Source organism: Mycobacterium dioxanotrophicus (assembly GCF_002157835.1).
In the GTDB taxonomy this organism is placed as follows: Bacteria; Actinomycetota; Actinomycetes; order Mycobacteriales; family Mycobacteriaceae; genus Mycobacterium; species Mycobacterium dioxanotrophicus.
This window is the reverse complement of the sequence record NZ_CP020811.1, coordinates 57,672-152,685: the sequence shown is the minus strand read 5'-3', so window position 1 is coordinate 152,685 and position 95,014 is coordinate 57,672. Positions and strand designations below refer to the sequence as shown.

The window sequence follows — 95,014 nt, the reverse complement described above, 5'->3', positions numbered from 1 at the left end:
TTGCGACCTCGATTCAACAGCCACCCGCCGACATTCGCATCGACCCCCGACACCACGACCCCTTAAGCCGGCTCCTCGGGATCCTCGCCCGTACCCAGCGCCGGCGGCTCGTACTCGCCGAAGTCGTCCCTGGGCCCCTGACCCTGCGCCGACGGAGTCACCAGCGGAGAGTCCGTGACCGGAGGCAGCGGCTCGGTTGCCAAAATCTGCACCCGCGACGCATTGTCCACATCCACCACGAACGCCAACACCGCCTCCGACAATCCCCACCCATCGTCGGTCGGCCACCACAGGGCGAAGATATCCGGTGTACCGGCCGGAGTCACAATCGGCGACGGAAACAACTGCGCCGGCTCGTCCTCGTCCAACAACATCTGCTCGTCGACCTGAGCCTTCGGCGGCCGCAGCACCCGAAGATCGCCCCCCGTTGGATGCGTCACCACCCGAACCCGCTCCCCGTGCAACACCTTCGACGGCCACCGCCGCGCACGAAAATCCATTCCCCGCGAATCGGCGATCTGCACCGACAACCCACTGCCACGAGAAGTCAACAACGTGTCCCCCGGAATCGGCTTGCGAAGCTCGCGCATCCTCAACACCATCTGGCGCACACACGTGCAAAAAGCCTGACCGTGAATATCCAACGGATCCTCGAACAACGGCTGCCACATCTGGCCAACCTTGGGGATCACCACCTCCAAGTCGTAACGCAGAGTCGCCAACGACGGCCCATGATCCGACACCGCCTTGCGCAACCGCTCCTGTAGGTTCACACGGCGAATTTCGCACACAAAAACAGGGAGCGCAAGCAACACGCCGCACCGGCGTGGCGAGGGTATTGATATTGCTACGCACCATCTTAGGGTACATGTACTCGACGATAAATATGCAGTTCAACACGCATATTGTGCTCACAATATGTACTTAACTACTGATAAGCCGTGCACGAGAGCACGGCGGCCAGGATTCCTTGCAGACCGACACGGCCCTGCTGCCCAACGAGGTCTGGCAGCAGAGCATGAATAACGTTGGCGCTCACCGATATCAGTGAAAAGAACACCAGGACGCACCATAGGTAGATCCGGTTGTTCTTCTGAGTGGCGTAGCCGGAGAACGCGACGAGGGTGAGTGTGGCCAGGAATATGAAGCCATCGATGAAGACCGGGAACAGCCACGACAGGCTCTCGTCCCAGCCTAGGCGTTCTGCCAGGTCACGTTGCGCGTTGAAAGACACCGCGAAGCTGGCGGTCATGATGATGACCGTGATGACGAAGGCGGCGGGCCGTGAGATCCTCACCAGTTTGAGCTGGCGGGCGGCCCGCTGCTGCTCGGGGCTGAGTGGTATCGGCGGGGGCATGTGGCTCGACCCGGTCGGTCGTAGGGCCCATCGTAGGCGAGCACCGATTCCGGGCCTCTCGATGCTCGGTGTTGGTGCTGTCGCGTGGGGTGCTGGTTGAGGTGTCGGTGCGGCGGGTGTGGCCGGCCGGCGTTCGTCGACCGTGGTGGTCATCGAATGGGTTCCTTCCGGGGAAATGAATGTGGCGTGTTTTGGGCAGCGCCCTACCCCGCAGGTGGGTGCTGGAAATGGGGCAGCTTGGTGGAGGCCCGGATCGCGTGGAGGGGCTTCTGCGTTGGAGCCCGGTGCGGGGTGCGCGGTGACGCTAGCCGGAAATGAAGTTGCTGGTCACCGACCGATGACACCCCCTTGTTTCGTCACGTGACGTGATGGTTTTACCGTGGTAAAACCATCACGTCTTCATGCTCGGCGCCGGCGCTTGATAACGGTGAGCAGCGTCGCGACACCGTCATCCCCGAGGGCGTCGATCAGAGCGTCGGCGAGGTCTGTCGGTGCGGCGTCGAAATTCCGCAGCGCAGCGGTGACGTTGCGATACTGGGGAGGCGCGGCCGGCTTCTCCTTGGGCTTGGCCTTCTCCCCTTCCTTACGCTTCTGATCTTCACGTTCCAAGTACGCATTCCACGCCTGGACTTGCCGCTCCTCGGGCACCTTCGCCAGTGTCCGCGCGTGACGCACCGCGATCTCGCCGGCGCGCATCTTCTCCTGGATCTCCGGCGCCAGTTCGAGCAGGGCCCTGCGCTGGGTAATCCACCCTTCGCTCTTGCCGAGTCGCTTGGCCGCTTCCCTACCGGAACCGCACTCGTCCACCAGACTTTGCACGGCATGAGCTTCCTCGATCACGTCGAAGTCGACCCGTTCGACGTTCTCCCGGATAGCGGCCGCAATGAGCGTGGCCCGATCCCTGGCAAGCTCGTCTTTGACGACGATCTCCAGGGTGTCCTTGCCATACTTCTCGGCGGCAGCCAAGCGCCGACACCCATTGATCACAACCCAGTTCGCGGTGATCTCGTCGTCCGGGTAGAGCCGAAGGTAGGCCGCCCGAGTGACAACAGCCGCAGGCTGCAGCTGAATGTCGACGATGCTGGCCAGGTCCTCCAGATCCCCCACGGTATCGCGGGGGTTGCGGGGGTTGGGAATCAGCTCCGCTGTGGGTACCGAACTCGGAGCGGCCACTCCCCCGCCGGCTGGCGCTGAGGATGCGTTGAGTGAAGGCGCGTCTTGATCGTCGTCGTCGTCAACGAGTGCTGCCAGGCTGACACGTCCGCGTGCTGCCATTTCAGGCTCCAACCGCGAGGTCGATTTCATGGGTCAGCTTGGAGAAGTCCAGCCGGGCCTCCATGCCTGCGCGATTCTTCGGGTAGTCGGTCACCACCTGGCCTTCCGCGCTTGCCCGAGTGTGCAGCTTGTAGCGACGGATGACGGTGTTTGCCAACGGCCACCCGTTCTTCTCCACGTACTCGATCGTTTCGTCGCGATCCCGCTCGCCGTCGCGAGGATCCCAGTTGTTGATGTAGACGAGGTACTTCAAGCCGCGCGGTTCGACTACATATTTGATGGTCCGAGCGGTCGGCTTGTAGCAGAGCGGCTCGGGCTGCATGGGAATCACCGCGAGGTCTGCGACATCGAGCACCGCGCGCAACGCGTCTGATGCCTTCCCGTCGCCGAGCGTGTCGGCACCACCGTTGCCCGCCATATCGATCCACCCAGGGGTGTCGACGTAGACGTACTTCACCCCTCGGAGATTCCTGAGTTTACGTAGCCCGTCGATGTCGTCGTGGGCTTGCACGACGTGGAAGTCCCGGCCATTGACACGCTCGGACCACCAGACTGCCGAGCCTTGCTGGTCGATGGACACCGCCGCAACAGGGGAGGGGTCGTCGGCGGAAAGTCTGCTCCTGAGCAGATCAGCTTTCGTAGCCGCCGCGTTGACGGTCCCAGTGCTCTTGCCGACCCCTCCTTTTTGACTGAGGAAGACGACGACTTTCGCTCCGTCACCATTAGGGGAGTCGAGTGGTTTTACAGCTTTCAATTTGGTTGCCACAAGAGGGCCTTTCCGTATGGTTCGCCCGCATAATTACGGCCTACTCCGGATCTGACATGAGCAGCGTATCGGGGGAGTGCGACGAACGCACTGAGCAACACGAATTCGTCCGGCGTCTCATGCAAAAGTTCGAGAAACGAAAGCGCGGTGGGACCGGGAAACGCCTGTCGGTAGGCAGGCTTCTACGAGCTGGTCCGCCGCAAAGCGAAGGCGTTTAAAGATCAGGGCGATGCGAGCGACGTTTTGCCACGGTAAAGCTTCAGTGGGGTACGAGCAGATTCAAGGGCGAAATGTGCGGGCCCAACAGTGGTCCTACCCACGGGGCTACAGGGGAGGTTTGAGCGGGTTTTACCATGGTAAAACCCGGAGAGCGATCCCGCGTGGCGCGTCCAGCCGGGGCAAATACTCTCAGCAGAAAACATACGAACTCGCAGGTAGAGCGAGTTTTACCATGGTAAAACCGCGCACCTAATCGCGATTTCCCAACCGGATACGGAACAAGCCCAGGGACTTCGCAACGCTGTTCTGCGGTCAGACAACTAGGATCGGAAGGCCCGCAAACAGCGCCGTCGGTGGGGGAGTGCCGTCGGTCCAAAGGAGGGCGGAGCAGGCTACGCGGATCACACTCGACACCGATGCAAACGGGTCGAATTCTAGCGACTGCGCGCGCCTCATCCGCACATGAACTGGGCGGCGCCGCCCCGGGCCGACGGATCGGGTAGGGCAGAGCGCTATTGCTGTCTGACCGACTCGGTGCGGCCATTGCATGGCGGTCCCCATAGGCCAATGTGGCCGGCTTTGGCTTGGTCTTCGGCGGCTGAAATAGCGGGGGAGAGGCTGGCAGGATTGTTCTTGTAAATGTAGGCGCGGGCCATTCCTGCGCGTACCGCTTCGATCGAGTAATTCCATCCATCGTCGCGCTGCACGTAGGCCAAGGTGCGTCCATATTTGTCGTGGGCATCTTGGGATGGGTCGGGCAGCAGGGCGACGCGGCGGCCGGTCAGGGTGCGGGTGGCGAAGTCGGCGGCTTCGGTGGCGAAGCAGCCGACCGACCAGCCGGGCTTGTGCAGCTCGGGGGAGTCGATGCCGTAGACCCTGATGCGCAGTCTGCCCCGGGTGTCGTCTCGGACGTCGATGGTGTCACCGTCGACCGCTCGCAGGACGGTGGCGGTGGGCGTGTGGGTCGGGTCGGCAGGGGATTGGGCGCTGGGTGCGCATGCCCCGGCGCCGACAGTGACGGTAGTGGCGACCGCAAGGCGAGTCAATGTGCGCGGTGCGGCCATGGTCACCATCCCGGGTAAGCGAGGAGTAGTGCTGCGAGTACTTCCACACGCGGCTTATCTAGGGCCGCGGAGATGTCGGCGAGGCCGTGGACTCCGATGTCGGCGAGTAGTTGGCCGCCGAGGTCGGAGCTGTATAAGCTCACCAGGGAGGCAAGGAAGACTTGTTCGCCGGATGAGAGAACACCGATCGAGTTCGAAATGTACTCGACGTCGGGCGTGAGATCCCATTTGCTGGCTGCGGTTGCGGGGGAGTGCGTACCGTCTCCGAAGAATCGGGGGCCGGCCAGCTCGACTCCGGTCCGCCATGCGTCGAAGAATGCGGCTTCGTTGTAGTAGGTGGTCATGTGGTGGCTCCTGGCTCGGTTTCGTTCGTCTTTGGCAGGGCCGCGAGGGCAGCTTGTAGGTGCTCAGTTTCCTCCCGAGCATGGCGGTATGCGGCAATAGAGCGATCGGCGTGGTCGGCAAGGCGATTCAGGGTGTTCGCGAGCGGGCCATCTTCAAGGTCAGCGGTGTTGCGGGCGATGACGCAGAGCTGCTGTAGCCGGAGAATCGTGTCGTCTGACGCATTCGTTTCGGCAAGGAGCGGCGTTGCAAGGGAGCGCAGTTCTGTGGCTATCCGCTCTTGGAAGCCTTGGGGTTCAAAGATGTTGATGACGAACTGCGATAGAGTTGCGCTCACCTTTTGATCCGACTGGCTCTCCTCGGCAGCAGCCCAAAACCGCTCAGGCGTGGTCACCCCCACAAAAGCTGCGAATAACGCGATGAGTCTGGCGTCGCGATCAGCAACGTCGGGCAAATTGTCGACGGGGAGGGACAGAACGCGCTCCACGACCCACTGTTTGGTGTGGCGTCGGATCCCTGCCAATTTCAAATCGTCTTGGACCCGCTGTACGTGCAAGATGACGTTGCGGCCAAGCCGATCGATCTCGTCAGCCAGCTCGGCGAGGGCGGGTAGCTCGCTCATTGGAGGTCCTTGTGCCTACGAGGTTCGACAGCGGGAAATTTGTTGATATACAAGGCGTTTCCTCTCGTCTTGGGTTGGTAGTGGTCTTGTTAGGCGTTGGTGGTTGCGGTGAGTGCTGCGTCGATGATGTTGGGGTCGCGGGTGGCGATGGTGAGATTGCGGCGTAATGCCTGAGCGACGATGATGCGATCGAACGGGTCTCGGTGATGCCAGGGGAGTCGGCCGGCCAGGATCGCGTCAGCGGATTCGATCGGGAGCTCGGTAGTGCTCATGTCGGAGAGGATGTCAGACCAGGCCGACAGCAAGGCTTCGCCATCGAGGCGGCCGAGCTGGGTCTTGATGGAGATTTCCCACGCTGAGGCGGCGCTGACCCATACCGTGGTGTCGGGATCCTCCAGGGCGGCAAGTGCTTGTGTGTGGATGGTTGTCGGCTTGCTGACGAGCCAGAGCAGGGTGTGGGTGTCGAGCAGGATGTTCACGCTTCGTCGGTGCCTTCCCGTGCCGCGAGTTCGGCAGACAGGGGTTCGTCAAAGTCGTTTGGCACCAGAAGGTTTGGGAGTTGACCGAATCGGCGTGGTACGGGGTTGATCGGTACGAGTCGGGCGACGGGCTGGTTATGGCTGGTGATGGTGAATGATGCGCCAGCTTGGACTTCTTTCAAGAGTCGGTTGAGTCGGTTCTTGGCGTCGCTGCTGCTGATCCGCTCCATGGAGACATGGTATCGCCATGACGCCAATCGAGCTAGTCAGACTAGCGTGATTGGCCGTCTGTACACGCGCGACGGGTTACGCGGTCGGGGAGATCCCGGGAGCTAGTCGAACGCCGGGGTTTCGCCGCCGGTGTCGGTATAGCGCCCGTTGGCCAGCAGAGGCGCCCCATGCTCGGAAAGGTACGTCCTCTTGACGGCGGCGACGGTCAGTCCGAGTAGGTGGGATAGGGGCACGAGTGCGACGAGGCTCAGTTGTGGGTCGGGGGCCGCTGCGACGGGGCCGTGGCCGATTCGGTGGAGAATTCTGTAGCCCCGTTCCATGTCGCTGAGCTGGTACGACTTGGCTACTTCAGATGCACTAGAAGGCAATTCGAGGTAGGGGAGTCCGATATCCTCGCGGATTTCGTCACCCATGACGGCATACAGGCACCGCTCGAGCACGACTGTGGTGGCGGCGAACAGAACGGTGCGCGGCTCGTCGCCGGCTGTTGCCTCACTGAACTCCAGGCGATCGCCACGGTGGCGGATGTAGTACCGGGTGCCGGTTTCCGCCGACAACATGAGGATTCCGGCGCCGTCGTCGACGGTGCGGGTGTACCGGGCTGTGGCAGCCCACCCGAGGCATTCAGAACTGATCGACGGAACGGCGGTCACGAGTTCAAACCGTAGCCGCACCGGGCGGGCGCATCCGGGCCGAAATTCGAGTAGCTCGCTACTCATATGACGAAACCCCGACCAGATGGACCATCAGTGATGTGCCACCACGGCCGAACCTCATCGAGTCGATACAACCTCACATCTTGTGTGAAAGGGAAAACCTATGAGTCTCAATGTCTCTGCCGGCAGCTGGGCATACACCGGCAACGGCTACATCAAGATATCTCTGAACTCGACGGACCTTGGATTGCCACGAACGGGCCGCAACAGCAAGGTGTGGGCTTCGGTGGTCGAACTCGCCAGGAACCCAGGCGACGCCGACATGCCCTTAGTCGGCGATGCGTTTCTCAACGTAGGCGGGATCGCCCCGCACGACGACGGAACCATCGACGTCCACGTTCACGTCGACTGGGATTCCCCCCTTTTGTTCGAACTCACCGTATTCGTAGCTGCCTAATTCGGCGAAACGGGTGGCGCGGTGATCGGCCCAACAGCCGCCACCCTGGCTTGGACGGTCATCAGCGCTGCTATGGCGTGGCCTGCCTCGTGGTGGGTGATCATCGATTTCTCACCATGCATATAGCGCCATCTTCCTGGGCTTCGGCTTACCCGGCGGTCCTGGGAACCCATGACGTGGTTTCCCAGTCCCACACAGGGTCTGGGATGGAGGCTGGAAGTGGTACAACCGTTGCGCCGGCAGCGGCATGCTCATCGGCGTAGCGTTGCGCCTCAGCCTCCTCGTCTGCGGTGAAAACCGCTGTAGCCGTGGGATTGCCGGGGACACGGACCAGGATCGTCAATTCGTCCAGTCTCACGTCGCGGCGTTTCGGCGCGACCCGGACCCGCGCGTCACCAACCGTCGATTCACTCATTGCGCACCTGTGACGACTAGCCTGCCCAAGGGGGCGGGAAGCCCTGATGGCCAGGCAATCCCGCCAGAGCCTGTGGGGTGGGGCCATTTCAACGGTGAACCGTGCTCACTGCTCGGCACTGGGTTCGATGGTCTTCCCATGGGTACATCTTCGCTGCTCGGTCTGACATTCCTCGACGAACCAGCGAAGCGCGTCCATGCGTGGGGCCAAGCTATGTCGTGGTACTTATCTTCGGGATTGCTCCAGCGCGGCACGAAGCGTTTGGAGTGTGGCGCCGGCCGCCGTTCCAGCGGCCTGATATGCGGCCTTGAGGCGCGAGGACTCGTCAGGGCTCAGGGAGCGGCCGACGACCTGTTGGATGACGTGTGAGAGGTCGACGAGGTCGTCCAGGTTTAATCCCGCACTCATCAGCTTGATCCGGCGCGGGCTCGCATCGCGTCGCGTCGGAGTGCGGCGGCGAGGTCGTCGTTGTCGGTGAGGTCGGCGGCGGTGGTTAATGTCCGGGCGATCCGGGCGAGCATCGCTGGGGGAGCGGCTACCGAGCCAACGGTGTGATCGGCCTGAACGAGGCCGGCCAGGGACAGGAGCTGTGCCGTCTCGTGGATTCTGGCGCGTCGATCGATATCGTCGATCCCTTGGAAGGTGCCGTAGAACTGGATGGTCTCAGCGAGGCCAGCGATGAACCGGCCGAGGTTGGCCACGCTGATATGTGCGGTCCGTGGAAGGTCGAACAGGTTGGTTCCCGGAGCTTCGTCGGCGAAGGTGGACACGAGTTCCTCGGCGAGCTCGTCGAGATACCGGTGGGTGTTCCGCTCATCGACGCCCAGTTGTCGGGCGGCGGAGTAATTGCGTTCTCTCAGAAACGATTCCGCGACGTCTACGGTCAGAGTCATTCCGCGCTCGCTCACCCGCTCCGCCAAGCCGGCAGCTGCTTCGCGCAGCGAACGTGCTGTTCGGCGAGGGCGGTCGGGTTTGTTGGGATCGGTGCGCGGACGGTCAGTCATCGGCAGAGTCGCTCTCTTCCTTGGGGTTGCACGTGTAGGTCTAGGGCTGGTCGCGGCGCGGCGCACTGTGTCGGCGGGGCACCACCGTGGTGAAGATGTTGGGCTGTTCACGCCTAGCGGCTTCCTCCCATGCCTCGTCCTTGCTGGTGATCCGTTCCGATGTGGTCGCCTCGCCTGTGTCCCGGTTGACGCTGACCACCCAGTAGCCGTCACTCATGGTTCTTTGCGGCCTTCCGAGGCGAGCGCGTCGAGATAGGCGTCGTGGTAGCGGACGATCGCGAGTCGTTCCAATGCGAACTGTTCCAACGCGCTGTTGATGATTGGTTGCCCCTGCACAAGAGATGCGCCTCGCTGATACGGCCAGTGACCGAAGCTCATCAGATCGATACCGAGGGTCTGTCGCGGTTGTTCACGTGCTTCGTTGATGTCGTTGCCGACCGCCTCGAGTTCGGTTTCGAGGCGTCGCAGCATGGCCGCGGCCCGGCGGAGGTGGCGGTCGCGTTGCTCTTCGAGCAACTTGATGCATTGCTCCCAGGTCGGAATGGAGTGCCGTGGGAAGTAGACGTGGCCGGCGCGGCCGCGGACGACCTGGGGGAGTAGATCGTCGGCAGCCATGATTTTGAGGACATCAGCGGGGATCCCGCATTGGTCTGCGGCCTCGGAGAGTTTGGCGAGGTCGGGGTCAGTCATCGGTGGCTCCGGTCTCGCGGGCGAGAGCGGCTTCGGCCCGCTGCAGGGCAGTGCCGGGCAGTGTGTCGGGTGTCGGGGTTTCGGTGATCGCCGCGGCGATGACCCGGTCGAGCGCTCCGGTGGCCCAGGCATCTAGCGGGCTCTCCGGTGCCTCGTGCAGGGGCGTGTCGAGGTCGACCGAGACGGTCACCGGGACGGGCAGCTTGAGCGCCGCGAGACGCTCCCTGATTGCCTGGGCGAGCTGTTGGCCGTATTCGGCGAGTTCGTCGTGCTGGAGGGCTTCCAGGCGGTCTCTCAGTACCTCGATGGCCGCGAGGGCATCCTCGGTGGCCTGCTCTTCGGGGGTGAGCTCGGTGGGGTTCTCCCGTTCGGCCGCGATCGCCGCCTCCAGTTCCTCGACTGACGCTAGCGGTGGGGGAGGGCCGTCGATGATCTCGACACCCAGGTCCGTGTAGTACGCCCGCATTTTCTCGGTGAGCTCGTTGCCGGGGTAGCTGTACACATGACTGGGGCTGATCGCGTTTTCCCGGCGTTGCAGCTCAGTCTCAGCGGCGTAAAACCCGTTCTCCCACACCGACGAATACATGTCGGACAGGATCCGTTCGGGGTGTACGACGACGTTGACCGGTTCGGTGCGGTGACGCCACAAATCCCATTCATCGTGGCCCACAGCGGCATTGAGGGCATCCCGGATCACGCCGGCTTCCCAGGAGCCTGGCCGGCCGGCCAAGATCGCGTCAGTGCCGCCGATGTTGGCGGCCGCGCCGGCAAGCGCAGTGGTGACGAACGCGGCCCAATCGATCGGTATGCCATCGGCATCGAGGTCGGGTTCCCACGAGCCATCAGGTTTCTGGCGTACCGGCTGGTTGGTGAGCCTGGCGGCTTCGGTGAGCACCCGCACCGCATCGTCGAGGACCACCCGGTGCGGTCGTGCGGCAGTCGCGGTGCTTCCGCCGGTGTCCGAATACCCCGTGTCGGCCAAGACCGCGTCGAGCACTTCACGGTACGGCCGGCCGATGGTCGCGGCCAACGCGTCGAGGGTGGCGCGGGCCGGCCATCCACGCACACCGTTGGAACGCCACTGAGACAGGTTCGCCCGCGTGATGCCCGCTCGGCGCGCAATCTCCGCGTCCGTGACATCCGGATGAGCGTTCTTGTACCAGTCGATCAGGTCGACCAAGCGGCTGCTGGCGGGCATTCACCCAGCGTGACTGCGAACAACCCGACTGTCAATAGGCTCTAACCAGTCGCGTCAAGTAACACTTAACATGCTGTGCAGCGCGTACTCGCCAGGCATGGCGCGGTTTGCGCCGGTTCGCAACGTTGCGGGGATAGCCTTGTTCCGGAACTGGAACACGACCAAGGGGCAGCGCATGACCGACACCATCATCGATAAGGACATCCGTGAAAGGCTGAGGTTGATGCGCGAGCTCCTCGGCAAAGCCGAGTCGACGCTGGGGGAGGACTTCGGCAGTGCCATCGCCGATCCGGTAGCGCGACGGGGGAATGCTGCGGCGATCCGTGCCGACTATCTCGCGAAGTTGCAGCGTGTGTCGGGCTGGGCGCTGCGCGACGCGGTAACTGACGGCCTGCAACACGGGATGACGTGGCGCTGGATGGGAACGGCGAGTCAGCTTCCCGTCGGCACATTGCATCGGCAGTACAATGCCGGCGGCCGGATCGTCGTGCACGACGACGTCACTCAAGAGCCGGATTACTCTGCACCGCAACCACTTTCCGAAAGCGAGGACGCGCGGAGCCAATGAGATTAGCTGACTCCATGTACCGTACTGCTGGCTCTGACCGCCGCGGTGGCCGTCAACAACACGCTGAGCACTGATGCAGTCTTTCGGTATCGTGCTTCAACTGGTCGGATCGCTCGTCACGCTAGGCGGACTTTTCTATGCATGGCACAAAGCGTCCGGCCTGCTCGTCCGGTTACGTGAAAGCGCTCTGCAATTGTGGGATCAGTTCGTTGAATCTGTGGTTGACAGGCTCACTCCACCGGCTCCCCCTGTCGATCCAGGAACTTCGGCGGGGACGCTGCCGAAGATGACCAGCCAGGCCTATGGACACGTCGACGGCGGCACAGACGGTGAGCGTCTTGCACGGCTTGAGAGTGAAAACGCAATGCGCGCACAGGAAATCAGAGAAGTGCATGCCGCGATCGACAAGGCCAGGGCTGCCGCACTGGACGAACTCGAAGCATCTTCGGCTGCGGTTCGGCTAGCAGATATCTATCCGGCACTGATAGGCATCGTGATCAGCATCGCCGGCATGGTGTGCCAGCTCGTGGGGTAGTTGGAGCGAGACATGTAACCCACGCCGCGAACCTTCGGGGTGAGCTGAGCGTCAGGGTGTTACTACCTGGCTGAATGCCTGCCGGTAGTGAGTTACTGCGTCGGCAGGGAGGTTGCCGCTGATGCGCCCTAAGCTCCGTCAGTGATCTATGTCGATGCGGATACGTACGAGAAGCGCATAGAGGGTGCACTCGTTTCCCTCAACATGTTTGCGAACCAGGTCATCGGTGAACTCGACGAACAAGATGCGGGCCCGAGCTGGTGGCCGAACAGCCTCGGTTGGAAGTTGCGGGCACTGTTGTCCGACTATCTGATTCAGTCGCTGTACGGCACGGCCGATGCGCTTTCGTCCGCGTCCCTGGTTTCGCAGGCCTACCGTGAAGCGACATTTGCTGAGAGCTACGCCCACCAACGGGCTGGAAAACAGGGCCGCAGTCCATTTCCGCTTGATCGGCAAGGTCGCCGCCGAGCGCTAGTCATCACCAGCTCGGCCGAGTCCTGCTTCTTCCACTTCGGGCAAGCATTGGATCGCGTCGCAGCGGCTGTTTTCATTGTGGGCGGGTTCGAGAAGAACGTGGTCAAGGTCGATTGGGGCGATGTCGAGACCATTGGCGCCGAGTTCAGCGCTGGCTCGACAAAACAGTACTTGCAGCCAGTGGGCAGCGGTGGGCGAGCGGTTCAAGAGGCTTTGGTGACTGCGGTCCTGGACTGGCAGAAGTCAGGACCTCCGGACTGGCTGGGGTGGATGCGCCTGACTAGAAATGGCATGACTCACCGGGCGCCCTCGGCCGAGGCGCTTGTACCGACCACCGCTCGAACTGTCATCCGCCCGTTCTTCAAACAGCCCTGGTGGAGCGAGGTGCAATCTCTGGTTTTCGATGAGCAACACCCACGCACTTCGTTCCTCGACGCTTTCATAATGTGTAATCCGGCCGATGTCCTGGATGGACTCGTCACGTCGTTGAACGATCTTCTGGAGGCCATCGTCGCTGCTTTGGCGAACTGCTGGAATGCTCGCGCGGGCAATCCGCAGATGATCGTCCAAAGTGACAAGCAATGGAAGGACATCAAGCCATCTGCGGGAGATGCAAGTAATTTCGCGGGATATGGAAGCGCAATGACAGCCGCAGCGGCCGGCGCTATCCTGCAGAACCCGCTCGACGCAAAGCGCTGGCAGTCAGCCCGAGTGATGGACGACCGCCGGCAGGATTGGTATCAACCCTGAGTACGTAGATGAAGCTCGGGGATGAACGCCGCGGAGTCGAAGCTGACCAAGCTGCGCATACAGCGGTTCAGAGCGCTGGTCGGCATCGACGTCGACTTCGGTGACCACAACGCGGGGCCGATCCACGGGGATTTAGGGTATGCCGCGGCCATCGGACCGCCCTGCGACAGCTACACCTGGCGCCGCCAGTTTGATTGAGACTTGGGCTGCAATCCGTCACCGCCAAGTCAATTGCGACAACCGCCAACTTGATAGAGAACCGACAAGCAACAACAACAACAACTAGCCCGGATTTTTCGTCGATGGTGATGGCGGTGGATCTGTAGGGCGTGATGGTTGGTCGGGTGACGTCTGCGGTCACAGGGCATGGTGGGTTGGTCCCGTGTCGCCGGGTGGGGCGGGCTTTCCTAGGGCCGGTATGTCTTTCGTGATCGATCGGTCAGGAGGCCGGCTGTTATCCGAAGGCGGTGCGGATCGTCTGCCAGGCGGTCGCGATCGAGGTGGCCCAGCGCCAGGTGGCGTCGATGCGCAGCCGGAGTTGGCGGGCGCCGCGGGTGATGCGGGCCGCGACGTGCAGCACGCGGTAGCGGAACGTGGCGATCTCGGCGCGGGCCAGCGTCGGATCACTGGTGAATCCGATGAGCCGTGCCCAGATGACCAGGTCGGCGGCGGCCAGGACGATCTCGAGCCAGGCGGCGTTGGCCCAGAAGCCGTGACACGGCAGGTTGCGCAGGCCGGCGTTCTTGAGTTCGCGGATGCGGTCCTCGACGCGGGCGTGCTGGCGGTGCCGCAACTCCAGGCCGGCGACTTGGCCGGCCACGACACCGGGCGGTGTGTCGGTGATGAACGCGGTGACGCGCATCCCGTCGGTGTCGGTGAACCGCAGCTGGGCGCCGGGATGCGGTCTCTCTTTGCGCAGGATCAGCCGGGTGCCCGGCGGCCAGCTGTTGAGGTTGACCAAGGTGGTGGCCTCGGCGACCCAGGCGCCGTCGCGCAGCCCACCGTCGGTGTCGATGGCCGGGTACCAGCCCTCGGCAAGGTTGAGTGTGTCCACGGCGTCCTGGACGCGGGCGTCGACGGGGTAGCCGAAGGAGAATCCGACCCCCTGCTCACGGCAGGCGTCGGCGAATCGGTGGGTGGCTCCGGCGGTGTCGCAACGCACCAGCACCTGGGCCGGTCGGGATCACCGCCACGACTCGAGTCGGGCCGCCACGGCGCGGGCAGCGCTGCCAGCGCCTGGGCCAGGACGATGACGTGGTCGCTGGCGGTGTTGGAGCCCGCGTTGCCGCTGCGCAGCAGCCCGGCCAGGGCTTCCCCGCCGGCGATCTCGGGCGGTCCAGGAACGCCAGCAGCGGATGGTGCCCGAACGACTTCTTCCAGGTCGGCGTCGCGCCGTGTTTGTTGTCGGAGTGATCGATCACCAGGGTGGCGTCGATGTCGATGTGCAGCCAGCCACCCGGTTCGGGGCCGCACCGGCGGCCCAGGCCGCCGCCCGCGCGCTGGCGCGGGCCGCGCGCACCGCAGGCAGGTGTGCAGCGTCGATGCGCTCATTGACCAGCCGCCACATCGTGGTCGTGGAGGCTTTCGCGCCGAACGCGTGCTCACGGTCGCCGCACAGTTGGCCGACCCCGTCAATGCAGTCCGCGCCGTCGGCGACCGCCGCGGCCAGATCAGCGAACACCTCGCCGGGTGCGTAGCTCCACGGCCCGCGGTAGGTGTCGGCCAAAGCCCCGGTGACCTGCGCTGATAACCCGGTCCGGTCGGCCAGTTCCCGCAGTAGGCCCATCCCGGCGTGCGACACGACCCCGTGGCCGTCGGCTGACACTTTCACCCGCGATGCGGCCGCGATACTCTTCACCTGCGAAGTGCCTTCCCGTCAGGATGGTTGAACCCTAGAGAAGTCCAATTATCCCTTGCAGGACAGGCACTTTCGCTTATCTACACGCCGTCACCAGCGATAATCCCCGAAAAATCTGGGCTAGCATGACACATTAGTTAGTGGAGCTAATTAGATTAATTTACATAACGAACGTTATCGGCTAAATATCGGGCTATACGTTGGCTAACTATCAGGCTAGACTTTCACTCATGAAGACGGTACCGCTCAGTGAAGCCAAGGACAAGCTTTCCGCCCTGGTCGACGAGGCCGACAGCACGCACGAAATCATCCGCATCACCCGACACGGCCGAGCCGCCGCGGTCTTGATGTCCGCCGACGACCTCGACTCGCTCAACGAAACCCTGCATGCACTGCGTACCCCAGGGCTCGTCGACGAGCTCAACCAGGCCGACGCCGACTACGCCGCCGGCAACACCATCACCGGCGAAGATCTTCGCAAACGCTACGGCCTCTCGTGACCGACGAGCACCCATGGGCGGTCCGATTGGCTCCCGGCGCGGTTCGCGCACTCGATCGGCTTCCGCACAAAGTCGCGGCCGCGATCGCCGAATTCATCACCGCGACACTGCCCACAGACCCGTACCGAATGTCGAAGCCGCTGCGGCACGAGCTCGCCGGCTGGCGCGTCGCCCGGCGAGGCGACTATCGAGTCACCTTCCGCATCCTCGACGACGACCACGCCCTGCTGATCGGTCGTGTTGAGCACCGGGCGCACATCTACCGCCCAACCTGATCTATGCGACCCACACCGCGACAAATCGTCACTGTGACGAATACTCCTGCGCGACAGTCGGAATCGCGGCGCAGGACTACCGAGCCGTAGTGGCACCGGATGCTGCTGCGGGCGGGGGCTGCAACGGCCGAAATAGACCGCTGAGTAACGCATTTGCTCAAAAGCAGCCAGAACACAGCTAGTCATGGGGGTCACTGACGAGCCAGCCCGTCGGATACGGGTACGATCATGTCCGGTTCGAGCCAAAGTTGCATCGTGGTGTGAGAGAGGCCATTTCCACTCGCCACGGGCATCAACACCACTGCCCACCAGCTACCGGTGTCGCGCATGATCCACGCGACTTGGTGCGCCCGCATGTACGGTGCATAGGAAACGCCCTGGCCGTATCGACCTGCACACATCGGTCAACATGGTGCAACGTTCGATAACCACACACATCGACCGACCACTCTTCGAACATGTGTTTGATCGTCGCAAATTATGGTCGCCGCGTCCAGACGCCCCACGACGTGCACGGTGGTGGTTGTGCTGGTGGCCCTCGTGGTGGAGGTGGGTTTTACTGATGGCGTGGAGGGGTTTGTGGCGGCCGCGCGACGTTCGCTGGCCGAGGTAGAAGGACTGTTCGGGGTCTCAGCACCCACGACGAACAGCGCCGCAGCCAACGGCGCCGGCGCACCCGGCACCCCAGGCTGGTCAGGACCGAGCGCCAACCGCGAACAATCCAACGCCACCGCACTAGACAACCGCCGCTCCACCTTCACCGGAGCCGACAACCAACTCGACGCCTGGGGCCGCCAAACCGCCGCCGACACCACCAACGGCCGCAACAACGCCCGCACCCTGGTGGTCTCGGCCGACAACTCCACCCGCGCCCTCGCCCCCTACACCGGCAGCGTCCCCGGCCGCGTCGCACTGGTCTCCTCCCTAACCGACCACCTCACCCAATCCGCCGGCGTCGTCAACGGCTACGCCGCCACCCTGCCCGGCCGCCAAGCCGACCTGAATGCCATCGCCTCCCAATACGGCACCCCACCCCCACCCGGAACACCACCACCCCCACCCCCACCACGACGACCACCCCCACCACACCGCCGCCGACGCCGACCACCACCGCGAAATGGGCGTTCCGCATCCGCTTTTCGGATCAGCGGCGGAGGATTCGGCGGTGGTGGCGGCCTACCGAGCGGTCTGGGCCGGATGTCGCTGCCAACAAGCGGCCTGAGCAGTCTGCTGGGTGGCGGCCGGGCTGCGCCGATGCCAGGGTCGCCGCTCCCCCCACCTGCGCTCGATGCTCTGCGCGGCGACGGGTCGCTGCGCGGCATGGTTGTCAACGCGGCCTCGGAGAAGCTGGGCAAGATCTACAAATGGGGCGGCAAGGGCGGGCCGGCCGACGGTGGCAGGGTCGACTGCTCAGGACTGACGGGATGGGCGTACAAGCGCATCGGAATCGATATCGGCCCAGACACTTTCACCCAGATCACGAAGGGTGTGCAGATCCCGCCGAGTCAGATCAAGCCTGGTGATCTCATCTTCTGCAACTTCGGATCACAGGGCGGTAATCCCGGGCCCGGCCATGTCGTGATGGCCACTGGCTACGGGGCGGGATCAAGGATCATCGAGGCATCGCAGTCGGGGAAACCGGTTGCCTTCGGCAGCATGCCGACGGGCCGGATTGTCGTGAAACGAATTCTGCCGTAATGAGTTTAGAACGTGAGCCCTCGCAGCAGCGTTTCGACGTGGTTGGCGGTCGGCCAGGACGGCATCCAGGTCTTCGTCTCACGATGATGTTCGACGTTATGGACAGCCAGCGCAGCGGTTTTGGCAATCTCGTAGAGGGCCTTGATCCGAGCGGCAAGCTCGGCGCCGGCAAGCCGGCGGGCGTCCTCGGTGAGCTGCACACCAGTTGGTTGGCCCCAAGCGTTCACCCCGACGGTAATGGACCGGTCATTGCTGGCCACCTCGATCGGTTGGGGATACTGCGGCAGTTCCATGGTCACCCTTCTTATGGACCGTTTGATCAGTGCGCTTGTATGTGCTTGCGAGTAGGTTAAGGCAAACAATTGACGACCGAAAGGAGCAAGGACATTGTCTGAGTTGAACGTTGATCCGTCTCTGCTGGTGGTCCGGGCGGCAAAGTTCAGTGACGCTGCAACAGATCAGATTACGGCCGGTTCGGTAGATCGGTCGCAGACCGAATCCGATATCGCCGCATTCGGCGAAATCAACGCGATCCTGCATGAACAGTTTCGGACGGTCAAAGCACTTCAAGCGCAGTCGTGGGCAGGGCTGGGCAAAGACCACGAGCTGCATGCGGAGAAACTGTCGGCGGCAGCCCGAGGCTACGGCAACACTGACGATGCCAACGGTCAGGCCTTGCGGACAGTCCCAGAGGGCTCCGACACGCAGCCGTCTGGGTCGTGACCGCGAGTTTGTCCGAACAAGACAAGGAGTAATGACTATGGGCGACATGGACGTTGATCCGTCTGTGCTGTTGGCGCGGTCCGGGAAGTTCCGTGAGGCCGCCGAGGGACAGGTACAGGCCGGGGCTCACGACCAAAACCAGACCGAGTCCGATATCGCCGCATTCGGCGAGATAAACGCTGCGCTGCATGACAATTGGCGCGCAGCACGGGCACGGCAAGCACAGTCGTGGAGTGGTGTCGGCCGGGAGCACGATGAGCACGCTGACAAGCTGGTGACCGCGGCGCGCGGTTACGAAGGCCAGGACGAGGTCAACGCTCAAATGCTGCGCGCGGGTGACTCAGTTCTGCTGCCGGGTGTCCCGGGAGCCAATCCTCAGCCGCCGCCAGCCCCAGGCACTGAACGCCAGTGGCTGCCGTCCCCCGGGGACGCCAACCACCCGCCGCAGGGCGGCTACGGTTCAACGTTGCCGGACGCGCCGCGCAGCGGGTAAGGAGCGGAGGCAACCGCGGTGGCGGCACTAGATGCAGACCCTGATGACCTGCGGGCGCATGCCGCACGGATCGACAGTATCCGCGCGGCGGTGAGCCCTGCCGCGCTGCCGGTGGCGTTCGTCCCGGCAGGGTCGGATCCGGCGTCGGTGGTGGCGGCCAACAGCATCTCGGCTCAAGCAGCCGAGACAGTCAACGCGCTGTGGTCGGCGTGGCGCCAGCTCGGCGAGACGGCCGACAAGCTGCGGGCGAGTGCCACCGGATATCAGTCCCAAGATCAGACGGCACAAGCGAATCTGTCTAAGGTGGACGGCGCCTGGTCCTCAACTGCCGCGCGGCCCTCGATACCGGCGGTGCAGGCAGCGCCGGTGGCGGTCCCGACGGTCTACACGGCGTCACCCGTCGCCTCACCAGAAGCTCTGTCGGCGGCGCTTCACTCGGGCCCCGGCGCAACTAGCCCTGAGACGTTCGCGGCGGCGTGGTCAGACCATGCCGGTGCGGTAGAGACCGCCGCGGCCGACTTGCACAGCCTCAAGGGAAATCTGGGGTCGACGTGGTCCGGCTCGGCGCACGACGGAGCCGATCGCACCGTCAGTGGTGTGCACAGCGATCTCGTGAGCCACGGGGAATCGGTGACGAAGGTCAGCGGCTGGGCCTCGACGCACGCGGCAGATTTCCGCACCGCGGTGGACCCGTCGGCCGGTGTTCCGCACCCGGTGAAGTTCACGGCGTGGAACGCGAATTTGGACAATGCGGTGGCCGCTGAGAGCCAGCATCCCGGTGTGTACACCGCGGCGGTGCTACAAGCGCAGAGCGATCTGAGCCAGGGGTACACGCAAGCCGGAACGGCATACGGGCAGTACGCGATCGACCCCGTGACCGGGCAGGCCGTGGACCCCCTGACGGGCAAGCCGGTCGATCCTGCGACGGGCCAGCCGCTGGGTGACGATGTGGCCGACGCTGCCTCCGACGACCAGGGCGCCAGCGATCCGGAGCAGATGCTGTCGATGGGTGGCCAGTTGCTCACTGGCATCCTCGGTGGTGCTGTCGGCGCCGTTGGCGCGGCGATCGGTGCGGTGGCTCAGGCCGGACAGCAAGGTGTCCAGATGGCCACCAGCAGCCTAGGGCAGCTCGCCAAGAGCGCAACGTCGGCCAACACCCCCGACCTGAGCACTCCAGACCTCTCCAGCTCTGACTTCGGTGGTGGCGGAGGCAATTTCGGCGGCGGTGGTGGCGGCGGAGAGGCTACCGAGCCGGCCGCGGCGATGGGACCGTCGATGGGTACGGCGGCTGCGCCACCCGGCGCGTCACCACCGCCACCCACAGGTCCGAGCGTGCGGGCCACGTCAGACGCCGGTCCGGGCAGCCGCGGAATGGGCGGCATGGGCGCTCCGTACATGCCTATGGGTGGCGGTGCGATGAGCCCCAGTGGGCTCGGAGGCGGGTCGAAATCGGAGGCCTCGCCGAACGGAAAGAAACTGGTGGCGCCGAGCCGCGCGAATTCCGAACGCGTCATTGGTCAGATTGAGAACGACCGGATGGCATCCAAAACGGAGCGCCGCAATCAGAAAATGGAAGAATCTCGGCGTGCGAAAGCCGCGGAGACCAAAATTGACAGTAAGCAGGAGTGACGTCGTTGAGTGAAATGGATGTAATTGCGCGTGAATACCTTTCGCCGACCGCGCGAAAGGTTCTGCAGGATGTGCTGGATATCCGCGACCGGGGCCGCGAAATCAGCGCGCAAGTGGACAGCGTGCGTGAAGAGGGTAAGAGCGCGGACGAGACGATCTGGGCGTGCTGCGACGGTCAGGGTTTTCTGCGGGACCTGGAAATCGACGATGACGCGATCGCCGAGTACAGCGCTGAGGAACTCGAGGACCTGATCAGTGACGCGATGGTGGAGGCCTCCGGCCGGGGACAAGCGGTCGGTGAAGAGCTGACGAAGGAACTGGACCTCGAAAACATCGCGAACATGGTCTGATTCGCGGCGATGAGTGACCACACGGCCGACGACCAGCACACACGGTTCATGCAGCTCTACACCGAGCTGGCATCGTCGGGCACACCGAAGCAGAGCGCGCAGCTGCTCTGCGCGCGGGCCGAGGCTTACAGTCCGGACGAATCGGTCTGGGCTTGCGCGAATGGGCTGGGGTTGCTCGACGCGTTGATGATCGACGACGCGGCGGTCTCCGCTAACAACGTCGAGGACCTGCAAGAACTGATCACCGACGCCATAGTGGGTGCATCGGTGCGTGGCCTGTTCGTCGGACAGAGGGCCTTACGCGCGGCCACTGCTGCTGCGCCGGATGCCGGCGGGTCGCATGCACCGAAGCCTTCCCCCGCGCTCAAAGCCCGCAACGGGCACCGCATTCCGGGGCTGTGACGCCTGGCTCGGGGTCTAGCCGCCGCCGAGCTCCTGGTCCAAGAGGTCGAGAAGTCCGTCGATCTGCTCGACGCGTTCGCGGTGGAAATCCACGAGCTGGCTGTGCTCTTTACGCAGTGTGACCAGCTGCGAGCGGACCAGTCCGATCCGGTTTTGGTCAGGCAATTCCAGCCAGTCGGTAGGTGCGGGGGCCGAGGTGTTTCCCTCCAGGACATCTTTGCAAAGCCCTGCCGGCCAGCCCAGCACACGATCGATTTCGATGAGCGTCGATTTGCGTGGGACACGGCGTGCGTTGATGAGTTCGCGCATGGCGGCTCTCTTGGGGCCGCCCCGGTCGCCGATCTCCTGGATCGTCAAGCCCAGAATGTCCATGCGGGCCTGAATGGCGCTTGCCAGGGAGATAAGGCCGGCGGGTGAGGGGTCATCCACGTCAGAGATGGTATCGCGTGCGGGATTCGCAATGCTACATGCCGGACGTGGTCTGCTTGTCGCGCTCGATTTGTGCTTGTTGCGCTCGATTTCTGGTCACCATATGCTCGGGCGGACACCTCTTCGGGGGGTTGGGCAAACATTTCAGCGGAGGGGCCGCACAAATGAAATTCGTGGTGTACCTGCTGATGTGGTTGCTTTTGGATCCGATTCGGCAAGTGGGTGGCGTAAAGGTGGCTGGGCTGTTTCTGATGGGAATGGTGGGTCTTGGCGTGCACCTTCTGGTACGGCGTAAGGACCATTCGAACAGTGGTCTGCAAGACCACTATTACCGCGATCCGGGTGACGTCGCGCCAGTGGTCTACGTGGTGGCACCGACTCAGTGCCCACTGCACGTGGACTCCGGGACCGCGACTCTGCATCCTGCGCGGCAACCGCAGCGGCAGCAGTCCGGCAGTCTGCGATGGGGACCCGATCAGTGAGCGACGACCACCACCAGGATGGCGCCGAGGACTCGAGCACACGGTCCTCAGCGCTTCCTAACCCGTTGGCGGGCAATGTGAAGTTGACACTGCCGGGCCAGCACAAGCCAAACGACAGCGCCGGCCGGCTCCGCGATCGGATCCCGGGGCCGCCGCAGCGGCGCGACAGAGGAATCGTCGACGACCGGCCCGACGAAGAACCGGCGGACAACGGCCGCGCCGGCCAAGACGCCGACGCCGAGGGCATTAATGCCGGTCCTGATACGACCCAGGGCAATGCCGACACCGAAACCACCGATACCGACGACAGTTTCGATCGACACGAGGACTCAGCGGGTCACGATCGGGGCCTGATCAAAGTCCTGGCCCTGGGCGTGTGCGCCGTCGTGGCCATCATCGTGATCGTGTGGTTCAGCTCGCGTCCGCCAGAGAAGACCGATCCGCCTTCGGGGCAGCAGGCCTCGTTGCCGACCGGTGGATCTCGCCCGCCGGCAAGCCCGGTCAAGCCGGTCGTCGAAAACGAGGATCTACCGGCAACGTTCAGCGCGGACTGTGCAGGTCAGACCGATCCGAAACTCGCCGCCAGCACCGATCCCCGATCGGCGTGGACGTGCCCAACAGACGGTGTTCCGTTCGGGCAGAAACTCGTCGTGACGTTGCCGAAACCGTATGTGATCACAGGGATTTGCTTCTGGCCCGGTTTTCAGGGCACCGGCCCTGATGGGCGCGACGCGTGGTTCCACTACCGCCTGATCCAAGAAGCTTCGTTGCTGTTCAACGACATTGACCGCACTGTGGTTCCGCTCGCTCCGCGCGGCGTGCGTTCGGAATTCTGCCTTCCATTGAACCGCTTGATCGCCAGTGCTGTCGAGTTGACCGTGACGGCCAGCGATGCTCCCCCACCGGAGCAGAAGATCACGCCGACCTCTCCCCCGCCCGGTGCCCCGTCGACTACCGGGGTCCCGGGCGTCGGCGAGTTGTTTCCTTCACAACCCGATGCTGGATCAACCTCGGAGAACAACCCGAATGCAACCTCGATCGCCTTGTGGGGGTTCAAGCTGAAGGGGCATGCGGTGTCATGAGCATTCGCGACATGTGGGACAACACCGCACATCATCGCTGGGTATGGATCGGTGGCGGCATCGCGGCTGTTCTCGTGGTCGCGGTGTTCCTGTACGGGCTGGTGAACATGATCTCCGCAGGCGTCCGGTGGGCCAACTCCGGACCGGCCAAACCGGACGCGATGACCCAATGGACCCAGCGCGACAACGATTCGGGCCTGGTGGCGATGTTCGCTACGGATTGCGTTGAGCGGTGGGCGAGATCAACACCGGACACGCTCGATTCACTGTCGGATTGCTTCACGATCCCGCCGAATGGGCGTAAGGGATCGCCGATGGCCGCGACCGTAACGGGTGTACGCGCCTATACACCGCAGCTGACGTTGAAGACCGCCGACCTGAGCATGTGGTCGGTGCTGGTGGGCTACTACATCAAAGAAGCCGGTGACGACACTGCCACCCACCAATTCGCGCAGCTGATGGTCTCCCTGCCCCGCACCGGCGGACCGCGCGCAACGGCTTTGCCCGCACCCGTAGCAACGGGGCTGCCGGCGGGGGTCGACATGGAGCTGACCTACACCCACGACATCCGGGGTGGAACGAATGGTGCTGGCGGCCGGCAGGATCCGGCACCGCTCTACGGCGTGGTCCAGGATTTCCTCACCGCATACCTGACCGGTCCTGCCGACAAGGTCAGCTCATATACGACGGCCGATTCCGGCCTAACCGGCCTAGGCCAGCTCTACTCGGAGTTGACGATCGAAAGTGTGCAGGCCGACGCACCGGCCGACGGCCCCCCACAACCGGGCGAACAGGTGCACGTACTGGCCACCGTGACCGGCAAACGATCCAGTGGTGGCATCAAGCCGATGCAGTACCCGCTGCTGGTCGTCGACTCCGCCGGCCGGTGGGCCGTTGCGGCAGTCGAGAACATGCCGGCGATGACGGGCCGGATGCTGCCACCGGGCGGCTGAGCCACGCGCCGGCTCAGCGCTGTCATCACCAAACAACCGATCACCTTCACAAGGAGAAGCAATTCACATGACACACATGGTTATCACTGGGCTGGACCTGACCCAGAACCTCGCCGCCACAACCACGTTGGCTGCTGGCGTGACCTGGGATGACGTGATGAACAACCTGTTCGACAAGTACAAGATCTGGGCCGCGATCGCCTCATTCATTCTGATCTCAGCCGCTGGTATTGGGATGCTCGCCCGGGCGCGCATGGTCGGCATAGGGTTGCTGATCGCCTCGGTGGCCGTGGCGGCGTTCTTCCTGACGGCCGAGAAGTGGATCGGCATCACCAAGAACACCGAAACCGAGCTGCACCAACCTTCTCACGGTAATCCGTTCAACCGGGCCTGAGCCGAAAGCATTCTATGACTGAACCTGTCTCCCAGCCGGGCTGGATTGCCCGCACCTTCACTCGGGCCCGCGTCCTGGGTGTTCACCTCGCACGGATTCCGTTCGGCGACAAAAGTTTCGATTTACCGATCGTCCTGAGCCGCGTGCAGCTGACCGTCTTGGGGATCGGCGTCTTCTGCGGGATCGTCGCATTCGCGGTCGGCTCCAAGCTGGGCATCGCAGCCTGGCTGACGTGGCCGGTCGCGGTCGTCACGCTCGCGGTCATGGTGGCGCTGGGGTTCAGTTCAGCACCCGACCGCGGCGCGGGCCTGGCCGCCGAGGGATACGCCCGCATGCTGTGGGTGCGCCTACCTTTCGTGTCCTCGATCAGTAGCAGCCGGCCACGTTCGGCTAGCCGCAATATCCAACGCACGCAGCGAATCCGGATGAGTATGCAGCTGCACGAGCCACCGGTATTCACACAGAAGCGGAGCCGCCACTGATGGGCTGGTCAGATAACAAGGTCGCACCACTGCACGACGTTTACGGCAACCTGCATTTCAGCCCGTTCGGGGTGTTCGCCTACTGGATCATCACCCCGCCGGACCGCCCACTGGCCAACGAGGCCGGCGCCGCGGCCGCTGCCCACGCCCACCGCGCCCTGACCGAACTGCTGCCACTGCGCCCCGGCTTCGCCGGAACCTCGACGCTCAAAGACCCCCGCTTCATCTACGACCAGCAGATCAAAAACGTTGACCTGCAGGAGTACGAATTGTTCGGGCACATCGCGGAAGGCCGACGGTTGCAGGCCGTAGCAACGGAGCCGCGCTTCCCGGCATATTGGATGTGGGTACGTCTCGAACCGCACGGCTCTGCGCTCAACCCGCTACGTGCGTTGCATCAGCGGTTGGTGCGGGCCGGTTTTCTCGCTCCGAAGGCCTCTCGCGAAACGCTGGATCTGTATTGGCAGTTGATGCTGGAAGTGGAGGACCGGATCCCCAAGGCGTTTGCGCCGATTCGGCCGACTTCTCCACAGATCCGCTGGCTGTATCGCCGCCAGCAGACGTTGGGAGTGCTCGACGTCCCACTGCCGCTGCCGGAGTACAGCGACGCGGCGGTGCTGGGCCACCGGTGGCAGGCCCAGGTCGATCTCGACGAGCACGACATGACCGCGATGCTGCGCGTCACTTCCTTTGACAAAGATCAGAAGCGTGAGAGCTATCAGATCCATGTGGCCGTCGAGTCCATGCCGGCCGGGGGCATCTACTTCCCGGATTCGAACTTCACCGGCCTGATCGCCAATCTCCAGGACATCAACGGAGGCCGCGTCAATGTTGACTGGGCCCAGCGGGCACACCTTCTGCCGCTGCGTAAAGCGAACCGGCGCAACCAAAAAGGTTTCCGTCAGATCAACGAGCAGTACGACCAGCAGGGCGGGCGGCGCACGACCCAGGAACTGGAACAAAGCGATGAGGCCCTGAGCGATTTCGAGCAGGAACTGTCGATGTATCCGCGGGAAGCGGAAGTTATCTACACCACGTATTTCACCGTCGGTGCGCCGACCGAGCGTGAAGCTCGAGCCGGGTACGCGGAATTGACCGATGTCCTTGAAGGCCTCCGCATGGAGGTCGCCGCCCCGGTGGGCCAGCAGAAGCGCATCTACCGGGCGATTAGACCTGGTGTTGAGGATCTGTCGATTCAAGACACCTACGCCCAGTACACCAGCAGGACTGGGTGGGCTCGCCATATCCCGTTGAGCAGTGTCCGTTTCGGCGATACCGAAGGCCGCGTGGTCGGTCTCAACAAGATGTCTGGCGACCTGGATTTCGTGTTCGTGAACTTCCGCGGCGCTGCGCGGCGTGTGTCGACGGGCGGCATGGTCATCGGCGGCGATCCCCGCAAAGGCAAGACACATTTCGCGATGCTCAACGCCGCCGAAGAGGCCGTTTCCGGCGCATGTGTCGTCTTCTTCGACGCCAAGGGCGAATGGCGCAACTTCGCCAAGGTGGTGCCGGGGTCGGCCGCGGTCAATCTGGCCGCCGGCGAATACACCGTGGATTCACTGATCACGATCGGCGGCCAGCTCGGCAAGGACCTGCTGGCTGACGAGCTGATCCGCATGGCCGGGATCTCGACGAAAAGCGACGTGGCCGGCGAACTGCGCGTGTTGATCAACGAACGCCCCTGGCGCTCAGCGGCTCAACTGCTGGAGTTCCTCAACGACGCCCAACATTGCCCGCCACCACTTCGTGCCCTGGGCAGGCAGTTGCTGAGCTGGTCGGGCACCCGCGCCGGGCAGTCGTTGTTCGGCCGAGTCGACCCTGCGACGGGCCGACGCGAGCCGCTGCCCGCGCTGGACATGGGATCGGTGAGCTTGCTGATCGTCGACGTCCAGGACCTCGGCCTGCCCAAGGAGGAGGAAGTGCAGGCAGCCAGATCCGGTGGCGAAGAACTCACCGCCTCACAGCTCATCGCCCAATCCGTCATGACGCTCTTCGCCCACTACCTGCGAAAAGTCTTTTACAGCAGGCAAACTCGCGACATTCTCGGTTTCGACGAGGGCTGGCGCACGATGTCGATGAAAGTCCTGCGCGACTTGGTGTTCGAGATCTTCCGCACCGGGCCGGCGGCCAACGTGGACTGCTGGCTGCTCTCCCAGAAGCCGTGGCGCGACTTTGAGGGCATGGACGATGACCTGGCCCGGGTACGGGTCATGTTCAGCGTCGAGTCGGCGCTAGAAGCGGTGGAGGCGGCCCGCTGGATGACCGTTGACGTCGACCGCCATCCCGGCATCGCCGCAACGTTGTCGACCGGCTTGTCGCCCCGCAACAAGGTCAACGACGCTTTCCACCGGTCCTCTGGTGGCGAGGTGATCGACCGCGACCGCATGGGTGAGTGCCTCATCCGCATCGGCGACGGGGAGCTGGGGTGGATCAAGACATTCGAGATGGTGTTTCCCGAATGGGAAGAGGCCGCCGACACGAGGCCACAGCTCACATGACCGGATCGGTAGGCATGCTGTGGGTGTGGCTGCTGGCACGGCCACGCTGGCAGCGCTACACCTTCTTCACCGTGTGGGGCCTGCAGTTCGCGCTGTTCGCCCTGTTCCTGTTCGCTCCGAGGGCCTACGCCGACTCTGTGGACAACATCTTCTCGTTCTTCGGCGTCAAAGACGCCCACGGCGTCGCGTTGACCTCAAACATGTTCGTGAGGGCCGATGACTCACTGGCCGACTGGAACGGCGTACTACCCCGCATCCACGCCGACCAGGGCATGTCCGCTGGGATCAACAACATTGTCGGGGAGTTCTTCACCAGCCTGATTGTGGTAACCGCCGCGTTCATGCTGTGGCTGATGCGGGCACTTCGCGCAGTGTTCTGGAACGAGCTGTTCGGCGGCATCTTCAGCGCGATCGGCATGGGCATCGACAAGGTCCTCGACTCCGCACCGTTCCTCGGCATCGGGATCGTGCTGGGCACGCTCATCGGAATCATGATGATGGTCTTCGGGCACTACACCGGCGGCCGCGCAACCATCGGGATCACCTGGTTCCTCGGCATTTTCGGGCTCACGTTCGGCCGGGGCCTACTCGGTGAGATGCTCGCCCCGTCGGGCTGGATCGACCAAGTCCGCACCGTCGCCAGCGGCATCGCGGGAACGTTGATGTCACAAGGCCGGGTCATCTCTGACGGATCGACGGCGGTTGACCGCAAGTTCGACGACATGCAAACCGGGTTCGCCGATGCGATCCGCCAGTCGCTGCAACAGTGGATGCTCGGCCGAAGTATCGACGGCGACGCTGCCTGCGCGGCGGCCTGGGATCGGGGCCAAAGCTCGGGCAACGCAAAGACATTGGCGGAAGGAATATTCGCCAACTGCCCCGCGGAGGTCACCGAACACATCGGGACCGGAGGCCTCGGTGAGGGTTTCTTCTTATGGTTGGTGATCCTGGCCTGCCTCAGCGTGGGTGCCTGGTTCGCCTGGTGCGGGCTCATGTGCCTGTTCCGCGCGTTGTTCTACGGGGGCTTCGCGCCGGCGTTCATCGTCTACGGGCTCGTTCCCGGCTTCCCGCGCCGGTTCCTGCGGCTGGTCAGCTACGACTTCGTCACCCAGGTGATCTCCTACGGCGGCTACATGGTGCTGACCGGAGTCTATGTCCTGGTTCTGATGGCGACGTGGAACCTTCCGGCCGCCATAGGCAGTGCGCTGCTGTCTCATTCGGTGACCGCGCGCATGGTCATCACCGGTATTTGCATGATCGCGTTCACCGTGACCGTCAAACACATCGGCAAGCTGCACCGGGCGGCGATGCAGATGCCCAGTTCCCCACACCCCTCCCCCGGCAAGATGCTCGGCCCGGCCGCGGCTGGAACGGCCGCGGGACTGGCCGGGGTGTCGGCGGCGCGCGGCGGCCGCTTGGTCGGCGGCTCTAGTGCAGGTGGTGGCGGGCCGGTCAACAACCGAGGAACCTCGTCGCGGATCAATGCGGGCCTGCAGGCCGCTCAGATGATGTTGAGCCGGGCGCATCCGGCTGCCGCGGCCGCCGGGGCCCTGGTTGGTGGTTTCGGCTCGGCTGGTGCGGGGATCGCTCACCGCGCGTTCAAGGGTGGATCATCCAAGGATTCCGCCGATCAGCCCCGGCCCCGCGCGGGCAGCGGTGGCGGACGCGGTCCGTCGGGTCCGGCCGGCAGCGGTGGACCGGCTGGGCGCCCCGGCGCGACCGATCCCGCGCAGCGGGCCCGGGATATGGCTAAGGCGACTCGCCAGGACGCGGCCAGGATCGCCCAGCAGAGCATGCACCGCCCGGCGCGTGGCGGTGGCCAGGGCGCCGCCGGCGGCGGAGCCGCCGCGTCGAGCACACGGGTGGCCGGTCGTGGCCGGTCCTCTCGCCCGGCCGGCGGCCACGGCAGCGGCTTCACCCCGTAGACACAAGCTCATTCGACCGGCCTGCCCCGCCGGCGGACACGCTCAGCCTCGGCGAACGCCTGGCGGGCTGCGGCCCGATGCGCCGGGGACGCTTTCACGACGTCCTTGGCGGCATTTGCGGCCCGCTCACTGGCCAGAGCAGCACGCTCAGCGGCCCGCTCGGCCGCCTCACGAGCACGCTCGGCAGCCGCCGGCGGATCGGCCAGGTCACCGTGCCAGGCGATCACCGTGGCCAGCAGCCCGATCGGCTTGTACGGCGTGGCCGGGCACCAGTTCCCACCGACATGCACCCATTCGTGCAACGCCATGTTGAGGTCCGCCGGGGTCCACCCGTGCGCAGCAGGACCGGCCAACACCCGTGCCCAACCACGGGGGGTGTGCCTACCCGCCCACGCCGGTGTTTGTCCGTCAGCAAGCCACCTGGCCGCCAGCAATCGCCCTGCCTCGTCAACTCCGGCATTCCTCCGACCCTGCGAACTCTGTCTCTTCTGTGCAGGGCGCGAAGCGCCTCCGTTCATTGGCGGGCGCCAGCCCGCTTCCGCATCGGTTGGTGAGGGTTGTGGACAACTTCCGGTAGGTGAGTTCCTCCTAAAAGGAACTTTTTCAACAGATATAGACCCCCTACGGGGATGGGGTGACAGCTCAAGGAAAACCGGCTTCCACAAGCCACGTTCATCACGCGAGTTATCCACAGCCGGCCGCGGCACGTGCAGCGCCCACACCGACGCCCACCCCCGCGAGCGGTCCCCCATCGCCCAGGACGCCAGCCGCTCCTGCTTGGTGCGCAGCCGGCCGCGCATGACCTCAGTCGCACAGCCCAAAAGGCGCAGCGCCAGCGACGCCCGCTGTACCGTGCGCTCGTCGAGCCCGGTGATCCGCGCGAGGGTGCTCACCTTGGGTCGGCAGTGCTGGCCAGTCACACCGTCAGCGAAGCCGGCCCGGGCGTCGGCCACCTTGACAAGGGCTCGCTGGGAGACGCCGTTGCTGGGCATCATGGGGCGAATCTGCTTGTACCACAGCGCATACGCGACTGGCACCGCGATCCGGGACCAATGCTGTGCGCCTTTCCACACGGGGATGCCGGCGTACGCACCCGCGCCGAGTGCCAGCGCGAGCTGCTTGATCCAGCGGGGCTGCTCGACAACGTCATTACCGGCAAAACGTGCATGGTCGTGCAGATCATCTAGCGAATGGCTGCGGGACGTGGCGAGCCACACTCCGCGAGGTACACGGCGGGCCCGCTTACGGTGCACGTAGGCCGTTCCCCGGCGTGGCCGCTGAGGCGATGAACCACGGTCAGCGGGCGGCTTTTCCCAGGTCAGGGAATACGGTGCCGACACTGCGACAAGGGCGTTTGCGGAACTACGCCTACTTGTGCTATGCGACACGCATAGTAACGGATTTATAGCTGATATTGCAGGTTCCTGCGAGCAGCAGTTACCATCAAATGCGTACGTGGACGTACCTCTCCACTAGAAGTGGCACGTTCGTCGGACACAACGGGAGCTCGCCCAACAAGCGTGCTGCTGAAGTCACTTCGCGTGATGTCGAAACGCCTGCCGCGGTCAACGGATGGAAGGCATTTCGTGAAGGGGACGGAATCTGTGGAGGCCTGAAGCGCCAACTTCAGCCTCGTGACCCCTCTAGAAACTTTCTGGGGGGGTCACGCATGTTAAAAAAGCCTAGATCCGCCAAAAGTGCTGTGAGTGCACCAGATCTGCACTCTCCTTATGCGCTCGTTAGCAGCTCCTCCTGGTAGGCGTATTCGATTTCGGTGGCGACGCCACCGTTTTTGGCCAGTTGGGTCACGAAGTCAACGACGTACGGCGCCGGCGCGTGGTAGCCGGCGTGGGCAGCCTTCATGGCAACCCGCGCGCGAACGTCGTTGTGGCACCGAATCGTCACGGTTTTCACGTCCGGAGCGAACTGGGTGGGACGAAACCGCGGGGACGGCTGCTCGACGAACTCGGGCAGGCCCGCGTGCATGGCCAGGTGGTTGGCAACGAACTGAGACACGCTCAGCTTGGAATCTGTTGCGAGTGAATGGATTTCGCGGCGGACCGCCAGCTCAATGGCGACGATGTAGGCCCGTCTATCTCCCTTGTGCGGTTGTGCCATGTCGCCCAGTATTGACCGACGTCAATCTGATTGGGGGTAGCGACACGCTGCAATCTGATTGAGGGTCGCGACATGCGGGATCCCATCACCGAGGTCCTCGACGCGCCTGGGATGAGTCGCGGTGACAACGCGCGGCTGGCGGAGATGTCGCCTGCGTGGGATCGCTCGCGCACCCGCCGACCTGGCACACCGCCCCGGAGTTCTGCCGCAGCTGTAGGCGAAGCGAGTGTGGAAATTCTGGCGGGCTGCCGCGGTCATCAGCTACACTCGTGAGCGGAAAACTTCCGACACAAAGATCGGTCGTTATTGAGTGAGTGCCCCGCCTGGTGCGGGGCACTTTGCTATGTAGGGTCTGCGCATGCCGCATCGCATCGTCGCCGCGCTTCCCAGTGCGAGGCTGCAGCCATACCGCGATCTGTGGACCGCCAATGGTGGCACTGCCTGCACTGATGCGGATATCGCTCCGCTATACCAGTGGCAGGTCGAGATGTGTTCGGCATGGTATGAGGTCCTGGCTTACACCGAGACTGTGGTGCGGCACGCACTGGACAACGCACTGCGGCAATGGAACACCGCACAAGGTCTAGGGCCGGACTGGATCGCCGCGCCGGCGCCGACACTTCGCCGCGTGCTGGGCGCGCGGGTGATGACCGAGCTGCACGATTCGGCGAGCAGAGCTGCGGCCAAACGCGGCACCGCCGACCGGAGTTTCGGACCGCATCCTCGGCAAGGCCAGCCGGTGAGCCACGATGACCTTGTCGCACAATTGACTTTCGGAAACCTCGTTCATCTGCTCCCAATCACGGCACCGACACCGCAAGCTCGTGGCCGGCTTCGCTCGAACTTGACCAGGTCTGAGCAGTTGTGGATTCATGGCACTCAACATGCGTTCCCCCATCTGCCCAATGTGTCGAGATCGCGGCATTGGACTCGGTTTTCACCCGGTTCGTCGGTGCCATCGTCGGTGGCACAGGGGTACCTGCTCAGCTCAGCTTTGGAGCGGTTGAGGGGTGTGCGAAATCGGGTCGGCCATCACGAACAGATGTTTCGCGTGGGCCATGTTCAACGTCATCGTGACGCGATCCTTGTTGTGCGGGCGATCTCAGACCCCGCCGCTGTCGCGTTGCAGGCATTGTCTCGTGTCCTGTCGTCGGTGGCCGCCGAGCCAAAACCTTGAACCCCGGTCTTTCCCTGGGCTCCCTGATAGAGGCTGTCATGCGCGCCGCCGGTGTGGTTGTCCAGGCTCGACCTCTTGGTCGACCGCGTGCGGCGCGTAGCGGCCTTGACAACCGCCCCGGTGGTGTATGCCGATAATCGGCCGATCAGGGGGGCATGCTTCGTTCATTGGCCAACCACTGCTGAGCGCCCGGCGGCTGTGGGGCTCAGTCGTCGGTGGCGGTTCCGGCGGTTGAGTCTTTCGGTTCGAGTATGCCGAGGATCTCGTGGCCGTTCTCCCAGGAGTAGTCGGGTTGCAGCTCATCGTTGTTCTCGGGATGGGTCATAGGTTCAGTGTTGCAGCCACCGACGACAGGAAGAGCAGCAGAAGCTGCGGGGGGCCGCGTTCCCGTCGTCGAACCGCGTCGATGATCAGTTGCCCTACGGCAGCTGCGGCAGCCTCCTGCGGCCCGGACCTAGAGAATCCACGGTTTCGATCGATGAGGTGTTTTCCGTGGTTGTATCGGGTCGGCTGGGCGTTGTAACCGGTGTTTCGTGTTGGTGCGGCAATGCAGCGGTTACCCCTTTGTGGTTGCTTTTTAGTCGCTTTTTTATACGATCGGCCCTGTAGAGGTTTTATAGAAACCGTCAGGAACGGGTGGAGGTGGATTGTCGTGGCTGTGTCGGATGGCGCGATCCACAGTCACACCGCTGCGGTGAGGCTGACGCCGGCCGAACTGGCGCGAGAATTGCTGGACCATCTGGGTCCGACTGTGGTTGCGGCGTTGTCGCAGGTCAGAAACCGTAAGCAGCCGTATAAGTGGGCGATAGACGATGGCCCGCGTCCGCGCATCGAGTCGTTGCAGCGCTTGCAGGTCGCCCATCGGGCCTGGTGGACGATTGCTGAGTCGGAGGGCGACGAGGTGGCCCGGGCCTGGTTCATCGGGGCGAACCCACGCCTTGACGAGGTGCCGCCGTATATGGCGATTCGCGAGGGCCGGTTCAGTGAGGTCCTGGCGGCCGCCGACGAGTTCGTCGTCGCCGGGTAGTTGACGGGGTCTCCCCATTCGCCACGTCGTCGCCCGACACCACGCCCTGACATGCGTAACGGTGTACGGACGAATCTCGGCGCGACTTCCGTTTTTCGGTCGACGGGAGCCGATAGGCTGAGGTGATCTTCTCGGTCGATCGTGCGAGGTAAGGGCAGTGGTGACAAGCGATGTACTGATCTGCTCGTCGACGCGCATGGCGCTGCTGCCGGCTGCTCGTCAGACGATCTACCGGCTGGTGAAGCCGAAGTACGGGTCCCTGGGGCCGTTGCAGCGCCCCGCGCCGGGTTTAGCGGCGGAGCGCGCGCGGTGGAATCGGTTTGATCTGCCTGGCGAGCGGACGGTCTATGGTGCGTCGACGCCGGAGGGTGCGTACGCCGAGCTGCTGGGCGGGCTCAAGCGGCCGCCGGCGATGCTGGCCAGTGACTTGTTCGACGATGTCGGTGACGGTGAGACAGTCGAGCAGCTGATTGCTGATGACTGGGCGGGCGAAGGAAAGCGGCTGGCTCCGTACGTGATTGACCTGGACTGGCTCTACGAGTACCGGATGTACACGATGCTGCTGCCGGATCGCGGGTGGCTCGTCGACGCCGAGCATTCGAGCACCGTGACGTACTTGCACGAGAACATGCCGCAGGCGCTCTGCGAGCGATATCAGCGGTCGGAGACTCCGGTGACGGTGTCTGATCTGCGCAGTGAGGATCGGCTCGTGACGACCGCGCTGGCTGAGCTGATGGCCGGCCCGGTCCTTAGCGATGGCGATCCGGCGATCGGGCTGCGGTTCGGCTCCAAGCACGGCAGCGATTGGGTGTGTTGGGCGGTGTGGCTGCGGGGGCAAGTTGAGGCTGGCATGGTCGTCGATGCGGGCCAGCCCGTCGCTCATCCTGATGAGAATCCTGTGCTGGCGAAAGTCCTTGAGACATACCACCTGTCAGCTCAGTAGCAGTCCAGTGTGTGCGTTGCCGGTGTCGGTGGCGGCTCGTAGAGTCGAGACCATGAGTGCCCAGTCGTTGACGTTGATGGAGTCTTCCCTGCGGGACATGCTGGGCCGGGCGGCGACGATAGGAAGCCTTTCGGCCGCTGATCGGGCCCAGCTCGACGGCCTGTTGGAGAAAGCCGATACCGCGAAGGCGGCGTACGCGCCGGTGGCGGACACCCCGATCGGGGCGCGTGAGTATGTGCGGGCAATGGTCGCTCTGCTGACTGATGCGCACCAGGTGCTCGAGAAGTACAGCGGTTAACGCGCTGTCAAACAGCTCGATTGAGTGTTCAGCACGGTGTGATATGTCGTTTCGTGTTGACGTTCGGTCCGTGGTTGTTCCATTCCCGGCCGTGGTTAGCCCGTTACTTCTGCGGCGGGCGTCCGCGCTCCCGGCACTGGCCAGACTTCGTATTACAGCTCACGCTGCCGGGTCAGAGTGGCGGGCGACGACCTCGCGGGCCTGGATGAGGAGGTCTTTGAGGCTGCCTGAGTATTTGTCGACGGTGTCGGTGGTGTGCGGCATCGGTCGGTAGTGGGTGGTGGTGGTATCGACCTGGTCGATCAACTCGCCGACCGTTCTCCGATCCTCCGGGGTGAGCGCGGGAATGTCTAAGGCGCTGGCGATGATTCGCTTGATGGGAGCTGCCAGGTGCGTTGTGTTCATGACGGCGAGTATGGCAACGGCCGCCGACAAGTTGTGCTCGCAAGGGGTTCACCGTCATGGCGCACCAATCACCAGCCCGTAGGAGCGCTTTGCTCGTTGCGCTCGCGTTGGTGGGGTGTTTGGCTTTCCGTGAGGCTGCTGCGACTTGCTGGGCCAAGTGATTTCGAGGGGAGGATCGGTGACCCATACGATGACCGTGGAAGCGGTTGCCGGGTATCTCGCATTGACGCAGGACGAGTTCGAGGCGCGCAGCGCGGCCGGCGAGTTCGATGCATTCGTCGCCGAGGGTGTGTGGACCGTGGCGGATGCGGAGAGTGCTTATCAGCACCTTTACGGCCGCGGTGTGGAGTGCGACCCTGTCGCTGCGGCGAAGCTGATCACCGAGGTTCGGCGGGTAGCCGAAGGTGTTCGGGCGTATGGAGATATGCCCGAACCAGACAACGTGAAGGCCGGCCGCGGTGGCGTTGCGTATCGGGTGTCGTTCGATCTGGACGTGATCGCGGCTCGGATGGAAAGCATGCTGCGGGGAACGGTGCTGCTCGACATGATGAGTGCCGCGGCCTTGAGCGCGAAGGTCGCGCTGTGGGGCGAGAAAGATACCTCGCAGTTCGAGGTTGAGCGGCGGATCTCGTTGTCATTTGACGTGGTTGACAGCATCGTGCCGCCGGTCGATGTTGACGATGCCCGCCGGGTCGCCGAGATGCAATCGGTGTGCGCGAAACTCGACGAGATCCGGGAGGCCCTGCTGAGGCCGGCCGTCTTGGGCGATGAGGATGAGGACCCGGTCGCCGCAATGTCGACGGCGGCGGGCCGTGGCGGTGCGTACCTGCTGGGTGTACAGCGAGATGTGGTCGCTGCACACATCGAGGCTCTGGAAGCCAGACGCCTGGCGGTGGCCGACGGCGGGTCTCAGGCCTGACGGTTGTGGTGGCCGTGGAAAATTCCGTGAGCGTGGTGCCGGGTGGGCCGGTAGCGTATGTGGTGGCTGCCGCCCACGGTGTCCCCCTCAGATTCATTGGGCGGCAGCCTTTTCTGTCCGTCGGTCAAGCGAGGTTGATGTGAGTGATGCGCAAGGCCCTGGTGTTGAAGCTGCCGATGCTGCGGTGGCCGGCTTGGAGAGCCTGTGGGGCGATCCAGATCTGACGTGGACGGCGGGCCAGCGCGGCGGATCGGGTGACCTGACATGGGTTTTGGCAGTCATCGCGCAGGGCACCGTGTCGACACCCGAGCACCTGTTGCTGTTCCACCGTGGAGTCTTCGTGGGGACTGCGACTGAGGAACCACGCCCGTACACGCGGGTTACGGATGTGACCGATGATGTCGTGACGGTGCAGTACCGGTGGATCATCGACGAGGAGCCGTTCGCGGCGCCGGCCGGATCCGGCACGGTCCGCTACCGCGTGAACGTTGATGGTGTGACGGCCCTTGATCCCCCACCTTGGCCACCGGAGCACCCCTGATACCTCGCCGTGCAAGGCTGTGTCCGAAATAAGCCGGGCCCCGAAGACGTTCTATTCACGCAAGCAAGCGGCAGTATGCGGCCGCAATCGATCCATTGGCGGCCGCCGAGATGGTGATCACCCATCGCCCTCCCACAGGCATCAACGATGACGACGACTCGCTCATACCGGCATCGCCGGGCTACGTGGTGGGTCGACCTCCACTGGCCCCCAATGGCTACTGCATGGGCACCCCTACAACAACCCAGCTCGATGCGCGATCAATCCACGGCGTCACCGACGTGCTCTACCCGTACGGCTTCAGCGTGTTCGACCTAGCCAGCGCCGGCGTCGACGTCCACGCCTACGCGACGACGTCGTGGGCCGGACCCGGCCAGGGCATAGCAGGCTATACCATGCCTGAACGTGAGTAACACGGGTGTAATTCGAAAGCGCTGGTAATCAGCCTACGAGTCGGGCGTGTCGTGGGCGAGATTTGCGCAGTAATCGCCCTACTCTCACCGCATGAATGTCAGCGCGGGGATCTCATTGGCCGATATCACCAGGGTGGATCCGCAGCCATGGGTGGGTGTTCAGTGGTTCCTTGTTCTGATCGCGTTGGGTGTCGTCACCGCCTTAGCGACGGGTGGTTTGGCCGTCGCGTTCACCGCTGCGTACAAAGGTTCCACGGACAGTGGCACCGGTAAGGCGCGGTCGGCTTTCACCGAGGCCGCAATCTGGCTCGCCGTTGGCGTTTTGGCATGCATTGGCTGGTATTTCATACTGGGTTGGGCATTGCGCCACGCTCAAAGCTGGTTTTCCGCAACGCTTCTCACTGGTGTGTTCCTGGCGGCCGGACTCGCCGCGGTGTGGATTGTCCGTCACAGCGCTGGCCGGACGACTGCTGGTATCTCGCTGACGGTGGCGGTGATGATCGTTGGTGTGATCGCGCTGGTTGTATGGTCCGCCGATACCGGGGATCGGTGGAATCGGTGGCGGCATGGCTGGCCCAGCCTCGACGTCCCTATCACTTTGCACGACGAGTCAGTACGTTGAACCCTCCAACGACGAGTTCCACAACAGGGCGACAACGTGGCCACTCCGCCAGTCCTGCGTTTGCGCGCTCTTATGGCCCGCGGACCGTGTTGTGCTCGTTGCCCTCGTCGGTCAGTCCGCGTAGATTCGGCCTTGACCTGCAAATTTGCAGCTTAGAGGGGGTAAGCGATGAGCATCGGACACGATCGCCCATCCCAGGCTGACCCGGTGCACCCCGGGATGGGGAACGCGCCTGGGAGTGGCGCGAATGCAGCCGGCGGCGTCCCCGTACCGCCCGCACCGCGTGCAGACGTTGGCTGGGGTGCTCAACCACCTGCGCGCCCTCTTCCTGCGGTACCGGCTTTGCGGGACGCTGCCCGGCGGTGGCGGGCCGCCACTCTCTTCGTCACCGTGCTGGCGGCCATCGCATCAGTGATCGCGATCGTCGCATTCTCGAATGCCGGCTCTGCAAGTCGGTCGGTGCCGGCGGATCGCCAGCCGGTGGCTCAACCGCCAGTGGCCCAGGCGCCGCCGCCCGTGAGTTCACCCGAGGACGCGAAAGCGGCCACGTGCGACGTACTGCGGACCCAATACCCAACCGTGGCAAGTGCAGTAAACGATGTCGAACAGTTCAACAAGCTGTCATGGTCTGACCCCAATTCCATTCGGACGGTTAACACGCTCGTGGCAACTATGAGCAAATTGACCTCCGATTTGGAGAACTCCTTGGTTGCCTCCACGCCCGAGGAGCTACGCACCGCTGTGTTGAACTACGTCGCCGGCCTGCGCGCCGTGACGATCAGTCAGCGTGACCATGCGTCGAACGAGGAGATAAACGGCACGGGCCTGTTTTACAACCGAGTGCTCAGCGCGCCCCTTCGTATTTGCGGAATCCCTGGCTGATGGCGGGGTTGAATCTTGAGGTCGCTAGCGCGGCCTCATCGTTTGGAGCGGTAGCGGAGATCCTTGGAATGCCACCTTCGGTGCTGGCGGCGGGGACAGACTTATTCAGTATGGTGGCGCTGGAGGATCTCAATTTCTCGGTGGTACGTGACGGGGCGTCGAACGCCGCGGCGGCCGCGGAACAGGCCGGTGCTGGAGCGACCGGCACCGACAACCTCGCGACTTACGTTGAGACAGATGCGAATAACGGCGTCAATCTGAGTGACAGTGGTGCGTCGACGGTGGCGGTGTAGCCGTGCCGGCAGCTGGTGCTTCGGGCGGGATGAAGCCAGCCGACCCGATCGGTGCCGCGATCGTTGAAGGCATGTGGATCGAGGACTCAGGCATTGCGCTGCTCAAGCAGGTGTCGCAGACGTACAGCGCTCATCAGTCGACGCGAACGACGCGGGCCGAGCAGTTGGAATCGGCCCGCCGTGGCGTGCTGAATTCGCTTCAGTCCGATCATGATGAGTCGATGCACGCGCGACTAGCGAAGATTGCTCGCGACGCTGAGCTTCTCGCTGAGGACGCGGGCAGCATCTCCGCCACGGCGGCGTCGATGGCCCATATCGGTGAGATGGGTCAGGCCGAGATGCTGAGCACCGTCGATCATTGGCGGCCGATCATCGAAGCCTATTGCCGATCAGGGCTTTACCAGGACGCGGCAGTGGCACTCTTCTGCATTCAAGGCGCCAGAGCCGAAGTAGCCAGCACTCTAGCCACCGCCATCGGGGATTCCGCAGCCGACGGCAATCGACTGTACTCAAGCCTCGCCACCATTACCCCAGGATCGTGGAACGGCAAGGACAGCCAGATTCAAGGCGGCAACCGGCCAAGCAACGGATCGAGCGTGCAAGCCGTTGACTACACACCAGCGAAGCAAGACGGCCTGGGGAATACCCCCGGCTCGGGGCAGTTTGGTGGCCAAAGTGGACGCCCGCCAGAGACACCATCGGAGTCGCAGCACGAGGACTCAAATGCAAGTAACCATGATAAGGCGAATGGTAAGCCGCACGGGGATACGGGCCGTCCCGACGGGACTGGCGCGGATAAGACGACTGGGACGCACGACTCCAGCGGTCAGATGAGCGGCGCCACATCACGTCCGGATGCCCCCAAACCAGCTTCGGTCGGACCAGCGCCCGTTACTCCGCCGTCGTCGCTGGGGGCTGGGGGTAGTCCGGCTTCCGGGTTGTCGGGTGCGTCGTCTGGTGTGACGTCGCCGGCGTCGGGTCTGGGTGGTTTGGGTCGGCCGCCGGTGGATGCGGCTGGGTTGAATGGTGCGGGCGCGGTGAGGCCTCCTGTGCCGTCGTCGCTTCCATCGACGGGTGCGCCTGGTGGTGGCGCGCCGTCGGGCGCTGGTTCGGGTGCACCGCGTGTGAGTGGGGGTGGTATGCCGTCTGTGTCGGCACCACCGGTGAGTGCGGCGGTGCCGCCGGCTTCGGCGTTGTCGTCTTCGTCTGCGTCGCCGGCAGTTTCGCCGACGCCTGGGTTTGGTGCGAGTTCTCCTGCGGTGCAGTCCGTTCCCCACGCTTCAGGTCCTATGGGTGCTGCGATGGGTGGCATTCCTGGGGGTGGGCAGGTAACGGCGCCCCCGGTGGCTGCTCCTCCCCCGGCGTCGAATGTTGGTCCGGCCCCGAGTCCTTCACCGGGGTTGTCGCAGGGGTCGGTTGGGTCGCCGGCGGCCGCCGCTGGTGGTGCTGGTCTGGGTGGTCCGGCGATTAGCGCTGGGGCTGCTGCGTTTTCGTCGGAGGCTCCTGCGCGGGTTGATCAATATGCGCGGATGGCTGTAGATGCGGTGAAGACGCTAGCTTCCGCGATTTCGCCGGTGCCGGGGTTGGTGTTGGCGGCCGCGGTGGTGGTTGCCGAGGGGTCACCGGAGGTCGTGGTCATGACCAACGACGGTGCAGGGTGGCTGCCGGAGGGGTTTTTCCTGCCACGGACGATGCTGCACGCTGGAGTCGATCTCGATGATGAGAATTTCGATGCGAAGTGGTTTGGGTGGGCTGATCCGGCGCGGACGTTGATCGACTACGTGGTGGTGCGCGATCAGCACAGTCAGCGCACGGTGCGATTGTTGGGTTTGGCGAGTATGGGTCCGTTGAGTGAGCAGACGAAAGCGATTTTCCCTGAGGCGGTTCCGTCCGTGTCGGCGGATCGTGATGCTCAGCCCTTGACAGGTGACGGGGGCCGCAATTCGCATCGACTCAAGGTGCAGGACAAGCGGTACTACGACGATGTGCGGCGTGCGGACGAGACGACACGCCGGGATCTGGCGAACCGGGTGTTGGAGGCGGTGATGAACATGCCGGCGGCCGCGTCGTTGCGGCCGCAGTGGGAGTTGCTGCTGCGGGATGGCTGGCTGCCGGATGCGGAGTGGGAGGCGCTGCGTAAGCGCTATGACCATGCGCGGGTGATGGTGGGTGCGCTGCGGCCTGGGTTCACGGCGGAATCGGTGCCGGGTGAGGCGTTCGGTATCGCGTATGTGAACCGGTTTTGGGAGGTCCGCGCGATGGAGACGCTGTTGTTGTGGGGTCGCGATGATTCGCCAGTTGAGGACATCGTGTACACGGCGTCGGCAGCGGGCGCGTCGGTCGGACCGGTCAACGCCTGACTGACCGACTTTACTTGTACATACCTTCGGTGCCGGGAGTTTGGTGGTTCGAGGCTGGGGTCTCAGTTAGTTTCTTCCACGCGCTCGGGCTGTAGTAGTCGGTGCGGCGAATCGGGTCGCCAATCATCGACTTGGACGTGTAGGTCACTTTCAGGACGCCACCCGCGCTGACGGCGAACGTGTCGTCATCGGTGAATGTGCCGGATTCATTCTCCGGGTAGTAAACGGTGAAGGCCATTTCTGATGTGCTCCTAAGAGTTTGACGGTGATCCCGATTTCATGGCTATGGTAACGGGCCACTGCATTCCGCGCTAGCGTTGTCGTGCAGTGCATTTCGTAACATGCGGCGCGGGTTCACTGAGGTGTAGCGGATGCCCGGACGCTCGTGGATGGGTGTTATAAGGCGCATTTCAGTAATGGTCTTTGCCTGTGGTGCTCGTCGTAACTGCTTGTTAGCCTGCTGCTGTGGCTGATGATGACGCGCAGGGGCCGGGATCTCGCCAGGGGCGGGTGCCGGACCGATACCGGGGGCTGTTGACGACATGGAAGCAGGTCACGGCGTATTCGTGGCTGCGGTCGCGCACCGGGTATGGGTTGACGCTGCGCAATGTAGCAATGCATTTCGATTTGGCGGTGTGGGTTCGGCGGATGCCGGTGGTGTGTGCCCTGTTGTGGGTGCTTGCGATTGGCGGCGCGTTTGTGTTCGGGATTATCCGGCCGGCCGGGGTTGTCGGGAAGTCGAAAATTGTGGCGGACCGCTCGTCGTATGAGCTGTATGTGAATGTCAACGGTCGGCTGCATCCGGTGCTGAATCTGACCTCGGCCCGGTTGATTGTGGGGACAAATCAGGATCCGACCGGGGCTACTCATGAGTCGATCGCGAAAGAGCCGAAGGGACTTCCGGTCGGCATTATCGGGGCGCCGTTCGCGATGAGCGTGACGAACGGCTCGGGGACGTCGGTGGCGGCGTGCCAGCGGGCGGCGGTGAACTCGGTGGCCAGCAGGCCGGTTATCACGGTGATCAACGGCGGCGTGCAGATAGGCGGCGGCCGCAATGCGGAATTGTCGCCGACTGAGGCGCTGGTGGGATCCCTGGGTGGCCAAACGTTTCTGGTGTGGAACGGTGTGAAGTCGGCGTTCGATCCGGCGGACCGGATCGTGTTGTCGGCGTTGGGTATTGACCGCGTGGGCGCGGCCGCACCGATGCCGTTGTCGGGAGCGGTGGGCAACGCGATCCCGTCGAATTTGCCGTTGGTGGTACCCAGCGTTCCAGATGCGGGGACGCCATCACCGTGGAACTTGGGCGGCCCTGCCACGACGATCGGGTCGGTCGTGCAGTCCGAGGTGCCGGGGCGGGGCACGCAGTTCTATGTGGTGCTCAAGGCTGGAGTGCAGAAGATCTCCTCGACGGTGGCGGCGATGCTGCGGTCACAGAACGCCTACGGGCTGGCCACTCCCCCGGTGGTTTCACCGGATGCGGTCGCGGCGGTGCCGCAGGTGACGATAATTCAGGCCGACCAGTTCCCGCCGGTGCCGGTGCGGGTGGTCGATCCGACCGCCAAGCCGGTGACGTGCTGGCTGTGGGAGAAGGGCCGCACCTCGACAACGGCGGTATCACGCGTCGTGGTCGGTACGGAGCTGCCGATCGCGCCGGCGGCGGATAACGCGCTGGTGCCGGTGGGTATGCCCGGCAAGGTCCGCGACGGTGCCGATTTCGTGTGGATGGCGCCGGATGCCGCGAATTACGTTGCGGTGACGGGGAACGCGGCGACGTCGGATTCGAGGGAGACGATGTGGTGGTTGTCCCCGTCGGGTACGCGATTCGGGCTCTCCAGTGATCAGCAGCAGCGCGAGAGCGTGGGCCTGGGCGGTGACCAGCTGCCGATGCCGGCTTCGGTGCTGAGGCTGTTCCCGAGGGGTTTGCCTGAGCATGTGGCGTTGACCAAAGACGACGCGATGGTTGAGCACACGAGTATGCCGATCGATCCTTACCCCGGATTGCTGGTACCTCCGTCGACGGACGGAAAGTGACGCGCATGTCGCAGATATTGCAGCGCTTAGTTTTTGGTGACAAGGGAGTATCTCTGTGAGCACTATCGTCCATGTGCGGCCCAAGAATGATGATGTTAAGCCGCCGAGCATCAAAGCTGATTCGGTGCAGCTCAAAGCGCCGCCGTCGGTTCCGCAGAAGCCGCCGCCGACCGGCGCCGAGCGGTTCGGCCCGTTGGTGATGCTCGTGGCTATCGGTGGCCTCGTGGTGGCCGGCTGGTCGACGGGAATGTTCCGCGGTGGCGTCGGCATGTTGTTCCCACTCATGCTGGTGATGGGTATGGCGATGATGCTGCGCAACCGCGGCGGCGACAAGAAGCAGGAGGTGGTCAAAGAACGGTCGGACTACCTGCGGTATCTCGATGCGGTGCGTGACGATTCGATCGAGGCGGCGAAGATCCAGTATGCGGTGGCGGAGTTTCACTACCCGCCGTGTGACGAGCTGGTCGGCAAGATCGGCGCTGCCTCGCCATTGATGTGGCGGCGGCGGGCGACGGGCGATACCAGCAGCGAGTTTCTGCACGCGCGGATCGGCCTCGGGACCGTGGCGGCGATGCGATCTTTCGAGCGTTTGGACGTGGGCGCCATGGAGGATCAGGAACCGGCGTGCGTGCAGGCGGTCAATGACCTGATCCACGAGCACACGTTCGTGCGCGACATTCCGCGGCCGATCAGTCTCAGCGACCAGGCGGCGTGGGCCTTGATCGGCGACGCGGACGCCGCGCGGGCCAGCGCGCGAGCGATCCTGGCGCACTTGGCCTTCTTCCACGGCCCTGACGATGTGATGGTGGCGGTGATCGTCGACGAGGACCGCGCCCACTATTGGGATGCGGTGAAATGGCTTCCCCACCACCGTATGAACCACCGGCCGCTGACGTTCGGATCGGTGGCCGAGATGATGGAGCAGCTCGGGGATGATCTTCGCGACCGCGGCCAGCACACGCAGCGCACGATGAAAGGCGCCGGCCCGTCGCTGACTTCGGCGGCCGGCCAGGGCGGCGCACCGGAGGATGCGGGGCCGGCGGCGGTAAAGCACTTGGTGGTGCTCGTCGACACCGGCAGCACCGAGGACTGGGACACGTTCATCGTGAACGGCAAAGGCCGTGAGGCGTCCACCGTGCTGGATCTGACGGGCCGGTGCCCCTTGGTCGTTCCGCAATCCACTCTGCATTTCGCTGACGGCGAGGTCGCCAAGACGCCGTTGTCCGGTGGTGCGCCCGAGTTCCTGGCTGTGCCTGACGCGATGAGCATGGAGTCCTGGGAATCGTTCGCACGCAAGCTGTCTCGGTACCGGCAGGGCCGCAAGGCCAGCAAGGTGCTCGCCGATAGCGGCGAGGTTGAGTCGGACCTGGATCTGTGGAAGCTGCACAACATCGCTGACGCGGGCAATTGGGACCCGGGCGAGATGTGGAAGTGGGCGTCGACGAAGCACAATCTGATGCGTGTGCCGGTGGGCCGCTATCTCGATAGCCACCGCACTTGGTACATCGACATGAAAGAAGGTAGGAACGGTCCGCACCTGGGCACTGCCGGGGCGACGGGTGCGGGCAAGTCGGACTTCCTTCGCACGCTGGTCGTGTCGCTGTGCATGACGCACTCGCCCGAAGATTTGATCATCACTCCGGCGGACTTCAAGGGCCGCAAGACTTTCGCCGGGCTTGAACGGCTGCCGCACGTGTTGGTGGTGCTCAACAACCTCGACAACAGCCCGGATCGGGTAGCGCGGCTGCGGCAGGTATTTCAGGGTGAGATGATCCGCCGGCAGCGGCTGATCGACTCGCTCGGTGAGAAGGTCAACGACATCTACCAGTATCGGGCGTATCGGCGTAAGCATCCGGAATTGGGTCTGCCCCCGATGCCGTTCTGGTTCGTCCCGTTCGACGAGCTGATGCAGGCCAAGCGCGAGGCCCCTGAGCTGCTGGCCATCATGAAAATATATGGCACGGTGATGCGTTCGCTGGGTGGATCCATGATGCCGGTGAGCCAGACGTTCAACGCGTCGTTGATGGAGGGTATCGCGCCGCACCTGACCGGCCGCCTCGGCATGAAGATGAACAACCACCAGGACTATCGCGACATCCTGGGCACATCGAGCCCGGGCGCATTGCCGAAGCGACCGGGTGTCGGATATTGGGTGGAAGACCCGGAAGCTTCGATCCCCCCTCAGCGCGTTGAGGTCGCCTATGCGCGCAAACCGTACGTGCCGCCGGCGGAAGCCGAAGCGGCGGAGCAGACCCGCAGCATTCGGGAGCACTTCAAACCGCGACTGCTCTCGGCGGCCGGCGACCTGGCCGCGGCAGCGATTGAAGCGACCTACTCGGCTGCCGATCTGCCCGACACCGGCGTCGACAAGGATGGCGGCGACGACGAAATCCCCGAGACTCTCGACGGTGTTTCCGATGATGGCGCCGACGATGACGATGACGATATGGAGGATCTGCTGTCCCGTACTCAGATGTCGGCGGCGATCGATGTCATAGAAGCGTATGTGCGTGAGCATGATTGCGCGTTGGATTACACCTTCTGGTTGCCGGAGTTGACCAGCTACACACCGGTGAGCGATTACGTGTCGCGTTTCGTTTCTGAGAAGGGCCGGCCGGGTCCCCAGGACCTGGTGGCGCCCTGCGGAGTGGTCGACCTGCCCCGGGAACTGTCCCAGGATGTGCTGACGGTACAGCTGGGTCAGAATGCCGTCATTTACGGTGGCCCGCAGTCGGGCAAGTCGCTGGCACTAGCGTCGGTGGTGTTGGGTGCGGCGCAGGTGTATTCCCCTGAGCGCGTGCAGTTCTACATCTTGGACAATGGCGGCGGAAAGCTGCAGTTCCTGGAAGGCCTCGCGCACGTTGGCGAGGTTGTGCGCGGCACCGGTGACCGCTACGCGGTCGAGCGCCTGTTTCAAAGCATCTGGCACTTGTTCCGTGAGCGTGAGGCCTCGTGGGCGCGCGCGCGGGTGGATCTGCAGCAGTGGCGGCGCCGTCGGTTCGGGGGTGAGCCCGGCTTTGCGCCCGACGATGGTTACGGGGACGTGTATTTCGTGATCGACCAGGCCGACACGGTCTGTGGCGAGTTCTTGGAGTATCGCGACAGCGTGCTGCTGCCCCTGGCTCAGCGTGGCCCGGGCTACGGCATCCACCTGGTGTTCACGCAGGCGTCGAAATCCACGGCGAACATGCACAGATTCGGCGACAGCTTCGGCCATATCTATGAGTTGAAGATGGCGGATTCGACGGAATCGCAGATGACGCGGCAGAACGCCGAGGCGGTGCCGAACTTCCCGGGCCGCGGGCTCATTTCGGCGGAGGGCACCGGCGGTGCCCGCAAGTCGACGGCTGCGGCCATGGCCAACACGATGGAATCCATCCCTCCCGATTCAGCGCATCACATCCTGTTCGCGTCGCCGACCATCAACGTCGGTGATACCGAGCTCGCCGGCGAAGAGGCGTGCGGGTTCATCAACGCGATGCATCCCGGCGCCCGGGAGGCCAGGGGTATTCCGCAGCTGCCTGAGCGGGTTTCGGTGTCCGAGCTGGCCGCGGGTCAGCCCGGGCAGTTCGTCCTGGGCTTGCGCGAGGTGGACCAGGCTACCCAGTACTGGACGCCGGCCGAGGACGGTTCTCTGGTGGTGATGGGTGACAGCCAGTGCGGCAAGACCACGACGCTACGTACGATCGCGACGCAGCTGGATGCCTACGCCACCGCGGCGCCGGCAGACAACAAACCGGTCATCGTGGTGTTCGATCAGCAGCAGGGACTGCTGGGGGCGATCCAGACCGCCAACCTCGCCCCGGGCGGGTACGTGTATCAGCTCGCGCAGGCCAAGCCGATGGTCGACTATCTGGTCAGCTTGGTGGCCGACCGCGGCGGCGACGAGGTGCTCGACCAGGACGAGCTGCTGCGGCGGCGACGACTGGCTACAGCGGCGTTTGAGGGTCCGGAGATCTTCATCGTGATCGATGACTACGAGTCGTTCGTCCAAGGCTATGAGGATGTCTTCACGCCGCTACAAAAGGGGATTGCGATGGGTGCACGGTCGGGTGTGCGGCTCATCGCCGCACACTCCACCAACGGCACCGTGTGGGACGGCACCCGCGGGTTGATGCCGGGGGTGAAAGCCTGCGCGGCGCCCGTGTTGTTGATGTCGGATAAGGAGCTGACCTCGAACGTCGTGGCAAAGACCAAGGGCATGGTGCTGCCCGAGGGTCGGGGCAATTACATCGGGCGTCGTGGGTCGATGATGATCCAAGTCGGTGTCATCGACGATGCACGGTGATATGGCCGCGCTTTCGAATATTGACAACCACTGGCGCGGCGGTGGGCGGTCGAATCCGTCGTGCTCATGCCCGATTTGTTGTGCTGATTGCGCTCGCTGAGATGTCCATTATCTTGAGGTCAAGGTGCCGTGACCGTGGTGCCGCTGCGGGGATTTGAAGGGGAATTCTGATGATCGAATTGTTCGCTGAGCCGGGTTCGCTTGCTGCCGCGTCGGGGGCGACAGCAACGACCGCAGTGACCGTGGAATCGGGGGCGGTGGCCGAGGCGGTGCCGATGACGGCCGTCCTTCCGGGCACTGCGAGCCCGACTGTGGTCGCCAGCACGGCGCGGGTGATCGCACATGGCACCCAGAAGCTGGCGATGAGCCAGCTGGGTGCTGCGATGGTGGGCCTGGTCGCGGCGGCGTACGCCGAAAACGGTCTGGCCTACGAGATTGTCGATGACACCAACGCCGCCACACTGCTCTAGCCAGACAACGAATTCGACGGGGGCAATCAGTGACCGACCCGGGAGTGGGAGCCTTCCCGCCGGAGGTCAACTCCGGGCTTGTGCACGGTGGGGCCGGTCCGGCGACGTTGGAGCAAGCCGCGCTGGCGTTCGCCGCAGCGGCCGCGCAGGACGAAGCCAATGCTCAAACTCTGTTGGGCATCCTCAATGCCGCGCGGGCACAGTGGCAGGGCGAGGCGGCAATTCAGCACGAGTCGCAGCTGATGCCGCTCATCGAGTGGTTTCAGAGTCTGGCGGTCAATGGGACGGCGACGCAAGCGCAGATTCAGGCGGCGGCGGCGTCGATCACCGCGGCGATCGCCGGCGCACCCCACCCCGGTGTGGTGACCGAGAACAGGGTCACCTGGGGCGTGCTGAACGCCACGAATTTCTTCGGGGTGAACACCCCGGCGATCAACGTGGAGGACACTCAGTATCTGGAGATGTGGTTTCAGGCGGCATTCGCCCGGGCCACCAGTGATGTCGAGACAGCCACGGCAACAAGCAGTTTGGCGCCGTGGCTGCCGCCCACAGTGCCGGTGAACCCTGGGATGATCGGAGCACCGACGGCCAACGCCATGTCCGCGTCAATGCGAGTACCGCTGGCGGGCCTGGACAAGCTGGTGACGCTGGCCAATGAGGCTTCCCTCGATGGCCTAGCCGTCGAAGGGGCCGGCGGGGACGCCGTATGGGCCGGAGGGAACTCTCGGCCGAATTCCGCGGTGATCGCCAGTGCGGCCGATCGTCACGACGGCCAGGCGCAGGAGCAGGCCAAGAGCAACAACCCGCTGGACAAGGCCAGCGATCTGGGCGGGCAGCAGGCCAGCCAGCTCGGCAGTCAGATGTCTGGAATGCTTAGCAGTGCAGGTCAATTGCCTGCGCAGATGGCCCAGCAGGTGACCCAGCCCATGCAGCAGGTCATGTCCGCACCGATGCAGATGAGCAGTCAGTTCGGATCGATGCTGCAGCCGTTGATGTCGTCGCCGTCCAACTTCGCTGCGCCTGGGTTGACTGGTGCCGAGACGTCATCGATTCCGGCCGGATTCGCCACGGGCAGTGGCGGTGGTTTGGCGGCGGCGCTGACCCGCCCGGCGTCTCTGGGGGTGGGCGGCAGCGGATTGCTCGGCAGTGGCGGCAGCGGCGTATCGGGGCTCCGGCTTCCCGGCTCCTCACTGTCCGCGACGGGCCCTTCCGGGGCCGGTGGTCCTCAGACAAATCCCGCGGGGGCGACGCCCGGCGGGACCGGTATGTACGGGGCGCCCCTGCATGGTCAGGACCGCAATGGGAGCGGCAGCGGTACGGCGAACAAGTATGCGTCGTCGACGAGGCTCGGGCCGCAGGAGGTGGGCGATGAGATGGCCAGCTAAAGGGGGGCGTGTGAGACGCATGACGCTGTGATCGTTGCGCTCGTCAGCGGGCGCAGGCAGACTACCGATATCACGAAACCCGTACGCGGGCAACACAATCAACAAGGGAGCATTTTCACAATGGCTATGGAAACTGATGTCGCCGCCCAGGCGGCGAGTGCCACGAAGATCAGCGGTCTCGCCGATGAGGTCCAGGGTTTGATCGGCAAGCTGCAAGGTGGCGTGGAATCCACCAAGGCGATCTGGATCGGCGAGGGACAGAACGCATTTCAGATCGGCTCTGCCGAGCTGACCACTCAGTTGCAGAAGGGGCAGGCGATGATGCAGGAGGTCAGTCAGAAAACCTCCAAGACCGGCACCGGCTACGGCACCACGGATCACTCCAACGCCGCGTCGCTGGGCAGCACCGGACTGTAAGCCACAAACCACTACACGACAGGAGTTTTCATCACATGAGCCAGATTCGGCACAGTTTCGCGGCGATCGAGGGCCAGCTCGCCGAGATGACGGGGACCGTCGCCGTCCTCACGGCCAAGCGCGAAGAGATGGACAGCGAGCTGACCACGTGGACCAACTACTGGCACGGCGACGCTCACGAGGCCGCCAACCAGTTTTCGCGGCGGGTGACCAGCACGTTGGACAACGTGATCACGGCGACCAACAACTACATCAAGAAGGCGAACATCGCCAATGAGGAGATGCGAGCCCAGGAAGCCACGAACGCTGCCCAGTGGGCCTAACGTTCGGCATCTCGCAGCACTACCGGGGCCACGATCCGTTCACCTACGGGTCGTGGCCCCGCTGAGTATCTAAGCCAAGACGATTCACAATTCGGGGGGTTCTCCAGATGCCAACTACGGCGGCGGAATTGACGTTGACCGTGTCGGCCCTGCTGGCTGTGCAGCAGGTCGCCGATATTGCGATCTTGCCGGCGCACCTGCGCATCCGGCCACAGCTGACCCGGATCTCCAATCAGAGGATGCGGATCACCGACGAGGAACGCGACGTCCTGACCGCCGCTGGGGTGTTGCGCGGCGACGAGCTCGATCCCGATGTGGTGACCATGGTGCGGTCGTTAACGGCTCCGGACGCCGAGATCAACCTGACGTTGGCGGGTAAGGACCGCGCCGACACCTACTACTGCTTAGCCCGCAGTCACGAACTGGTGGTGGCGGCCGCGCGCTGCGGCGACGACGTGGTCATGGACGCCTATGTGGGCTTGTCTGAATCCGATGTGGTGTCGCTGCTGGCCGCGACGATCGACGGGTACTGCTTCGGCGAGGAGGAGGGTCGAGGGCTGGCGATCGACAGCGCGGAGTTTCAGCTGACGCCGGTGTACGACACTCTGTGTCGCGAGGCGCCGTCGTTGTGGGTGGATGCCCTGCAAGCGCAAGGCGTGTCGCGGTCCCTGGGATCGGTGCTGCTGCGCAGTGAGACCGATTTGCTCGCCCGCGCTGAGGTCGCGGCGTACCTCAACCATGAGGGGGGCCGTAGTAACCCTGATTCGATCGTCCGGGTGACCTCGATGTCGGACGGGGCGATCATGACGAGCTTTGTCAGTGACAACAACGCCACGCGGTGGCTCAGGGTGGAATCGTACGAACCGTCGCACATGAAAAGGACCATCCGTGGTGCGATCCGCAGCGTTCCGGAATCTTCGTGGTTTACCCACTGTCGCACCGATTAACATCACTTTTACCCTGTTGAACGAGCCATTGCTTAAGTGGTCTTGCTTGTTGCGGTGGTTCTCACACGAGATCTAGGATTTGACACGTGAGTAGCGCTGAAAATGCGGGGGAAGGCAAGCACTCCAGCACCCCCGAATGGCCCGACGAGGCCACCACCACCGGCGCCGGTGAACGCATCGGCGGAATGGACGACGACAAGACGCAGGTCGTCACGAAAGAGGAGCTCGACCGGGCTGTCTCGAGCGCACGATCGGTGTGGAGGACCCGCACCCTCGACAGTGACAGTGGGTCGTTTGAGAGTTCGGCCGTGCCGTCGGGCGGCGCCCCATTCTCATGGACCGACAGCAATCTTGCTGCCGAGCAGCACGATTCGCCGAGCAGCACCGCTGTCCCTGCTTCCCCCAGGGAGATCGGAGCGCGAGACGCGGAGTGCGAGAACGCACAGTCGGCCCACGCAGCGATCGACCAAGTGCGCGGTGCCGTGCCGGTGGCCGATAGCCGGGAGTGGGTGCGGGCGCCAGCGCCGCACTCTGAGCAGCCGTTTCCTCCGCGTGGGCAGTCTACGAGCGGCGACGCGGATCGGCATGCTCCGCGGCCGCAGGGGCCCGCCGCCGCGCAAGGCCATCCGGGTGTGCCGGCAGCCGCCGGACACTACGAACGCGCCCACGAGTGGCTCGGTCGACAGCACAGCCACCAGGGGTGGCCGCAACAACCCGATCCGGTCCAGTACCGGCAACCCGGACCGGCGGCTCAGGGGCAGCAGTACTACCAGGGTCACGGAAATGACCAGCAGGTCGCTGCGGCCGGCCTGGCCCCGCAGGCGGGCGGTTTGGCGGCGAACCTGCGCCAGGAAGCGTTCACCACCGAGCTGAAGCCGAAGCCGGAAAGCGGTTGGCGCAAAGCCCTTTTGAAGACCACCTTCGGGTTGGTCAACCTGGGCCCGTCGCGCTTGGAACGCGTCGACCGCGAGCGGAAGGAACAGGTGGGCGCCAACATTCCGCGCACCGAGTTCGTGTACGCGGTGCTCAGCCCCCGCGGCGGTGTCGCCAAGACAACCACCACCGCGGCGCTGGGGTCGATCTTCGCCGACGTGCGCGGTGCCGAAGTGATCGTGATCGACGCCAACCCGAACAAGGGCAACCTCGCCTCGCGGGTGAATCCGGACGCCACCGCGACGTTCGCCGATATCCTGCGGGACCGGCGACAAATTCGCGGTGTCAACGACATTCGCACCTACGCCAAACGCAACGCGGTGCATCTCGATGTGCTCGCCGGCGACCAGAACAACCGCAATCCGCAGGTGTATGACCCGCAATCGCTGGTCAACACGGTCGACGTGCTGCGCAGCGGATATCGCGTCATCGGTATCGATGTGGGCCAGAATCTTCAAGACCCGGTGGTCGCCCAGATCCTCGACATTGTGACCGCCGTGGTGGTGGTGTCGGGGTTGCAGTACGGGTCGGGCAAAGCGGCGGTCGGCATGTACGACTGGCTCGTCGAGCATGGCCGCGCAGATCTGGTGCAGCGCAGCACATTGCTGATATCGGACCGGCATCCGGAGCCCAACAAGGCGTTCCGCGGGAGCCTGGAGGAAAACGTGGCCGCCACCGTGTGGCGTGACCCGGTGTATGTCCCCTACGACGAGCATCTGTACGAGGACACGGTCATCGACGTCAGGCAGCTGGCCAAGCCGACCTACCGGGCGTACTTGGAGGCCGCGGCGCGGCTGTCGAGTTTCTACGGGCAGCCGGCACTGCCCTTGAGGCGGCCTGCGGCGTGAGCGCTCTGGACACCCTGATCTGTGAAGTGCAGTTGGCGATCGGCGAGAACACTCAGGTGGACTTGCAGCTGCCGGCCAACTCGAAGCTCACCAAAGTGCTGCCGGAGACGAAGATCTTCTTGTCCGAGTATCTGGACACAGTCGGCGCTGAGGACGAGTTGCCCGACGATTCGCGGGGCTGGCGGTTGCGTACGCCACTGGGCACCCTGCTGGACTCGTCGAAATCACTCTCCGAGCTCGGCATCGCGGACGGCACCAGGCTAGAACTGATCGCCGAGCCTGAGGGTGAAGCGTTCCAACCGCGCATCGAGAGTGTCTCCACACTGGTGTCTCGGGTCACCGCGAAGCTGTTCCCCGAGGTCACTCCAGATGCGATGAGCACAGTGCTGCTCGCCTTTTCGGCGATCATGCTAGCCACGGCAATGGTCTTCGTGGAGGTCATCGCGTTTAGGTCCCGCACCCTGCCCACCGTCGGGGCGGCGCTGGCCGGGGTACTGGTCATCGCCGTCGCGACCGCGGCCAATGCGCGCACATGGCATCGCCGCGATGTGAGCGATGTATGCGCGGCCGGTTTGCTGGCGTTCGGGCCCGTGAGCTTGTCGTTGACGTTGCCGGCATCGTTCGGTGCGTGGGGCGCACCGCACCTGGTGATCACCGCGGTGGCCACAGGGTGTGTGGCTGTTCTGGTGGGACTGAGAACTGGCCGCTATGTGCCGCTCTACAGCGCGATCGTGGTCGTTGCGGCGTTCGTCGCAGTATCTCAGGCGGCGTCGTGGTCACACATGGTGCCCACCGAGACCACGACGTGTGTGCTGGTGTTAGCCCTGCTGGTGATGCTGGGGCGGGTGGAGACGATAGCGCAGCGGCTGGGCAGGCTGCCGGTGTCGATGTTCCCTTCCGGCTCGGGAAACTTCCTGGGCCGCAAGGTGGGCGGGATCGGCAGTGAGGACATCGAGCCGACGCATCAACCGCCTGATCCAGTGGTGCTGTTGCAGCGGACCGTGTACAGCAACGACTACGTGACCGGCATTCTCGCCGGCCTGGCCGCAGTGGCCACCGCTCTGACGGCTCTGATCGCGGCGGCACACCCGCAGCAGTGGCAGTGGCTACTGTTCGGCGCGGGCATCCCAGTCGTCTTCGCGTACCGTGCCTGGAATTTCGCGGGGCTACGCAACGTGGTGGTGATCCTGTCGGGGGCGTTCCTGCCGGCGATCTCGGGGTCCGTGATGATGGCCTATCACCACGGATTGTGGTGGGGCGTCGGGATTCCGGTCGGAGTGACCGTGCTGGCGATGCTGGCGCCCGCGGTGATTCCGACAGAAAGTCACCACAAGTCGCCGGTGATGCGGTACTTCCGGGTGGGATCAGAATTCCTCGTCATCAGCCTGATGTATCTGGCGCCGCTGAATCTATTGAGCGTCATGGCCAAGGTCTATAACCGAGATTTCAACTGACAGAGAGCATTTGAATCGTGAACCGTAGCGCCCGGGCCGCTGCCCTCGCCGCTGTCGCGGTCCTCACCGCGACCATTCCCGCTCCCCCCCGCCTGGGCGATCGAGCGGCCCGTGATCCCCGCCGAGCCGGTCGTCCCACCCGATCCTCCCCCCGCCCCGGATGCCACGATGCAGCAGCGCAAGCCGTGCAACCTGCCCGGTGTTCTCCCAACCCCGCCGGTCGGCGACATTCCGCAAGCCCAGACCCTGCTGGATCTGGACAAAGCTCACGAATTCTCCACCGGCAAAGACGTGACGGTCGGCATCATCGACACCGGGGTGGACCGCAATCCGCGGCTGCGCGACCTGGAAGGCGCCGGCGACTACGTCGACTCCAGCGACGGCCTCGTCGACTGCGATATGCACGGGACGCTGGTGGCCTCGATCATCGCCGCCGCACGAGGGCCCGGGGACCAGTTCGTGGGTGTGTCACCGGATGTCAAGCTGCTCAGCATCCGGCAAAGCTCAGCGCAGTATTCGCGCCAGGCACCGCCGGATGCCGGCCAGAACCCGCAGCAGGCTGAGACCGCCGGGAAGATCGACGCCCTGGCGGCAGCGATCGTGCGGTTGGCCAACATGGGTGCCCGCGTCATCAACATGAGTGTGGTGGCATGCATTCCGGCGGCCCACCCGATCGATCAGACCAACCTCGCTGTTGCGGTTCGGTATGCGGCCGTCGTCAAAGATGTGCTGCTGGTGGCAGCGGCGGGCAATGTCGGGGCCGGCAACGCCGATTGCCAGCTGAACCCGGATTTCGACTCCTTGAACAGTCCCGATGATCCGCGCAATTGGAACCACGTGGTGGCCGTGTCCACACCGAGCTGGTTCTACGACTACGTATTGAGTGTGGGGGCGGTCGACAACGCCGGGGCCGGCGCCGACAAGACGAACGCCGCGAAGTTCTCCATGACCGGGCCCTGGGTGGATATCGCCGCGCCGGGGGTCGACACGATCGCCCTGGGACCCGACGGCAACGCCGTCAACGCCCTGCCCGGCCAGGACGGCCTGGTGAACCTGTTCGGGACGAGCTTCTCCGCGGCCTACGTCTCCGGTGTCGCGGCGCTGGTACGCAGCAAGTACCCGGATTGGACTGCGGCACAGGTCCGTCGGCGACTGACCTCCACGGCCCACGCCGGGCCACGCGGGGTCGACAACGCCATCGGCTACGGCCTGGTCGACCCGGTCGCCGCACTGACCTACGACGGCGGGCCCGGCGACCGCAACATCGTCGAGACTCATCATCAAACCTTGGTGGTCCAACCGCCGCCTCCGCCGCCCGACACCCGCGCACAGCGAGTGGCACTGCTGGCCAGTGTCGTGATGATCGCGGCCGCGGGCCTGGCCGGCCGGTGGCTGCTTCGGCGACGGAGCCGTCGATGAGCCGCCAGCGGCGTAAGCCACCCGCGAAGAGGTCTTCGGTGAGGGCGCCGCGCACCATCGGCGTGGACACCAGGCGCACGACCGTCCTTCCCGCCGCGGTGCTGGCGATCGCCATCGCCACGTTCCCGGTGTATCGGTGGCCGGGCTATGTGGCGCTGACCGTCGCCGCGGTGGCAGTGCTGGCCATTGCGGTAGTGACCGTGGGTGGTTTCACGGTGCCGCAATGGATCTGGCGTCGCATCTCGGTGTGGCGGGACGGCCGCAAGGAGCGGCCGCTGCGCCCGGAACCGTCGACGACGGTGACGTTCTACGGTGGCCATAAGCTCGACGACGCCGTGTGCTCCAGTGCCCGCTCTGGCCCGGATCGCTCAATCGCGGTGATTCAGGCGGTGTGGGCGCTGAGGGTGGCGGCCCACCGGCGCCCTGACCTCGATGCCATCGACGATGTGGTGATCAGCTCGGTCAGCGACTGCCCGCAGCCCGACGAACCGGCGTCGGCCGAGGAGCAGCCCGGCAATGCCTCCACCGACGTCGCCGACGGGAACGCAAAGCCCTCCAAGGACGCGCCGCCGCGAGCCGCGGCGACCATCACCGACGCTGAGCTCATCGAGCACTTCGGCGCCTCACCGGTGCGCCACGCCCGCGAACGCCTCGACGGCGTGACCGCTACGGTGCAGCGCGGCGCCAAGGCCACGGAAGCGGTGATCTTGTCGTCGCCTCCAATGACCACGGTGGCGGTGGGCGGCGAAGAGGTCGGGGTCATTTGGGACGACGGCCAGCTGATCTGCGCGTTGGATCTGCACGGCCGCCCCCATCAGCCGCATTGGCTGCGGCGCCGCCAGATCTCCACGAGCGCCACGGTGCCGATCGACGTTCTCGAGAGTGCTATCGCCGCCCTGGGTGAGGGAAAACCGTGCAGCGTGGACCTCGCGCTCGACGCCACCCGGCTGGCCATGACCCCCTACGCCGGTACCTATGACACGAGCTTGTCGGGCCGCCCGGTGGCCGGGGCGCGGCGGACCGTGCTCATCGCACGGTTCTCTCCGGCCCAGTCCGCGACCTATTTCGCTGCCCGCACGTCACTGCCCACCGCGGCGGCGACATCGCTGGTGCGGCTGGCCCGTGCTCTGGGTGCGGCGGGCTGCCCGTCGACCCCGCTGACCGCCACCGACCTGGACCGGTTGGCGCTGCGCAGCCGCGCCCGCGGTGGGCAGCGCTGGGGCTACATTCCCGCCGAGTCGTCGTCGGGCCAGGTCGACAGCATCTACTGCATCGACCCGGCGGCGTTGACCGACGACCGGTTCCCTGAGCTGTGGTCGGTCAGGACCGATTCGGTGATGGTGACGGTGCGGCGGGATTCGCGGGGCCGGTGGAGCGGATACGCGCGGGTGCGTGGTGTGCGGCCGCCGGCACATCCGCCGCTGCCGTTCCTCCGGGCCTTGCCGGGGCAACAGGCCGCGGCCGCGGCGATCGGCCGCCCAGTGGCCGATACGGCCCCCTTGACGACCGTTTATGAGCCGGTGTCCGGCCTTTCTGGGTTGACGATTCCCGCCGGCCCGGACGGGCAAGTCCTGGGCATGACCGACGTCGGCGATCAACTGCTGATGCCGCTGGTCCCCGCGGCCGATCAGCTCATCGCTGCCCAGGTGCATCCGATCTACGCCGAGCAGCTCATTCTGCGGGCCGCCGCGACCGGCGCCCGTGTGACCATCGTCAGTGACGATGAGCCACGGTGGAATGGCCTGCTCGGCGACGGTGTGCGGTTAGCGGCCCCGGGCGCCGAATTGGACACTGAGCCAACGGATCTGCATGTGTACGACGTCGACATACCGGCACCGGCGAGCCCGCAGAACGGCACCATTCAGCTGGTCGGCCCGGTGGCGGCGCACAGCGGCGACGACGAGGCCGACGCGTTCGCATCGGTGCGGGCGACGATCACGGTGCAGCAGAGCGGTGACACGATCACGGTGCGCAGGATCGGCACAGACCGAGAACCGATCGGTGAGCCGCTCGTCGTGCGCACCGCGGTGGACCCGGCAGAGGTGTCCTATCTGCCTTCTGCACGCAACCGGCAACAACACCAGCAGCGACGGACACCAGTGGGAGCGGCACGATGAGCGGTGCGGAGGAAGCGCTGGAGGCTGGATTGCTGGCCTTGGGGTTCATGATCGACGGGGAACGTGAGCCTCTCGACGTGTCGAGCGCCCGCAAGGTCCTTGCCGCGGCGACCAAGCGCGATCCAGGGATGGCCGATGCCTGGCTGGCGCGGCTGCGCGCCGGTGACACCTCTTTGGGGGTGTACGAGGGATTATGGAAGGCCCGTCACCGCATCGGGCACGCGTTGAGAGGTCCTCACATTCGGCTGCGCCCTGAGGATCTCGCGGTCACCCATGAGGCGATGCTGCTGCGAGTTCCGCTGACGTCGGCCGATATCGCGACCGCCGCCTACGTCAAGGCGTTGTGCCAGACCCGCCGGTTCGACGATGCGGTGGCGGTTTTCGCCGGCGAGCTGTCGGCCGAGAACCGGTTCACCACCTACAGTGCGGTGTCGCTGTACTACGAGACCGAGCGATGGCCACAGGTTCTGGAAACCGGGTCGCTGCTGCGCAATCACCCCGATTACGTGGTGGCTGGTGCGACGCGGGCGTTGATCGGGCACGCGCAGACGTTCCTGGGTCTCTACCAGGCGGCCATCGCGATTGCCGATGAGCCGCTGCCCAACAAACAGCGCATCGTCGAGGTGTTCCCGGCCGCCCGGGCGGCGGTAGCGTTTTTCGTCGGGCTGAGCCACCGGGCGCTGGGCGATGAGGATGCGGCCGCCGAGCAGTTCCGGACCGCAGTGATCGCCGACCCGACCTATCGGGTCGCCCAGGATTACCTGGACCACCCCGACATGCGGCCGGTGACGGTCGACCAGGCGGTCATCGACTCGCGTACCGACCCGTGGGACCCCGCCACGGCGGTCGATCCGGGCGAGCTGCACCGAGAAAGCCAGGCCGCCGACCGGGCGAAGATGCTCTCGGATGCCGAGGCGCTGCTAGCGCAGCAGATCGGCCTCTATCAGGTGAAAGATCAAGTCGCCAAACTGCAATCGATGCAGCGGATGAATGTGCTGCGGGCAGCGAAAGGCCTGCCGCCGGTCGTCAAGACCAATCACTTGGCGTTCACCGGTCCGCCCGGGACGGGCAAGACCACGATCGCCCGGATTGTGGCGAAAATCCTGTGCGGGCTAGATGTGGTCGCGACCGACAAGGTGGTGGAGGTGTCGCGCGCAGACCTGGTGGCCGGGTACCTGGGTCAAACCGCGACCAAGACACACAAAGTCATTGATTCCGCACTCGACGGTGTGTTGTTCATCGATGAGGCCTACACGCTGATCCAGGAGGGTTTGGCCGAAGGGGACGCGTTCGGCCGCGAAGCTGTCGACACGCTGCTCAAGCGGATGGATGACGACCGTGACCGGCTCGTCGTCATCATCGCGGGCTACGCGAAAGATATCGACCGGTTTTTGAGCGCCAACGAGGGCATGGCGAGCCGGATCCCCAAGCGCGTGGAATTCCCGTCCTTCAACCCGAGCGAACTGGTGGACATCGCCAACGTGATCGGCTCGGTCACCGAACATCGGATGGACTCTGCCGCCCGGGATCTGCTGCTCCTGACCTCGCAGCTGCTCGTGGAGAACGTGGGCCACGACGAGAATGGCAGGGAACGGCCGCTGATCGATATCGCCGGCAACGGGCGCTTCATTCGCAACGTGGTGGAAGCCGCGATCGAGGCGCAGTCCTACCGGCTGATGCAGCTTCCCGACGTAGAAGAACTCCACGCCGATGCCATGGGTGAGCTGACCGTCGCCGATGTGCGCAATGCGCTGCGGTCGGTGCTCAGTGTGGACGGGTCACAGGCGGCCAACACCCCGCTGGTCGTCACGGTCGCACCACTGTTGGCCGACAACGGGATCGGCATGCCAGCACGCCCGGCCCTGGGCTCGGCGCCGCACGGCCGGCCGGCGTTGTACGCGGTGTCCGGCGACGCCGAGTCGATCAGCTGACCCTGGGGGGACATCGTGAGCCTGAACAACCACCAACCCGAGGGTACGAAGATCGTCGACAAGAGGCCGCCGACACCGTACGGCGGGCTCTACACCGACCCAACCACCGGCGAGGAGTTCGCACCCGCCACCGGTCCACACTTGCTGGTATGCGCTCCCACCGGGGCTGGGAAGACCTCGTCCATCTTGGTGCCAAACGCTTGGACCTGGCCATCGTCCTGCGTCATCGTGTCCTCGAAAGATGATGCACTGAAACAAATTTCGGAACGCCGAGTGGGCCCGGCGTATCTGATCGATCTGCGCCAGATCGAGACACCGGATTACGGCGCGCACATTCTGCGGTGCCGCATCGACCCGACCTTGCTCATCGAGACCCACGACGATGCCCTGAACATGGCCACCTGGCTGCACCGGACCGCCGGGCTGAGCCTGGGTGGCCGAATCACCAGCCACGACGAACCCTACTGGGCCTACCAAATCATTCCCGCCCTGGCCGGCCTACTGTTCGCGGCCTCACCGCAAGGCAACAGCCAGGGTATCGACTGGGTCATGCATGCGGTGGAAAACCCATTCAAACCCGAAGGCGACGCCGAGGCAGTCGCGATGCCCGATGTCACCGAAGCGGAACTCAATTACTTTCTCGCCCAAGAGGTGACGAAGCAGAAACGCGCCGACAAATCCGCCAAACTGGAGGCCGACGCCAAGAAAGACGCGGCTGAAGCTGAAAAGAACGCCAAGACCGACGCGAAGAACCTCGCCACGGAGACGAACAGCGGCGATGAGAACCGACCGGCGCAAACCCCTGAAGAGGACGACACTGCACCGCCGGCCCACGCCGGCAGCAAGGAACTAGACGACACCGTCGAGCGCGACACCCAGGCCGCCGAGGTAGCCTCCGAGCGGCTCGCCGCCGCTCTCAAGCACGACATCGAGATCAAAAAGGCAGAGCTGGCCGAGTACAAAGCCAAGAGGGCGTTCGAGGAGGCCCAGGCCGCGCGGGAGTCCGCGGAGCGGCTCGCCGCGGCTCTCAAAGAGCAGCGCCCACCCGAGGAGATCCGCGCCGAGCGACTGGCCGCCGGCGAGGACCCGCACACCGTCTACAGCGAGCTGCCGCCGTCGTGGTGGGACGTGCGCCAGTACTACGGACGGTACCCTCACTCGGTCATTCCGACCCGTATCGAGCGGGTCGCCACTCTGGCCGGGCGGCAACGCGATTCGGTGGCGCTGGGTATGTCCGCCGCACTGTTCCCGTGGGTGTATGAATCGGTGCGTCGCCAGGACCTGCCGGTGTTCGACCCGATGTGGCTCAACGACCCCACAGCCACGCTCTACATCCTCGCCGAGCCCGAAGGCGGCGGCGTCGGGGCCGCACTGCCACTGGTGCAGGCCATCGTGTCTATGTGGCGGCGCAAGTCGTCGATGGATCTGCTCGAGCACAATCTGCTGCTGGCCATCGATGAGCTGACCAACACGCTGCCGCTACCCACGCTGGACGTCCTGGTCTCCGAGGCCCGCGGTTTGGGCATCAACCTGCTGGTGGCGGTGCAGGCCGCTCAGCAGATCGCCCACCGCTACGACCCAATTTTCATGGACACCCTGTTGAAGATTTTCCCGGTGGCCCTGCTGATGTTCGGATCCGCCGAGCTCGAACTGCTCGACCAGGCCTCCTTGTTCAGCGGACTGACCTCCCGCGGATCGGAAACCTTCGACCAGACCAACGCCAACCGCACCATGTCACATGACGAGGGCCCGCTGATGCTGCCGCAGGAATTGCAGCCCCGCAAGGAATACCACGGGCGACTGTTGTTCCGCGGCACGGCCGGGTTCGAGGTGCGGCTGCCCAGCCTCGACGAGTTCCGCTTCATGTACGACAACGGGACTATCGAAGGGCTGGTACGGATTTGAGCAACAAGAAATCTCAGACCTCGGGATGGCGTTACAAGGCTGCGTACTGGCTGTTCGCGCTCGGCTTGATCTTCATGACCGGCCGCACGATCGGCGGGACCCTCAACTGGTTCTGGACGTCACTGTTCGCCCCCGCTGCACCTATCACGACCATCTACGACACCACCCATCCGAAGGCTCCGTCCGACTACTACTGGCCGAACTGAGATGAGAAGCACCACACTAGTTTTCGCTGAAAAGCGAGCGTCCTGGATCCTCAACAACGCCGGCGAATACGGATTTCAACGCCGGCGCGGCGATCTTCTCAAAGCCGAACACGACAACGCCCGCCGCGACCTGGCCGGCGTCGACTTCAACGTCCACATGCAAGGGATCACCGAGAAGTGGCACCTGCGGAAGCCACAAAGCCTGGCCGCGTGGAAGGAAACCGGCGTTGTCGTCGGCTGCGCAGCGATCTTCCCGCTCGCCTGGCCGCTGGGACGCACGCTGTATCGGTGGATGGCGCGCCGGATCACACCGGCCCCGGCGACCGCGGACGCGATCCCAATCACCATGCTGGCGTGGATCGCTGCGGCGATGATGCTGCTGGGCTCGATCCTCGTCGACCCGTCCAGCGGCAATTCCTTCTGGGGGGTCCTGTTCCTGCCGTGGATCGTCGTGCAGGGCGCGGGAACGTTCCTGATGGCCAGCGTGTACGGCGTCCTGGAGGGCTGGCTGGCCATCCCCGGTGCGACCGACTGGTGGCCGTTCCCGCCGCCACCACCACCGACGAAGAAGGCCTCCCCCAATGAGCCCGCGTCACAGGCCAGCGTCGAACCGGTCAAACCGCGCCCCCGTGTCGGCCCACCCCGGAGGCCGTGGGAATGAGCTCGTTCATCAAGTGGTCGCCGCAAGTGCGCGACCTGGTTGGCGACGAGGTCCTGCGGACCTTGTGCCGCACCACCAAGGACTACAACTGCATGCGCTGCGAGCGCGACGGCAGAGCCGCCCGTGAGCGAACGCACGTGATCGTCGTCTGCCCGCCGGGCATGCCCTATTTCATTCAGTTCGCGCACGGCCGCTGCGCGCCGTCGCAGGTGATCCGGCTGCCGCAGTCTGCGATGACCGGTGAGGGCGATCCGAACTACAGCGAACAAGTGATCACGACGCAGTTCTTGTGGCCAACCTCCGAGGGATTTCTCCCCGGCCTGATCATCGACCGCCCACCGGGACTGACCGTGGTGCGCGCCAATGGCGACGTCGACGACCTGTGGACACAGCTGCTGCTGCGGGTCGGCTGGGATCTCTTAGTCTCACTCGACCAGCCGTGCCGACACGTGAACACCTCCGCGGTGGAACTGTCCGACGACGGCGGCACCGGGCGGGTGGTGTTCGACGATCCGGATCACAGCGATAGCCGCCTGGTGCTCGTCGACCGATTACCCGCCCTGCTGCCCGAGTGGAGGCAAGCCGCGGCCGACACCGGCTGTATACGAATTCTGGCCGGCACGATCGGCACTGCCAGCGCCGATCACCGAGTCACCGAAGCCGACGTGATCGCAGCGGTGCAGCAAGGCAGCGTGGTCGGGGCGCTCGTTCCGGTCGCTGCGCGATAGTCAATGTCTACCTGTACAAGAACAACCTGAGCGTCGAACTACCTACCGTGTGGAGCCGCACGCCAAGAGCGCGGCGCGCGCACCGCCGTAGGTCAATAAGGCCACTTCAATGCGTCGAGGACACCAGCATCTGGTCAGATCCCATCTCTCAGGCCCGGCCTGGCCCACGTAGAGCCGGGCACGCGCCCTCAACTGACGAACCAAGCCAGCTCAGCGCTCCGGCCTGAGGTGCCCACACATTGCTCCGCAGTCAAAGCGGACGCCCACTAGAGTGGTAGGTACGTACCACGCACGTGGTACCCACCGCACCCGAGAAGTTCCGGAAGTTACCCGCTCCCCGAAAAGGGAGCGGGCCCCTGCAGCAACAGGGGCCCGCCGATGGACTCCCCGGCCTGATCACCTGTCAAGACGACGATTCGAGGAGTACAGCCGTGTCCGTCGACAACCACACCCACCCGGTGGGCGAGCCGTCGCGGCCTGCCACAAGGCTACACCCGGGCCTTCTGCTGGTCCTGTTGGTCAGCATCCACGCGACGGTGGCCATCACCGCCCACCTGATCTGGCCCGGCCTCACCTTCTGGGGCCACCTGGCCATTTCCCTCTGCCTGGTCCTGATCACCGACCTCGCCCGCCAGTATCACGATACTCGGCGGCACTAAACCCGCGCTTGGCCCGGCCCATCGGCCGTGTCTCGACGACGAGATCACCACGGGCATCAACGATTCCCGTTGATGAGGTCGCAGGCATCGCCGAGACAGGGGACGACGTGGGGTTGGGCCAGCCGCACCCGCGGCTGATTTTGACTGCTGATTCGGGAGTCGTTTGATCACGAATTCGGGAGTCGGTGAGGGTGTAGGAGCTGCCAGATTGCTCACGAATATGGGAGTCATGGGTGGGGGCTGGCCGTGACGTGCCTCTTACGTCGCTGTCTTGGCTCAATGCTGGCGAGGCATTCCCAGCGCTGTCCCAAGGATCCAGGCGAACAAGAAGGCCGGCATCGTCGTGATGGAGAGGCCCTGCAGGGAAAGGGGGCCGTCCTCGACGATGAATGTGGCGAGCAGAAGCGGGTGTACTGCGGCGCCGGCGATCGCAAGGTGTGCGGTGTACCGAGGCAGCACTCGATAGCGGTATACCGCGACCGCGAACGAACCGAGCGCCACCACGGTGGGCAGCCCCGACATCGCCAACAGTCCAAAGGTCAAGTCGTAGAGCAGCGTTGACAGCTCGGCGGAGTATTGCCGATAGAGCAAGAGATTGAAGGCGGTGAAGCCGCTGAGCAGCAGGATCACGCAGCCGAGGAAACTGGCGGCAAAGCACGCTGGCAGAGTCGATCGCGCAGGCAGCCGATCGCGAAGGTGGGTCCACAGCGCGGCGCCGAAGACGAACCACAGCGTGACGCCCACGGTGTTGAGCAGCTGGGTCACGACCAGCTGAACATGGTGGTTGGTCGTCCACGCCGCCACATCGATGCCCGAAGTCTGGGTTTGCGGGTAGGACCAGATCGGATACACCGGCAAGGTCAGCGCCGGCAGCGCAAATCCGATCACGCCGCTCCATCGGATCACGCGTGCTGCGCTCCACCGTGTATCGCCGGCGCTCGTCACGGTGCTGTCGTTCACAGGGCGGCTCCTCATTCGGCAATCTGACCAATGGACAGTTTGTGGAACTGCCCGTCAGCATGCCCGATCTGAGGAAACTTATCAATGGTCAGATTGCTCGGTAGGGTGCGCATATGGCGTCAACTGCGCAGTCGCGGCCGTATCACCACGGGCAGCTTGAACGGGCGGCGATCGATGGTGCGATCGAGGAGGTGGAGAGTGTCGGGGTTGCTGCGGTGAGCATGCGCCGCATCGCTCGTCGTGCTGGCGTGTCCCATTCAGCACTGGCCTATCAGTTCGGCGACAAGGCTGGCATCTTCACCGCGGTAGCCACCGAGGGGTTCGCCCTGCAGGCTGAGATGATCGGTGCGGCCGCGACGGGCCCCGCGGGATTCCTGTCGGGCGGCCAGGCCTATGTGACATTCGCCCTCACTCACCGGGGCTACTTCGAGGTGATGTTCCGCCCTTACCTGTATCGCGGTGACGATCCGAAGTTGTTGGTGGCCAAGAACGCTGCGTTCGATGTTCTCTTTGGTTCGGCCCGATCCGGTTTGTCAGCTCACCGTTCGGAACCGGTCACCGATGAAGCTGTCCGTGCACTCGCCCTGGCGGGGTGGTCGCTGTCTCACGGGTTGGCCACGCTGGCGTTGACGGCCAACATCGCCGAGCAGATCGAGACGGACCCCTCGTTTCTGGCTGCGCAGATGATGCAGGGAGTTATCGCCTTGGCGGAATTGGCCAAACAGGTATCGACTGATCAGTCGTAACAACCGAGGACCGCAGCGCATGCGCGGTGAAGCTGATCTGGTCGATGAGCAGCGCGGCGTCATAGCCAGGGTGGTCATGGCCGGTGGCCCGTAGGTGTGCAGCCAGTAGCGCAGCGATGGAGTCGCTGCGCAGGAATTCATCAAGGATGGTGAGCACTGCTGCGATGCTGTTCAGCTCACCGTCGCTGACCGCGGCGGGGTCCTTGACCGGCCCGTCGGGTTCCTCAGTCACCGGCCGACTGGGTCTGATCGCTGCTCTTGGCGCGGGTGTGCGCCAGGCGGAAGGAGTCGGTGCCGGTTTCGATGATGTTGCCGCCGAACGTGAGTCGGTCGACGATGGCTGCGCAGAGCCGTGGGTCGGTGAACGTTTTAGTCCACCCGTGAGTACGACACTTCAGCCTGATGCTCCTCACGGAGGCGATCGAAGATCCGCTTGGCCGTGTGGCGCTGCTTGCGCGGCGCGGTCAGATCCGCGCGCAGCCAGCCGTCGATGACTTCGCGGTACTCATCGATCTTGCTGCCCCGCTCGGGGTAGTGCTTCCGCTCCGCCGGCCACGCCGACCCCAACGCTTTGTGCACCGTCGTCCACGACACCCGGTACTCACGCTGAATTGCCCGCGCAGACTTCCCAGCGCGGGCATCTCGGCGGATCGCCGCATACAACTCCACATTCGACCCCGAAGGCCGCACCCCGACATCACATCAGTGCCACATGGACAGCCGGTGACTCCCGAATTCACAGTCATCGACTTCGCCGCAACATCACCGACTCGAAAATCCGTGATCAAACGACTCCCGAATCAGCGGTCAAAGTCACACGGCCTGCGCAGCCCATTCGAAGTCGCCGCCCGTGTCGTCTGGATCGTGCCCGGCAATCAGCGTGCGCGATATGGGATGCCGCATTGCGGACCGTGCTGTCTGTCCACCGCAGCACCGGGTTATCTGTAGGCAGACAAGGGGTGTACTCGACTGTTGCTGACGGTGGGTATGTGATCGGTTCTGACCGTCAGCGACAGAGTTATCCGTAGGCCTGTACTCGACGGTCTGATCCGCAAGTTGTGTGGACATTGATCCGACGCCTGGTGACTTGCAGCAGCATTGGGCAGATCCGGACTATGAGTATTCAGAACGACGGCGGTCTTCCTGCTGGTGTCAGCCGAGTGACTGGACGCCCTGCGCGGGTTCTTCGGCGAATTCGAGTAGCCCTGTACGCGTGTGCTCCCGCCGCCGCAGCGTCACGATGCTGCTATCCGATAGCGAAAGGGCAGTTATGACCTTCAACGGGCCCGAACCTGGGAGCACAGACTTAGATCAACGTGCAGTCAGCGCCGCCTCCTGGAGCGCCGGCCGACTCGACATCTTCGGTGTCGAAGCCAACAGCGGCCACCTCCACCACTGGTGGTACGAAAACGGCTGGGGCAACGAGACCTTGCCCGGCCAGAAACTAGATGGTGGCCCAGTACAGCTGGCGGGCGGTCCGCTGAGCGCTGTCTCCTGGGGTCCTGGTCGGCTCGACATCTTCGGCGTCGAAGCCGACACCGGCCACCTCCACCACTGGTGGTACGACAACGGTTGGGGCAACGAGACCCTGCCCGGGTTCACGCGAGAAGGCAATCCGGTACGACTAGTCGGTAGTGCGCTCAGCGCCGTCTCCTGGAGCGCCGGCCGACTCGACATCTTCGGCGTCGAAGCCGACACCGGCCACCTTCACCACTGGTGGTACGACAACGGTTGGGGCAACGAAACTCTGAACAGCAGCGGCCACAGCCTGGTAGGTAGTGCGCTGAGCGCCGTCTCCTGGAGCGCCGGCCGACTCGACATCTTCGGCGTCGAAGCCGACACCAGTCGCCTTCACCACTGGTGGTACGACAACGGTTGGGGCGACGAAACTCTGCCCGGCCCGACACTTGTAGCTGCTCCAATAAGTGCCGTCTCATGGCAGGCTGGCCGTCTCGACATTTTCAGTGTGAAGACCGACGGCGACGATCTCTGGCACTGGTGGTACGACAACGGTTGGGGTAACGAGGCCCTGGGCGGCACATTGTTCACCGGAAACACGCCGGGAGTGAGTGCAGTCTCGTGGGGCCCCGGCCGGCTCGATATCTTCGCTGCCGCGCGGGTGGAAGTCTTCGCCGGTACGCCGACAGTTCAGCACTGGTGGTACGGTGATGGCGCTAAAGAAGACTGCCCAGAGATGCTAAGCGAAATTGCCCAGTTGGCTTGAGTGGCTAAGGTTAGCAGGTTCGTCGTTGCAGGGGAACGATTGTGCCGTCGCCGGGGGTGCTGGGGCGGGCAGCTTCTGGAGTGGTCAGCAAAGCGACGATGGTGATGGGTTCGCCGCAATGCGGGCAGGAACGGGTGGCGGCCGGCTGTGGGGCGGGTGGCCGGGCCTCGGTGACGGTGGCGGCGGTGTCGCTGTGTTTGCGTTGCTCCCAGGCGTGTTTGCGGCAGCGGTCTGAGCAGTAGATCTTGGTCGGTGTGGTGGCGGTGAATTCGGTCCAGCAGGCTTGGCAGGAACGGGTCTCAGCTGACATGGGCGGCGACCGCCTTACGCATCGTTTCGGCGGTGGCTTGGTGGTTGCGCAGCCGGTAGCTGGGTCCGTCGATACCGACCACGGTGGCGCGGTGCAGTAGCCTGTCCAACATGGCGGCTGCGACGGTGGCGTCTCCGAAAGCGGTTGCCCAGTCAGCGATCCCAACATTGGTTGTCAGAATCGTACTCGACTTCAGATACCGTTGGTTGATCACCTGGAACAACGCGGATGCCCATCGCCGGGCAGCGGAAGGTAGCCAAGTTCGTCAATCACCAACAGTTTCGGTCCGGCGAAGAACCGCATGCAGGTGTGCCAGCGGCCTTCCAGGGCGGCTTTGTGGCAGCGGGCCGCCAGGTCGGCGGCGGTGGTGAAATACACCCGGTGGCCGGCCTCGACCGCGCCGCGGGCCAACGCGACGGCCAGCATGGTCTTGCCGACCCCGGGTGGGCCGACGAACAGCACGTTGGCCGCGTCGTCGAGGAAGCGCAGACTGGCCAGGTCGTTGATCAGTTTGGCGTCGACCCCGGGCTGGGCGGCGAAATCGAAATCGGCCATGGTCCAGGGTTCGGGCAGACAGGCGAACCGCAACCGTGAGGTCAGCCGGCGGGCTTCGGTGGCGTTGACCTCGATCTCCAACAGCCGCTCCAAAGCGGCGGTCAGGGACAGGTTTTCGGCGCGGGCGGCATCGAGGATGCGGGGTAGCGCTTCGGCTGCGTCGCCGAGTTTCAGATAGGACAGATGTGCCCGGAGTTGTTGGTATCGGCGGCTTCGCTCATCTGTGGGACGGTTTTGCTCAAGGGGGTTACTCCTGGTTCTGTTCGGTTGGATGGTGTTGGGGAACAACGGATAGCCGTGCTGCGGTCGCCGCATAGACGGCCAGATCGATCACTACCTTCTGGGCGGGATCGTTCGCCGGGCACCACGCAGCCGCGCGGCCTCGGCAACGGCGGCCACCGAGGGCGGTCGCCGGTCTTATGAGTGCAAGGCCTGGCCGTCGAGAACCCGATAGCACTGCCTGTTCGAGCGCGACGACGTGACCGGCATCGCGCACCACCGCGCCGCTGCCGTCGACCGCGCGGCGGTGCGCGGCAACAACGGCTCCCGATGCCGTGGTCAATTGCACGGTGTCAGAGCCCAGGCGGTGGGTGACGGTCACCGTGGCCCGGCCAGCCCCGGCGGCACCGAGTACTGATTGCCCGCCAGGACACCAACGCTTGTGGAGTGACGATGCGGTGTTCGGTCAACTCGGCCGGATACGAACCCGTCGGCAGTGACCGTAGTGGTTCGGCATCGGCCAGGGCGCCGACGGTGGTGGCCTGCCCGTCGCGGCGCCGGCGGCGCCCGTCGAGCTTCACGCACAGCCGGTCCAGCGACGCCTGGGCTTGCTCGATCGTGGTGTCGTCGGTGACGGTGCGCCACCAGCGTTGGGCGGCAGCGTGATTGGACTTCTCCACCACACCCTTGCGGTTGCCCCGTCGTGGCGGGCACACATCGACGGCGACAGCGTAGTGTTTGGCCACCCCGGCGAACGCCGCGGTGATCCGGCCCGATTCGGGATGACATACCGTGGCCATCCGGTCGAACCGCCACCGCTGGGTGACCCCACCCAACCGGATGCTGACCGCCTCGATCGCTTCCACGACGTGCGCGAAGTCCTCGGCCGGGCCAGCGCCCCGCGCCAGCGGCTCGAATGGGCCAACGCCCGACCAGCAGGTGGGCATGCCGGTCAGCCGCCCACGATGCTGGTGGATCGGGCAGCTCGACCCAGTCCCACTGAGTCTCGACCCCGGGCGGATGATCGATGACCGCGACGTCGCGGCCCTTGACCGACTGACACGGCTCGCAATGCGGTCGCAGCCCCAGGTTTCGGATTGCCAGGGTCAGCGACGGATACGAGCCGGTAAAACCTAGCTCGACGAGTTCGTCGAACAGGGTTGAGGCCCACAGGTGCGGATCGTCAGCCAGGCGGATCCGGCAGTACTCGACGAACGGATCGATCACCAGCGGTTCAGAGCGTTGGCGTTGCCCGGGTACTCGTTCCCCAGCCAGATAGGCCCGAACGGTTCGGCGATTGATCCCGAGATGGCGAGCGATCGCCGATATCGACCAACCCTGCTCCCGAAGCGCATGCGCTTCCACATCACCCTCCAGCGACAGCAAACGACGGCCCTCCCATTCATCAGCGGAAACACAACTCCGCTGACGATGAGCAGAACCCCGACAAGCAGTCCGACGACACGCCGAACCACCGCTGCCAACTGGGCACTTTCAATTAGCGAGACTGAGCACTTTCACTTAGCGCCATCAACGGCAACGGGTGGGGCAACGGCAAACACCCCGAACCCCTCCCGAGTCCTCCTGGTGGGATTCCCGTCGGTGTGGACGGTGCGCTGAGCGCCGTCTCTTGGCAGGCAGGTCGCCTGGACGTCTTCGGCGTCGGCGGTGACGGGACACTTCAACACTGGTGGTATCCCTAAGTCACCGGTCGAAGCCGTGCTGAATCTGCGCAATCTGCAAGCGAACTGCAGCGCCCCAACGCACCTTAGTTACGATGCGATTGATAACCCTCACCGGGAATTTCGACGTAGCACTCGCGGCACACAATGCCTCTTGCGCATGCGCCTCGATGAGACTGCGAGTCGATGTAAACAGGCGAGTTCTATGACCGAGGTCCCACCATGGTCAGCGTAATACCGGCGAATAAAAGGGAGAAGCCGAGGATGCAGATAATGAGGATGGTTGTCGTCTCGGCGGTTGTATGTGTGCCTGGACCGAATAGGAGGTTGTAACCTCCCCCGAGTCCCGCGCCCGCAACGAGTCCGCCAAGAGTGCTCAGGGCGCTGCCAGCTTTGCTTTCGCGTGCACCACTACCGTAGCGCTGTGCGGCGCGTTCAATGTGAATGCGTTCTACGCATTGCAGGTGATCCCTTCGTGCCAGCCCGATTGCGTCTCTCCCTACATCTGCGAGGAAGTCTGCTTGGGCAACTGCTAATGCCTCGCCGCCGTTAGTCTCAAGTTTCATTACTCTGTCTGGCTTGCGTCGAAGTTCCGCGTCAATCACTTGGGCGGCCTTCGCCAGTGGGTCGGAGAGAGGTGACGGCGGCGCAACCGTTCCACCGGGAGGCGGGGGAGCTGGAGATGGGGGGCCGCCAGCGGGTCCAGTGGGCGTCGTAACAGCGGGTCCATTGACGGGCGTTGTCGTCATGCTGCGCTCGCTAAACGTTCGGTTTGAACCTGCGTCGGACCCAACATCAGCAGTTGCTGAGCAGCCGTGACTTCAATCAGCTCACGCAATACCGGGTCTTCGATATCGGAGGAGCTCGTGTAGTGCTTGCGACGACGCCGGGCGATAAATCGCCCGATGAACGGCAAGATCGATCCGACGACCCCCGCCAACGCAAGCAGGACGCCAGCTATCTCCGCACCACCTGATACGGCTGCAAATCCAGCACCCAGGCTTGCAGCAACCATCCCAAGTGAGGTGGATATGGTCTGCGACAGGTGATTGTTCTCGCCGGCTTCAGCCTCACCGAGGCCCGCTAGCTCGGCAACCTTTGCAACTAGGTGTTCGGTCTTCGTCTCGCGAGGATCCGGTATCTCGGAAGCTAGAGCCGGATCGTCGCCTGCCGCATTCTGTTGCGAAACGGCGTCTGATTGGGGATCCTTCTCCGCGGCTTGACCCATGGTGACAGCCCCCTGCCCAACTACCGGCCTGATCGGGCGATCATAGTCGCCGCGCCGTTTGCTGAGGACAATTTTGGCAGCTTTGGGAGGCACTTTCATCTTCGGCGGCAGGCCCGCCGCCGGTCGAGCGGTTGAATTCTTGAGCACTCCTGGTCCAGCGCACGAGTAGCCCCCGGGCACTCGCAGGGCCCGATCGTGTCGGTTCGTTTGCGTGTGGAGGTTAGGTGCGGAGATTCTTACTCCACTTACCTACACGCGGCCACGCACCTGTCGTCCATCAGAGCCGCGGGATCCACACTCGCCGGGCACCTTCGCCGTCGCAGTAGATGGCTTGGCCCTCGTGATAGTGCGTGAGCGTCGACAGGTTGTAGCTGCTGTGTTGGGCAATGACGTCACAGTCGTTTTCGGTGGTGATCCCCACCGAGTACACCGGGTACAACAGCTCGGCGCCGGACATGTATTGATGCTGAGCGCCGAGACGGGGGCGGTCAGTGGTTGCGGCGAAAAACGTCAACGCCGCCGTTGGCATCTCATGCTGCAAGGCAGCCGGCAGCTCTGGGGATACGGAGCTGTCGTAGTACAAGATGGCTGAGCGGGTGCCGGGGCCACTACGGTCCAGCAACTTTTCGGGTCCGACGACCTCGACCTTGTTGGAGAGCAGCCCACGACTTGTGCTGTGGGTGTCCATTCCTACTAGTGCGTCTCGGGCGTTGACAAGTCCGGCGAGAAGATCAGCGGCGGCTGGATCCGGCTGGGCCAGTTCCCATCCGAGATCCCGCGGCAGGAAATGCTCGTCCCAGTGCGCATAGAAGTCCTTGATGCGTTGTTCGCCGGCCTGGCTCAAACTGCCCTGCCGCTGGGCGCGTTTGAGCTGAATCAGGGTTTGCAACGGCTGATCGTCCAGCGATGCGGCCGCGAAGAACGTCAGCCCGGCACGCATTACGGTGGTCGGTGTTTCCGGCCGCAGCTCCAGCAGACTGGCGGCCAAGCTTTTCGCCATCGTCAGCGACCTCAAACCGATCAGCGGATCAAGGCCGATGCGCTTGCCGTGTTCCCGATCCATCAAAGTGCCGGTGGTGTAGAGCTCAAACTGACCCAACGGAGCATCTGCGTAATGCTCGTCCCCGTAGTGTGTCGTGATGGTGTGGGCTGCGACCCAACTCATCACGTTGACGTCGATGGAGGTGTGCCCGTGGCGGGCCAGCATCATGGCATGAAGGAACTCGACGGACACATTGGTCAGCGTGGGCCCCTCCAGGCTGACCGGGTCACCGGTGATGACATCGAACCCCACGAACGGCGGTGCGGTCCAGCTCCGCTGTCGGTCGTAGAGCCCGCTGAACGTCTTCCATACGTCGTCGGTTTGCGGCGTGAAGTAGCGCAGCGCCGTGGACAGTTCGACATCACGGTCGCTACCACGTAGCGCTTCAGTCTTCGTGGGATGACGCCCCATATCGGCCAGTACGCTGGCGTAGCCGTGCGGCCACTCGAAGATATGGTTGTAGGCATGAAGCCAAGTGTCTGAGACTTCGACGCCCGGGTCGCCGCGCTCGATGTGGTCTTGCGTCTCCACTGGGACACTGGTCGTTTCGTATACGTGCTCGTGGCCCCAGCCGCGGCGCTCACGACTGTCTCGAACGAAGTTGCCGAAGATCTTGCTGTTGCGTGTCATGGCCGACACGGTAGCTAACAACACGGACACGCGTCGTCATCATTGACTGCCGTGCGAAAGCTTGGCGGTGTCAGCTGATCTCGCGGCCTTCGTCGCGATCGTCGTAGTTCCGCTCAGTGCCACGTTCGTGTACGCGGTCACGTTCGGCGGCCAGCTCGATCATCCTCTGCTGCGCGGTCCGCGAACTGTGCTCGTAGCGTTCCCGCTGCGCCTTGAGTTCGTTCTCCTCGACGGCCAGCGCGTGGAAGATCTCCGCGCGTGTGTGGCCGAGCTGCGCGACGTAGGGATGGATGCCGCCGAACGCGTCGAGATGATCAGCATGCCGCTCGCCGGCGGCAAGCCCCTTGAGCGCATCCTCGGCTTGTGCCAACGCGGTCTGCTCGCGATCGTCGCGTTTGAGCATCTTCATGAACAACTGTTGAGCTTCAATCGGTTCGGCGATACGTGACTGTGGTTCCTCGCCGGTGTGCTCGCGGTGGTGTTCGTCTTCGCCGGCAATCTTCATCGTCATGTACATGCGGTTCATGTGTGTTCCGCGCGTCATGGCCGGGTAGAGCATCGACTTGGTGATGTTGTCGGGATCGCCGATCGGGAGACCCACTTCGGCGTTCGCGCCCTGCGCGGCGTGGATGGTGCCGACATACCCGAGCACCACATGCTCTTTGACGTAGGCGGCCGGCAGGACCGCGCGGGCATTGTCGTTGAGTCGCTGCGCGGTGATCGAACCGTCGCGCTCGTTGACACCCACCACCCGCCACCGGTGCGCGTTGGTGACGATCGCTGGTTCACCGCTGATTGCGGCGACCTTCGGGTCGGCAGTGACCTCGATGTCGTAGTTGTTCATCCGCGTCATGATGATGTCGCCCCAGATGGCTTGCTGCTCCCGGGAGATGGGCACGCGCTCCAGCTCGTAGCCGAGCTGGTTTTCCAACGCGATGTTGTTGATGCGCTGGATGCGCAGGTTCAGTGAGTCGGCCCGCTCCCACTGATCGGCGATAGCCATCACGTCCTGGCCGTCGGCGACCGCATCGAAGTAGTCACGCACCAATTGGTCGGCCATCGACAGTTCGTCGCCGGCGCGCAACCTGTCGTGTGTCGCGTACCAGTGGGCGACCTTGCGGATCTGCGATTCGGTCTTGGCGTCGCGCAACGCCAGTGTCATCGCTTTCTCTTCGGGGTCGACCTGGCGCCACACATGGGTAAACCCTTGTGTCCATGGAAGGTTCTCCGACAGGTCGCGGAACATGCCGCCGCCAGCCTGCACCGGTTGCAACTGATGCGAGTCTCCGATGAGGATCACCTTGGAGTGCGTGGCGGCGGCCTGCTTGATGATCTCGTACAAGTCGCGGTCACCGGCCGTCGCCGCCTCGTCGACCACGACAACGGTCTTGTGGTCCCAGTCGATGCGGTCTTTGGCGATGCGGTTGCGCACCGCGGCGATCGTGTAGAACTCGTGGCCCGCCTCTTTCTCGTGGGCCTCGGTGAGCGCCTTGCGTGCCGCCGACATGACGACGATGCGTTTCCCTTGCGACTCCGCGCGTTCTTTGAACGCTTTGAGGGAGGTGGTCTTGCCGGTACCCGCCGGCGCCTCCAACACATTGATGAAGTGACTCGACACGGCGAGTTCGGTCATCGCCTTCTCGGCGCCGAACTTCAAACCTTTGGCGGCGAACCACTCTTGGCGCACGTTGACGGTGAACTCGCGCGAGGTGGCCTTGCAGAGCTCCAGGATCTCCGCTTCGCGTTGCAGCGTGATCATGTCGGTGTAGCGCAAGTGCCCTTCGCGATGCCAGGACTGGCGGTCCTCGACGATCTGGAAGCAGCCTTCCTCCAAGATGCCGTCAACCGCTGCTTCGATTTCGTCGACCGGGATCACCTCGACCCCGCGGCCCGGACCCCACAGTCCCGCCACTGCCTCCACAACATCGGCCCGCGTCCACGCATTCTTCACGGTGCCAAGGAGTTCGAACACTTGCGCCGCGGTCGGCCGCTCCCCCGGGCCTTCTTTCGCCGCGGCCGCCGCCACGACTCCAAGGAAATCTTCGACACTCAACGATGCCGCGCGCGGGTCCTGCTGCCACCTCTCACGCAGCTCGTCGTAATGCAGCGACTCGAGTTTCTTCTGCCGGGTGGCCCGCTGGGCGGTGTCGAGCCACTCACGTTCGCCTTTGGCCCACCCACGCTTCTCTTGGTCAGCGGCGTCGCTGTGTTCGGCGTCGGCCATCCGTCGCGAATACTCGCCGAGGTTTTCCTGAGCCCACTCCATCAGTGCGGTCTGCCGACGCGACCACTCGGTGATGACCGCGCGGCTGAACCCTTTGATTTCGGCGATGCCGGTGTGCGGGTCGACCTCATCCCACTCGATACCGAGTGCGGCGGACAGCCGGTCGCGCAACGACTTCTGGAAGATCATGCCGGCCGCTTTGGCTTCGTGGTACATCGACTCCGAGTCGATGGTGACCATGCGGCCGTCAGCGCGGGCCACCTTGCCGGGCAGCAGGCAGTGCACGTGCATGTGCGGATCACATGTGCCGTCCGACAACGGCCGCGCGGTGTGATGGAAATAGGCGATGAACGGCAGCGCGGGAAGACGCTGCATGTCCTTCTTGGACTTGTCCTGAGGGTTGGACACCCGTGTGTAGCCAGCGTGCTTGTACATGTACCCCAGCAACGCATCCTCGGTCGCTTCGCGAATCGCTGTGGTGACGATTGTGCCGACCACTGGGTCCTTGGCCAGCGCACTGGTCAGCGACACACTCTTGGGCACGGCCACCAGAACGTCCCAGCCGCACGTGCCGGGCCGCGGCTTGCCCACGCCTGGTCCGGCCGGTGAGATGCCTTCGGAAAACCAGCGCGTCACATGCTCCTGGCTGATGCCGCCACGATGCGTGACGCCCATCGCCTCGGCCGCGAACTCACGGTCACCGGCCACCAGGACGATGGGCTCCCGCGTGTCACGCTCGGAGTAGTACTCGCTCAACCCGCCGCCATACTCGTTGCCGCGCACCGCGGTTGACTCGTAGTACTGAACCGACCACTCACCCATCTTCGCGATCCGGATCACGATCGGCCCCCAGCGGTATCGCCGTTCCTGGTGGTCGGGAACAGACCGCGCAGACGATCGGCGCCCGGTCCGATCGCTGCAGCCGTCAGCCCGCACGCGGTGACAACCCAGGCCGATCTGCTCATCGCCGCAGGCGATTGATCGACCATCGGTTCCTGTCCCTTTCGACCAACCCGGCCCGCTGGCCCGCGCGAGGCGCTGACCAGGCCCGAAGGCGGTTAGCACATTTTGTGCTACTGTCCTAGGCGTTTATAGGGGCAAGGCTATCAGGACGGCTGGCGGCTCGGAAGGCGACAGGCACGGTGGGTGGCCTGGAGGGGTCATAGGAAGGGCTGAGAGCGACGGAGAGCGATCAGCAAAGGAAGAATGGTGTTGCTGGTGGCGTTCGATGTGAGGCGGTGTGAGGATCACTGCCATGACCGACGTTTCCGTTCCGCCTCTGTCTCGTGACCAGATTTTTGAGTCCTTCATGCGTGCCGCCGAGCAGGACACCAATCAGATTTTGCGGGTGTCGAATCTGCTCGGTGAAGTGCAGTCGTTGAAGGGCAAGCTCCTCGAGGCGTACGACGAGCTGGTAGAGGTGCACAGCGAGGCGGTGAGCCGGGCGCACGTGAAAGCCAAGCTGATTGAGCTGGACTTGCCGGAGCCGGGCTCGCTCAACATTGAGGCGCTGCGCGAGAAGCCGAAGGCTGCGAAGCGCCGGGCTTCAGCGGCGCGCGTGCGAGGCGACTCGGCGTCTCGCAAGGCTGCGGCCAAGGCTACGAGCAGCGTGGCGAGCGGCGGTTCAAGTGAAGCTTCGCCGGCGCCGAGCGTCAGCGAAGGCCAGCCGGCGTAACGGCAGCGAAGCGCGGGTGATGCGCAAGGATCACGGCGGGTTGAGGTGTTTCAGTTGCCGAGGCCGTGGTGCATTGCGAAGACCTGATCGTCAACTCCGGCAATCTGATCGAGCATGCGCGCGGCACCGACATGATCGGGGAAGCCGCGTGCTGTCTCGCCCGTCTGGATGATCGCAACCAACTGCTCGCCCACCGACAATTCGTATCGCGGACGTTCATCGCCACCGCGCTCCATCAAGGAGCCTGTGGCGATGAACATTTCGCGACGCGCCTTCTGTGTGGTGTCGGCGGTTCCCATGATGGTGCGTGTCCGGTCGTGGGTGGTGACGGTCAGCGTCCACGGTGTCATACGCATGAGCCTTTCAACGGTTGCGCGTGAACGCCAGGGGCAGCACTCATCCTGTGGACAAGTGCCGCCCCTGGTGGGCGCCTGTGGATTACCGGGGCGGCCTGTAATCATCGCGCGTGGGGTCCGCGTCATGCTCGGGCCCATCGAGGCACACTGCGACTGCGGTGCGGTGCGCTTCGCGCAGGATCGCAGTGGCACTGTGGTACGCGGCCCGATCGAGGACCTGGATAGTAATCGGTCCCATGTAGATGTCGGTCCATTTGACGGTGCGCCGCTGGTCGGGTGTGACCGAGCTACGCGACACGGCCGCGTACTGGGGCCGGTGCTTCCAGTCGATGGCCACGGTGGGGGCTTCGTACGGGTCGTCTTGCATCGGGTGGACCTCGGTGGGCAGGTACACGAGGGTGGCGCGTGCGGCGGCGACCCCTTCGAGGACGCCCTGCGCTGCGCGCGCGTTGAAGAAGGTCATGAGTACACCGCCTCCCCAGTTGAGTGCGACCCGCGCGGCGTCGGTGCGCGCGTGGTGCACGGTGAGGTTCGCGGTCTGGACGCCGTGCAGGCGCACGTAGGTGTGCGCGATCACCGCGGGCGCGGGGTACTGCGCCGTGGCGGTGATGATGGGTGACGGTTCGGCCTTGGACATGATGGTCCCCCTTTCGGTGTGTGCTGACCCGGGCGGTCAGCACAGGGGAGCGATCAATCGGGTTGGACCGGCGAGGGCCGTACGTGCGGGCGGGGTGGCGTCGGCGGGTTTTCGGCCCGCGCGAGCGCCGAAGAAGCTCGCTTGCATAGGGCCGAAAAGGTCCTCCGCCGGCGGCGGCACCCCGCAACCGTGCGTTGGAACTCGCCAGGACAACCCGATTACCCTTGGCGACCTGCTGACGGATAAAGGTGAGTGGCTACCCAACCCACGGGCCACCCGCAGGGTGGCCATCGCCGGCCGCGCCCGGCGCGCCGGCCACCACTCAACCGGAACACTCACGCGCACAGCGCGAACGAGATGGCCCCGCCCGACCCCCGGTGTGGCGGGGGCCGGGCGGGTGTGGTGGCTGGGGTTAGAAGAGCCAGCCGATGCGCTGTGGATCGCGGTGACATGTGCATCCGCAGCGCCAGACGAACACTTGGTAGTAGCGTGCGACGATCTGGACACCGCCCTCGGCGGGCTGGCCGAGGCGATGCGGGCAGTGCTCATGGCGGCCTTGGTCGCATTTTCGGGTGGGCGCGTTGGCCGGCATCTCGATGGTGACGTTTTTGCCGCGCAGAATGTCGGGGTAGGTGATCCACCGCTGGCCATCTCGGGTGAAGACTTTGGCGCCGCGTTTGAATCCTTGGATGGGGTGCACGGTGGATGTCACCCATTGTTCCCAAAGTTCCATGGGTTGCTCGGTCATGTCGTGCTCCGTTCGGTGTGCAGGATTGGTGGTTGTGCTGCCCGGCCGGGCCCCGGTTGGCGCGGGGTGACCGGCCGGGCGCGCGGGCCTAGGTGGTGGTGAGCATCGCGACTGCGTCGTCGAGGTAGCAGCGGGCGTCGCGGCGCTGGGCGTCGGTGGCGTCGTCGGCCAGGAGCACGGTGGCGGCGTAGGAACGTGCCGCGTGCGCGCATTGGTGGCGACGCTGTGGTTCGTCGTATGCGGCGACGGCGTCGTGGATCTCGGCGCGGGCGAGTGCGAGCGTTTCGGTGGTGCTCATGGGTTCCCCTTCTGTCTGTGCTGACCCGGGTGGGGTCAGCGTTGGGGAGCGATCAATCGGGATGGCCGACGGCGGGCAAGCCGGCGGGCGGGGTGACGTCGGCGGATTTTCGGCCCGCGCGAGCGCCGAAGAAGCTCGCTGGCATAGGGCCGGAAATGTCCTCCGCCGGCGACGGCACCCGCAACCGACTGCTTGAGCGATGGCGGACAGCACGATTACGCTTGGCGACCTGCTGACTGGTTTGGTGAGTGGCTACCCAACCCAGGGGCCGCCCGCAGGGGGGCCATCCCCGGCCGCGCCTGGCGCGCCGGCCACCACCGGGCCGACGGCCGCGCACCACCGGATCACACTGCATGGGCCGGCGACTCGCACCGAAACCACCGGCCCGCGGCGGGAATTAATGTCAGCGGATCTGCTGGCGTTGCTCACGCGCTTGCGCGGAGAGGATCTTCGCGTCGAGCCGCTCGATGCGCGCGGTGAGCTTGGCGACCGTGTCGATGTCGCGATCGAGTTTCTTCCACCGGACGGGTGTTGCGATGCTGGCGGCGGCGGGATCGTGCTGGCCACCGCCGAGCATGATCGCGGTGTGCGCGAAGGTCGGCGCTGCTGCGGTAGCGCCGCGGCTGCGGCGCCGATTTCGGTGTGGGAGTGGGCAGCTGCACGAACTGCTCGTCGGTGGCCAGGACGAACCACTCCAGCAGGGGCGGCAGTGGGATCCGTGTGGTGTACGTGGGCGGCGGCTGCAACGCCATGTATTCGTCGGCGCGTTCTTGCAGGACAGCCATATACCGATCGAGGCTCATCGGTTCGGGCGTGGGGCCGGCGTTGTAGCGCTGCTGGAGGTGGGTGAGGTACTCGCCGATCGTCATCGGTTCGGTGTGCTGCTGGTGTGTCATCGGGATGGAACCTTTCGTGAGAGATGTTGTGGGGCACGAAAAGGGGGGCCCGGTCATCCGCGTGTGTGGAGATGACCGGGCCCGGTGCGCAGAGCTAGGCGCCGCGAGTGCGCGCCGCGGATGGGACGCTGCTGGGTGTGATCGCCCAGGGCCCGGAGCTGTATCCGGGGAGGCGGTGAATCAACCGGGCTTCAAGCGCTTCGGTGAAGGCTTGCGCTTCGCTGCCCTCCCAGTCGGGGTGCTCGCAGGATTGGTAGCGGTAGCAGTGCAGCGCGTTGAGCAGCTCGACGTTGGTCCAGCCGCGCTGGGCCGGGGGCCGGTACTTGTAGATCTCCGGTGCGGGCGGCTCGTTGTGCAGGTGCGCAACCGATGCGATGTTCTCGTCGAGCAGCATCTGCCCGACCGTGCTCGCGGTCTCCGGCTGTAGCTCGCCGGCGACGGTCGCGGTGTTCCACCGCAGCGCTCCCAGGCGCGGATCGCGCAGGCCTGCCCAGAGCAGGACGTGGATGTGCTCGACGTGGACAACGAATGCAGTCATGGTTTTTTCTCCGTTCGAGTCAGACTTCGTGCGCCGGTTGGCGTGTGGACAGTGGGACCGGCAGGGTGGCGCTGCTCAAGCCGGAAAGTCCTTGCGGGGTGAACCGGATTTGTCGCCCGCGAGCGGGAGCGAGCTGATAGGGCGGCAAATGTCATTCGGCCGGTGAAGCCCGCGTGGACGAGGCTTGACGGCGACGGGTCCCTGTCGGTCACACTGGGAGCACGCTGACGGCAAACAATGGTGAGTGGCTACCCAACCCAGGGGCCGCCCGCAGGGTGGCCATCACCGGCCGCGCGTGGCGCGCCGGCCACGCCCCCGCCGGCACATGCGATGCCGGATCACACTGCACGCAACCGATCCCCGGGTGCTGGGCGCGGGGACCGGCTGTGCGGTGGTGGTCAGGCCAGGCCCGCGCTGGTGATGCGCTGGCGGATGGCGGTGAGGCTGACTAGTCCTGGTGCGATGGTTGCCCAGTCTTGCCAGCCGGTGAGGGCGTGTTCGATGTCGGTGTAGGCGACTCCTGTGCGGCTGATGGCGATGGTGTCGTGATTGTCGGTGCGGGTGGCGCAGGCGACGGCGGCGACGAGTTGTCCACGCTGGCTTCCGGGTTCGTAGGCGAAGCGCATTTGGCGGGGCTTCCCGTCGATCGCGTCGACGAAGGTCCAAGCAAGTGCGAAGTCGATTTCCATGAGGCTCCCTTTCGGTGTGTGCTGACCCGGGCGGTCAGCGTTGGGGAGCGATCAATCGGGTTGGACCGGCGAGGGCCGTACGTGCGGGCGGGGTGGCGTCGGCGGGTTTTCGGCCCGCGCGAGCGCCGAAGAAGCTCGCTTGCATAGGGCCGAAAAGGTCCTCCGCCGGCGGCGGCACCCCGCAACCGTGCGTTGGAACTCGCCAGGACAACCCGATTACCCTTGGCGACCTGCTGACGGATAAAGGTGAGTGGCTACCCAACCCACGGGCCACCCGCAGGGGGGCCATCGCCGGGCCACGCCCGGCGCGCCGGCCACCACTCAACCGGAAGATGGCACAAGGGGCTCGGCCTGACCCTTGGTGCTGTGGGCCAGGCCGAGCTGGTGGTGTGGGGGTTAGGGATGGACCCAGGTGCGGACGAGCTCGTGCAGTTCGTTGGTGGCGCTGGTGTCGACGACGGTGATCGGCGCTTCGTGGTCGGCGCTGTCGCGGTAGGTGCCGTAGGCGCTGTCGAAAGCGATGGTGGTCCAAGTGATCTGGCCGACTCGGTTTTGCGCGTCGAGCATCGCGTCGAGCAGGCAGTCCAGCGGCTCGGCGATAGTGGCGATGCAGTCGGTGGTGATGATTGCGGCGTGGATGGACATGACGTTCCCCTTTCGGTGCGTGCTGACCCGGGCGGTCAGCGTTGGGGAGCGATCAATCGGGATGGCCGTCAATGGTCAAGCCGGCGCGCGGGGCGGTGTCGGCGGGTTTTCGGCCCGCGCGAGCGCCGAAGAAGCTCGCTTGCATTGGGCCGAAAAGGTCCTCCGCCGCCGACACCACCCCGCTGGCGACGGCTTTACCGAGGGCGGACAGCACGATTACGCTTGGCGACCTGCTGACGGATAAAGGTGAGTGGCTACCCAACCCAGGGGCCGCCCGCAGGGTGGCCGTCGCCGGACGCGCGGGGCGCGCCGGCCACTACCGGATCTGCCGGTAGCGCGTTGTTACCGATCGCTGAATCTCGCCGTCATCATGAAGGTCGGCCATGGTTGGGACGCCGGCTGTTTGAGTGTTCGGATGCCGCGCTGGGGCCGTTCGAACAGGCCCTCCATACCGGGTGGCTCGGGTTTGGGCCGTGGTGGTTGGCGTCCGTCGTCGGGGCCGCGAAATTCGATGCAGTGGTAGCGGTCTGGGCCTTCGTCTTGCGGGAGCCACTCGGTGGGTGTGACGTCTCCGGTCATCGCGGCCATCAGCAGCGGACACCCACCTTCGTAGCCTTTCATCTGGGTCTTACGTTTGCCGATGTTGTAGTTCTGCCAGGCGATTTCGACAGGGTGACGGCAGCGGTCGCACCAGCGTGACATCCAGTCGTATCCGTCGGTGCCGTTGGAAAATGCGGGCACCTTCGGGGAGGCGGCGATCACGTCGCTGAGTTTTCTCATGTCGGTCAACGAGTTCCGTCAGGGGGTTGGGTTCTCGGTGGCAGCCCAGACTGTGTCGCGGTATTGCTTCCAGGGCAGCGATGTCTTGTCGCCGCGGGCCCGGCGTTCCAAGTAGATGCGACCGAGCTCCATCTCGGCGGCGCGGATGCGCGCTACGGGGTCACGGCCGTGGTATTCGTCGATGACGGCCTGGACCATCTGGTCGTCGAGCGGCCAGCCGTTGACTTGCAGATGCGTGTGACAGTTTCGTTGGTGAGATTTGCCGTTGCCATACACTTCGCGGCCGCATGGGCATGTGGTGTGGATCTTGCGCCATGCCGACTTGCGCGCCAGCTCGGTTTCGTAGCTTCCCATTGTCGGCTCTCTTTCGCGCTTTACCCGGCGCTATCGTTGCCGGGCGAACCTGGGTAGTTGGCGATCTTCGCCGGGGTATCGCCATAACCAGGTCTCGTAGAAACCGTCCCATCCGATGCTGATGGGGCCGCTGCGCCAGTGGTGGGGTTCGGTGCAGCCGATGTAGGTGTCGGCGGGGTCGGCGGGATCCAGGTAGATCAGGGCCCCGCAGTCTCCGCTGTCCTTGGTGGTCCGGTCGCAGTCGGGGCGGTGGTAGTCCTCGCATTCGCGGGCACAGATGAGCCGGCATTGCTGGCCGACCGGGGCGGCGCAGGAAAAGGCGACCCCGTTGTCGGTGATGGTGATGTGATGGTCGTAGGCAGTGGTGGTCGGGGCGGTTCTGGCGAGTTCGGCATGCAGATAGCTTGCGAGGGTGGGGTTTTCGGCGCCGCATGATTGGGCGTAGGTGGCCAGTGCCGCGCGGGCGTGCGGGTCGGTGGCGTATTCGAGGATGAAGTACGGGCCGATGGGTTTGCCGTCGGTACGTTCGGCGGTGATCTGGTATTTCGCGTAGAGGCCTTCGCTGGTCATGGGGTTCCTTGCTGGTCGTGGCTGCTGGGCGTGGGGTCTAGGCGGTGGTGACTGCCCAGATGAGCAGGGCGCTCCACCAGATCAGTGCGGCGTTCTGATCGGGGGTGGTGTCGGTCGGTAGGTGCGGGGTGACCTCGTCGACGACGAGGTCCGCCGACAGTCGGGGGCAGTGCTGGGCGACGGTGATCACGTGGCGGCGCAGGGTTTCCAGGGCGCTTTGGGCGGGGCGTTCGGTGTCTCGGCCGGCGGCTGCTAGCTCGGCTACTTCGCCGAAGATGGCTCCGGCGCGGATCCAGAATCGCGATTCGGCCCGGGCGACGTTGAGCACGGTGAGTGGATATCGGACGCCGGGGTCGGTGTCGTGGGCGTAGAGCCAGGTGTCGCGGTGGGTGTCGATCCAGTCGACGGCGTCTTGGGCGATGGTGTGCGCGCGCAGCTCGGTGACGGTGCTGCCGGCGGTGATGCTCATGAGAGTTCGGTTCTCCTTGTGGTGGGTTTTAGGGGCGCAGAGTGGCGTAGTCGTCGTCGACGACGGGGCCGAATGCGGTGCCGGTGTCGGCGTGGGCGGCGGCGGCGGTGACGATGCGGGCGATGGGTTCGAACAAGGTTTCGGCGTTGTTGTGACCGATGACGATGCCGATGAGGGCCTGGTCGCTCATCCGTATGACAGGGCCGCCGGAGTCACCACCTGCCGAGAGGTTGCCGGTGATGGTTCCCTCTGTGACAGTGACGGTTTCGACCGTGCTGCAGCGGCGGCCACTGGTCGTGCCGAACAGGCACACTGTGTCGCCGGGGTGGGCCTGGGCGTGGCGCTCGATGGCCAGGGAGGGGGTGATCCACGCCGACAGTGCGACGTCGGGCAGGATCCGGATGAGGCTGTAACCGTAGGTGCGGTTCTCGACATCGTCGGGTTGCACGGCGATATAGGTGCCGATGGGTCGGTCGGCGTTGTCGTAGACGGTCTGGCCGACGGTTCCGCAGTGACCGGCGGTGACGGCCAGGCGGTCGCCTTCGGCGTTGCGTGCGGTGTAGCCCAGGGTGCAGCGGGTACTGGTGCCCTCGACGTCCTGGTAGATCGGGATGCCCGGGGCGGCGACCGACAGGCTCGCCGCGGCCGCGGTGGATGCTGTGAGGACCGGGGTGATGGTGACCGCGGCCAGCAGAGCGAGGGCGTATTTACCAAAGGCCATCGGAGGTCTCGCTTTCGGTGTCGGCGTTGTTACCGCGCTTGGGGCGGGCTTTGGCGTAGTCGTAGGGTTCGCCTTTTTTGAGGATCACGCCCCCGGCGATGCCGGTGTAGTTGAGCTCGCTCATCGCGGCCAGGCACGCCTCGCGTACAGGGCAGTCCTGGCACCACTTGAGGACTTTGGTGAGCGGTTCGTGAATGGGGACGGCCTTGCCGTCGACGGCTGTGTAGGCCGTAGCGGGGTCAATTCTCTTTTTGACGACGTAGGAGACGGTTATCTCGATCCGGGTGAAGTCAGCAGCGTTGATCTGGCAGTCGGGAGGGCCGTATTCGGCGAGCTGCTCGTGCAGGTGGTAGATGGCTCTTCGAGCGGTGTCGCTGAGTTTGTGGGTGAGTTCGGGGCGTGCCCCGATGCTGATTGGTTCGTTGGGGCTAGTCGCGCACATGGTCATTGTCACCGCCTGGGTCGAGTGGTTTAGCTTGGGACAGAAAGGAATTGAGTAGTTCGCCGTCGTCGGCCTGGATGGTCCAGCCGGTGCGGGTGCGCCAGCCGCGATGTTTGGTGTCGGGCAGGAAGGCCCGTAGCGCGGTCTGGGCTGTGGCCCAGTGCGCGTCGCCGGGGACTTGCCAGTGCCAGGCGCGCACCCGACCGTGGTTGTCGAGCAGCGCCCAGCCTTGGGTGGTGGCCTGGTATTTGCAGTCGATGAGGGCCTTGTACTGCTCGGCGGTGAGCGGGTACTGCCAGACGGCGGGGATCGTCGTCACGGTGGTTGCTTCCTGCTCGACGGGTTCGGGTTTGGTGGCGCGTTCGGCGCGTAGCCAGAGGTCGCGCAGTTCGCCGCGCATGAGTTCGGTTATGGCGGCGGTGATCTCTTCGCGGTCGGCGTAGGCGTCGGCGAGCGCTTGCAGGCGGGCTCCCCAGGCGCCGGCGGTGCGGCGGAAGTGGTCATCGAGGACGGTGCGTGCGTAGTCGCGAACCTGGGCGATGTTGTGAGTGTTGGTGTAGGCGTTGGCCAGGTAAGTGCCAAGGTCGCCGTAGACGTTGGGCCGCAGCGCCGTGGTGGTGAGCTCCGCCGGTGCGTTGTTGTCGCACGCGGGTGGTTGACGGCGGGCGGCGGTGAGCACCACGGTGGGGTCTGGGTCGTCGCCGGCCTGGACAAGGGTGGTAATCAATTCGTAGGCCCAGCGAGCCACAGGGTGCTGGACAGCTGCCGCGGGGACCAAGGCAATGATGTCGGCGGCGGCGGAGGAACGCAGGTGCAGTAGGGCTCCGATGAGCTGGTCCTCGGGCTCCCACATGAACGGAAACTCCTCCGGCGCAAGGGTGTTGGCGGTGGGGGTGGTCATAGTTGCGGCTTCCAGAACGTCGGGTTGACCTCGGAGAGGGTGCCGGTGCGCATGGCGTCGCGGATGGCGATCACTGCGTCGTCGACGGCGGTTTCGAGATCCCAGCCCAGTCCACCGATGTAGCCGGCGCTGTGGCCGTAGTAGTGGTCGGCGGCAATGAGAACTTCGGCATGCCGGGCCGCGGCGGTGAGGGCGCTGAAGGCGTTGGTGAGGTCGGCGACGAGGCGTTTGGTGGTGGTGGCGGTGTTTTCGCTCAGTGCGGCGCGGGCGTGGTCGGCCTCGGTGGTGTCGCGGGGATGGCCCCAGAACTTGGAGTAGCGGGCCAGATCGTGGACGCAGACGGCGTTTTCGATGGCGGTGGAGGCATCGAGGATGGCGGTTTGCAGATCCCAGCCGACGGCGCCGCGGTAACGGGGGCTGAGCTTGACCAGGTGCTCGGCCTCGATGGCGGCGCAGGTCAAGGCGATGTAGCCGGTGACGAGGTGGTGGCCCACTTCGGTGGCGGTGGATTGGATGGGCCAGATGCGCTGCGGGATGCTCATGTTGGTGGCCTTTCATGAAGTGTTCGGGGCGCGGCGGGGCGCGGCGGCGGTTACACACGCCGGCCGTGCTGCGGAGATCTGTGTGGTCGCTCAGGCGGGGAGGCTGGCGAGCCGGCCTATGCGATCTGGCCGGAACCCGGACCAGTGGTCTTTGCCGGCGACCACGACGGGCGCGGCCAGATAGCCGAGCGACTGCACGTAGTCGCGGGCTTGTTCGTCGGTTGTGACGTCGATAAACGAATATTCAATTCCGGCTTTATCGAGTGCCTTGAAAGTGGCCTGGCATTGAACACATCCGGGCTTGGTGTAAACCGTTACTGTCATGACCTTCATCCGTTTCGTGTGCGGTATTTCACCTGTGCATTTATTCTATCTCAGCAAACGGCTTTAGCAACCTTTTTCTGATTTCATTCGATGACGAATTAGCGCCATTGTTCACTCCTTTCACAGTGCAAACATGCTGCTCAGCGGACTTTTTACAGGTCTACAAAGGCTTTTCAGCGCTATTTAGTTGTGTGGCATTTCCTGATACATGCGATCCCTGCGAACACGAACAGGGCTCGGCAAGAGAGACAGCAAATTATCTCGCCGCGAAATAAGCGACTTGCTGTTATGAGGACTGCCCGCGCGATAGCGCGGACCTTATTGGAGCGCGTGGCGAGAAAATTTGTAGACGACCTTGCCAAGCCCTGATCGTGTGCAGATAATTCGCAGATCAGAAATGACGCCTACCGGCAGCCGCTACGGCGGCGCGTGGACCGGGTGAGCGAGCGCTAGCGGCGCGGCTTCGGTCCTCCCCCGGCCCCGCGGCCAGGGCGCTGCTTTTCCCAGGCTTCGATCGTTTGCACGAGCCACAGCGGTGTGCGGCCGATGTAGTGATCCGGCTCGGGTAGATCGCCGGGACGCGATTGGCCTTCGCGACGACGACGGTTGGCTTCGTGCTGCCGGTTGCGCGCGGTCTTGAGCGACCAGTGGTTGCGGTCGGCGATCTGCGGAAGGGTCAGGTACTTCTCGCTGAGGTCGTCGCCGGCCATGCACGAATGGTAGAGGCGTGCCCGGATGCTCCGGGCCATCACCATGCGATGTCTCCTTCCGGGCGGGTCGCTGTGGGTGGCTGTGTGCGGTAAGCATCTGCGATCACCTGGCCACCGGCGCAGCGGCGGCCGCGCTCGCGATCGTGTGGGAGATGGCGTCGGTCACCGCCGCGGCTGCGTCGTGCAAGAGCATGTGGCCGGCGTGGGCTTGGTGCACGTGGATAGAGCCGGCGATACCGACCACCAGTTCCGCGGCGTGCGCCGAGGGGGTGACGAGGTCTTTTCCGCCACTGATCACGGTGGTGTGCGCGGCGATGTTTGCGAGGGTGGCGCGTTGGTCGTAGGTGCGCAGGCTAGGTAGGAATCCGATCGCGGCCGCGATGGTGGTGCGTGTGAGCGCACCGGCGGCGGTGCGGCTGAAGGCCGCACGCTCGCTGCCGGTGAGGCCGACCAAGTGAGTCAGTGCGTGTCCGGCGGGCAGCGCCAGTGCACGCACGATGTCCTGGGCGGCGTGGTGCGGCAGGTGCTCGACAAGCCCAGCCAGCCCTCCCAGGCCCGGGATGGCCAGCAGGCGGCCGATGCCGCGCTGAGCGAGTCGGCCGGCAGCACTGGCCACCAGGACCAGGCCGACTGGCTCAATAGGCCGCTGCGCCAACGAAAGATAGGTCAAGGCCGCCATACCGCCCATACTGTGACCGGCCAGCGTGACTGGTGAGGTCACGTCGAGCGCGGTGAGCACGTAGCTGAGGTCCTGAGCGAGTTGACCGATGGTGTACGTGTGGGTGCAAGCCGGGCTGGATTGGCCGTGGCCGCGGTAGTCGAAGCTGATGATCCGCAGTCGCCGTCCCCACTGGCGGGTCAGCTCGCGGACCTGCAGGGTCCAGGTGGACTGATCCAGGCAGAAACCGTGCAGCAGGATCACGGTGTGCTCGGCGTCGCCCCGGCCGTAGTCGCGGCACGCTAGGCGCACCCCGTCGGTTGTGATGACCGACCGTGTCCGGTACGCGCACGCTGACGTGGTGGCGGTCATGCGGAGACTCCCAGGCCGAGGTCGGCGCGGATACGCCGCACAGTGCGAGCGCTAAGACCGAGCGCGGCCGCGACGTCGGCCTCCGGCTGATCGCCCATGGCGTCAACGGCCTCAGCTTGAGCGTCGGTATAGGTCGGCACCGGTGGTAGGGCCTGGGGCGGCAGAAACTGCGGCGCACCCTCATACGATCTCGATTGGGCGCGTAGCGCGTCGGATTGGGGCTGAGCGGCGCTATGTCGTGTGGATCGCGCGTTGACCGATCCCCCACCGAACGAGCGAGTGGTGACCTCGATCCTGCGGCCGCCTCGCTTGTTGTAGAACGCGATGATCGCGAGGGCGGTCAGAGTCGGTTTGGTGCCGTGGGTCAGCTCGGCGATGTTGTTGACCTTGGATTTGATTTGGTGGGGCTGGACGTCGAGCAGAGCGGCGGTGAGTCGTTCGTGGTCGATGTCGCTGGCGAGGTGATGCAGGATGAGGGCCAGGCCTCCGACGATCGGGGCGTCGAGCGAATCGCGTTGTCCGCTCCACACCGCAGCGATGAGTCGCAGTGTGGAGTCCAGCAGTGCGGTGCCGCCGAGGCGGGTGATCTTCTCCAGGGCAGCGGTGCAGGCTACGCATCCGTCGGTCGGTGACATATCCACGGTCAGACCGTGGTGGCGGGCAATGGTCTCGATGGTGGTGACGATGGAGTCACCAGCGGCGCGGCGGGCGCGCCAGCTGTCCCAGCGGTTGGGCTGCTTGCGCTGCCGGTTGAGCTTGTCGAACAGGATCGCCTCGTCAGCGACGGTCAGGCCGGTATGGACCTGGGCGACGACCACGGCGGCGCGGTCGTGCAGTTTGGCGGCTTCGTAGCGGTGCTGGCCGTCGATGACGGCGTAGCGGGGGACGGCGTGCGGCCCGCGATCGGAAACTTCGAGCATGCCGGCCAAGCGGCGATCCCATTGTTGGGCCATCCGGCGGACGCGGGCCATGTCGGCGTCGCGCTGGTAGGTGTGGTCGACGAACATCTCGCCCACGGCGACAGCGTCAGGATAAATGTCCCGGTGGGCGAGGTTGGTGGGTGTTGTGGTCATCGGCGGTTACTCCAAAAGCCTTGTGGGAGCTGATTTGCCTGGTCCTTCAGCGAGTGCGGTGCCGGTAAGCACTCCCCAAACTTCCGGGGTGTTATACCCCTTAAGTTATGGCTAGACGGATGCGGTGTCAAGGCTCAACGTTCATCGTGTCGGCCGGACGGGCCGACGATCTGGCCCCAGACAGGATCAGGGCGGCAAGCCGGTCTTCAGCATCGACATGTCACGCGCTCTCGATGTGCGCGGAGACGACGAACAGCGACAGCGACGCGAAGAACTGGGGGCCAGCCATGAGGTCGTTGATCCAGATCTGCGTCTGCGCTGCGGGCAAAGTGCCGTCGGCGACCGCGTGTTCGCAGACGTCTCGGAATCCGAGAACTTTGTCGGCTTCGAGCGCGTCGGTCCAGTGCGCGGTGAACGGTGCGATGGCGTGCACGGTGAACCCGGCGTCGCCAAGCATCCTCGGCAACGCTCTGCCGATGGTGGCGTTGCGGATGACTTGCTCGACGACATGGTGGGTGTAGGAGCGGCTCAGGGCCGCGTCGCGGTGATCGATGGTCAGAGTCGCCCAGTCTGGCTCGACGCAGACGATCCGGCCCTCGTGGTGCAGAGTCCGTGCGGCTTCGGCCAGGACCACGGCGGGGACGTCCACGTGCTGAAGTACTCGGTCGATGTGGATGCGGTCCACGGAATCGGATTCCAGTGGGAGACAGTGAATGTCAGCCTCGGTGATGGACACCGTGGGCAGATGAGCGGAGTTCTTCCGGGCATGACCCAAGAGCGCGTGGTCGTGGTCGATGCCGATCACTTGCCCAGTGGGGCCGGCGGCTTCGGCATAGGCGGGAAGATCCACCCCAGCGCCGCACCCCAGGTCGGCGATCACGGTCCCGCGTTCGATATTGAGCAGGGACTTCGCATAGGCCTTGTAGCTCCGGCCCGTTGCCGAGTTCGCGATATTTTCGAGGTAGTCACTGGGCGCCGCAACTTCCAACCACGGCCGGTAGCGAGGTCCGCCCACCTTCGTCACTGTGCGCCTTTCGTCGACGGGGCCGAACCGGTCTTCTTGTGCAACACACGATGATTCATCGACCACAGCGCGGGTCGCCGATGGGCTGAGCGTGAGCTCAGTTGGCTGGCCCATCATCGACCTCCCCGCACTCGGAAAGCCCGGTGAGATCCGGTGTTTGGCTCAGATGCTTTTGGAAAAAGCTAAAGATGCGCGCCCAGGCGTCCTCGGCCTCGGACTCCGAATATGCCATTCCAGCAAGGGCTTCGATGATGGTGAACGGGGCCGGAAAGCCAAACTCGTTCATAAAGCTGTGCCCCACGTTGGGGTATTCCTTGATGTCTCGATCGACGCCGCCCTTGGCGAGAACGGACTCCAGCGCGTCGGCTGAGCCGTGTTTGACGATGCGGTCTTTGGCGCCATAGCTGGCCACGATGGGGCATGACCGCACCAGCGCATCAATGGCCTTGGGAGCCAACCCGTATTGCGGCGCGGCAGCGTCGAACAGGCCCCGGGGGGACAGCTGCAGCACGAAGCCAGCGCCCATGCAGAACCCGACCAAACCAATCCGGCCGCTGCAACGCGGGTCGTCGAGCAGGTAGTTGCGGGCCGCCACGATGTCGTCGTAGGCGTCGCCCGCGTCGGCGAAGTGCGCCCGGATGGTGGCGATCATGCACCTGGGCTTGAAGCCTCGCCCATAGAGATCCGGCGCCAGAGCCAGATACCCCCTGCTAGCCAGCCGATCGCTGACTCGCCGCAGATCGGTGGTCATCCCGCGGACGTCTTGGACGACCACGACGCCAGGCCAGGGACCGTCCTCGGCCGGCGCGGCCAGATATGCCGGCAAGGTGCCCGCCGGTGCGGGGTAGGTGATGTTCGGCAATGCGTCATCCCGTCTGCTCAGTGCCGCCTGGGTCTCGGCTACGAATCGGTGACCCCTCGGCGGGGCCAGGGCCCCGCGTCCACCGATTCGTTGGCCGACAGCCGTTTCGACACGAGTGAGTGTAGAGCGGCATTGGCCAACTGTATAGCGCGATAGGCCAGATGGCCAGTTTTGCGAGCCGTCTGTATGGTTTCCCGATCGCGCTGTATTGTCGACCGCTATGGACGGCCCTGTTTTCCTCCAGCAGCCGCCGGCGGTCCAGTTGTCCACCCAAGACCGGATCCGTGACGCTGCAATTCGCTGCTTCGCAGCTCAGGGCATCAGCGCAACCACGATGCGCGCTATCGCTGAAGCCGCGGGGGTAACACACGGCCTCGTACAGCACCACTTCGGCAACAAGGCCGGCCTAGTCGCCGCCGTCGACAACTACGTGCTGCGTGTGTTCGGTGAAGCTCTGGAATCGAACCCGCTACCGGTGCCAGCGCCAGCGACCGACAACTTCCACTCACTCGGCGGGCGATTCTCCAAGCTCATCCACGATCACCCCGAGGTCGTCGACTATGTGGGCCACGCACTCATCGAAGGCAACAACATCGGAGCCGTCATTTTCGACGGGCTGCTCAAGATCAGCGCCAGACAACGCGACAACTTCGCCGAAGCAGGACTCACTAGGCCTGATCTCGATCCAGATTGGGCCGCACTGAACCCGTTGATGCTGCGCCTGGGCCCGATCATGCTGCGCTCACACATCGCGCGCCACATCGACGGCGCGTTCTCCACACCCTCCGAGCTGCAACGCTGGGACGCATCTGTCACCGCGATGATCCGCCACGGCCAATTCAAAGCCGAAACGGCGCACGACTAACGCATTGCGACCCGCGCCGGGATCGGACCTCCTGGGACCATCGTGAACGGCACGGCGAGCGGGAAATCGTCCTCCAGTGACGTCAACCGCACATGCCGGATGATCGTGCCCAGCGCCAACGTGGCCTCCAGCATGGCGAAGTGATCACCGATACACGATCGTGGTCCGCCGCCGAAAGGCACGTACTGCCAACGATCTCGGCCCTTCATGGCCTCTGGGCGGAATCGCTCGGGATCAAACCGCAGTGGGTCCTCCCACAGCGCCGGGTCCCGCTGAACCGACATACGCCCGAACACCAACATGGTTCCCGCTTCGACGCGATAACCGGCGACCTCTACGTCCTCAATCGCCATGCGCGTGCCTGTCGGCCCGGGCGGGCAAAGGCGCAGCGCTTCTCGCAGCACCTGGACTGTGTATCCGAGCTGCTCAACATCCCCAGGAGTCAGTAACCGATCTCCGAGACCGGAAACTTCCTGCGCCACCCGATCCTGAATGTCGGGATTGCGCCCTAGCTGCCACAGCGCATACGTGAGCGTCGTGGCCGTGGTGTCATGCCCGGCGAAGAGGAAAATCACCAGCTCATCGCGAATCTCATCGTCGGACAATGGCTGTCCGGTATCGGGATCGCGCGCCGCGATCAGTGCTTGCACCAGCGGGGCATCGCGTTCTGGATCGGCGCGACACTCACGCACGATCTCGGCAGCGAGCCGACGAATGGTGTCGGCCGCCTCGCGTGCTCGCCGCCGCGCCGGCGTCGGTAACCACTCTGGCGCGTGCACTGGTTTCAGCGCACGCCGGACCGCATAGCTCGTCGCCTCCCTCAACGGTTCCGCCACAGCATCGGCTCGTTGATCGAGATCCAGGCCCAGAACCGAACGCCCCAGGGCGCGCATCGTCAGTGTGCGCGCCTGCTCATCCAGGCTGATCTGCGCGCCATCGGTCCACGTCGACACCACCGTCTCTGTCGCCTCAGCCATGTGGGCCCCGAAAGAGTCCACCCGCTTTTTGGTGAACACGGGTTGCAGGGTCCGGCGACGCGGTAGCCATTCCTGATGCGGCAACACGAATAAGTTGCCGCCGAGCATGCGGCGCAGCTCTCGTCCCACCGCGCTTGTCTTGTCGATCGAGCCGTCGCGCACACTCACGATGTCGCGAATACCTTGAGGTGAGGTAGCCAGAACGATAGGTGGCATCAGCCACCTCGGACCGAGACTAAATCGCGTGACCGGCCCACCAGCATCGCGCAAAATGTCCGTCCCGGTGTGGAAGTTCCGCAAAGCCTCGCGTTTTTGCTTGTACGGCAACGGATTGATCGGTGCCAGCGGCAGATCCGCAACCGTTTGCTCACGCGTCGTCTCGACCACGACACACCTCCCAAGTCGGACATAGTCTAACGACTGGGACTTTCGGCGCCGCATCGCCGAATCGGCGAAGGGAAAGCATGCAGACCGCCTACAGCGCACACGTTCTCGACCCCACACAGCGTGACGACAAGGTCGTGCTTAACCAGCTGCGCGCGGGCCCTGACATCGAGTTTCTCGATAGCTACGAGGCTCAGCGGGAAAGCCTGCGCACCCTTCGCCCGCAACCTGCTCCAGAGCTACTCGCGGAGGGCCGCCGGTGGGTTTACTACCCGTGGCGGCACGCTGTCGTCGCGATGCTCGGCCCTCGGGGCTTCCGTGCGTTGCGACTGGACCGCAACCGCAACAACATCACCAGCGAAGAACAAGCGCAGCTCGGCGCACTGTCGATCGGCGTCGCCGGCCTCAGCGTCGGCCACATCATTGCTCATACCCTGGCCGCCCAAGGCCTGTGCGGACGCCTGCGTCTGGCCGATTTCGACGAGCTCGAACTGTCCAACCTCAATCGGGTACCGGCGACGGTCTTTGACCTCGGACTCAACAAGGCCGTCGTGGCCGCCCGCCGAATCGCCGAGATCGACCCCTACTTGCCGGTGGAGGTACTCGACACGGGCCTCACTGCCGAAACACTCGACGAGTTCGTCAACGGTCTCGACATCGTCATCGAGGAATGCGACTCGCTTGACGCA

Annotated in this window: 105 protein-coding genes and 5 pseudogenes (1 of these 110 running past the window's edge); 54 read left to right on the top strand and 56 right to left on the bottom strand. The window is 64.5% G+C overall.

The window, feature by feature from the left end; translation table 11 throughout:
• Nucleotides 1-62 precede the first annotated feature (62 nt).
• The 10 genes from BTO20_RS38125 to BTO20_RS38080 form a co-directional block, all read right to left on the bottom strand.
• A complete protein-coding gene (locus BTO20_RS38125; protein ID WP_003882610.1) occupies nucleotides 63-773 on the bottom strand; it encodes a hypothetical protein in 711 nt (236 codons plus the stop codon).
• 155 nt (nucleotides 774-928) lie between these two features.
• Nucleotides 929-1,252, bottom strand: a complete 324-nt coding sequence (locus BTO20_RS39780) for a DUF2637 domain-containing protein (protein ID WP_157680486.1) — start codon at nucleotides 1,250-1,252, stop codon at nucleotides 929-931.
• A 504-nt stretch (nucleotides 1,253-1,756) separates the two neighbouring features.
• Nucleotides 1,757-2,632 carry a ParB/RepB/Spo0J family partition protein gene (locus BTO20_RS38115; RefSeq protein WP_087083705.1) on the bottom strand — a complete coding sequence of 292 codons (876 nt, stop codon included), beginning with the start codon at nucleotides 2,630-2,632 and terminating at the stop codon, nucleotides 1,757-1,759.
• Nucleotide 2,633: 1 nt separating this feature from the next.
• On the bottom strand, nucleotides 2,634-3,386 hold the full coding sequence (locus BTO20_RS38110) for a ParA family protein (protein WP_087083734.1): 753 nt from the start codon (nucleotides 3,384-3,386) through the stop codon (nucleotides 2,634-2,636).
• A gap of 743 nt (nucleotides 3,387-4,129) precedes the next feature.
• Nucleotides 4,130-4,681 (bottom strand): thermonuclease family protein, encoded by a 552-nt coding sequence (locus BTO20_RS39775; RefSeq protein ID WP_232491372.1) that lies wholly within the window; start codon nucleotides 4,679-4,681, stop codon nucleotides 4,130-4,132.
• Nucleotides 4,682-4,683: 2 nt separating this feature from the next.
• The gene (locus BTO20_RS38100) at nucleotides 4,684-5,025 is read right to left on the bottom strand and encodes a hypothetical protein (protein WP_087083703.1); all 342 of its coding nucleotides are present in this window, start codon (nucleotides 5,023-5,025) and stop codon (nucleotides 4,684-4,686) included.
• Entirely contained in the window at nucleotides 5,022-5,645 is a 624-nt protein-coding gene (locus tag BTO20_RS38095) for a hypothetical protein (protein ID WP_087083701.1), read from the bottom strand. Before BTO20_RS38095 ends, BTO20_RS38100 begins: the two co-directional genes overlap by 4 nt.
• 89 nt (nucleotides 5,646-5,734) lie before the next feature.
• Nucleotides 5,735-6,124 (bottom strand): type II toxin-antitoxin system VapC family toxin, encoded by a 390-nt coding sequence (locus BTO20_RS38090; protein WP_087083700.1) that lies wholly within the window; start codon nucleotides 6,122-6,124, stop codon nucleotides 5,735-5,737.
• A complete protein-coding gene (locus BTO20_RS38085) occupies nucleotides 6,121-6,354 on the bottom strand; it encodes a type II toxin-antitoxin system Phd/YefM family antitoxin (protein WP_087083698.1) in 234 nt (77 codons plus the stop codon). Before BTO20_RS38085 ends, BTO20_RS38090 begins: the two co-directional genes overlap by 4 nt.
• Nucleotides 6,355-6,456: 102 nt before the next feature.
• Nucleotides 6,457-7,008: an Imm61 family immunity protein gene (locus tag BTO20_RS38080; protein ID WP_087083696.1), complete on the bottom strand. Its 552-nt coding sequence runs from the start codon at nucleotides 7,006-7,008 to the stop codon at nucleotides 6,457-6,459.
• Between the two features lie 166 nt (nucleotides 7,009-7,174).
• On the opposite strand from BTO20_RS38080, the gene BTO20_RS38075 reads away from it, so the two are divergent.
• Entirely contained in the window at nucleotides 7,175-7,468 is a 294-nt protein-coding gene (locus tag BTO20_RS38075; RefSeq protein WP_087083694.1) for a hypothetical protein, read from the top strand.
• Nucleotides 7,469-8,290: 822 nt separating this feature from the next.
• Here the strand turns inward: BTO20_RS38075 and BTO20_RS38060 are convergent.
• The 4 genes from BTO20_RS38060 to BTO20_RS40070 all read right to left on the bottom strand — a co-directional run bounded on the left by BTO20_RS38060 (nucleotide 8,291) and on the right by BTO20_RS40070 (nucleotide 10,775).
• Complete coding sequence (locus tag BTO20_RS38060) at nucleotides 8,291-8,776, bottom strand: hypothetical protein (RefSeq protein WP_087083732.1); 486 nt, start codon at nucleotides 8,774-8,776, stop codon at nucleotides 8,291-8,293.
• Between the two features lie 151 nt (nucleotides 8,777-8,927).
• A complete protein-coding gene (locus tag BTO20_RS39770; RefSeq protein ID WP_157680484.1) occupies nucleotides 8,928-9,104 on the bottom strand; it encodes a hypothetical protein in 177 nt (58 codons plus the stop codon).
• Complete coding sequence (locus BTO20_RS38055; RefSeq protein WP_087083688.1) at nucleotides 9,101-9,577, bottom strand: DNA-binding protein; 477 nt, start codon at nucleotides 9,575-9,577, stop codon at nucleotides 9,101-9,103. Before BTO20_RS38055 ends, BTO20_RS39770 begins: the two co-directional genes overlap by 4 nt.
• Nucleotides 9,570-10,775 (bottom strand): XRE family transcriptional regulator, encoded by a 1,206-nt coding sequence (locus tag BTO20_RS40070; protein ID WP_198344629.1) that lies wholly within the window; start codon nucleotides 10,773-10,775, stop codon nucleotides 9,570-9,572. The genes BTO20_RS38055 and BTO20_RS40070 overlap by 8 nt, the downstream gene beginning before the upstream one ends.
• A 175-nt stretch (nucleotides 10,776-10,950) precedes the next feature.
• Here BTO20_RS40070 and BTO20_RS38045 point away from each other — a divergent pair, with 175 nt between their 5' ends.
• The 4 genes from BTO20_RS38045 (at nucleotide 10,951) to BTO20_RS39760 (ending at nucleotide 13,300) form a co-directional block, all read left to right on the top strand.
• Nucleotides 10,951-11,343, top strand: coding sequence for a hypothetical protein (locus BTO20_RS38045; protein WP_157680483.1), 393 nt, complete (start codon nucleotides 10,951-10,953; stop codon nucleotides 11,341-11,343).
• A 73-nt stretch (nucleotides 11,344-11,416) separates the two neighbouring features.
• Nucleotides 11,417-11,878, top strand: a complete 462-nt coding sequence (locus BTO20_RS39765) for a hypothetical protein (protein WP_157680482.1) — start codon at nucleotides 11,417-11,419, stop codon at nucleotides 11,876-11,878.
• A 141-nt stretch (nucleotides 11,879-12,019) separates the two neighbouring features.
• Entirely contained in the window at nucleotides 12,020-13,102 is a 1,083-nt protein-coding gene (locus BTO20_RS38035) for a hypothetical protein (RefSeq protein ID WP_087083682.1), read from the top strand.
• Nucleotides 13,103-13,123: 21 nt separating this feature from the next.
• On the top strand, nucleotides 13,124-13,300 hold the full coding sequence (locus BTO20_RS39760) for a hypothetical protein (RefSeq protein ID WP_157680481.1): 177 nt from the start codon (nucleotides 13,124-13,126) through the stop codon (nucleotides 13,298-13,300).
• A gap of 256 nt (nucleotides 13,301-13,556) precedes the next feature.
• On the opposite strand, the pseudogene BTO20_RS38025 reads toward BTO20_RS39760, so the two are convergent.
• Nucleotides 13,557-14,960 (bottom strand): annotated as a pseudogene (locus BTO20_RS38025) (IS1380 family transposase).
• Nucleotides 14,961-15,190: 230 nt separating this feature from the next.
• On the opposite strand from BTO20_RS38025, the gene BTO20_RS38020 reads away from it, so the two are divergent.
• From BTO20_RS38020 to BTO20_RS38010, 3 genes are all read left to right on the top strand, one after another.
• Nucleotides 15,191-15,460, top strand: a complete 270-nt coding sequence (locus BTO20_RS38020) for a type II toxin-antitoxin system Phd/YefM family antitoxin (RefSeq protein ID WP_087083678.1) — start codon at nucleotides 15,191-15,193, stop codon at nucleotides 15,458-15,460.
• Nucleotides 15,457-15,735, top strand: coding sequence for a type II toxin-antitoxin system RelE family toxin (locus BTO20_RS38015; protein ID WP_087083676.1), 279 nt, complete (start codon nucleotides 15,457-15,459; stop codon nucleotides 15,733-15,735). Before BTO20_RS38020 ends, BTO20_RS38015 begins: the two co-directional genes overlap by 4 nt.
• A gap of 480 nt (nucleotides 15,736-16,215) precedes the next feature.
• Nucleotides 16,216-17,433: a C40 family peptidase gene (locus BTO20_RS38010; protein WP_087083674.1), complete on the top strand. Its 1,218-nt coding sequence runs from the start codon at nucleotides 16,216-16,218 to the stop codon at nucleotides 17,431-17,433.
• Between the two features lie 5 nt (nucleotides 17,434-17,438).
• Here the strand turns inward: BTO20_RS38010 and BTO20_RS38005 are convergent, their stop codons facing one another.
• Nucleotides 17,439-17,726, bottom strand: a complete 288-nt coding sequence (locus tag BTO20_RS38005) for a hypothetical protein (RefSeq protein WP_087083672.1) — start codon at nucleotides 17,724-17,726, stop codon at nucleotides 17,439-17,441.
• A 103-nt stretch (nucleotides 17,727-17,829) separates the two neighbouring features.
• Between BTO20_RS38005 and BTO20_RS38000 the strand changes: the two genes are divergently transcribed.
• From BTO20_RS38000 to BTO20_RS37980, 5 genes are read left to right on the top strand one after another with little or no spacing between them, the layout of a single operon-like run.
• Nucleotides 17,830-18,156: a type VII secretion target gene (locus BTO20_RS38000; protein WP_157680480.1), complete on the top strand. Its 327-nt coding sequence runs from the start codon at nucleotides 17,830-17,832 to the stop codon at nucleotides 18,154-18,156.
• 46 nt (nucleotides 18,157-18,202) lie between these two features.
• Entirely contained in the window at nucleotides 18,203-18,649 is a 447-nt protein-coding gene (locus BTO20_RS37995; protein ID WP_198344628.1) for a type VII secretion target, read from the top strand.
• Between the two features lie 18 nt (nucleotides 18,650-18,667).
• The gene (locus BTO20_RS37990) at nucleotides 18,668-20,278 is read left to right on the top strand and encodes a PPE domain-containing protein (RefSeq protein WP_087083666.1); all 1,611 of its coding nucleotides are present in this window, start codon (nucleotides 18,668-18,670) and stop codon (nucleotides 20,276-20,278) included.
• A gap of 14 nt (nucleotides 20,279-20,292) precedes the next feature.
• Nucleotides 20,293-20,628, top strand: a complete 336-nt coding sequence (locus BTO20_RS37985; protein WP_087083664.1) for a YbaB/EbfC family nucleoid-associated protein — start codon at nucleotides 20,293-20,295, stop codon at nucleotides 20,626-20,628.
• A gap of 9 nt (nucleotides 20,629-20,637) precedes the next feature.
• Nucleotides 20,638-21,030, top strand: coding sequence for a YbaB/EbfC family nucleoid-associated protein (locus BTO20_RS37980; protein WP_087083662.1), 393 nt, complete (start codon nucleotides 20,638-20,640; stop codon nucleotides 21,028-21,030).
• A gap of 15 nt (nucleotides 21,031-21,045) precedes the next feature.
• Here the strand turns inward: BTO20_RS37980 and BTO20_RS37975 are convergent, their stop codons facing one another.
• Entirely contained in the window at nucleotides 21,046-21,459 is a 414-nt protein-coding gene (locus BTO20_RS37975; RefSeq protein ID WP_157680477.1) for a helix-turn-helix domain-containing protein, read from the bottom strand.
• A 164-nt stretch (nucleotides 21,460-21,623) separates the two neighbouring features.
• On the opposite strand from BTO20_RS37975, the gene BTO20_RS37970 reads away from it, so the two are divergent.
• Nucleotides 21,624-21,941 carry a hypothetical protein gene (locus tag BTO20_RS37970; RefSeq protein ID WP_087083659.1) on the top strand — a complete coding sequence of 106 codons (318 nt, stop codon included), beginning with the start codon at nucleotides 21,624-21,626 and terminating at the stop codon, nucleotides 21,939-21,941.
• A gap of 47 nt (nucleotides 21,942-21,988) precedes the next feature.
• On the opposite strand, the gene BTO20_RS39755 is transcribed toward BTO20_RS37970, so the two are convergent.
• A complete protein-coding gene (locus BTO20_RS39755; RefSeq protein ID WP_157680476.1) occupies nucleotides 21,989-22,264 on the bottom strand; it encodes a hypothetical protein in 276 nt (91 codons plus the stop codon).
• A gap of 63 nt (nucleotides 22,265-22,327) precedes the next feature.
• On the opposite strand from BTO20_RS39755, the gene BTO20_RS39750 reads away from it, so the two are divergent.
• From BTO20_RS39750 to BTO20_RS37940, 6 genes are all read left to right on the top strand, one after another.
• Nucleotides 22,328-23,023 carry a hypothetical protein gene (locus tag BTO20_RS39750; protein WP_157680475.1) on the top strand — a complete coding sequence of 232 codons (696 nt, stop codon included), beginning with the start codon at nucleotides 22,328-22,330 and terminating at the stop codon, nucleotides 23,021-23,023.
• Complete coding sequence (locus BTO20_RS37960; RefSeq protein ID WP_087083655.1) at nucleotides 23,020-23,976, top strand: hypothetical protein; 957 nt, start codon at nucleotides 23,020-23,022, stop codon at nucleotides 23,974-23,976. The genes BTO20_RS39750 and BTO20_RS37960 overlap by 4 nt, the downstream gene beginning before the upstream one ends.
• Nucleotides 23,977-24,043: 67 nt before the next feature.
• The gene (locus BTO20_RS37955) at nucleotides 24,044-24,370 is read left to right on the top strand and encodes a hypothetical protein (RefSeq protein ID WP_087083653.1); all 327 of its coding nucleotides are present in this window, start codon (nucleotides 24,044-24,046) and stop codon (nucleotides 24,368-24,370) included.
• Nucleotides 24,371-24,384: 14 nt separating this feature from the next.
• On the top strand, nucleotides 24,385-24,852 hold the full coding sequence (locus tag BTO20_RS37950; protein WP_087083651.1) for a hypothetical protein: 468 nt from the start codon (nucleotides 24,385-24,387) through the stop codon (nucleotides 24,850-24,852).
• The gene (locus BTO20_RS37945) at nucleotides 24,852-27,350 is read left to right on the top strand and encodes an ATP-binding protein (protein WP_087083649.1); all 2,499 of its coding nucleotides are present in this window, start codon (nucleotides 24,852-24,854) and stop codon (nucleotides 27,348-27,350) included. The genes BTO20_RS37950 and BTO20_RS37945 overlap by 1 nt, the downstream gene beginning before the upstream one ends.
• Nucleotides 27,347-29,275 carry a hypothetical protein gene (locus BTO20_RS37940; protein WP_087083647.1) on the top strand — a complete coding sequence of 643 codons (1,929 nt, stop codon included), beginning with the start codon at nucleotides 27,347-27,349 and terminating at the stop codon, nucleotides 29,273-29,275. The genes BTO20_RS37945 and BTO20_RS37940 overlap by 4 nt, the downstream gene beginning before the upstream one ends.
• An 8-nt stretch (nucleotides 29,276-29,283) precedes the next feature.
• Here BTO20_RS37940 and BTO20_RS40960 read toward each other — a convergent pair whose 3' ends face one another.
• On the bottom strand, nucleotides 29,284-29,583 hold the full coding sequence (locus BTO20_RS40960) for a hypothetical protein (protein WP_232491371.1): 300 nt from the start codon (nucleotides 29,581-29,583) through the stop codon (nucleotides 29,284-29,286).
• Between the two features lie 597 nt (nucleotides 29,584-30,180).
• Here BTO20_RS40960 and BTO20_RS40955 point away from each other — a divergent pair.
• A complete protein-coding gene (locus BTO20_RS40955; RefSeq protein ID WP_232491370.1) occupies nucleotides 30,181-30,462 on the top strand; it encodes a hypothetical protein in 282 nt (93 codons plus the stop codon).
• Nucleotides 30,463-31,003: 541 nt separating this feature from the next.
• Here BTO20_RS40955 and BTO20_RS37930 read toward each other — a convergent pair.
• Nucleotides 31,004-31,393 carry a hypothetical protein gene (locus tag BTO20_RS37930; RefSeq protein ID WP_087083645.1) on the bottom strand — a complete coding sequence of 130 codons (390 nt, stop codon included), beginning with the start codon at nucleotides 31,391-31,393 and terminating at the stop codon, nucleotides 31,004-31,006.
• A 1,829-nt stretch (nucleotides 31,394-33,222) separates the two neighbouring features.
• On the opposite strand from BTO20_RS37930, the gene BTO20_RS37920 reads away from it, so the two are divergent.
• From BTO20_RS37920 to BTO20_RS39740, 3 genes are all read left to right on the top strand, one after another.
• Nucleotides 33,223-33,597, top strand: a complete 375-nt coding sequence (locus BTO20_RS37920) for a hypothetical protein (protein ID WP_232491369.1) — start codon at nucleotides 33,223-33,225, stop codon at nucleotides 33,595-33,597.
• 196 nt (nucleotides 33,598-33,793) lie between these two features.
• A complete protein-coding gene (locus BTO20_RS39745) occupies nucleotides 33,794-34,540 on the top strand; it encodes a hypothetical protein (protein ID WP_157680474.1) in 747 nt (248 codons plus the stop codon).
• A 52-nt stretch (nucleotides 34,541-34,592) separates the two neighbouring features.
• Nucleotides 34,593-34,838, top strand: a complete 246-nt coding sequence (locus BTO20_RS39740; RefSeq protein ID WP_157680473.1) for a DUF4226 domain-containing protein — start codon at nucleotides 34,593-34,595, stop codon at nucleotides 34,836-34,838.
• Between the two features lie 159 nt (nucleotides 34,839-34,997).
• Here the strand turns inward: BTO20_RS39740 and BTO20_RS37905 are convergent, their stop codons facing one another.
• Nucleotides 34,998-35,243, bottom strand: coding sequence for a hypothetical protein (locus BTO20_RS37905; RefSeq protein ID WP_087083637.1), 246 nt, complete (start codon nucleotides 35,241-35,243; stop codon nucleotides 34,998-35,000).
• A gap of 178 nt (nucleotides 35,244-35,421) precedes the next feature.
• Here BTO20_RS37905 and BTO20_RS39735 point away from each other — a divergent pair, with 178 nt between their 5' ends.
• From BTO20_RS39735 to BTO20_RS37880, 6 genes are all read left to right on the top strand, one after another.
• Complete coding sequence (locus BTO20_RS39735) at nucleotides 35,422-36,162, top strand: hypothetical protein (protein ID WP_157680472.1); 741 nt, start codon at nucleotides 35,422-35,424, stop codon at nucleotides 36,160-36,162.
• Nucleotides 36,163-36,301: 139 nt separating this feature from the next.
• The gene (locus BTO20_RS39730) at nucleotides 36,302-36,703 is read left to right on the top strand and encodes an LppP/LprE family lipoprotein (protein ID WP_157680471.1); all 402 of its coding nucleotides are present in this window, start codon (nucleotides 36,302-36,304) and stop codon (nucleotides 36,701-36,703) included.
• Nucleotides 36,704-36,798: 95 nt separating this feature from the next.
• Nucleotides 36,799-37,116: a hypothetical protein gene (locus BTO20_RS37895; protein WP_087083633.1), complete on the top strand. Its 318-nt coding sequence runs from the start codon at nucleotides 36,799-36,801 to the stop codon at nucleotides 37,114-37,116.
• A 91-nt stretch (nucleotides 37,117-37,207) separates the two neighbouring features.
• Entirely contained in the window at nucleotides 37,208-37,738 is a 531-nt protein-coding gene (locus tag BTO20_RS37890) for a hypothetical protein (RefSeq protein WP_087083631.1), read from the top strand.
• Nucleotides 37,739-38,128: 390 nt separating this feature from the next.
• Complete coding sequence (locus tag BTO20_RS37885) at nucleotides 38,129-38,620, top strand: hypothetical protein (RefSeq protein ID WP_087083629.1); 492 nt, start codon at nucleotides 38,129-38,131, stop codon at nucleotides 38,618-38,620.
• A gap of 110 nt (nucleotides 38,621-38,730) precedes the next feature.
• Nucleotides 38,731-38,913 (top strand): hypothetical protein, encoded by a 183-nt coding sequence (locus BTO20_RS37880; RefSeq protein ID WP_087083627.1) that lies wholly within the window; start codon nucleotides 38,731-38,733, stop codon nucleotides 38,911-38,913.
• A gap of 233 nt (nucleotides 38,914-39,146) precedes the next feature.
• Here the strand turns inward: BTO20_RS37880 and BTO20_RS41190 are convergent, their stop codons facing one another.
• Nucleotides 39,147-39,272, bottom strand: coding sequence for a hypothetical protein (locus BTO20_RS41190; RefSeq protein ID WP_269770372.1), 126 nt, complete (start codon nucleotides 39,270-39,272; stop codon nucleotides 39,147-39,149).
• Between the two features lie 1,170 nt (nucleotides 39,273-40,442).
• Between BTO20_RS41190 and BTO20_RS37875 the strand changes: the two genes are divergently transcribed.
• Nucleotides 40,443-41,273, top strand: a complete 831-nt coding sequence (locus BTO20_RS37875; protein WP_157680470.1) for a hypothetical protein — start codon at nucleotides 40,443-40,445, stop codon at nucleotides 41,271-41,273.
• Between the two features lie 10 nt (nucleotides 41,274-41,283).
• Here the strand turns inward: BTO20_RS37875 and BTO20_RS37870 are convergent, their stop codons facing one another.
• Nucleotides 41,284-41,511: a hypothetical protein gene (locus BTO20_RS37870; RefSeq protein ID WP_087083623.1), complete on the bottom strand. Its 228-nt coding sequence runs from the start codon at nucleotides 41,509-41,511 to the stop codon at nucleotides 41,284-41,286.
• Nucleotides 41,512-41,738: 227 nt separating this feature from the next.
• Here BTO20_RS37870 and eccB point away from each other — a divergent pair, with 227 nt between their 5' ends.
• From eccB to BTO20_RS37785, 18 genes and pseudogenes are all read left to right on the top strand, one after another.
• On the top strand, nucleotides 41,739-43,304 hold the full coding sequence (eccB, locus tag BTO20_RS37865) for a type VII secretion protein EccB (protein WP_087083621.1): 1,566 nt from the start codon (nucleotides 41,739-41,741) through the stop codon (nucleotides 43,302-43,304).
• A 55-nt stretch (nucleotides 43,305-43,359) separates the two neighbouring features.
• Complete coding sequence (locus BTO20_RS37860; RefSeq protein WP_157680469.1) at nucleotides 43,360-47,592, top strand: FtsK/SpoIIIE domain-containing protein; 4,233 nt, start codon at nucleotides 43,360-43,362, stop codon at nucleotides 47,590-47,592.
• Nucleotides 47,593-47,762: 170 nt separating this feature from the next.
• On the top strand, nucleotides 47,763-48,062 hold the full coding sequence (locus BTO20_RS37855) for a PE domain-containing protein (RefSeq protein ID WP_087083617.1): 300 nt from the start codon (nucleotides 47,763-47,765) through the stop codon (nucleotides 48,060-48,062).
• 29 nt (nucleotides 48,063-48,091) lie between these two features.
• Complete coding sequence (locus tag BTO20_RS37850; protein ID WP_157680468.1) at nucleotides 48,092-49,447, top strand: PPE domain-containing protein; 1,356 nt, start codon at nucleotides 48,092-48,094, stop codon at nucleotides 49,445-49,447.
• A 120-nt stretch (nucleotides 49,448-49,567) separates the two neighbouring features.
• Nucleotides 49,568-49,864: a WXG100 family type VII secretion target gene (locus BTO20_RS37845; protein ID WP_087083613.1), complete on the top strand. Its 297-nt coding sequence runs from the start codon at nucleotides 49,568-49,570 to the stop codon at nucleotides 49,862-49,864.
• Between the two features lie 35 nt (nucleotides 49,865-49,899).
• On the top strand, nucleotides 49,900-50,187 hold the full coding sequence (locus BTO20_RS37840) for a WXG100 family type VII secretion target (protein WP_087083611.1): 288 nt from the start codon (nucleotides 49,900-49,902) through the stop codon (nucleotides 50,185-50,187).
• Nucleotides 50,188-50,294: 107 nt separating this feature from the next.
• A complete protein-coding gene (locus tag BTO20_RS37835) occupies nucleotides 50,295-51,134 on the top strand; it encodes an ESX secretion-associated protein EspG (RefSeq protein ID WP_087083609.1) in 840 nt (279 codons plus the stop codon).
• A gap of 86 nt (nucleotides 51,135-51,220) precedes the next feature.
• Nucleotides 51,221-52,915, top strand: coding sequence for a MinD/ParA family ATP-binding protein (locus BTO20_RS37830; protein ID WP_087083607.1), 1,695 nt, complete (start codon nucleotides 51,221-51,223; stop codon nucleotides 52,913-52,915).
• Complete coding sequence (gene eccD, locus BTO20_RS37825; protein WP_087083605.1) at nucleotides 52,912-54,369, top strand: type VII secretion integral membrane protein EccD; 1,458 nt, start codon at nucleotides 52,912-52,914, stop codon at nucleotides 54,367-54,369. The genes BTO20_RS37830 and eccD overlap by 4 nt, the downstream gene beginning before the upstream one ends.
• A gap of 111 nt (nucleotides 54,370-54,480) precedes the next feature.
• Nucleotides 54,481-55,788, top strand: a complete 1,308-nt coding sequence (mycP, locus tag BTO20_RS37820; protein WP_157680467.1) for a type VII secretion-associated serine protease mycosin — start codon at nucleotides 54,481-54,483, stop codon at nucleotides 55,786-55,788.
• A complete protein-coding gene (locus BTO20_RS37815; RefSeq protein WP_087083601.1) occupies nucleotides 55,785-57,905 on the top strand; it encodes a type VII secretion protein EccE in 2,121 nt (706 codons plus the stop codon). The genes mycP and BTO20_RS37815 overlap by 4 nt, the downstream gene beginning before the upstream one ends.
• Nucleotides 57,902-59,836: a type VII secretion AAA-ATPase EccA gene (gene eccA, locus BTO20_RS37810; protein ID WP_087083599.1), complete on the top strand. Its 1,935-nt coding sequence runs from the start codon at nucleotides 57,902-57,904 to the stop codon at nucleotides 59,834-59,836. Before BTO20_RS37815 ends, eccA begins: the two co-directional genes overlap by 4 nt.
• 15 nt (nucleotides 59,837-59,851) lie before the next feature.
• Nucleotides 59,852-60,064: pseudogene (locus BTO20_RS41480) on the top strand (type IV secretory system conjugative DNA transfer family protein); the annotation flags it as partial.
• A 45-nt stretch (nucleotides 60,065-60,109) separates the two neighbouring features.
• Entirely contained in the window at nucleotides 60,110-61,741 is a 1,632-nt protein-coding gene (locus BTO20_RS37805) for a TraM recognition domain-containing protein (RefSeq protein ID WP_232491368.1), read from the top strand.
• Nucleotides 61,738-61,947, top strand: coding sequence for a hypothetical protein (locus BTO20_RS37800; protein ID WP_087083595.1), 210 nt, complete (start codon nucleotides 61,738-61,740; stop codon nucleotides 61,945-61,947). The genes BTO20_RS37805 and BTO20_RS37800 overlap by 4 nt, the downstream gene beginning before the upstream one ends.
• Nucleotide 61,948: 1 nt before the next feature.
• Nucleotides 61,949-62,608 carry a hypothetical protein gene (locus BTO20_RS37795; protein ID WP_087083593.1) on the top strand — a complete coding sequence of 220 codons (660 nt, stop codon included), beginning with the start codon at nucleotides 61,949-61,951 and terminating at the stop codon, nucleotides 62,606-62,608.
• Nucleotides 62,605-63,336, top strand: a complete 732-nt coding sequence (locus BTO20_RS37790) for a hypothetical protein (RefSeq protein ID WP_087083591.1) — start codon at nucleotides 62,605-62,607, stop codon at nucleotides 63,334-63,336. The genes BTO20_RS37795 and BTO20_RS37790 overlap by 4 nt, the downstream gene beginning before the upstream one ends.
• A gap of 431 nt (nucleotides 63,337-63,767) precedes the next feature.
• Entirely contained in the window at nucleotides 63,768-63,995 is a 228-nt protein-coding gene (locus BTO20_RS37785; RefSeq protein WP_087083589.1) for a hypothetical protein, read from the top strand.
• Nucleotides 63,996-64,271: 276 nt separating this feature from the next.
• Here the strand turns inward: BTO20_RS37785 and BTO20_RS37780 are convergent, their stop codons facing one another.
• Complete coding sequence (locus tag BTO20_RS37780) at nucleotides 64,272-64,955, bottom strand: hypothetical protein (RefSeq protein ID WP_232491367.1); 684 nt, start codon at nucleotides 64,953-64,955, stop codon at nucleotides 64,272-64,274.
• A gap of 113 nt (nucleotides 64,956-65,068) precedes the next feature.
• Here BTO20_RS37780 and BTO20_RS37775 point away from each other — a divergent pair, with 113 nt between their 5' ends.
• A complete protein-coding gene (locus BTO20_RS37775) occupies nucleotides 65,069-65,701 on the top strand; it encodes a TetR/AcrR family transcriptional regulator (protein ID WP_087083587.1) in 633 nt (210 codons plus the stop codon).
• On the opposite strand, the gene BTO20_RS39725 is transcribed toward BTO20_RS37775, so the two are convergent.
• The 3 genes and pseudogenes from BTO20_RS39725 to BTO20_RS37765 all read right to left on the bottom strand — a co-directional run bounded on the left by BTO20_RS39725 (nucleotide 65,652) and on the right by BTO20_RS37765 (nucleotide 66,370).
• Complete coding sequence (locus BTO20_RS39725) at nucleotides 65,652-65,933, bottom strand: hypothetical protein (protein WP_157680466.1); 282 nt, start codon at nucleotides 65,931-65,933, stop codon at nucleotides 65,652-65,654. The two genes, BTO20_RS37775 and BTO20_RS39725, sit on opposite strands and share 50 nt — an antisense overlap.
• A pseudogene (locus BTO20_RS37770) lies at nucleotides 65,926-66,081 on the bottom strand (ATP-binding protein); the annotation flags it as partial. The gene BTO20_RS39725 and the pseudogene BTO20_RS37770, both read right to left, overlap by 8 nt.
• A complete protein-coding gene (locus BTO20_RS37765) occupies nucleotides 66,071-66,370 on the bottom strand; it encodes a hypothetical protein (RefSeq protein WP_087083585.1) in 300 nt (99 codons plus the stop codon). The pseudogene BTO20_RS37770 and the gene BTO20_RS37765, both read right to left, overlap by 11 nt.
• A gap of 544 nt (nucleotides 66,371-66,914) precedes the next feature.
• Between BTO20_RS37765 and BTO20_RS37760 the strand changes: the two genes are divergently transcribed.
• On the top strand, nucleotides 66,915-67,925 hold the full coding sequence (locus BTO20_RS37760; RefSeq protein ID WP_198344627.1) for a hypothetical protein: 1,011 nt from the start codon (nucleotides 66,915-66,917) through the stop codon (nucleotides 67,923-67,925).
• A gap of 10 nt (nucleotides 67,926-67,935) precedes the next feature.
• On the opposite strand, the gene BTO20_RS37755 is transcribed toward BTO20_RS37760, so the two are convergent.
• The 6 genes and pseudogenes from BTO20_RS37755 to mobF form a co-directional block, all read right to left on the bottom strand.
• The gene (locus tag BTO20_RS37755; RefSeq protein ID WP_087072533.1) at nucleotides 67,936-68,235 is read right to left on the bottom strand and encodes a hypothetical protein; all 300 of its coding nucleotides are present in this window, start codon (nucleotides 68,233-68,235) and stop codon (nucleotides 67,936-67,938) included.
• Nucleotides 68,225-69,078 (bottom strand): annotated as a pseudogene (istB, locus tag BTO20_RS37750) (IS21-like element helper ATPase IstB). Before istB ends, BTO20_RS37755 begins: the two are co-directional and overlap by 11 nt.
• A pseudogene (locus tag BTO20_RS41475) lies at nucleotides 69,038-70,395 on the bottom strand (Mu transposase domain-containing protein). The pseudogenes istB and BTO20_RS41475 overlap by 41 nt, the downstream one beginning before the upstream one ends.
• A 1,041-nt stretch (nucleotides 70,396-71,436) precedes the next feature.
• Nucleotides 71,437-72,066 (bottom strand): hypothetical protein, encoded by a 630-nt coding sequence (locus tag BTO20_RS37740; protein WP_157680465.1) that lies wholly within the window; start codon nucleotides 72,064-72,066, stop codon nucleotides 71,437-71,439.
• A 130-nt stretch (nucleotides 72,067-72,196) separates the two neighbouring features.
• A complete protein-coding gene (locus tag BTO20_RS37735; RefSeq protein ID WP_087083579.1) occupies nucleotides 72,197-73,591 on the bottom strand; it encodes a hypothetical protein in 1,395 nt (464 codons plus the stop codon).
• A 70-nt stretch (nucleotides 73,592-73,661) separates the two neighbouring features.
• Complete coding sequence (gene mobF / locus BTO20_RS37730; protein ID WP_087083577.1) at nucleotides 73,662-76,655, bottom strand: MobF family relaxase; 2,994 nt, start codon at nucleotides 76,653-76,655, stop codon at nucleotides 73,662-73,664.
• 415 nt (nucleotides 76,656-77,070) lie between these two features.
• On the opposite strand from mobF, the gene BTO20_RS37725 reads away from it, so the two are divergent.
• A complete protein-coding gene (locus BTO20_RS37725) occupies nucleotides 77,071-77,490 on the top strand; it encodes a hypothetical protein (RefSeq protein WP_157680464.1) in 420 nt (139 codons plus the stop codon).
• Nucleotides 77,491-77,540: 50 nt separating this feature from the next.
• On the opposite strand, the gene BTO20_RS37720 is transcribed toward BTO20_RS37725, so the two are convergent.
• From BTO20_RS37720 to BTO20_RS37620, 22 genes are all read right to left on the bottom strand, one after another.
• Complete coding sequence (locus tag BTO20_RS37720) at nucleotides 77,541-77,789, bottom strand: hypothetical protein (RefSeq protein ID WP_157680463.1); 249 nt, start codon at nucleotides 77,787-77,789, stop codon at nucleotides 77,541-77,543.
• A 139-nt stretch (nucleotides 77,790-77,928) separates the two neighbouring features.
• Complete coding sequence (locus tag BTO20_RS37715) at nucleotides 77,929-78,483, bottom strand: hypothetical protein (RefSeq protein WP_087083571.1); 555 nt, start codon at nucleotides 78,481-78,483, stop codon at nucleotides 77,929-77,931.
• 412 nt (nucleotides 78,484-78,895) lie between these two features.
• Nucleotides 78,896-79,231, bottom strand: coding sequence for a hypothetical protein (locus BTO20_RS37710; RefSeq protein WP_087083569.1), 336 nt, complete (start codon nucleotides 79,229-79,231; stop codon nucleotides 78,896-78,898).
• Between the two features lie 88 nt (nucleotides 79,232-79,319).
• Nucleotides 79,320-79,529 (bottom strand): hypothetical protein, encoded by a 210-nt coding sequence (locus BTO20_RS37705; protein WP_087083567.1) that lies wholly within the window; start codon nucleotides 79,527-79,529, stop codon nucleotides 79,320-79,322.
• A gap of 403 nt (nucleotides 79,530-79,932) precedes the next feature.
• Nucleotides 79,933-80,106, bottom strand: coding sequence for a hypothetical protein (locus BTO20_RS39715; protein ID WP_157680462.1), 174 nt, complete (start codon nucleotides 80,104-80,106; stop codon nucleotides 79,933-79,935).
• Nucleotides 80,107-80,519: 413 nt separating this feature from the next.
• Nucleotides 80,520-80,963, bottom strand: a complete 444-nt coding sequence (locus BTO20_RS37700) for a hypothetical protein (RefSeq protein ID WP_087083565.1) — start codon at nucleotides 80,961-80,963, stop codon at nucleotides 80,520-80,522.
• Between the two features lie 398 nt (nucleotides 80,964-81,361).
• Nucleotides 81,362-81,652 carry a hypothetical protein gene (locus BTO20_RS37695; protein ID WP_087083563.1) on the bottom strand — a complete coding sequence of 97 codons (291 nt, stop codon included), beginning with the start codon at nucleotides 81,650-81,652 and terminating at the stop codon, nucleotides 81,362-81,364.
• 396 nt (nucleotides 81,653-82,048) lie between these two features.
• Nucleotides 82,049-82,297: a DUF7280 family protein gene (locus BTO20_RS37690; protein ID WP_087083561.1), complete on the bottom strand. Its 249-nt coding sequence runs from the start codon at nucleotides 82,295-82,297 to the stop codon at nucleotides 82,049-82,051.
• 342 nt (nucleotides 82,298-82,639) lie between these two features.
• Nucleotides 82,640-83,077: a hypothetical protein gene (locus tag BTO20_RS37685; RefSeq protein WP_087083559.1), complete on the bottom strand. Its 438-nt coding sequence runs from the start codon at nucleotides 83,075-83,077 to the stop codon at nucleotides 82,640-82,642.
• Nucleotides 83,078-83,095: 18 nt separating this feature from the next.
• The gene (locus tag BTO20_RS37680; RefSeq protein ID WP_087083557.1) at nucleotides 83,096-83,431 is read right to left on the bottom strand and encodes a hypothetical protein; all 336 of its coding nucleotides are present in this window, start codon (nucleotides 83,429-83,431) and stop codon (nucleotides 83,096-83,098) included.
• Between the two features lie 30 nt (nucleotides 83,432-83,461).
• On the bottom strand, nucleotides 83,462-84,001 hold the full coding sequence (locus BTO20_RS39710) for a hypothetical protein (RefSeq protein ID WP_157680461.1): 540 nt from the start codon (nucleotides 83,999-84,001) through the stop codon (nucleotides 83,462-83,464).
• A 37-nt stretch (nucleotides 84,002-84,038) separates the two neighbouring features.
• Nucleotides 84,039-84,470, bottom strand: a complete 432-nt coding sequence (locus BTO20_RS37670; RefSeq protein ID WP_087083555.1) for a hypothetical protein — start codon at nucleotides 84,468-84,470, stop codon at nucleotides 84,039-84,041.
• Between the two features lie 28 nt (nucleotides 84,471-84,498).
• Nucleotides 84,499-85,191, bottom strand: a complete 693-nt coding sequence (locus tag BTO20_RS37665; protein WP_087083553.1) for a S1 family peptidase — start codon at nucleotides 85,189-85,191, stop codon at nucleotides 84,499-84,501.
• Entirely contained in the window at nucleotides 85,178-85,639 is a 462-nt protein-coding gene (locus BTO20_RS37660) for a hypothetical protein (protein WP_087083551.1), read from the bottom strand. Before BTO20_RS37660 ends, BTO20_RS37665 begins: the two co-directional genes overlap by 14 nt.
• Nucleotides 85,620-86,534, bottom strand: coding sequence for a hypothetical protein (locus BTO20_RS37655; protein ID WP_087083549.1), 915 nt, complete (start codon nucleotides 86,532-86,534; stop codon nucleotides 85,620-85,622). The genes BTO20_RS37660 and BTO20_RS37655 overlap by 20 nt, the downstream gene beginning before the upstream one ends.
• Complete coding sequence (locus BTO20_RS37650) at nucleotides 86,531-87,076, bottom strand: hypothetical protein (RefSeq protein WP_087083547.1); 546 nt, start codon at nucleotides 87,074-87,076, stop codon at nucleotides 86,531-86,533. Before BTO20_RS37650 ends, BTO20_RS37655 begins: the two co-directional genes overlap by 4 nt.
• Before the next feature lie 90 nt (nucleotides 87,077-87,166).
• Complete coding sequence (nrdH, locus tag BTO20_RS37645) at nucleotides 87,167-87,400, bottom strand: glutaredoxin-like protein NrdH (protein WP_087083724.1); 234 nt, start codon at nucleotides 87,398-87,400, stop codon at nucleotides 87,167-87,169.
• 449 nt (nucleotides 87,401-87,849) lie between these two features.
• Entirely contained in the window at nucleotides 87,850-88,110 is a 261-nt protein-coding gene (locus BTO20_RS37640) for a hypothetical protein (protein ID WP_157680460.1), read from the bottom strand.
• Between the two features lie 103 nt (nucleotides 88,111-88,213).
• Complete coding sequence (locus tag BTO20_RS37635) at nucleotides 88,214-89,140, bottom strand: alpha/beta fold hydrolase (protein ID WP_087083543.1); 927 nt, start codon at nucleotides 89,138-89,140, stop codon at nucleotides 88,214-88,216.
• A complete protein-coding gene (locus tag BTO20_RS37630) occupies nucleotides 89,137-90,213 on the bottom strand; it encodes a DUF6551 family protein (protein WP_198344633.1) in 1,077 nt (358 codons plus the stop codon). Before BTO20_RS37630 ends, BTO20_RS37635 begins: the two co-directional genes overlap by 4 nt.
• A 220-nt stretch (nucleotides 90,214-90,433) precedes the next feature.
• Complete coding sequence (locus BTO20_RS37625; protein WP_157680459.1) at nucleotides 90,434-91,228, bottom strand: methyltransferase domain-containing protein; 795 nt, start codon at nucleotides 91,226-91,228, stop codon at nucleotides 90,434-90,436.
• Nucleotides 91,229-91,334: 106 nt separating this feature from the next.
• A complete protein-coding gene (locus tag BTO20_RS37620; protein WP_232491387.1) occupies nucleotides 91,335-92,099 on the bottom strand; it encodes a dienelactone hydrolase family protein in 765 nt (254 codons plus the stop codon).
• 220 nt (nucleotides 92,100-92,319) lie between these two features.
• Here BTO20_RS37620 and BTO20_RS37615 point away from each other — a divergent pair, with 220 nt between their 5' ends.
• Nucleotides 92,320-92,964: a TetR/AcrR family transcriptional regulator gene (locus BTO20_RS37615; RefSeq protein WP_087083539.1), complete on the top strand. Its 645-nt coding sequence runs from the start codon at nucleotides 92,320-92,322 to the stop codon at nucleotides 92,962-92,964.
• On the opposite strand, the gene BTO20_RS37610 is transcribed toward BTO20_RS37615, so the two are convergent.
• On the bottom strand, nucleotides 92,961-94,328 hold the full coding sequence (locus BTO20_RS37610) for a cytochrome P450 (protein WP_232491386.1): 1,368 nt from the start codon (nucleotides 94,326-94,328) through the stop codon (nucleotides 92,961-92,963). The two genes, BTO20_RS37615 and BTO20_RS37610, sit on opposite strands and share 4 nt — an antisense overlap.
• A 77-nt stretch (nucleotides 94,329-94,405) precedes the next feature.
• Here BTO20_RS37610 and BTO20_RS37605 point away from each other — a divergent pair, with 77 nt between their 5' ends.
• Nucleotides 94,406-95,014: the start of an Rv1355c family protein gene (locus BTO20_RS37605; protein WP_087083534.1), read on the top strand. Its footprint extends 1,548 nt past the window's final position; the window shows 609 of its 2,157 coding nt (coding positions 1-609); the start codon lies at nucleotides 94,406-94,408; the stop codon falls past the right edge of the window.

What these genes read in the sequence shown, in the direction of transcription:
- BTO20_RS37635 (WP_087083543.1), bottom strand. Translation starts at nt 89,140, where the DNA reads ATGACCGCCACCACGTCAGCGTGCGCGTACCGGACACGGTCGGTCATC.
- BTO20_RS38020 (WP_087083678.1), top strand. Translation starts at nt 15,191, where the DNA reads ATGAAGACGGTACCGCTCAGTGAAGCCAAGGACAAGCTTTCCGCCCTG.
- BTO20_RS39745 (WP_157680474.1), top strand. Translation starts at nt 33,794, where the DNA reads ATGGCGCTGCTGCCGGCTGCTCGTCAGACGATCTACCGGCTGGTGAAG.
- BTO20_RS39765 (WP_157680482.1), top strand. Translation starts at nt 11,417, where the DNA reads ATGCAGTCTTTCGGTATCGTGCTTCAACTGGTCGGATCGCTCGTCACG.
- BTO20_RS38045 (WP_157680483.1), top strand. Translation starts at nt 10,951, where the DNA reads ATGACCGACACCATCATCGATAAGGACATCCGTGAAAGGCTGAGGTTG.
- BTO20_RS38010 (WP_087083674.1), top strand. Translation starts at nt 16,216, where the DNA reads ATGGTCGCCGCGTCCAGACGCCCCACGACGTGCACGGTGGTGGTTGTG.
- BTO20_RS39770 (WP_157680484.1), bottom strand. Translation starts at nt 9,104, where the DNA reads ATGAGTGACGGCTACTGGGTGGTCAGCGTCAACCGGGACACAGGCGAG.
- BTO20_RS38095 (WP_087083701.1), bottom strand. Translation starts at nt 5,645, where the DNA reads ATGAGCGAGCTACCCGCCCTCGCCGAGCTGGCTGACGAGATCGATCGG.
- nrdH (WP_087083724.1), bottom strand. Translation starts at nt 87,400, where the DNA reads ATGACAGTAACGGTTTACACCAAGCCCGGATGTGTTCAATGCCAGGCC.
- BTO20_RS37710 (WP_087083569.1), bottom strand. Translation starts at nt 79,231, where the DNA reads ATGACCGAGCAACCCATGGAACTTTGGGAACAATGGGTGACATCCACC.
- BTO20_RS39760 (WP_157680481.1), top strand. Translation starts at nt 13,124, where the DNA reads ATGAACGCCGCGGAGTCGAAGCTGACCAAGCTGCGCATACAGCGGTTC.
- BTO20_RS37940 (WP_087083647.1), top strand. Translation starts at nt 27,347, where the DNA reads ATGACCGGATCGGTAGGCATGCTGTGGGTGTGGCTGCTGGCACGGCCA.
- BTO20_RS37615 (WP_087083539.1), top strand. Translation starts at nt 92,320, where the DNA reads ATGGACGGCCCTGTTTTCCTCCAGCAGCCGCCGGCGGTCCAGTTGTCC.
- BTO20_RS37890 (WP_087083631.1), top strand. Translation starts at nt 37,208, where the DNA reads ATGAATGTCAGCGCGGGGATCTCATTGGCCGATATCACCAGGGTGGAT.
- BTO20_RS37955 (WP_087083653.1), top strand. Translation starts at nt 24,044, where the DNA reads ATGACACACATGGTTATCACTGGGCTGGACCTGACCCAGAACCTCGCC.
- BTO20_RS38115 (WP_087083705.1), bottom strand. Translation starts at nt 2,632, where the DNA reads ATGGCAGCACGCGGACGTGTCAGCCTGGCAGCACTCGTTGACGACGAC.
- BTO20_RS38055 (WP_087083688.1), bottom strand. Translation starts at nt 9,577, where the DNA reads ATGACTGACCCCGACCTCGCCAAACTCTCCGAGGCCGCAGACCAATGC.
- BTO20_RS38100 (WP_087083703.1), bottom strand. Translation starts at nt 5,025, where the DNA reads ATGACCACCTACTACAACGAAGCCGCATTCTTCGACGCATGGCGGACC.
- BTO20_RS37715 (WP_087083571.1), bottom strand. Translation starts at nt 78,483, where the DNA reads ATGTCCAAGGCCGAACCGTCACCCATCATCACCGCCACGGCGCAGTAC.
- BTO20_RS37970 (WP_087083659.1), top strand. Translation starts at nt 21,624, where the DNA reads ATGAAATTCGTGGTGTACCTGCTGATGTGGTTGCTTTTGGATCCGATT.
- BTO20_RS37700 (WP_087083565.1), bottom strand. Translation starts at nt 80,963, where the DNA reads ATGACTGCATTCGTTGTCCACGTCGAGCACATCCACGTCCTGCTCTGG.
- BTO20_RS37995 (WP_198344628.1), top strand. Translation starts at nt 18,203, where the DNA reads ATGGACGTTGATCCGTCTGTGCTGTTGGCGCGGTCCGGGAAGTTCCGT.
- BTO20_RS37815 (WP_087083601.1), top strand. Translation starts at nt 55,785, where the DNA reads ATGAGCCGCCAGCGGCGTAAGCCACCCGCGAAGAGGTCTTCGGTGAGG.
- BTO20_RS40960 (WP_232491371.1), bottom strand. Translation starts at nt 29,583, where the DNA reads ATGGCGTTGCACGAATGGGTGCATGTCGGTGGGAACTGGTGCCCGGCC.
- BTO20_RS37950 (WP_087083651.1), top strand. Translation starts at nt 24,385, where the DNA reads ATGACTGAACCTGTCTCCCAGCCGGGCTGGATTGCCCGCACCTTCACT.
- BTO20_RS37640 (WP_157680460.1), bottom strand. Translation starts at nt 88,110, where the DNA reads ATGGCCGGCGACGACCTCAGCGAGAAGTACCTGACCCTTCCGCAGATC.
- BTO20_RS39780 (WP_157680486.1), bottom strand. Translation starts at nt 1,252, where the DNA reads ATGACCGCCAGCTTCGCGGTGTCTTTCAACGCGCAACGTGACCTGGCA.
- BTO20_RS37930 (WP_087083645.1), bottom strand. Translation starts at nt 31,393, where the DNA reads ATGGCACAACCGCACAAGGGAGATAGACGGGCCTACATCGTCGCCATT.
- BTO20_RS37665 (WP_087083553.1), bottom strand. Translation starts at nt 85,191, where the DNA reads ATGGCCTTTGGTAAATACGCCCTCGCTCTGCTGGCCGCGGTCACCATC.
- BTO20_RS37845 (WP_087083613.1), top strand. Translation starts at nt 49,568, where the DNA reads ATGGCTATGGAAACTGATGTCGCCGCCCAGGCGGCGAGTGCCACGAAG.
- BTO20_RS37725 (WP_157680464.1), top strand. Translation starts at nt 77,071, where the DNA reads ATGACCGACGTTTCCGTTCCGCCTCTGTCTCGTGACCAGATTTTTGAG.
- BTO20_RS37705 (WP_087083567.1), bottom strand. Translation starts at nt 79,529, where the DNA reads ATGAGCACCACCGAAACGCTCGCACTCGCCCGCGCCGAGATCCACGAC.
- BTO20_RS37790 (WP_087083591.1), top strand. Translation starts at nt 62,605, where the DNA reads ATGAGCTCGTTCATCAAGTGGTCGCCGCAAGTGCGCGACCTGGTTGGC.
- BTO20_RS37775 (WP_087083587.1), top strand. Translation starts at nt 65,069, where the DNA reads ATGGCGTCAACTGCGCAGTCGCGGCCGTATCACCACGGGCAGCTTGAA.
- BTO20_RS38075 (WP_087083694.1), top strand. Translation starts at nt 7,175, where the DNA reads ATGAGTCTCAATGTCTCTGCCGGCAGCTGGGCATACACCGGCAACGGC.
- BTO20_RS37880 (WP_087083627.1), top strand. Translation starts at nt 38,731, where the DNA reads ATGGTGGCGCTGGAGGATCTCAATTTCTCGGTGGTACGTGACGGGGCG.
- BTO20_RS39775 (WP_232491372.1), bottom strand. Translation starts at nt 4,681, where the DNA reads ATGGCCGCACCGCGCACATTGACTCGCCTTGCGGTCGCCACTACCGTC.
- BTO20_RS37795 (WP_087083593.1), top strand. Translation starts at nt 61,949, where the DNA reads ATGAGAAGCACCACACTAGTTTTCGCTGAAAAGCGAGCGTCCTGGATC.
- BTO20_RS37960 (WP_087083655.1), top strand. Translation starts at nt 23,020, where the DNA reads ATGAGCATTCGCGACATGTGGGACAACACCGCACATCATCGCTGGGTA.
- BTO20_RS38085 (WP_087083698.1), bottom strand. Translation starts at nt 6,354, where the DNA reads ATGGAGCGGATCAGCAGCAGCGACGCCAAGAACCGACTCAACCGACTC.
- BTO20_RS37840 (WP_087083611.1), top strand. Translation starts at nt 49,900, where the DNA reads ATGAGCCAGATTCGGCACAGTTTCGCGGCGATCGAGGGCCAGCTCGCC.
- BTO20_RS39715 (WP_157680462.1), bottom strand. Translation starts at nt 80,106, where the DNA reads ATGCTCGGCGGTGGCCAGCACGATCCCGCCGCCGCCAGCATCGCAACA.
- BTO20_RS39740 (WP_157680473.1), top strand. Translation starts at nt 34,593, where the DNA reads ATGAGTGCCCAGTCGTTGACGTTGATGGAGTCTTCCCTGCGGGACATG.
- BTO20_RS37650 (WP_087083547.1), bottom strand. Translation starts at nt 87,076, where the DNA reads ATGAGCATCCCGCAGCGCATCTGGCCCATCCAATCCACCGCCACCGAA.
- BTO20_RS37985 (WP_087083664.1), top strand. Translation starts at nt 20,293, where the DNA reads ATGGATGTAATTGCGCGTGAATACCTTTCGCCGACCGCGCGAAAGGTT.
- BTO20_RS37945 (WP_087083649.1), top strand. Translation starts at nt 24,852, where the DNA reads ATGGGCTGGTCAGATAACAAGGTCGCACCACTGCACGACGTTTACGGC.
- BTO20_RS37980 (WP_087083662.1), top strand. Translation starts at nt 20,638, where the DNA reads ATGAGTGACCACACGGCCGACGACCAGCACACACGGTTCATGCAGCTC.
- BTO20_RS37835 (WP_087083609.1), top strand. Translation starts at nt 50,295, where the DNA reads ATGCCAACTACGGCGGCGGAATTGACGTTGACCGTGTCGGCCCTGCTG.
- BTO20_RS37630 (WP_198344633.1), bottom strand. Translation starts at nt 90,213, where the DNA reads ATGACCACAACACCCACCAACCTCGCCCACCGGGACATTTATCCTGAC.
- BTO20_RS37870 (WP_087083623.1), bottom strand. Translation starts at nt 41,511, where the DNA reads ATGGCCTTCACCGTTTACTACCCGGAGAATGAATCCGGCACATTCACC.
- BTO20_RS38060 (WP_087083732.1), bottom strand. Translation starts at nt 8,776, where the DNA reads ATGACTCTGACCGTAGACGTCGCGGAATCGTTTCTGAGAGAACGCAAT.
- BTO20_RS37685 (WP_087083559.1), bottom strand. Translation starts at nt 83,077, where the DNA reads ATGAGAAAACTCAGCGACGTGATCGCCGCCTCCCCGAAGGTGCCCGCA.
- BTO20_RS37875 (WP_157680470.1), top strand. Translation starts at nt 40,443, where the DNA reads ATGGCTGTAGATGCGGTGAAGACGCTAGCTTCCGCGATTTCGCCGGTG.
- BTO20_RS37660 (WP_087083551.1), bottom strand. Translation starts at nt 85,639, where the DNA reads ATGACCATGTGCGCGACTAGCCCCAACGAACCAATCAGCATCGGGGCA.
- BTO20_RS40070 (WP_198344629.1), bottom strand. Translation starts at nt 10,775, where the DNA reads ATGCCCGCCAGCAGCCGCTTGGTCGACCTGATCGACTGGTACAAGAAC.
- BTO20_RS37735 (WP_087083579.1), bottom strand. Translation starts at nt 73,591, where the DNA reads ATGACACGCAACAGCAAGATCTTCGGCAACTTCGTTCGAGACAGTCGT.
- BTO20_RS37755 (WP_087072533.1), bottom strand. Translation starts at nt 68,235, where the DNA reads ATGTCAGCTGAGACCCGTTCCTGCCAAGCCTGCTGGACCGAATTCACC.
- BTO20_RS37855 (WP_087083617.1), top strand. Translation starts at nt 47,763, where the DNA reads ATGATCGAATTGTTCGCTGAGCCGGGTTCGCTTGCTGCCGCGTCGGGG.
- BTO20_RS37690 (WP_087083561.1), bottom strand. Translation starts at nt 82,297, where the DNA reads ATGTCCATCCACGCCGCAATCATCACCACCGACTGCATCGCCACTATC.
- BTO20_RS39710 (WP_157680461.1), bottom strand. Translation starts at nt 84,001, where the DNA reads ATGACCAGCGAAGGCCTCTACGCGAAATACCAGATCACCGCCGAACGT.
- BTO20_RS37655 (WP_087083549.1), bottom strand. Translation starts at nt 86,534, where the DNA reads ATGACCACCCCCACCGCCAACACCCTTGCGCCGGAGGAGTTTCCGTTC.
- BTO20_RS37720 (WP_157680463.1), bottom strand. Translation starts at nt 77,789, where the DNA reads ATGGGAACCGCCGACACCACACAGAAGGCGCGTCGCGAAATGTTCATC.
- eccA (WP_087083599.1), top strand. Translation starts at nt 57,902, where the DNA reads ATGAGCGGTGCGGAGGAAGCGCTGGAGGCTGGATTGCTGGCCTTGGGG.
- BTO20_RS38005 (WP_087083672.1), bottom strand. Translation starts at nt 17,726, where the DNA reads ATGGAACTGCCGCAGTATCCCCAACCGATCGAGGTGGCCAGCAATGAC.
- BTO20_RS37670 (WP_087083555.1), bottom strand. Translation starts at nt 84,470, where the DNA reads ATGAGCATCACCGCCGGCAGCACCGTCACCGAGCTGCGCGCGCACACC.
- BTO20_RS37680 (WP_087083557.1), bottom strand. Translation starts at nt 83,431, where the DNA reads ATGGGAAGCTACGAAACCGAGCTGGCGCGCAAGTCGGCATGGCGCAAG.
- BTO20_RS37695 (WP_087083563.1), bottom strand. Translation starts at nt 81,652, where the DNA reads ATGGAAATCGACTTCGCACTTGCTTGGACCTTCGTCGACGCGATCGAC.
- BTO20_RS37905 (WP_087083637.1), bottom strand. Translation starts at nt 35,243, where the DNA reads ATGAACACAACGCACCTGGCAGCTCCCATCAAGCGAATCATCGCCAGC.
- BTO20_RS41190 (WP_269770372.1), bottom strand. Translation starts at nt 39,272, where the DNA reads ATGATCGACGGTGCTCAGCATCTCGGCCTGACCCATCTCACCGATATG.